This window comes from Chryseobacterium sp. CBSDS_008 (assembly GCF_049959325.1).
Lineage (GTDB): Bacteria > Bacteroidota > Bacteroidia > Flavobacteriales > Weeksellaceae > Chryseobacterium.
This window is the reverse complement of the sequence record NZ_CP188202.1, coordinates 4,610,951-4,726,293: the sequence shown is the minus strand read 5'-3', so window position 1 is coordinate 4,726,293 and position 115,343 is coordinate 4,610,951. Positions and strand designations below refer to the sequence as shown.

The following is a 115,343-nucleotide window of genomic DNA, read 5'->3' as shown; positions in this document are numbered from 1 at the left end:
GAATAATATTCCTGTTTTATGGATCAAAAGGGAAAATGCCGGCTGGGTAAAAAACAATCTTAAAGCTTCTCTGAATCTCATCACGGAAACCTACAAATATCCATCCGTTAATATCATAGGAAAAATAGAAGGTACAGATCCGGTTCTTAAAAACGAATATGTTTTGCTAAGCGGACATCAGGATCATGACGGGATCAGACATCCTGTAAAAAACGATACCATCTACAACGGTGCCGATGATAATGCAAGTACCTGTGTTGCGATGCTGGCAATAGCCAGAGCTTATAAAAAACAACCGGGAAAAAGAAGTATCCTGTTTGTTTTCCATGGCGCTGAAGAAAGAGGACTGCTGGGTTCAAGATGGCATGCAGCCCATCCGGTAGTTCCGAAAGAGAACATTGTAGCCGTTCTGAACGGTGATATGATCGGAAGAAATGATAACAATGAAGCTGCTTTATTAGGAGGAAATGCTCCTCACAAAAATTCTGAAGAGCTTGTAAAAATGGCTGAAGAGGCTAATAATGAAAGTACAAAATTCAAATACCTGAAAGATTGGGATTCTCCCAGCCATGCTGAGTATTTCTATTTCAGAAGCGACCATCTTCCCTATGCTAAAATTGGTATTCCTGCGATATTCTTCACCAGTGTGCTGCATGATCAGTACCATACCCCACAGGATGAATCAGAAAATATCAATTACAAAAAGCTTTATAAAATGACGGAATGGATGTACAGAACGTCATGGAAAGCAGCTAATGAAACTGAACGTCCAAAAGTAATTTCTAATTTTTCGTTGGAAAGATAATTGAACCATTAAGAAAAATTGAGGATTTAAGAAAAGTTAAGAAGCAGCTTGCTTAATAAATATCGAAAGATATTTCTCCTTCATTATTCTTAAAAACTTAATCAATCTTAATGGTTTAAAAAAAAATATTTTTATTTAATCATATTTCTTTTGTCTTGAAACAAAAGAAACAAAAATTCAAGACTTAGAAACTTCCGCTAAAAATGAAATCTGTTCTCTAAAAACTCTAAACTCGTGCGGAAACAGTCTATGTTTAGAATCACCTATTGACCCGCACTCAAACAATAGAGTTTTTTTAACGTTCACAGTATTCATTTTCTTAACGCTTCAGTTTCTTATGTCGTTTGACAGTACCAAAAACACAAAGAGGCTGCCTCAAAGGCGAGACAACCTCTTTTTCATCATTGTGTTTTTAGACTCTGTTTTAATACGAAATAATTTACTGCTGAATATGATTTGTAAACATTAAAAAAAAAATTTTAATTAATTATACTTCTTTTGTCTTGAAACAAAAGAACCAAAAATTCAAGACTTAGAAACTTCCGCTAAAAATGAAATCTGTTCTCTAAAAACTCTAAACTCGTGCGGAAACAGTCTATGTTTAGAATCACCCATTGTCCCGCACTCAAACAATAGAGTTTTTTTAACGTTCACAGTATTCATTTTCTTAACGCTTCAGTTTCTTATGTCATTTGACAGTGCCAAAAACACAAAGAGGCTGCCTCAAAGGCGAGACAACCTCTTTTTCATCATTGTGTTTTTAGACTCTGTTTTTAATACGAAATAATTTACTGCTGAATATTTGAAAACATTAAAAAAAAATTTTAATTAATTATACTTCTTTTGCCTTGAAGCAAAAGAAACAAAAATTCAAGACTTAGAAACTTCCGCTAAAAATGAAATCTGTTCTCTAAAAACTCTAAACTCGTGCGGAAACAGTCTATGTTTAGAATCACCTATTGACCCCGCACTCAAACAACAGAGTTTTTTTAACGTTCACAGCATTCATTTTCTTAACGCTTCAGTTTCTTATGTCATTTGATATTGTTAAAAAAGAAACATTTCTCTTTTTTGATCTAAATTCTTTTAAATAAGAAGGTTCATCAGCGAAGGATCATTGTTCAGATAGTTAACAAAGAAATCATTTTGTTTCATCTTATTGATCAATGGGGTGAAATCTTTACTTTGTTTCAAAGCAATTCCCACGACTGCAATTCCCTTTTCTTTCGAATTTTTCTGAGTATATTCAAAATAGGTAATATCATCATCAGGGCCCAGCACATCTATCACAAAAGTTTTCAATGCTCCGGGACGCTGTGGAAATCTGACCAGGAAATAATGCTTTAATCCAGCATACAGCAATGCTTTTTCCTTGATCTCTTCCATGCGGGTAATATCATTATTGCTTCCGCTGATAATACACACTACATTTTTACCTTTTATTTCCTCTCTGTATCTTTCCAATGCTGCTACTGAAAGCGCTCCTGCCGGTTCTACTACAATAGCATCTTTGTTGTACAGTGACAATATGGTTTCACAGACGAGTCCTTCATCTACCGTTGCCATATCGTACAGGATATTCTTACAGCGTTCGAAAGTAATATCTCCTACCTGCTGCACTGCTGCTCCGTCAACAAAACGGCTTATTTTTTCGAGAAGAACAGGTTTTCCTTTTTCAAGGGCTTTTTTCATGCTTGCTGCTGCGGAGGGTTCTACCCCAATAATCTTTGTTTGTGGAGACAAATGCTGAAACACCGTACAGATTCCTGCTGCCAGTCCACCACCGCCTATCGGAACAAAAAGGTAATCAACTATACCTTCTGCCTGTTCCAGAATCTCAAGTGCTGTTGTGGCCTGCCCTTCAATAATCGCCGGATCATCAAAAGGATGAATAAATGCGCTGTTATGATCTTTACAAAACCTCATCGCAGCATCTTTTGCTGCATCAAAAGTATCTCCGTAAAGAATGACATCGATGTATTCTCCACCGAACATTTTCACCTGTTCAAGCTTTTGTCCGGGCGTTGGCAAAGGCATAAAAATCGTTCCTTTCACCTTCATGGTCTGGCATGCAAATGCAACCCCCTGCGCATGATTTCCGGCACTGGCACAAACAACCCCTTTTGAAAGTTCTTTCTCAGACATGGTGGCCATTTTATTATACGCTCCTCTTATTTTATAGGATCTTACCCTTTGAAGATCTTCTCTTTTAAAACGGATATTCGCTTCGTAAATCGCTGACAGGTTATTATTGACAGCCAAAGGTGTTTTTACCACTACATCTTTTAATCGTTCCCCCGCTTTATAGACATTCTCTAAAACGGAAGAACTTACTTCCTCTTTCATCATCTGTTTAGTCATTAATTGTTTTCGGGTCTCAGGCTTCGTACCGTCTTGCCTGCTTTCCACATTTCGCTTTCTCTCAGCTCTGTAAGTTCGGCTTCTAATTTTTCACGATAATCCGGCTTGCTGTTGCTGTCGATTGAACGTTGTGCTTCGTTTCCTTTGGCTACATTATCATACAGTTCTTCAAATAAAGGCGAAGTAGCATCTCTGAAACGCTTCCACCAGTCCAAAGCGCCTCTTTGAGCTGTGGTGCTGCAATTGGCATACATCCAGTCCATTCCGTTTTCTGCTACTAAAGGCATTAATGACTGGGTCAGCTCTTCTACGGTTTCATTAAAAGCTTCGGAAGGGCTGTGTCCGTTTTTTCTCAATACATCATACTGAGCGGCAAATATTCCCTGTACAGCTCCCATCAATGTTCCACGTTCTCCGGCAAGGTCGCTGTATACTTCTTTTTTAAAGTCGGTTTCAAAAAGATATCCGCTTCCGATCGCGATTCCTAATGCTGTTACCCTTTCTCTGGCTTTTCCTGTTGCATCCTGATAAACGGCAAAACTGCTGTTCAAACCTCTGTCCTGTAAAAACATTCTTCTCAATGATGTTCCTGAACCTTTTGGTGCTACCAGAAATACATCTACATCGGCTGGAGGAACAATTCCTGTACGCTCGCTGAAGGTAATTCCGAAACCATGAGAAAAATACAGTGCTTTCCCTGGGGTAAGATGCTGTTTTACTTTCGGCCAATATTCTATCTGTGCGGCATCACTCAGAAGATAGCAGATAATAGTTCCCTTTTCCAGTGCTTCTTCGATTTCGAATAATGTTTCTCCCGGTACAAATCCGTCTGCCACTGCTTTATCCCATGATTTAGAGTTTTTTCTCTGTCCTACAATCACATTAATTCCGTTATCTTTCTGGTTCAAAGCCTGCCCGGGCCCCTGTACACCATACCCGATCACTGCTACGACTTCATTTTTTAATACTTCCTGAGCTTTTTCCAACGGGAATTCTTCTCTTGTTACTACATTCTCCTCTACTCCTCCGAAATTCAATTTTGCCATTTTTTTTGATTTTATTAATTATTGATTATAATGTTTGATTTTTGCGCCTAGCTGGCATATTCTACAGCCGTCAGATATGGATTTCTGTGATAATGTACTTCCAGAACGTCTACCTGCTTTTCCATTTGTCTGCTGATCTTCTGAACAGAGTCTTCCGTTTCTCTGATTACGATAACAAACTTTTTTACCTTTTCGATTTCTGAAGGACCTACATTAAAGGTCACCATAGAAATTCTTCTTCTTGAAAAAATAGCATTGATACGGCTGATCAATCCCAAATAATCTTCTGTATACGCTGTAATGGTATATTCTTTATGATCTGTTTTCATCTTTTATTTTTAAGCTTTATTATTTAATACAATCTCCGAAACACTTTTTCCCTGAGGGATCATCGGAAATACGTTGTGTTCTTTTCCTGTCATTACTTCGAGGAGGAAAGATCCTTTGTGATCCAGCATTTCACGGAGCGCCCCTTTCAGGTCTTCTCTCCCGGATACTTTCTTTCCTGATATGCGGTATCCCTTTGCCACCTGAACAAAATCCGGGCTCTGAATATCTACTGAGGAATATCTTTCTTCATGAAACAGTTCCTGCCACTGTCTTACCATTCCCAGATAACAATTATTCAGAATTAAAATCTTTACTTCCGGATGGTACTGCATAATGGTTCCCAGTTCCTGAATGTTCATCTGCGCTCCGCCATCCCCCATCACGGCAATAACAGGACGATTGGTCTCTGCATAAGTTGCTCCTATTGCAGCAGGAAGACAGAATCCCATTGTTCCCAGCCCTCCGCTTGTGACGTTGGTTCGGGAATGTTTGAAATGAGAGTATCGGCATGTTGCCATCTGATGCTGTCCCACATCGGTTACAATCACTGCCTCACCTTTTGTCATTTCATTCAGACAACGGATAACCTCTCCCATTGTAATCTCGCCTTCTTCAGGATAAAGCTCTGAGTGGATGAGATTAATGCTTTCAATTTCATGACATTTTTTAAATCTTTCATGCCAGTTATGATGTTCTCTTTTTATAATCCTTTCCGTAAGAAGAGGAAGCGTGTGTTTACAGTTTCCAAGAACCGGAACATCGGCTTTTACATTTTTATTGATCTCAGCGTTATCAATATCAAGGTGAATGATTTTTGCCTGTTTTGCATATTGATCCAATCTTCCGGTCACACGGTCATCGAAGCGCATTCCAACAGCAATCAGAACATCGCATTCATTGGTTAATATATTCGGGCCATAGTTTCCGTGCATCCCTACCATTCCTACAGCTTGTGGGTGATTGGTGGGAATGGCACTCATTCCTAAAACAGTCCATGCTACCGGAATTCCTGATTTTTCTGCAAACTGCAAAAACTCTTTTTCCGCTTTCCCCAGCATAATCCCCTGTCCTGCTATGATGAATGGTTTTTCTGATTCATTGATCAGCGATGCCGCTTTTTCAATACTTTCAAAACATGGATCAGGATCCGGTTTATAGCTTCGCAGTGAATGGCATGGAGAATATCCTTTATAATCAACAGACTGCAGCTGGGCATTTTTGGTCACATCAATCAACACAGGACCGGGACGGCCGGATTTTGCGATGTAGAATGCTTTTGCCAATACTTCGGGAAGCTCATTAGCATCGGTCACCTGATAATTCCATTTGGTTACCGGGCTTGTAACGTTCATTACATCTATTTCCTGAAAGGCATCAGTTCCGAGAAGATGTTCAAAAACCTGTCCTGTAATACACACCAAAGGGGTATTATCCAATAGCGCATCTGCCAAACCGGTTACAAGATTGGTCGCGCCGGGACCGCTGGTTGCCAATACAACCCCCACTTCTCCTGAGACTCTTGCCAGACCTTGTGCCGCATGTACTGCTGCCTGCTCGTGGCGTACCAGTATATGTTTCAGGTTCTCCTTATAGTCGTAAAGGGCATCATAAATAGGAATAATAGCACCTCCCGGATATCCGAAAACGGTTTTCACGCCTTCCTGAAGAAAGGCTTCAAGAATGATCCGGCTTCCGCTCAGTTGTATTTCTGTTGATATATTCAGGTTTTCCATATTTTATTGAGTGATTTCGTCTGTTACACAGCCTTCTGCCGCTGATGATACTGTTAATGCATATTTATAAAGCAATCCTTTCTGTACTTTAAGAGGTGGTTTTTGCCAACCTTTCTTTCTTCGTTCTATTTCTTCTTCTGAAACGTTGAGTTGTATCGTGTTGTTTACGGCATCAATTTCAATCAGGTCATCATCATTTACAAAAGCTATAAGACCTCCTTCATGAGCTTCCGGAGTGATATGTCCTACAACAAAACCATGGGTTCCTCCGCTGAATCTTCCGTCTGTAATTAAAGCAACGCTGCTTCCCAGACCTGCTCCTATCAGTGCGCTGGTGGGTTTCAGCATTTCCGGCATTCCGGGAGCTCCTTTCGGGCCTTCATGACGAATGACAATGACATCACCATGCTGTACGGTTCCGTCCTGAATTCCTCTGATCAGATTTTTTTCGCCATCAAATACACGGGCCTTTCCTACAAAACGTTCTCCTTCTTTTCCTGTGATCTTCGCTACACTTCCCTTTTCAGCAAGATTTCCATATAATATTCTCAGGTGCCCGGTAGCTTTTACAGGTTCAGATAATGGTTTAATAATTTTTTGTGTATTAAAATCAAGATCGGGAACATTTTCTAAATTCTCGGCTAATGTCTTTCCGGTTACCGTTAAGCAATCACCATGTAATAATCCCTGATTTAAAAGGTATTTCATTACTGATGGTATTCCTCCGTGTTCATACAGATCCTGCATCAGGTACTTTCCGCTTGGCTTAAGGTCTGCCAATACCGGAGTTTTATCACTCATCTTCTGGAAATCATCCTGAGTAAGCGATACTCCAACACTTTTTGCCATGGCTATAAAATGCAGAACTGCATTGGTGCTTCCTCCAAGAATAACAATCATGCGAAGGGCATTTTCAAAAGCTTTGCGGGTCATGATATCGGAAGGTTTGATGTCTTTTTCCAATAATATTTTCAGATATTTACCTGCCTCAAGACATTCTTCCTGTTTTTCTTTGCTTAAAGCAGGGTTGGATGAAGAATACGGAAGACTCATTCCCAATGCCTCAATAGCAGAAGCCATTGTATTGGCAGTATACATTCCGCCACATGCTCCAGCACCTGGACAGGAATTCTTTACCACCCCATCAAAATCTTCTTCAGTGATTTCTCCTGCAATCTTTTTACCTAAAGCCTCGAAAGCAGAAACAATATTAAGCTGTTCACCTTTGTAGCAGCCTGGAGCAATAGTACCTCCATACACCATGATGGATGGTCTGTCCAGTCTTCCCATCGCAATAATAGTTCCCGGCATATTTTTGTCACAACCCGGCAATGCGATCAATCCGTCATAATACTGTGCTCCACAGATCGCTTCTATACTGTCTGCAATTACATCACGGCTTACCAGGGAGTAACGCATTCCATCTGTTCCGTTGCTCATTCCGTCACTAACTCCGATGGTGTTAAAAATTAATCCGGCTAACCCATGATTCCATGTTCCTTTTTTTACCACCTGAGCAAGATCATTCAAATGCATATTGCAGGTATTCCCATCATATCCCATACTGGCAATTCCAACCTGAGCCTTTTGCATATCCTCTTCTGTAAATCCTATCCCATACAACATGGCTTTGGCTGCGGGTTGTTCGCTATTCTGCGTGAATGTTTTTGAATATTTGTTTAACATATTTTTTCCTTCATTTTTTGTTCTTTTCTTCTCCTTGACAGGAGTTTTTTATTAAATTTTGATCCAAAACTACATTTTGTAATATTCTTTTCATTTTCATTTCTTCTGAAAATTACAATATTCAATCGTTTGGATAGTATATTCATTTTATTGATAATCAGGTAATTAAATTCTAAAAATTTACAATGACAGAACTCTTACCAATTTCAGATAGGCCTGCTGTACTTTTTCACTTGCTGTACTTTCCCAGTCTTTGGCAAAAGGGACATCATCCAGTGAATTCAGGGCCACAATTTCCGCTGCTGTACCACAGAAAAAACCTGCATCTGCACCTCTCATTTCTTCCGGTTTAAAAAAAGTTTCTTTTACAGGAATATCAAGCTCATTACAAATTTCCATTACGGTTTGTCTTGTGATTCCCGGAAGGATGCTTCCTTTGGCCGGAGTATATAAAACCCCGTTTTTTTCGTAGAAAACATTGGCACCAGAGCTTTCGGCAACGTTTCCGTTCTCATCCAGCACCAGCGCTTCGTCATAACCTTTGTCTTTGGCATCCTGGCAGGCCAATATTGAGTTTACATAATGACCTCCTACTTTGGCTTCCACCCTGAAAGCTTTAGGATTAGGCCGTTGAAAAGGAGACGTCATGATTTTCATTTTATCTGCCAGATAGCCGTTATTCCATTCCCAGGCAAGAAGCGACAGATAAGATTTTTGTCCTTTTGAAAGTGACATATTGGGTGAACATGTGACCAACGGACGGATATAAGCATCTGTGAAACCGTTGCGTTCCAGAAGTTCATAAGTAAGATCTGTAAGCTGTTCTACAGAATAATCAAAGGGAATGTGCATCAGTTCTGCTGATCTTTTCAGTCTTTCGTAGTGTTCTTTTGCTTTAAACACCTTGGTTCCCTGATCTGTGCTGTAGGATTTAATTCCTTCGAAAACAGAATAGCCATAGTGAAGTGACTGCCCGTAAAGATCTGTTCCTGCATCTTTCGCTTTCATAAATTTTCCGTCAAAGTAGATGGTCGTGTCGTCGTTGTAATACATGTTATAAGGTTTAAAAAAATTAAAATTGGGAATAAAAAAAGCCCTCTCACGTTGTGAGAGGGCTCAATATATGTACAGTCATACACTTTCCTTCTCACAGACGCAAGGGAATAATAATGACGATAATAATTACTGATACTAACTGATACATACTCCTGTACTTTAAAAAATTAAAACAAAAAAAACCGTTTCATAATTTGAAACGGTTCTATATATAATTTAAATTAAAATCTATTTAAAATGCCGTTTCCTTCCTGTTGCTAATGACAACAGCAATAATAGAAATGACAATAATATTTTTCTGATTCGTAAAATTCATATTGCAAATGTATAAACTTTTTAATTACTCACAAGTTTTTTTCACACTTTTTATTTTTTTCGTAAAAAATGAATCAATGTTTCCTTTGCTGCAGCTGCGTCATGAACTCTTACAATCTTTGCGCCCTGCTCCAGAACTTTCATATGAAGCTTCTGAGTTTCTTCATTGATATCCAGAGGGGATTTTCCAAGAGGCTTATAAATAAATGACTTTCTGGAAATGCCTATTAAAAGAGGAAATTTCCTGAACCCAAGATATTCAACTTCATGGATCATTTTCATCTGATCTTCTCCTGTTTTTCCAAAACCAAAACCGGGATCAAGAATGATATCATTCACGCCTTTTTCTAAAAGTTCTTTCGTTTTTTTAGAAAAATATTGGTTTACTTCCAGTGTAATATCTTCGAAATGTATTTTATCATGCATGGTTTTGTAAGATGGATTTACATGCATGAGGATGTAAGGTAGTTTCGTATGAGCAGCGGTATCAAACATTTCTGTATCATACTGCCCGCCTGAAATATCATTGATGAGATCAATTCCTTCATTGAATCCGAATTTCACTGTTTCTGCGTAAAAAGTATCAAGGGAAATCAAGGCTTCCGGGAGCTCTTTTTTGATCAGAGAAATGATATTCCCGATTCTGTTTATTTCTTCTTCAGCACTTAAAAACTGGGCGTTGGGTCGTGTAGACTGAGGACCGATATCCAGTATTTCGGCCCCATCTTTTAACAGTTTTTCTGCATGTTCCAAAGCTGATTTTTCACTATTGAATTTTCCACCGTCAGAGAAAGAATCCGGTGTCAGATTGAGGATTCCCATGATTTTTGGAGTGTCAAGCTGTACCAATCTGCCGTTGCAGTTGATTGAGTAGGTTGGAGAGTCTGAGGGTTGGAGGGTTGAAGAGTTGGAGAGCATGAGTTTATGATTGATGAATGATAATTGATAATTGATTTTTGCTATCCTGCAAAATTAGTGATTTGTGAGTTGGTAATGAGAAGAAATCAGAAATTATAGGCTGGAAATTAGAAGCTGGAGGTTGGAAGCTAACTGCGCACTCTCAAACCTCAAAACCTGGTAAATCGAATCTTGAAATTCTTTCCCCAAACACGCTCTTACCCTAAAACCCTCTTACCCTCAAACTCTAAAACTCTAAAACTCTAAAACTCTAAAACCAACTACTCGAACCCCGAACCACGCACCACGAATCCGAAACACTCCAACTCTCCCACCCTCAAACCTCTCACTCACAAACTCAGCTCATCAAATTCAAAAATCTAAAACCGAATTCGTATATTTGGAAGATTAAGAAAATTTATGCTAAAAACATCAGTACAGTTCGAGAAAGTTATCAGTCAGTGCCGTGATCTTTTCGGGAAAAAATTACAGGATTATGGTGCAGCATGGAGGGTGTTAAGACCAAGTTCCATTACAGATCAGATTTACATCAAAGTCAACAGAATCCGTACGCTGCAGATGACTGATAAAAAAATGGTGGATGAGAGTGAGGAAGATGAATTTATCGCCATTGTGAACTATTCTATCATTGGGCTTATTCAGCTGGAGAAAGGCCTTTCCAATGATTTCAATGAAAATAAAGAAGAAATTTTAGGTTTGTATGACCAATATGCTAATGAAGCCAAGGCTTTAATGGAAAGAAAAAATCATGATTATGGTGAGGCATGGAGAGATATGAGAATTTCTTCGATTACGGATCTTATTTATCAGAAAGTATTAAGAACAAAGCAGATTGAAGATAATCAGGGAAAAACAATCGTTTCGGAAGGGCTTGACGCCAACTATTTCGATATGCTGAATTATGCTGTCTTCTGTCTTATTAAATTCTCAGAAAAAGAAAATCAATTCGAACCCAAAAATATTTAATATGATCAAAGGTTTATTACGCTTTATTATTGCTGTTATTTTTATCCTTTCGGGCTTTGTGAAAGCCGTGGATCTGGTAGGTTTTTCTTTCAAAATGGAAGAATATTTCTCTCCCGCAGTTTTCAACATGCCGTTTTTAGAAAAGTTTGCCCTGCTATTTTCTATTATCGTAGTGGTATTGGAGCTTTTCTTAGGATTTATGCTGCTGCTAAAATTAAAGCTTAAACTGACCTTATCCATATTAATTGCGCTTTGTATTTTCTTTGGGTTTCTTACATTTTATTCAGCTTATTTCAATGTGGTAACAGATTGTGGATGTTTTGGCGATGCCATCAAGTTTACGCCTTGGCAAAGCTTCCTTAAAGATGTCGTGCTTCTTGTAGGATTGATTATAGTATTTGTCCTGTACAGAAAAGATTTCCATAAAAAAGATGAGTATGGAGTTACCCAGAAAGAGTCCTCCAATACATTTAAATATATCCTTTTAACGGTCTTTTCGCTTGGAATGGTTTACGTGATGGCACAGGGAATTATGCATGAACCGATTATTGATTTTCGGGATTATAAAATCGGGACCGATATTAAAGGTGAAAAAGCAAAAATTGACAAAAACCCTTCCGAATACAAGACTTTCTACTCCCTGAAAAACGAGAAAACAGGACAAACTGTAAAGGTAAACCAGGATGATTATATCAAAAAAACTGAATACTGGGCAGAAGGTTCTCCATGGAAAATTGAAGATGGGAAAAATGAATCTGTACTGATTAAGGAAGGCTACAAATCTGAAATTGTAAAATTTAAAATTGAAGACCCTACGGGAATGGATGTTACGCAAGAAATCATTAATGCACCAAAAGCCGTTTTGGTTTTTTCATATCATCCAAAAGATATTCCTGCGGACCTGCTTCAGAAAGTGGAAGCAAAAGTAAATGCACAGAAAGGCGTTCTTATTTATGGAATCTCAACAGAGCCCAATACTTTTAAAACAATCAGGAATCTACTGATGGACGGAACTGCCATCAAAACGATAGCAAGGAGCAACCCGTTTGTGCTGATCCTTGAAAATGGAAAAATTGCAGACAAACAGCCTGCGAAGGACTACGTTAATTAATTATAAATGATGAATGATGAATTATAAATGATAGGTGGCTGCGACAAATAATTGACATCAATTATCAATTATCAATTATCAATTATCAATTATCAATTATCAATTATCAATTATCAAATTTAAACACTAAACCTAAACATACAACAACTCATGCAAAAATCAAATAAATCAATCGCCGGCTATCACCTGTTAATGATCCTTTCTTCTGTAGACGGAGAGTTTGCTCCTGAGGAAGGAATGCTGGTACAGCAATATCTGGCGGATGAATTTCCGTTCAGAATGAACCTTGACAACGAGCTGGATACATTAGCTCTTTTACAGCCTGAAGAATGGAAAGACCATTTTGAATTCCATGCGAGATGTTTCCATGAGGATTCTACAGAGGACGAACGCGTGAAGTTTGTTCAGTTTGCAAAATCGCTGATCAAAGCAGATAATAAAGTAACTGAAGAAGAGCATACATTCTACGTTTTGCTGAAAAACCTTTGGGGATTATAGCATAAAAAATATATAACAAACAAATAAAATCTAGTATTAAAAACAGAAATAGATTACAATCATGAGAAGTATTCAGAGTTTTTACTAAAGAATATTGCTCCAGTAATACTTTCATGTTTAAATTAGAAGGTATCAATAAATAATAACTAAATTTGTTATGTCTTTCTAGAATAAATAATTTTATATTATGATTACAAAGATTAAGATAAATGGATTTAAATCGTTTCATAATTTTGAAATGACGTTTACTCCTTTTACGATAATCGCAGGTACGAATGCTTCTGGTAAAAGTAATCTTTTTGATGCCTTAGAATTACTTTCAAAACTTGCAGAATTTGATAACATAAAAAAAGCACTCCAAAGTCAAAGAGGTGATTTCCTTGAATTATTCAGTATGTATGATAAAGGAATATATGCTGATTTAATGGAATTTGAAGTGGAAATGCTTGTTAATCAAAAAGTTAAGGATGCTTGGGGAAATGAGGCAGTTCTAAAATATACAAGACTACAATATCAATTAAAGTTAAAAAGATTTATAAGTTCATCTGGATTAGATGATATTGTTGTAGTTCATGAAAAATTGATCAACCTAAAAAAGGACAATGAAGATAAATGGATCAAAATAATTCCAAAAGATAAAATAGAGTTATGGAGGCCAAAGGTAGAAGGGAACAGAGGAGGAAAACCATATCTTGATACAATAAAAAAAAATGAAATAGATACAGTAGTTATTCACCAAGATGGCTCAAAAGGTACATTTCGTCAAATTCCAATTGTAAATGCTAATAGAACTGTTTTAAGTAGTATAGATAATGTAGACTTCAAACATGTATTAGCAGCAAAGGAAGAGATGAAATCTTGGAAATTTTTACAATTAAACCCAGATGATCTAAGAGAACCAACTAGTAAAAGCAATGGTGAAGATGAAATTACAAGTTCTGGTAAAAATTTGGCTGCAGCACTTTACAGGATCTCATTGAATAATGACTTTGCATTAAAAGAAATTTCAAGAAAATTAAATAAATTTTTGCCGCAATTTATTGATGTAAAAGTTTTTGATGACAAAGAAAATCGTCAATTTATTATTAAGCTAATTGATGTTGATAAGAAAGAATATACCTCTCGTGTACTTTCTGAGGGGACATTAAGAATTCTAACATTATGTATTCTAGAATATGATGACCATTTTGGAAGTTTACTATGTTTTGAAGAACCTGAAAACGGAATTCATCCTGCTAGAATTTCAACAATGCTTGATCTATTAGCTGACTTAAGTACTGACTTCTTTGATAATGAGTTACCTTTGAAGCAAGTGATAGTAAACACTCACTCCTCTGTATTAGTAGGGAATTTCTGGACAAATTATAGTGATGATAAAAATAAATCTCTTTGGTTTAGTAAAATGGTGACAAAAATTGATTTCTTTGATAATAATAAAATAAAATTTGAAACAACAAAGTTATCCCCTGTTGATAAAAATTTCATTGCAGAATTATTCCCGGATAGAAAGGTTTCAATATTAGATGTACAAACTTATTTAGATAAGGGAAATTTTTCTTTAGAAAATGAGAGGTAATCAATTATTTATAGGTCTAATTTCAGAAGGTTCTACTGATAACAGATTTTTATTTTCTGTTATAAAAAGAACTATAGATGAAATAATTTTTGAATATGGCGGTGCAACTGAAATATATATTGAGGAAATAAAAAAAGATGTAGGGAAACCATTTATAAAACAAATTATTGATGCCAATAAAAATTATCATAAAGAAAGTTTTATAAATATACTTTTAATACACAATGATTCCGACTATCAAGATGATTCAAGAGTATTAAGTGATAAATTTCTTCCACTAATGAATGAAATCAAATTAGTTGCAGACGAATTAGTGTGTAAAGAAATTATCCCAATAATTCCTATTTACATGATAGAAGCTTGGATGTTAGCAGACATTGATCTTTTTCTTAATGAAATTTCTTCTAATAAAGATAAATCAGAATTAAAACTAAATGGGGATCCTGAGTCTTTTAAAGATCCTAAAGAAAAGATAAAAAAAGCTTTACAAATTATTAATCAAGAAAAGCCCAAAAAAAGGAGAAAAGATTTACAAATAAATGAACTTTATCAATTAATTGGTCAAAAAGTTGAGATCAGTAAATTATTAAATCTTAATTCTTTTAAAAAATTTCATGATAATTTATGTGATTCTTTAAACAAATTCAATTTTATATATAAAAGATAAACTATGAGAAGAAAAATAGTTGCAGGCAACTGGAAAATGAACAAAAATGTAATTGATGCACAACAATTAATGATTCAGTTACTAAGCTATAAAAATAACAATGCTACCCACTGTGAGATTTGGATCGCTCCGCCAGCTTTATATTTAATGATGGCGAAAGACATTTTTGAAAAGGATGAGATCGGTGTATTTTCTCAGGATATGAGCGAGCATGAAAGCGGTGCTTACACAGGTGAGGTCTCTGCAGACATGTTGGAATCTATCGAGGCAACCGGTTCATTAATCGGGCACTCTGAAAGAAGACAATATCATGGAGAAACAGATTCTCACTGTAACAGAAAAATCAAATTAGCTCTTGATAAAGGTCTTATTCCTGTTTACTGTAACGGGGAAACTCTTGAACAGAGAAAAGCGGGACAGCACTTTGAGGTAGTAAAAAACCAGACTGAAGTAGCCCTTTTCACACTTTCTGCTGAAGAGATCAAAAAAGTAGTGATTGCTTATGAACCGGTTTGGGCTATTGGAACAGGAGAAACGGCAAGTCCGGAGCAGGCTCAGGAGATCCATGCTCACATCAGAAACATTATTGCTGCTAAATACGGACAGGAAGTTGCTGACGAAGTTTCTATTCTTTACGGAGGTTCTGTAAAACCGGACAATGCTAAAGAAATCTTCTCTCAGCCTGATATCGATGGAGGTCTTATCGGTGGAGCTGCTTTGAAGCTTGAAGATTTTTCTAAGATCATTGAGGCTTTTAACTAATATCTGAGAATAGCACCTATAAAATTAAAGTATAATAAAAACGGCGGAATCTTCGATTCCGCCGTTTTCTTTTAAAAAAATCTAATTATTGAATATCGACTACGTACATAGTTCCTTTATCTACTTTACCTGTTTTAGGTAAAATTTTGGCTTTCGGATTTCCGTTTCCATCATCTACCACTCCGAAATCATCATCATTGAAAACAGCCAGTTTATTGTTTCCTAAATAAACAATTCCCTCAAATTTATCATGTTCATACCCCAGTTTTGCAACCAGATCTACGGCTAATGTTTTGGTAACAGGCTTTATTCCGGCATTGGTAATTTCATCCCATGAACACTGTTCCAAAGCTTTTCCATTCACTTTCATCCCGTCAACTGCTGTGAGATCCGCTCCGTTTACATCTGTTGCGTTGCTCAGGTTGATTCTGTATACTTTTTTGATACCTCCCTGAGATCCGAAATTTCCGTCTCTTTCAATCACCAGGAATTCATTGTTGCTTATTGCTGTAATATCACAGACTGAATCGGAAGCACCTCCATCCTGTCTGTATAAAAACTGTTTCGTCTGCCCTGTAATGATATCAAATGTGACAATTCTCGTTAAAGCAGTATTGGTTGCCAGTGCTTTGCTAGGTACATGCATCATTGATTGTATGGTTCCTACCAAGGTTCTTCCATCAGGAGTAATACAAAGTCCTTCCATACCTCTGTTAGCTCTTCTTTTGGCTAAAACAGCAGGTAATTTTCTTGTACCTGTATTGACACCTATCGGGCTTATTCTTTCCATCTCTATTCCTTCAGCACTGTAATGGACGATGTGCGGACCATATTCATCAGAAACCCAGAATGTCCCATCAGCTGCGGCAACAATACTTTCACTGTCTAGACCATACTGATCAGTCCCTAAAACATTTCCTGAAGCGTCATAAGCCGTTTCTCCGGTGCTTCCCATCCCTGCCGGGTTTGGAAGTCCTGTAATAGGCTGTCCTGATGGATTTTTAAGCTTAATATATTTAATTACTTCTACATTTCCATCGGCATTGATTTTAAAGTGCATGATCGTTGGAGTAAAGTTAGGGACAAGGAATTTTTTCCCGTTCTGGAAATCAGTGTTAGGTCCTCTGTCTGTAATGACGTAGAATTCGCCTTTTCTTGTGGGATGAGCGGCGGCTCCGGAACCAAATCCGCCATTGATCACATCCACTCCGTTGATCGCAGCCAGTTTGGTAAATGGAAACTCCTGAGGGAGTTTGGAGTAATTAATATCCTGATGAATTACGGTTGTATCATCATCACTTTTACAGGAAGCCAATACTGCAAGCACAGCAGCAGACCATAGCAATTTTTTCATATTCACTTATATGGCTGCGAAAGTATAACTTGATTGTAAACTGATCTTGAATATAATGATAATTGTTTTTTAACAATAGGATCTAAAAAGAAAAACTATTCTGTTACAAGACAGAAATATTGAATGATTATGTGACCTTTAAAACCACCCCGTCAAAAATTCTTTGAATTTTTGCCACCCCTCCGAAGGATGGGAATTTTTACGTCTTCAATTGGAATTTAGTCAGGATTATAAATTTTCTGAAATATCTTTTCTTAAATCATGGCGGCTGGATTCCTACGGAATAACACAATTGGAATGAGGGTTTATCCATACATTTGCCATTCCGCAGGAATCTAAACGTTTAATATTAGAAATTTTAAAACATAATCCAACAAAAAAACCGCACCAGATTGGCGCGGTTTCTTATGACTTTATAATCAACTACTTTTTCTCAGTAGATCTTTGTAAAACCTCATCTACCATTCCGTAGCCTTTCGCTTCTTCAGAAGTCATCCAGTAATCTCTGTCAGAAGATTTTTCTACCCACTCATACGTTTGTCCTGAGTGGTGGCCGATGATTTCATAAAGCTCCTGCTTTAATTTCAACATCTCTCTCAGGTTGATCTCCATGTCAGAAGCAACTCCCTGAGCGCCTCCTGAAGGTTGGTGAATCATTACTCTTGAGTGCTTAAGCGCAGAGCGTTTTCCTTTTTCTCCGGCAACCAGTAATACAGCTCCCATTGATGCAGCCATACCTGTACAGATTGTTGCTACATCTGGCTTAATAATCTGCATGGTGTCATAAATACCTAAACCTGCATATACACTACCACCAGGAGAGTTGATATAGATCTGAATATCTTTTGAAGGGTCAGCACTTTCAAGGAATAAAAGCTGAGCCGTAACGATATTGGCTACCTGGTCATCAATACCAGTTCCCAGGAAGATAATTCTGTCCATCATCAAACGGGAGAAAACGTCCATCTGGGCAACGTTTAATCTTCTTTCTTCCATAATGTACGGAGTAAGATTCGTAGGCCCATACATTCCCATATACTGATCGGTTACCAAACCGTTGTTTCCTAAATGTTTTACAGAGAAGTCTCTGAATTCCTTTTTAATGTCCATATTTCTATTATGTATTATTTTTAAATATTCTCGAAGTTTAAATTACAATATTTATTCCTAAAATTTTATAGGACTTTTTGTCACAGAATACCAAAAAACCTGACTTCAATTATCTTTTTCTATCTACATAAATCCCTTTGATAGGTGAATATTCGATGATATTGCTCAACCGTATGGAAGCCTGCTTCAATAAAGTAATCTTTTTGATCAGCTCATAATACTTTACTTCATCTGTACTGCTGTAGTGGTCGAGTTCTTTAGCTGTTTCTTTAATCAGATAATCAATATACCTGTATTTATGCAATAAGACATCTCCTTTGATCTGATCTGCCACTTTATCACCGTAATTGGGAGGGTAAATATTTCTTGAAGCCCAGTTTTCAAGCTCATCCGGCGGAATCAAAGCATCTACAACCTTCGTGGTGATCTCTTCATCCATAAAAGATACAAAAAAGTTTCCACTTCTCAGTTCATCTTTTTGGATTCCTTCTCTTACCTGATTGATAATGATCTCATTTTCTTTTACTAAAAATGTATATTGCTCTTCCTCAAAATGGTGAAGGATTTCTTCAATAACGGTAATATCATATTCCTCATTCTGATCATTTCTTCTCTTCAGGATAATGTCTCCAAACATCAGCATATGATCTACCAATTTATTTTCCATGAATAATACATCATACAGAAAAGGATCTTCTTTTTCCTTATCCAAAGGAACAATCTCCATCTTCGGAGCTGCTTTTTCCTTCTGTTGCTGCTGAACGTGATGTGTCTGATTCTGTGTGATCTGCTTCTGAACATCCAGCTCATTGAAAAGACTCTGCTCGGAAAGTCCGAATTTATTGGAAACCTCTTTCAGGTAAACCTCTCTTTTCAAGGCATTTTGAACAAAGGAAACTGATTTTACGATATCCCTTATTGCCTCAGCCTTTTTGATAGGATCATTTCCGATATCTTTTAACAGGATTTCCGCTTTAAAGTCGATGAAATCCATCGCTTCATTTTCAATGTACTTTTCAACGTATTCCTGCGGATGTTTTCTGGCAAAGGAATCCGGGTCATCACCATCCGGGAAAAGCAATACGCGAATGTTCATTCCCTCTGTCAGCAGCATATCGATACTTCGGAAGCTGGCTTTGATCCCGGCATTATCACCGTCAAAAAGAATGGTTACGTTTTCTGTAAGCCTCTTAATCAGTTTAATCTGTTCTGTGGTCAGAGATGTTCCGGAACTGGCTACCACATTTTCGATCCCGGACATATGAAGTGAAATCACATCCATATATCCTTCCACCAAAAGACAGGCATTCTTCCTTGAAATCGCCTGTTTACCCTGGTTTAATCCATACAGGACATTGGATTTATGATAGATCTCCGTTTCCGGTGAATTGAGATATTTAGCTGTTTTGACATTATTCTTCAGAATCCTTGCTCCAAAACCCAATACCCTTCCTGAGAAGCTATGGATAGGGAAAATTACCCTTTCCCTAAAACGGTCTACCCCTGCCGGTGTATTTTCAGGAAAGATAGAAAGTCCTGATTTTTCAAGAATTTCCTTGTTATAGCCTTTTTCAAGTGCATAAGCCGTAAAAGCATTCTTTTTTTCAGGAGAATACCCAAGCTGAAATTTTTTGATGATATCATCCCGAAGTTCTCTCTCTTTAAAATAAGAAAGCCCAATGCTTCTGCCTTCATGATCATCCCAAAGGATTTCCTGAAAATATGTATTGGCTACTTCATGAATTTTATACAGGAGATCTTTTTCGGTCTGCGCATTCTTTGCTTCCTCAGAAATTTCACGATGATCTTCTTCAATTTCAATCCCGTACTTTTTTGCCGCATGGCGAAGTGCCTCAGGATAAGTAAAGTTCTCAATTTCCATCAGGAAAGAGATCGCTGTTCCTCCTTTTCCTGTGGAGAAATCCTTCCAGATCTGCTTACTGGCAGAAACTACAAAACTGGGTGTTTTTTCGTCATGAAACGGACTGAGTCCTTTGTAGTTAGACCCTGCCCTTTTCAACTGCACGTACTCACCCACAATCTCTTCAACGCGGATCGTGGAGAATATTTTATCAATGGTCTGCTTGGAAATCATGCTGTAAAATTAAGTATTTTATGACTAAGTTGAATGATTTGAAAGTTTGGATTCGGGATTCGGGGTTCTGACTTTGAGCTGTTGGGTTTTAGAGTTTGAGGGTAAGAGAGTTTGAGCGTGTTTGGGGAAAGAGTTTCAAGATTTAATTTACTGAATTTTGGGGGCTGAGAGTGTACACCCTGACTTCCAGCCTCCAGCCTCCAGCTTCTGGCCTATAATTTTTAATTTCTAATTCCTAACCTCTCATTAAAAACTCATAAATCATTATTTTTGCAAAATAAATCAGGTATTATATGCAGTTCACTATAAATAAAATCGAAGACTGGCAGGAAGTTGTTGACAGCATCATTCCTCAATTAAAACATAATATTCTTTTATTAAAAGGAAATCTGGGAGCGGGCAAAACAACGTTCACACAATTTCTGCTCAAAAAAATGGGCAGCAAGGATGAAGTAAACTCTCCTACTTATTCTATTGTTAATGAATACAATACGGAAAAAGGAAAAGTATATCACTTTGATCTTTACCGCCTGAAAAATATAGAAGAAGTTTATGATATCGGAATCGAAGAATATCTGGACAACTCTTTTCTATGCATTATCGAGTGGCCGGAAGTCTATGAAGAGGAGCTTTACGGGCTCAACTACCACACAATGAGTATTGTGAATACGGGTGAAAACAGAGAAATTTCATTCGATTAAATATTATGTATCTTTGCTCATTAATTGAGTGTAAAAAAAACAATCTGTAAGACATAATTTAATTTAAGGATGAGTACAAATATTTTTACTCCTTTCACCGAAGAAGAATTAATGCCGAAAGAGGAAAAATTGGAGGTTATAAAAAAAGGTAAACAGTTTAGTATTGGGATTCCTAAAGAAACCTGTCTCAACGAAAGGAGAACCTGCATTACTCCTGACGCCGTACAGGTGTTGGTAGAGCACGGCCATGAGATCATTATTGAATCAGGGGCCGGAGAAGGTTCATTTTTTACAGATTTACAATATTCCGAGTCAGGAGCAAAGATTACCAATGATCCTAAAGAAGCTTTCGGGCAGGATCTTATCCTGAAGATAAACCCTCCTACAGAAGATGAAATAGAGTACATGAAACCTAATACGTATCTGGTTTCGGCACTTCAGATCAATCTCAGAGACAAGGAATATTTCTTAAAGCTTGCAGAGAAAAAAATAAACGCCATTGCTTTTGAATTTATCGTTGATGAATACAAACAGCTGTCTTTGGTAAGATTAGTCGGGGAAATTGCAGGAACCGTTTCTATTTTATATGCTTCGGAATTACTAGCCTTATCAAACGGGTTAATGTTGGGAGGAATTACAGGAGTAAGACCTGCAGAAGTAGTAATCCTTGGTGCCGGTATCGTAGGAGAATTTGCCACAAAGGCTGCCATTGGTTTAGGAGCCAGCGTAAAAGTTTTTGACAATTCTTTATCAAAGCTGAGAAGGCTTCACACGATTGTTGACAGCCGTGTACCGACTTCCATTATTGATCCTAAAGAGCTCAGCAAAAGTTTAAGACGTGCTGATGTAGTGATCGGAGCGCTTCCAAGATTGAACATGACGCCTATCGTTACTGAAGATATGGTCATGAAAATGAAAAAAGGGAGCGTTATTATTGATATCACCATAGATAATGGTAAAGTAATTGAAACCTCAGAACTTACTACCATGGAAGATCCTTATGTCATCAAACATGGTGTCATTCACTGCGGACTTCCGAACCTTACTTCAAGAATGCCGAGAACCACGACCAAGGCCATCTCGAATTTCTTCCTTTCCTATATTTTAAATTATGATGAAGAGGGCGGCTTTGAAAATATGCTGATCCGCAAAAACGAAATGAAGCAGAGCTTATATATGTACAAAGGAAGACATACCAAAAAAATCATCTGCGACCGTTTCGGACTTACCTACCACGATATCAATCTTTTAATTTTCTAATGAAAAAACTTAAATTTTATGCAATAGGCTTCGTACCGGGGCTTTTGATCGTATTTTTTATCTTAAACAAAAAAGGGGCAAGCTGCAGCGGCTATTTACCGAACAGCCGTGTGATTGCCGAAAGTCTTTCCAAAGAATTCAAATATTCTGACGAAGCCAAAAACGCCATGGCAGCCTATAAGATTGATGAAAAATTTATAAAAGACAGTATCATTACCCATGGGAAAGTAGATTTTGACCGCAGCCATGCTCAGAAAAAGCCCTGCCCGGACTATCTTTTAACTTATCCTGAAAAAAATCCGTCTTACGAAATCACTTATGAAAAATGTGAAGAAACGGTAACGGTAAACGGTCTTAAAAAACTTAAATAGTTGTAATACCCTATTATGGACGGCAATTACTACATGATTCATGATTATCTGATATTCATCGGAGTTTTTGCCATTTTCCTGTTTCTCACCACCAGTATCTATCTTTTTAGCCAGAATCAGAAGCTGAAACAGAGAAACACCAAGCTCTCAGACACCAACAAACTTATTGAACAGCGGCTGAATGAAGTCCGGCTGGAACACATAGGCACAAAGCTGAACCCGCATCTGTTTAAAAATATTCTCAATTCGGTTCAGTCCCATGCCTATCAGACCTATATGTCACTGGATAAGCTGGCCAATGTGCTGGATTATATTCTGTACGAAAGCAACAATAAATTTGTCAGTCCGAAGGAAGAGCTCAATTTTGCATTAAGCCTTATTGAGATTAATAAAATCAAGATCAATCCTCTTTTCGATTTCAGAATCAAATCCAGGATCAACAAAACTGATGCTGTATATGAAGAAAAGGTATTTGCTCCGCTGATCTCCGTGGATCTCATTGAAAATGCCTTTAAGCATACGGATTTCCTTGCCCAGGATTCTTTTATTTCCATTTATATGGAACTTGAAAACGGTATTTTCACCATGAAAGTCAGCAATAAAGCTTCTTTAAAAAATATTCTGGAAAAGGAAAAAAGCGGTTTTGGAAGCCAGTCTTTTGATCAAAGGCTTAAAATGATCTACAGTACGTATTACCAGCTGGAAAGAAGTTCAAAAAACGGAGTTTTTACAGCGGAGCTAAAAATCAATTTAGGAGAATTCTATGATAAAATGCGTTATTCTGGATGATGAGCTGCTGGCCATCAGTTATTTAAAACTTCTGTGTGAGCAGATTGATAATGTAGAGGTGGTAAAAGCATTCAATGATCCTAAAGTCTTCCTGAGCGAAATAGACCATATTGACTGTAATCTGTGTATTCTGGATATTGAAATGCCTGGAATGACAGGTCTTCAGGTAGCTGAGATTATTTCAGGTTCAAAAAAAATCATCTTTACTACCGCTTATAAAGAATATGCCGCCGAAGCTTTCGACCTGAATGTGGTGGATTATGTAAGAAAACCTATCAAAAAAGAACGATTGATTCAGGCGTTTGAGAAAGCCAAGGAATTGGTAGAAGACAGTCCTAAAAAAGCTTTTATTGAATGGAATACCAATATCGGAAAAACCGTCATATTCACAGAACAGATTTCTTATATTAAAACCTCTGAAATTGACAGCAGGGATAAAGATATTATCCTGAGCGACGGAACTACGATCGTATTAAAAAATCTCAATTTTAAAAACCTCCTGGAAATGCTTCCTGCAAAAGATTTTGCCCAGGTCAACAAAAAAGAGATCATTGCATTGTCTTCTATCAAAGTATTTTCAACCAACGAAATTATTACTGCCATTCCTATGGAAGATCATACTTTCCTGAAACTGCAGATTGGTGATGCCTATAAAAATTCTTTGATGGAGCTATTCGGAAAATAAGCCTTTTCAAATCTTTCCGTTTACGTTATAGAATTTCTGCCTGTATTATAACTCTCCTTTTCCCAAATACAATCCATTTATTTTTGCATAGAATTATGGGTTTATTACATTTTTCAGAACCTTTATTACATTTTAAGAAAAAGAAGATTTAACATAACCATATTCTTATCAACTTTGCATAAAATATTGGAATCATGAATTTGGGGAAATACAAAAATTTAATTTTCTACATTGCTACCATAGCAGTCTTCTCATGCCTGATGTACTATTTCATCATCGAAGGACAGACACTGGAAGTAAAAGAAAATCTCATTGCCAAAACCAGCGGCGGCTCTACCTGGGAAAATTTCCTGGAATCATTTAAAACCAACCTTCACCATCCGCTTGCACTATTACTGGCCCAAATTGTCACCATTATTATGACAGCACGGCTTTTCGGATGGATTTGTATGAAAATAAAACAGCCCACTGTAATCGGAGAAATGATTGCAGGTATTGTGCTGGGTCCTTCCCTCGTGGGAATGTATTTCCCTGAGTTTTCAGCATTTCTTTTCCCGAAAGAATCATTGGGCAACCTTCAGTTTCTGAGCCAGATAGGTCTTATTCTTTTCATGTATATTGTAGGAATGGAACTGGACCTGAGTGTCTTAAGAAAAAAGGCGCATGATGCCGTAGTAATCAGCCATGCCAGTATCATTATTCCTTTTGCATTAGGAATCGGGCTTTCTTATTTTGTTTATCAGGAATTTGCTCCGGAAGGTGTTCAGTTTACGTCTTTTGCTTTATTCATAGCCATTTCTATGAGTATTACAGCATTTCCGGTACTGGCAAGGATTGTACAGGAGAGAAATCTTCAGAAAACCAAACTCGGAACTATTGTTATTACCTGTGCAGCAGCCGATGATATTACCGCATGGTGTATTCTTGCTGCAGTAATTGCCATTGTGAAAGCGGGCTCTTTCGCCAGCTCTATTTATGTCATTATTATGGCAGTCGCTTATGTATTTTTAATGATTAAAATTGTCAGGCCGTTCCTGAAAAGAGTCGGAGACCTTCAGGCAGGGAAAAATACGATCAGTAAACCCATGGTCGCTATTTTCTTCCTGACCCTGATCTTATCGGCATATGCTACTGAAGTAATCGGTATTCATGCTTTATTCGGTGCTTTTATGGCCGGAGCTATAATGCCGGAAAACGCAAAGTTCCGTACACTCTTTATTGATAAGGTTGAAGATGTGGCTTTAGTGCTTCTGCTTCCGTTGTTCTTTGTATTTACGGGCCTTCGTACCCAGATCGGCCTCCTGAATGATTCCCACCTGTGGATCACGGCAGGATTTATTATTCTCACCGCCGTTCTCGGTAAGTTTGCAGGAAGCGCACTGACAGCCAGATTTGTAGGCATTAACTGGAAAGAAAGCTTAACCATTGGAGCTCTGATGAATACAAGAGGCCTTATGGAACTTATTGTACTGAACATCGGATATGACCTTGGAGTCCTGAGCCCACAGATATTTGCAATGCTCGTGATCATGGCACTCTTTACAACTTTCATGACAGGACCTGCCCTGGATTTCATTAATTTTCTCTTTAAATCTAAAAAAAGCCAGGATGATCCGGTTCACGATAACGATTCGAAGTACCGCGTTCTTCTCTCTTTTGATAAACCGGAATCCGGAAGCACTTTGTTGAAGCTTGCTCACAACTTTACCCATAAAATGAACGGCAATAAAAGCATCACCGCAATGAATATTGCTCCGGTAGATGAGATGCATGCTTATGATATCAACGAATATGAAGATTCACAGTTTCAGAATGTAATTGAAACATCTCACGATCTTAACCTGGAGGTCACAACACTCTTCAAAGCATCTACCGATATTGAAAGCGATCTTACCAGTATTACCAATAAAGGCCATTATGATCTCCTGCTGATTATGCTTGGAAAATCAATGTATGAAGGAAGTTTATTAGGACGGTTACTGGGCTTTACCACCAAGATCATCAATCCCGAAAAACTTCTGAATACGGTAAAGGGTAAAGGAAATATATTCAACAATTCTCCTTTCGACGATTTTACCCTTCAGATTCTGGATAAAACCAATATTCCCGTGGGGGTTTTGGTTGAAAAAGATTTTAAAGCCGCCGACAAAGTATTTGTCCCGATCTTTAATCTGAGTGATTTTTACCTTCTCGAATATGCTAAAAGGTTGATCAATAACAATAATTCCCAGATTATCATTCTGGATGCTGCAGGACAGATCAGAAATAATATTGAGGTGAAAGAACTCATCAGAAGTATTGAACAGGTTGCACCCAACCATATCACCTTATACAATGAGAAAAAGATTGAAAAGGAATTTCTGAATTCCCAGGATCTGATGCTGATCAGCAGCAAAAGCTGGAAAAGCCTGATCGACACCAAGAGCCTCTGGCTGTCAGACATCCCATCTACCTTAATCATATCAAATCCATAACATACACACCGATATTTCTATTTCTATTGAAGCTGTAAATATTATTCGTTGTCTGTAAAGAAAAAACAGGTATATTTATAGCTTCAATTTTTTGGGACATGCTGATTAACAGTGAAAATGGAGTTATAGAGCTGGAAACCTTTACTACCAGCCTTTATCATGGAATGAGTCTTGATCAGCTGAAGCAGTCTGATTTTTATAAAGAAAAGTATCATGATCTGTGGGATGTAAAAACCGGATATTTCTGGTATCATTTTAAGCCTATAGAAATACAGGAATATCAGGTATCTTTCAGTCTGTGCTTTTTTGGGGATCAGCTGGACATCATCCATATGAACACATGGGAAAATGGTGATGCCAAAGACTGGAATGAATGGACAGAAGAAAAAGAAATGAAGGTTTTTCACCGCAACAGCACTTTTCTATCAAAGATTCTGAATAGGCCTCCAACCCAAAAAAAGAAAAACCCTTATCCCAGCTGCAGCTTCAGATTTCGTTGGGGAACTGTATGGTCGGTATACGATCCGCGAAGTGCCGGCAGCTTTATGGGAATCAGATTTAATGAAGAGGAAAACAAATAAAAAATAACTTATAACCAAAGAATTAAGATTGTACTATGTGCCGATATGCCATGATGGTTTACAAAGGTCATTATGCCTGTTTTAACTGCCAGAAAACATTCAAACGCCGTCATTTAAAAGATGTAGACCGGGATGCTCAGACTTCCGTGGAAGCCAAATGCCCCGAATGTGGAAATCTGATGGCCAATATGGGACTCGACTTTAAGTCCCCGCCTAAAAATGATGACAGGCAATGGGCGCACATCCGGGATTTGTATACGGTTGGGATCACTTTCCATTCATGCGGATGCTCTGGACCCGGATATATTCCCCAGGACCGGAAGGCTATTATTAATTACCTGGAAAAAATCCGTTCAGAATATATGAAATCTCTGGTATTCTGGAGATACCGCATAGAACCCGAAAATAAGAGAGAGCGGGAACTGGATTATCAAAAAAACAGATCGCATCTATGGGCTGTCAGCCGTAATGCTTTCAAAGAAACAGTAACAAATCAGGAAGGGATCAACTATTGGCTTAAAAGAATCAATGAGGTTGAGGAAAGACTGAATATGATCAAAGCTGATAAACCATAACGCTACTCTAGTTTACAAGCTTCAGAAGCCTTTTAAAATCTTCTTTGATCTTTTCCTCCTGCTCAGCGGGATAATCCGCACCAATACCAGATCCGTGTATGTTATTATTGCTGATCAGAATGATATTTCCGTTTTCAAAATAATTCCTGGTCATTGTAATCTTTGATTTTTTCAAATCAAATGCTTCCGTGTCATTATTTTCTTTGATTGCTTTAGCATCATAGAAAAGCGGCCGGTTATACTTATATTCTTTCTCGAAAACAAAAGAAAGTTGTCCGTTAAGAAGATAATATTCTATCAACTTCTGTCCCATTTCTCCATAATGTTTCGCAATTACTTTTTGCAGACCTCTATCCATATAATAAAATGTGGCCTCCCCGCCTTCTGCAGATTCTCCTTCAATATCTTTTTTTTTGACAGAAGTCCATTTTGTCACGGAATTGATACTTTTAAAATTAGCCTGAATAGGTTTTATCCTATTTTTTAAACTCTTGCTGCCTGTAGTATCTTTCTCGTTATATGGTTCCCCAATCTTTACAGTATCCTGCCCTTTGGCAGTGAAAAAAACAGACGCCTGATCGCCGGACTTCTGAGCATATGCAAAACTCAAACTGATCAATATTATGAAAACTCCATGCAAGAATCTATTCTTCATATTTTCTTTTTTATAGCTTTAAAATTAATAATAACTTTTGGTTGTACTGTATATAATAAAACCACAAAAGTCACAAAAGTTTTTTATTGGCTTGCTTTAAGCTACAACTAACTGTTTTAGCCTTAAAAACCTTATACCAGCTTAGATTCCTGCGGAATGGCACAATTGGAGTATTTGTCTCACCCATACAGTTTGCCATTCCGTAGAAATCCAGCCACACTAAACCAACAAAAAAAGCATCAGCAAAAACTCCAATCCTGACCAGCATCACAACAGAAGACGTAAAATTCCCCTCCTCCGGAGGGGTGGCGAAAATTCAAAGAATTTTTGACGGGGTGGTTTTCGGGGTGGTTGTATACATCCCATCAATTTCATGTCGTAATTCTACTACAATTTTTAAAATTTAACCCTAAAAATTAATTTCAAATAGAGTTTTTTAATAGCTTTATGCTATAATTCACTTTGGATGGAAATTGATTTCTTACAATATCAGGTACGAAATGGAGACACGCTGACTTCTGTTGCTTCCCGGCTGGGCATGACCGGTGAGGCGCTCAGGATGTTTCACAATTCTCACTGTCAGAAAATGGATACAATATGGTTTGAAAATCTTAACGACGTTAAAAAAATCTTTGTCCCTACAGATTTCAAAACTGAAGCACAAAAGGAACAGCAAAGAAAAAACAGTCTTCCTGCCCGGCTTCATTCTTTTTTTTCTAAAACATACGCAGTTCATGAAACCGTTGAAAGTCCGGCCGAATCTCCGGTTAACATCACTTATACTGTTGATATCGCTATTGACGAGGACAAAAATACAGGTAAGCATATCCTAAGCTACCTTCAGAAAGATTGTAAATCGGACGGAAATATACCCGATGATAAAATGAGCAGTCTTTCCCTTGCCTGCATGCAAAGCATTATGCCTCTCAAATTTACAATGAATGAACAGGGTAAACTCACCGGATTCGCAGACCATAAAAGCATTACAGATACTTTTTCTCAGCAGCGTAAAGAGCTTGAAGAATTTTATATAGGGGAAGTTTCTCAGCATTATATGGATGTTTTTGAAAGAAACATTAACAATGAATCATTTTTATTACAGCAGTTTCAGAGCACTCTCCTTTTTCAGACCTTATTTCCAGGGATACATTGGTTTCAAAAGAAAACAAAGTGGAAAGAACCGTTTTATTTTTTACAGAATTCATTTCCGGTACAGTGTGAAATAACCATTAAACATGAAAACAAAAACGAAGATGCTGTTTTGACCATTTTAAATGGTAACATCACAGAATTATGTACTTCACAGGAAATCATGCGCGGTATCAGACTTCCGAAACCGGCTATAGAGCCGGCCACAGGAAATATTATATTAGAATACACTACTCATACCAAAAATAAGAATCTTCTTCAGGCTAAAGCCTCGGTTTTACTCAGTCATAATGAAGAGTTTATTCACCAACATCACATCAATATAACACAAGGATAATATGAAAAATTATATCATACAGAAAGGCGATACTTTCAGTTCATTGGCCCGGCAGTTTAAGCTGAAAAATGAGGGTATTTTAAAAACATATCATAATCTCCACTGCCCGGCGGAAGATGTTATGCAGGAAGCTGTTCCCGGAAAAACGATTGTAATTCCGGAAGATCCACAGCTGATGGCTGATGAAACAGAACCTCAGAATACTTCAGCATCCTCGCAGGAAGAATCTCCAGAAGATATAGCTTCTGGTGAAGAAAATTCCACAGAGCAGCCGCCACAAAATGAGGAGCAGCCCTCTGAAAAAGCAGAATCCCAATCCGATAAAGAGGAAAAGAAAGATAAAAAGGAGGACGGAGGTTCCACTCCTCATGAAGGAAAATATTTCATTGTGCAAAAAGGAACCGTGCAGTGCAATCAGGGATTCAAATTCCCAAAATTTAAAGTAACCAGCCACCAGAAACATTACTGGAATGATGAAGAAGGAAATGCAGATTATCTGGCAGTAACGGAAGATGATCTTCAGCTTGATCCTGCCGCGCAACCGTTCGGACAGTGTAAACTGAAACCTAGTTCCGGAGGATATCTTCCCTGTGCCTACGCTCCCGCCGGAAAATGGCAGAAGACGTATGAAAAAGTAAAGGTCATGGGAAAAAGCTGCCTTACGGAAATCTCAGAGCTGATGTGCAGTACAGGAGGAAAAATAACCATTCTCAAGCACGGGCAGCAAAGTGAGGCAGGCAAAAGCCATGTGGCAAAGGCAAACACACAGGAACAGCAGGTATACAATCCCGTTGTGGATTTTGATGAATTCAAGGAAGATACAAAAGGTACAGACGAACTTTATTACAGCTAAGCCATGACAGGAAATATTATTGGGAATCAGAACCCTCTGGTAGGAACCACCTGTTCCTACGAAGTAAAACCTTCCATCCTCTCATTCGGACTGAAAGGTGAATATGAATGGTATATTTACAAGAAACAGAAAAACGGAAACTGGAAAGATATCACAGGCACTCCTAAAACCGGTGAAAAAGTAACCTACAAATTTGGGGAAATAGCGCTGGGAATAGAATTTCAAATGAAAGTCTACGAGACTAAGAAAGGTATTTTACCGGGACTTCCCGATACCAAAGAGCTGGCAGGCACCCTTACCATTATTCCTACCAGTAACAAAGTCCCGAAAATAGATAAGGTAGTGCTCTTCAACAGAGGGGCAAAGGACGTTAATAAAGCCAGTTACCGTGATACTCTTATTGCGCAGGCTCACTGCATTGCAATGTTTAATAAAGAGATAGAGTTCCATCTTTGGGAAGATGATGCTGCGGGAAAAGGCCATGATGCCAGTATCAACAAAAACAACCGCCATACACGCAGCTACAAAGCAAGGGTGAATGCAAATGGTATTGCCGAAGTACAGATACCGCTGATGTCTGACGAAAAAATTCTCCGCCAGATCGCCAATCAGTTTATGATGAAAGGTGACAGAGATGAAGGCGCTAATCATGAGTATTATGTTACAGCTACTTATTCCGGGAAAATACAGGGAGCAAGCCAGGTGAATGTAGATGTAGCCAACCCTGATTATAAAGGACAGCCTCAAAATAAGCCCAAACCGCAGCCCCAGAAAAACACCCCAAAATTCCCAGCCGGATCAGGAAACGCCCCGAAACAGGCTGATCCCAAAGGCAATATTATAGAAGCCGTCTTCATAGATGATACAGGAAAAGAACTTTCTAAAGTAGCCGTAGGAAATAAAGTAAGAGTAAGAATCCACTCCAAAAACATGGTGGGAAAACACATCCAATATGTCATCTGGGAATATGATACCACTTCCAGTGATGAAGTCTACAGAAGCGGAATGATTAAAATCCCTGCCGATGTATGTGACACTTCAGGATTCGTCATTACCAAAGATATTTTTAACAAAGGAATAGACTCCCCTATTGGCGACCCGGACTCTGATAAGCAAAATTATTTCATCGAAATTATCTCCAAAGATCTTTCTGCAGAATCTCAGAAATTTGGGGTAAATTCGGAAGGGTTGATAGAAGTGGAGAAGGTGAAGAGTGCGGCGGTGGTGAAAAACACACAAAATCCAAAACCAGAAAACGGAAAATGTCCAAATTGTGAGAAAGATATAACTGTTGAACAATTACAAAGGATATATTCAGAGGTTAAAGATAAAACTTTATTATCTGAACTTGCAGAAACTTTAAACAAATACAAAAAGATCTATAAATTAGATACTTGTGCACGGAAAGCTCATTTTTTTGCTCAATCGATTGAAGAATCTGGGCTAGATTTATCGGGTGCAATACATGGAGAAGGTTTAAATTACTCAGCAGAAGCATTACCAATTCAGTTTAAAGCATTTAGAAAAAGAAATGCTCAAGGAAGAGCAGTTGATAAACATGGAAATCCAACAGATGATAATTCTAAAACAGTTCCAAATGATCTAGCCTATCAGTACGGAAGAAGCTCAAGGAATGGATATGTAGCGAACCAAAAGAAAATTGCAGAAATAGCATATGGAAATCGGCCAGAGTTAGGTAACAAATCTGCTGAAGACACTTGGAATTATAGAGGAAGAGGACTGCTCCAAATAACAGGTAGAACTACATATGGCGAAATTCAAAAAAGGATTGATAAATTTGCCTCATCTGAGAATATTAAAATAAGTGATGGGATTGATAGAGACTATACTCCAAAAGAGGCAGCCCTAACAGGTATGGCAGATTGGTATAAAGAGGATATGTTTGATAAGGCAGATGAAACAGGAAAATTAAAAGATGATGATGTTGTAGATTTGATTGTTAATATTATAAATAGAAATACCAATTCAAGAAAGAAAAGAAAAGATCATTATAAAATAACTAAAGTAGTTTTTGAAGTTGATAAATGTCCGGAAGTTAAACCACAAAATAAAACTGATGATGATAAAAATGCTATCTGGAACACCCCATTAGAGAATCCCCAGATTACTATATATACGTTCGGTGGCTTAAAACGACCATGGCGATCTGCTTTCGGAAGAGTAAGAACAGATATGCCTGGAAGTGACAATGGAAAAAGGCCTCATCATGGCATCGATTTGTTTGCAGAAAAAGGAACTCCAGTATATGCATGCCTACCTGGTAAAGTAGTTAGTTTGTCTCCTGGAACTGGATACGGAAAAGGTTTAGTTTTAAAAGTAGATTCTCAATATTTAGAAATATTTAAGAAACAACGTCGAGCTTACGAACCCTACTATGTAAAATCAAAAAGGACTTATGATAAAAACAAATATGATATAGAAGGATATGGTGATTTTGACGAATATGAAGGAATTACAGAAAGTAAAGATGTTTATTTGATGTACGCACATTTAAGTGAACTAAATGTTTCACAAAATGAAGAAATTACGATTGAAAATTATAAAACAAAACGATTAGGAAAAACTGGCGACACTGGAGCAACTGGTACTAAAGGGCCACACCTTCATTTTGAAATAAGAAGTGCTCAAAATCCTTCTGGATATTCCGAACGCTATAATCCAGCTTTCTATGTTAATTATAAGAATGAGACTCAGCTTTCGGAAGCTGAAAGAAAAAAACAAGATAAAACAGCAGGTAAGTAATATGAAAAATTTAACGAATCTATTTATACTATTATTTTTCTTTAATCTATTATCGTGTAAGGAAAATAGTCCTAAACAAGAAAAAATAGATAAACTCACAACATTATATTCTATTGATTTTAAACAGGAACAATTAAACTGTACTGGTGAAAAGTATAGTTCAAATAAATGTATTGATAAAAATAAAAACTTATCAATTTCTTTTGATAAAAATTCGATCCTATTTACCAATAATAATAAAAATTACATTGATAAATTAAATAATTCAAGTGATCTAGGATATGAAACTTTTTTATTTGGAAGCAGCAATGATGAAAAAATTATTTTAATAGATAATTTTTTAGAAAACGGACACCTATTTCTTGTCTATTATGTTAATAATAACAATATAAAGTTCTTAGGAAAAAATGAAGTAATCAACAACACCGAAGAGAACAATGCATATAATTTTAAAATAAAAAAAACAGACGATAAAGTTGATATATTCTTAAATCCTCAGCTTGGCAACTTTTCACTTGATATAGAAAAAGCAGTTAATCTTAATAACAATGATGATAAGAAAGCTATCTTAAATATTAATTTTCTTAATGATAATATTGCAACTCCAGATAAGATTACCAATGAATTAATTTTCACAAAAGACAAATCGGGAAAATTAATAATTAATACTGATATTCTAGATTACATACAAAAAAACACAGCTAATAGTAATAATTCATACTCCATGTCATTATCGAAATATGTAACCCAACTTATTATTAATTTTTATGATAATGAGAGTACAGAATGGAGGGAAGAAGACTTATTTAGAATAATTGGATATGCTGCAAATACCACAGATCCATTGTTTAAGAAATACTGGAAAAATAATCCTGAAAAATGGAATAATGGACAAGAGGGATATATTTTAGGTTTTTGTAATGTTGCATATCATGATCAAATCTGGGCTAAACTAACTAATAATTTCAAACAAAACAAATATTATAATTTACCTTATTTAGAAGAAATGGTGTGGTATGGAAGCGATTTTGATAAAGTAGGAGCACCTTAAGATTAGTCCATAAAACTTCAATTAATGATGAAAAACTTTTTAATCCATTTAATATTATCATCCTTCGTCTTTTGGAGTTGTAAAGAAAGAAACAAGAAGGAATGGGAAAATGCTAAACAAGAACAAAACTCAGCTTTGATTGAGGAGCAGTTTCAACCTGCCCTGACAACAAATGTAAATCTGAATAAAGAAATAATTGATTTCAAAGGCTTTTATAACATTTGTAAAGCAAATCTGAGAAACGATTCTATTAAATCCGAAACCTGTTATGAAATAACAATTACACCAGGCTTAGCCTATATAGATGCCAATACATCATTGTGTAAAGGAAATTATAAAATTAATCAGATCCAAAACAATGAAATCAATTTGATAAATGAAAATGATAACAACTGCGGTTTTAATATAAAAAAAGAAAACAACGCCTATTTTATTAAAAGAGAAAGAAGTGAAGCAGTATTAAATGAATGGACAGAATTAGAGAAAGTAAATAACGTTTATAAAACAAATCAGTCTTTCGTGATGAAAAAGTTCTTAATGCTATTTGTACTTATACTTGTTACAAAATGCTTCCACAGAAAGGAGATAATTATAAGTATAGATGCAATCCTTTACTATATATTTCCCTTTCAAAAGAAGATCTACAATTACAAAAACAATATAATAAAGCAAATAGAAGCACTGATAAAGTATGAGAACCTTAATATTATTAATATTTTTCACTTTCGCTGTACATAATTGTAAAGATTATAAAAGAGAAAAGATAGAAAACAAAAAGACTATTATCCATGAAGAATTGATATTTTCCCCTGTTACAGAAATAAGAAAAGACTTTACTTTACAAGGAAAAAGTTATAGATATGAGTATAAATTTGACAAAAATATTATAAGGATAGCTGCCAAAAACTATGATGGAGGCTTTTACAATGAGGTCTATTCAAACAATTCTCTAATTGGCAAATTACAAAAGAATTCTTGGAGCTGTATTCCTTATTATTATAAAAATAAAAACCTTGGTTTGCTTTTCATTGAAGAAGGAGATGAGAGTGGTATTTGGGGATATAGTATTTTTTTAGTCAAAGAAAAAGAAATAAAAGAAGTTGGCTTTATTGATATTTCTTCAACCCAAGATTCACCGTTAAATAAATTTTTAAGTTTTACTCAAGAAAATAACTTTATTACATTTAACTTTTTAGAGCCCCAGTTTTTTTCAAATGAAAAGACCATCAATAAATCTGATCAAACAGTAAAAATTGACTTAAGTACATTAAAAATCATTAAAAGCTCAAATAGAAATACAAACAGCAATATTGCATTTTCTTTAAAAGATCATAATTATACTATAAACTTCACAACAAAGTCAATTGTTCCAAAAACTGATGATGTTTATTTCGAAAACAATTTTCTGGTCATAAAGAAAACAGCCGAAGAAAATACCCCTCATAATCTTCTTACTTATAAATATTATTTTATTTCAGCCTCCAATACTGTGCAGTTAAATAAGATAAACTTTTCTAAAGAAACCTATGTTGAACAGGATGATATCTGTAAATTTTCATATACTTATTTACCTAATAACGATTCTACTTTTTCCCTTGGAGAGATAAATACATTTACAGAAAAAGATCTGGATATGTATATTAGAAAATTAGATTTAAAACAAGCACTGGATATTGTTTCAAAGATTAATAAAGACTATCAGTGTACCTCATCATTAACTGAAAATGAAATCAATCAGCTTTTAAAACAATATCCGCTCAATGAAAAAACGGTAAATGATTATAATAATATAGCTTACTATCAGGAACAAAATAAAGATTATAAAAGCTCCATTAGCATCCTTGATAAGATACTGTCTCAATATCCTGACAGGGTTGTTGCCTGGTTAAATTATGCAGATGCTAAATGGGGACTTAATAACAAACAAGAGTCAAAAGAAGCTTATATAAAGTACTATAATCTTATGAATAGCCAATCGAAAGATATGTCCAGAGTACCACAAAGAGTTAGAGACAGGATGAAGTAAAAGCACTGAATGGAATAAAGAAATTAAGCCTACTGATTTCAAAACCTTCAAAGTTACAGTTAAATTAAACTTTATGAAAAATATATTCCTGTTTATTGCTTTAACACTCGGTTTCACCTGCTCTTTCCAACATAAAAACAAAGGTATTGTAAAACTCTGACAGCCATCAGCTGAAACTAAAAGAAGCTCATTTGAAACCTACATCAATAATGAAGATTATTTTATAAAAACCTTTGATGTCAACAAGGATGGCATCTCTGATAAAATTGTAAGTAACAAACCTTATCAAGGAGAAAATTTATTTGTCTTAAAAAATGAGAATAAAAAATATTTTATAAAAAGCAAAAGATTTATAAACAAAGATTGGCAGGAATTGGAAAAAGAATAAATAAAACCAAATGATAAAACCCTTTTTAATACTATTATCACTTCTATTATTTTCTTGTTCAGGTAAGCCGGAAGTGAAAATAGTAGAAAAAGAAACTGAAATAATTGAAAGTTATTTCACCAATCATAAATTAAAAAATACCAAGGAAAATTTTGATAAAATAAATATGGATTTACTTGGTATCAAACCTGATAAACTTCAAGACGGGTATAATGATATTTTAATATTCAATGAAGCTACCAATTATCAGATATCAAAGGAAGGAAAATATATTAAAATAGGTAATGATATTCTACCTGATTTAGATAATGTTAAAGCAAGTATAAATACTAATCAAAAACATCCTTATTTTGAGGAATTATTAACTCTGAACAAAATTATTTATCAGGATGATTTAACATCCATTTTGAGCGTAGCATCTAAAAATCCAGATCTTGCACTCGATTTAGTAGTTATGTTTAACTATGAAAAAAATGAAGTTCTTTTTAATTCTGCGGTCAAAAATATTCAAAATTGGGATGATATTGAACAAAGTTCTAGGCTATCATTTGTATTCTATAATAACACTACGAATTCATTTAAAATTAGAGAAAAACTTTTAGAAAGTTTAAAATCCAAAGATTCTTTTCTGTATGCATTAACATCTTATTTAGCTGATAATAAAGACAACATCATAAAAACAAATGGTATTACTCCTACTTCATTAGAAAAGGCTATTGCCTATCTCTTACAACTTGGCTTTACAGGTAAGGAAAATATTGATATTCAATCCGACAAAGCATACTTATTATTAAATAATGTCTATGTTTCTCATCCAGAATTAAAGATCTCTTTTCAAAAAAACAAATATTATGGCTATCCATTTCTTGAAAGATATTCCAAAGATTATGGACTTTTACAAGAAGATAATCAAGAAAAAATATATTCAATAATAGTAGATCCTGATGGTTTTACAAATTTAAGAAAAGATAAAAATACAACATCACAAATTCTTCAAAAGATTAAGACCGGAGAACAAGTTGAGGTTTTAGACCAAAACGGAGATTGGTGGTTAGTAGTTTCTAAAGAAGGTAAAAAGGGATATGTTCATAAAAGCAGGATAAAATCTGAATAAATACCTTAACCAAATGATGAAAAACTTTTTAATTTTACTATCGCTCATATTTCTATCATACTCATGTGAACAGAAGAGAGAAGAAAAAAAAGAGAACCTTAATAATCAAAGTATTGACTCTGATTTACAAAAAATTACAGGAAGTATTTCATCATCAAAACAACAGATTTCAAATTCATCAGGAGAATATTTTGCAACAAATGAGAAGTTAGATGATTATGGAATTTCATTGAAAATTGAGGAAGATTCTATTATTTATACAGAATCCGGAAATATGGGGAAAATGTATAATCAATACCTTCTTAAACAAGTTAAGACTGTTGATGGAAAAATATTTTTAAAATATTCAGAGGTGATTAATGGATATATTGGTGATGCAGATAAACCGCTTTATTTTGGTATTCTTCAATATAACAAAGGTAATTTATTATTGGAGAGTGAATACACAGAAAAAAGATATGGATTAAAAAATGTAATATTAAAAAAATAAAAATAATTATTACAATTTGATTCAGATAGGCTTCTGCGATCTATATTGCTGGATTCTAAAATAAACACAAACAATGAAAAATATTTCTTTAGCTCTTATGTATTCATTGCTATTTTCTTGCACTGGACAAGAAAGTAAACTTCACTTGCAGAACATCAAAGAAATAAACTCTTTAAAAACAGCATCCTATAATATTACAGATGAAGGAGACGGCACAAAATCAAACTATGATGACCTGTCTCCTGAATTTATCAATAAAACGAAAAAAGTATTAGAGCAAAGAAAATTTCAATTTCCTGATGAAAATACCTTTAATCAAAAAATTTTGGATGTATTTTCTTTCAATTTGAAAGATTATAAAAATTCCATAATTGCTTTACGTCCGGCAATGTTTCCAGAGGTAGCTATTAAAGAAAATAAATTTATTTTCATTCAGGACGCTGGTGCTGCCGAACCAGAGTTTATAAATCCTGACTTGTTGTATCATTTTAATTCTTATATATTTTATAATACTCCCGTATCTTATGTTTGGCTGCAAACAAACAATTCCAATCTTTTATACGATTTAGTTGTTTACTATGGATACAATAAGGATAGAAAGCTTGTGGAATCAGTATTTAAAAAATTCGATTTTAATAGTCTTTCCGATATGGAGCAGTTAATTTTTATAGATTCTGGCGGGTATAAAAAATTGAAAAAACAAATATTTGACGACATAGAAACCATTATTTATAAAGGTAAAGTTGAAGACTTTTCTTACGCTAAAGAAGGTAATGGTTATTTAAGAATAGGTGATATAATAAATAAAATATCATCATCTCCAAAAGAATATTTTGAACCTGAAAAAACAATATCTTACTTATTTGAGAGAGAATTAAGAGTTGGAATACAAGGCAATATTGAAAGCTATTTAAATAAAAATCCAACTTATAAATCAAATCTGGAAAAAAATAAATTTTATGATTTACCTACTTTAAAAGACTATGTGAAATATATTTACCAAAAAGAAAGTAATACCAATTTTATCATTCAGGATAGCGATGGTTTTACCAACCTAAGAAAGGAGAAAAACTCTTCTTCCCAAATCCTGCAAAAGATTAAGACCGGAGAACAAGTTGAAGTTTTAGACCAAAACGGAGATTGGTGGTTAGTGGTTTCTAAAGAAGGTAAAAAGGGATATGTTCACAAAAGCAGGATAAAATCTGAATAAATACCTTAATTAAATGATGAAAAACTTTTTACTTTCACTATTGCTCATATTTCTATCATACTCATGAGCAGAAAAAAGAGCAAAAAAGCATAATTGCAATAAATAAGACAAAATTAAACAAAACTGATTCTTTAATTTCTCATAATGAAAATGAGTCATCAACAGTAGTAACAGATAATAATTTTAAAAAAACCAATATTAATTTCTGGAAAGGAGAATATCATTTTGAAGCATCAAATAGAGACGAAGCAAAAACTGTTTTTAACATTACAATAAATTCATTGAATGACATTTCAGTAGATGTTACTGAAGAAGGAATAATAAATAAATATTCTAATTTAAATGCTGAAGAAGTTAATCATCAAAAAATTAAAATAAAGTATGATGATTCTTCTGATGAGATGGGAATTATTTACATTGAAAAATCAGATGACAATTACTTTATTTCAGGAAATCCCATATACTTTATAAACCCTGGGAATAATGAGATGCCTTTACAGAAAATGAAATAATAACATGTTTGAACTGGTGCAGCAATGCAAAAGCCTAAAAAACATCATCAAAAAACCAACTCATCCCATCCCTATACAATTTAGAAAAGAAAATTTCGTTTCATTTAAAAAAATATTTTTACCTTTGCTCTGTGATTTTTAACAACGGAACATATTATTATAGAATTTTTACCTCAGCTCTGGGATAGGGATTCTTATGAATATAAATTAAAACCTCGTCCTAAGGGCGAGGTTTTTTTTATTTAAAAAAAATTAAGAAAGATGAAAATAAGTATTATTGGAGTGGGATTAATCGGAGGTTCGATGGCTTTGAAATTAAGAGAGAAAAACATCGCCAGCTTCATCTACGGAATCGATAACAATACCCAGCATATCAATGACGCATTAGACCTTGAAATCATTGATGCCGGAGTAGATCTTGAGCATGGAATTAAAAATTCGGATCTGATTATTCTTGCTATTCCAGTAGATGCTGCCAGAAAGCTATTACCAACTGTTTTAGACCTTGTGTCTGATCAGCAGACGGTAATGGATGCAGGTTCCACCAAGGCAGGCATTGTACATGCTGTAAAAAACCATCCGAAACGTTCAAGATTTGTAGCCTTCCACCCGATGTGGGGAACAGAAAACAATGGTCCGAAATCTGCTATTGCAGAAAGTTTCTCAGGAAAAGCTGGTGTAATCTGTAATAAAGAAGAATCTGCAGAAGACGCACTGAATACCGTTGAACAGGTAGTGAATGCCCTTGACATGCACATGATCTACATGAATGCAGAAGATCACGATGTCCACACCGCTTATATTTCCCATATTTCCCATATTACATCTTATGCCCTTGCCAACACGGTATTAGAAAAAGAACGGGAGGAAGAAACTATTTTTCAGCTTGCCAGTTCCGGTTTTTCAAGCACGGTACGTCTTGCCAAATCGCATCCTGAAATGTGGGTTCCCATTTTTAAACAAAACAAAGAAAATGTGCTGGATGTCCTGAATGAACATATTTCCCAGCTTAGAAAATTCAAATCTGCCCTTGAAAAAGAGAATTATGAATACCTTGAAGAACTGATCACCAATGCCAACAGAATCAGAGGAATTTTAAGGTAAGTGATTCTATACGATACTAAAAGCCCTGTGGTTTTTACTTTTATTTTATTAAGAAACCCTTAGTCAGTAATGTCTAAGGGTTTTATTTTTAAAACAGTGTTATTTATATTAACATTCCGGAACGTTGACGGCGATTGCGAGTCCGCCTTCCGAAGTTTCTTTAAAACGGTCACTCATGGACTGAGCGGTTTCCCACATCGTCAGAATCACCTCATCCAATGTTACCTTTGCCTTGGCAGGATCACTTTCCAGTGCAATATTGGCTGCAGTAATCGCTTTCATCGCGCCCATCGTATTTCTTTCAATACATGGAATCTGCACCAGCCCTTTAATTGGGTCACAGGTTAATCCCAGATGATGTTCCATGGCAATTTCTGCCGCCATCAATACCTGTCCTACACTTCCGCCCAGGATCTCTGTAAGTCCGGCGGCTGCCATTGCGGAAGACACCCCGATTTCAGCCTGACATCCTCCCATTGCTGCCGAAATGGTTGCATTTTTCTTAAATAACGTTCCGATTTCTCCTGCCACAAGCAAGAATCTTACAATATCATCTTCACTGGTGAATGGCGTAAATGCCTGAGCATACATCAATACCGCCGGAATTACTCCACTCGCGCCATTCGTAGGCGCAGTAATAATTCTGCCGAAACTTGCATTCTCCTCATTCACAGCCAGTGCAAAACAGGCAATCCATTTGTTGATATTCGTGAAGTTCTCCTCAGCATCTACCACCTGCTGGAACCATTCATCTTTATTTTTATAGATTTTATCTCCTAACAGCTTTCTGTTGATTCCTGCAGCTCTTCGGGAAACATTCAGCCCGCCCGGAAGAATGCCTTCTTTATTAACACCTTTGTAAATGCACTCTTTGATCTGCTGCCAGATGTAAAGTGCTTCCTGCCTTGTTTCTTCCTGAGTTCTCCAGCTTTCTTCATTCATGAAAATCAAATCTGACATTTTATCAAATCCCAGTTTTTCACAATATTTTGCAATATCCGAAGCTTTATGACAAGGATATAATGTACGAACACACTGCTTTTGAATAGAGTTTTTTTCCTGGCTGGCAATGAAACCGCCTCCTACAGAATAAAAATCCTGCACAAGCTCTGTTCCATCTTCGAAAACAGCTCTGAAGATCATTCCGTTAGGGTGAAAATCAAGGCTCTTTTTCATATTTAAAACCAAATGATGCCCGTAGATAAAAGGAATTATCTTTTCACCACCCAGATTAATGGTTTGAGTACTTTTGATGTATTCAATTTTTTCATCAATTTTTGAAGTATTGATGGTCTTAAAATCTTCTCCATTCAAACCGAGCATTCCGGCAATATCAGTTCCATGCCCGATTCCCGTTTTTGCGAGTGAGCCAAAAAATTCAAGAAAAACCTCTCTAACTTCTTCTATTGATCTTTCTCTTTTTATAATCCTGATAAATGCAGCTGCTGCATTCCAAGGCCCCATCGTATGCGAACTAGACGGACCTATTCCTACTTTAATAATTTCAAAAACCGATATTGATTCCATAAATGATTCGTCATTTTCCTCAAAAACAAAGATACATGATAAATCCCAAAATCATCTTCAAATATGTAATGAAATCAATATTCGCCGGAATATATAAAGCTATTGCAGACATTCCTCATGCTGGGACAGATCAAGGCCTTTATTTTCAGATTCTTCAGAAACTCTGAGAGTAATAATAGAATTTGTAACCTTATACAAAAGCAGCGAACCGAAAAATGTGAAAGCAGAAACCAATACCAATGCTGCCATATGATGCAGAAAAACATCAACTCCACCATGTAGCAGACTGGCTTTCTCACCATGAGCAAAGACAGCAGTAAGAATCATTCCCATTATTCCTCCTACTCCATGGCAGGCAAAAACATCCAGCGTATCATCTATTTTCTTTAAAACTTTCCAGTTCATCATTACATTAGAAACTATTGCAGTAATAAATCCTATAAAAAGACTTTCCTGAATGCTTACAAAACCACATCCGGGAGTAATTGCCACCAATCCTACTACAGCTCCGATACAGGCTCCCAACGCAGAAACACTTCTCCCATTGATTCTGTCGAAAAAGATCCACGTCATCATGGCTGAAGCAGAGGCAATTGTAGTTGTTCCAAAAGCGGTAGCCGCAGACGCAGAAGCACTCAATGCAGATCCTGCATTGAAGCCAAACCATCCGAACCACAGCATTCCTGTTCCCAGAAGCACATAAGGAATATTGGAAGGCTCATGATGCGGATTTTTTCTGTTTCCAACCACCAGAGCTCCCGCAAGTGCTGCAAAACCGGCACTCATATGCACCACAGTTCCGCCTGCAAAGTCTTTCACTCCAAAATATTTATTCAAAAGACCATCAGGATGCCATACCATATGACAAAGCGGGGTATAAATAAAGATACTGAAAAGGACAATGAATAATAAATAAGAGATAAAACGAACCCTCTCCGCAAAAGATCCGGTAATGATAGCCGGCGTGATAACCGCAAACTTCATCTGAAACAAAGCAAAGAGAATAAAAGGAATTGTGGGAGCCATCAGTTTATGAGGCAGATTTCCAACGCCGCTGAAAAAGGGATAACTCAAAGGATTTCCAATGATGCCGTAATGTTTTCCTCCGATCGTAATTCCCAGAGATTCTCCGAAAGACAAAGAAAAACCTACCACGACCCAAACTATGGAGATCACTCCTAAAGCAATAAAGCTCTGCAGCATGGTAGAAATGACATTTTTCCTGCCAACCATCCCTCCGTAAAAAAAGGAAAGCCCTGGTGTCATGAGCAGCACAAGACCTGCTGCAGCCAGAATCCAGGCTACATCGGCACCTACAATATTATCTTCACTTAGAAATTCTCCTGTATGAGTAAGATCGGCAGCCGGATTCCAGAACAAACCTCCAATGGCTACGAGCGTGATAACGGAGAAAGAAACGATCCATTTTAATCCAATTTTCATAAAATTCATATTTAACCCTATCAAATTTAAACATAAATTCTATAAAAAATATATTTTTAAAACAAATACCCCTAAAAAAAATAATCAATCAGTAATATTATCTATTTTTTCAGAAAAGATCTCTTTAAGTATTTTGGAAACTTCTTTAGATTTGGTCGCCGGGAAAAGGTGTGTTCCTCCTTTTACTACATAATTCGGATTTGAATAGCGGATGGGAAAAACAATGTCTTTATCACCTAATATCTGAATGACATTGGGATTCTCCTCAAACTTCCACTCGGAAACTTTTTCTACAGACCATTTCAGGTAATAAGGATCTCTTACTTTAAAATATTGCAGAAGTTTTGGATTTTTAGGATCAAAAAGCTTTCGGATCACGGCATATACATTGGCTGCCTTGTCGTTGAACAAGCCTACAGGAAGCATTCTTGGAATTTTTGTAACCTCACCCGTCTTGATGAATCTGGATTTTTCCTTATCAGACTTTATACTTCCAAGGATTACTACTTTCTCTGCAGGTTTCAGCCGATTGATCTCCTGCACAAGAATTCCTCCAAAAGAATACCCCAACAGGCAGAATGGCTCTGAATCATCTACTTTCTCAGCCATTCTTTTAACATAGGCATCAAAAGGCTCATTTTTTTCAGGAATAAGCCAGTCTATAAAAATCAATTCACAATGTTTGGGAAACTCTATTCTTTCAAGGACCTTGAAGTCTGCTCCCAGACCGCTTACGATATAAATTTTCATACCACTAATTTATAAAAAATACAGAAACAAGGAATAACAGCAGCTAATCTTATGTAATAAAGCATAAAAAAAGCAGTCCTCACGAACCGCTCTTCTGTATGAATAAAATATATCTTACTTTTTCTTTTTTGGAACCCTATTCTCGTTATCCAGCATTTCTGTGGTAACTTTAAACTGGATATCCATTTCGTTCTTAATGAAGTAATCTTTCAATGAAGACTGATAGAACACTTTAAAGTCTCTTCTGTTCAGAGAGAACTTGGCAGATTCAATAGAGGTTGTGAACTGGGTAACGTATACATTTGCAGGGAAAGAGATTGTTTTTCTCACCCCTTTAAGGGTAAGGTCACCGTACACTGTAGAATTGTATTCGCTGTTTGCTAAAGGAATAATTTTAGTCAAATGGAATTTTGCAATAGGGAATTTTTTAACTTCAAAGAAGTTTGAGCTTTTCAGATCATTAGTAAGCTTGATCTGATCTTCATCAGACACATCTCCTGCCATCAGACTTCTCATATCTATTACAAACTCTCCATCTACCAGAACGGTATGATCAAAGTTGAATTTTCCGCTTTTCAGCTTTACTGTTCCTGAGTGGGAAGAGGCCTCGGTTTTTACCACCTTATATCCCCACCATCTGATCTCTGATGAAGTCACTTTAGAAACCTTATCAAATTTCTTTTGGGCAGAAACAAATGATATGCTTGCGCACACCATAGCAAACAATAGTAATCTTTTCATTCTTTTTTATTTACAATTCAACAAAAATAAAAAAAAGTGTAGAACTTCTACACTTTTAACAATCTTTTTTTGATTAATTTATTGAGCAGTTACTTTTACCTGCATATCAATATCATCTTTCACAAAAACATCCTGCATAGTAGATTTGTAAGCTACATCAAATTTTTGTCTGTCGAAAGAGAATTTGTTTGATACCAGACTTACCACTCCTTTGCTGTAAGAAATCTTAGCAGGGAAAGAAATTGGGTTTGTTTTTCCTTTTACTGTAAGGTTTCCGGTTACAAGAGAATTATAGATTTTATCACTGTTTTTCTTTACTCCTGTAATTTTGAAGCTAGCCGTAGGGAATTTTTCAACTTCAAAGAAATCACCATTCTTAAGGTGCCCGTTTAATTTCTGCTGATATTCTCCTGTAAGGTCTGTTGAGCTGATAGAAGTCATATCCAACACGAAGCTTCCGCCTACCAGTTGGTTACCTTTCATTACCATATCTCCAGACTTTACTTTTACAGTACCGTCGTGAGAACTTGCCTCAGATTTTGCTACTTTATATCCCCACCAGTGTACATCAGACGCTACTACTTTTTTTGATTGTCCGAATGCTAAACCACCGGCTAAAACTGCTAATAAAAATATTTTTTTCATTGAATAGAGTTTATTTACTTATTTAACAGCACAAAGGTAGGTATCTTCTTCAATAGATTTCATTGATGTATATCAATAAATTTTATTATTTTCATGAATAATATCATCTCATAAAAAAACTCCGGGTTTCTCCGGAGCTGTATTATACCTGATAGTAAGCTGTATAAAGTGCTATACCATTCAATGCTGTGTGATTTTGCTTGACGAGGTAGATGGGTGTATTTTTAAGCATCTCCTCCATTTTATCACTGATCTTAAATTTCTCATAGAATTTCGCCTTATCGATGTATTCTGTAATCATCTGTGGAATATCTCCGGCAATCAGTAAACCTCCGGTAGCTTTTAACTTTAATGTTAAGTTGTTTGCTTCCCTTGCCAGGAACTCCACGAAGGTATCTAAAGCGATTCTGCAGATCAGTACATTCTCATCGATAGCCGCTTTATAAAGCTCTTCCACGAAATTCCCCTGCGCAAGACGTTCTCCCAGCCATTCCGGTTCTGGATGTCTTTTCACATCTCTTAGGAATCTGTAGATATTGAATAATCCTGACTTTGAAAGTACATTTTCCCAGCTTACAATACCATAGATATTATTTAAGAACTGGTAAAACTCAACTTCTACATTGGTTCTTGGTGAGAATTCTGAGTGTCCTCCCTCTGTTGCGAAAGGTCTCAGGTACTTTCCGTCAAAGAAATATCCGGCTTCACCCAATCCGTTTCCGGGAGCAAGCACCGCGACGTTTCCTTTTTCAAGATGTCCGCTGGTATAGATCGCTTCAAGATCATTATCTTCCAGGAGGGCCATTCCGTAGGCAGAAGCTTCAAGGTCATTCAGCATGTCTACTTTTTCAAACCCGAAATCACGGGCATATTCAGCAACATCCAAATGCCATCCCAATCTTGCAGGGCTGCTTTTTCCGTAAAGTACAGGACCCGGCACTGCCATTCCCAGACGTTTTACGTTTTGCAGCTGATTATCCTGGATAAACTTCTTTAAAATATCTGAAAAAGAAGAATATTCCTGGGTTGCATATGTATTTTGTACTTTTATCTCAAGACCTCCGTTCCCGGAAACGAAATAGCCTAAGATTGTTATATCTTCACGGAGACTTGCCCCAATGATAGAAACATTATCATTATTACTGTTCTCTACTCCTGGTAAATAAAGTGGAAATTTTGGATTCAAAATCATAACCTCAAATTTTACCAAATATAATAATTGTTTTTGTAAATCCTGCACAGAACAAAAAAACCTTTCCACTTTCGTGAAAAGGTTTTGGTTAATAATTGTTTATATATTAAATCTAACTACTTTCCTAATGGAATATTATAACCGAATCCTACTCCGATATTGCCCACATTATAATCCTGACCTGGCAAATCTCCTTTAGTTCCTACAAAAACCTTTTGGTATTGTACGAAGAAATTCCAGTCTCTGTTGTGGTATCCGATCTCCGGCTTAAGGTAGAAACCTCCGCTTGCTCTTTCAACATTGGTGTTGGATGCTACTGCTTTATCTCCAACCAGGAAACCGTATCCTAAGTCTGTTCCGAAATAGAAACCTGTTTGTTTCGGATAAATTCTGATTAAAGCTGCTACAGGAACCACGCCTACATCATTGTTTTTATATCCGTTGTTCTCTTTTCCAAAATAGTGAGTATATCCTGATGCGATACCTAATCCGAATCCCGGTGTAATCAGGTTCTGGTAAGCTACATCCACTCCTACTGCAGCAGAAAGATTATCAGCGGGAACTGCTAAACCAACATTTGCACCTACTTTGATCATATTATTCATTTGAGCACTTTGGGCGCTTGCTATACCTGCTGTTAAAATACCAGCCAGTACTATTGCTTGTTTAAACATTTTCATAACTCTAATTTTTTAATTTTACTAAACAAGAGGATGTAAAAATCGTGCCAACCACCGCTTTTTCTTTATTTTTAACACCTAAACAAAACATAAAATAATGATTATCAATATCTTAATTTTAACAAAATTTAAATGTTTGTTTAACAAAAATTATCAAAAAACTGACCTCAAAAGTGAATTAAAGAAAAAGAAAGGAAGCAAGTAGATGGAGGCTGGAAGTAATATCCTGTTTATAAAAAACCACGTCTGTTATAATTTATAATTAAAATAAAAAAAATTCTCCTTCCTGCAGACATAGCTACCAGCCTGACACGACAATATTAACAATCCTTAATCCGTTATTATTTTAACCTTTTTCTTCAAAACACATCAAAAAATAAATTCTCCACGATGGCTGATTCATTATTAAAAAACAAGCATCTTCTTTGGCGCGCAGGTTTTGGTGTTGGTATTAATCAAATTGATGATTTGAAAAATAAAAACATTACAACGTTACTGAATGAATTATGTAAAGAAGATAACTTTAGTGAGATCACCTATGATACTCCTGATCCGGATACGGAAGCTGACTACATGAACAGTACTGCCACTGCGGAAAAGAAAAAAGAAATGCAGCGGATCAACAGGGAACAAAACAACGAGCTGAATCTGAATTTTCTGAATGCCATTGTAAACAGTAAGGAGCAAATGAGGGAAAAAATGGCTTTTTTCTGGCATGGACATTTCGCTTCAAGAGTAATAAATCCGAAGTTCAACAGACAACTTTTGAATACGATCAGGAAAAATGCGCTGGGAAATTTCAAAGAGCTTCTTTTTGAAGTCAGTCAGTCACCGGCCATGCTTAATTTTCTGAATAACCAGCAGAATAAAAAGGATCATCCTAATGAGAATTTTGCCCGTGAAGTCATGGAACTGTTTACCATGGGAAGAGGCAGCTACACTGAAAAAGATGTAAGAGAAGGAGCCAGAGCTTTTACCGGATGGAGCTATGATAAGGAAGGGAACTTTAAAGAAAGAAAAAACCTTCATGATGAAGGTTCCAAAACTTTTTTGGGAAAAACCGGCAACTTTGATGGAAGCGATGTTCTCAATATTATCCTGGAACAGAAAGCCACTGCCCAGTTTATCACAACGAAAATTTATAAATTCTTTGTGAATGAAAAAGCAGATCAGGATATCATCAGCCAGCTCAGCACCAATTTCTACAATTCAGGATATGACATCAAAAAACTGATGATTGAGATATTTTCAAGCACATGGTTTTATGATCAGAAGAATATCGGCAACAGGATAAAATCTCCTGTAGAGCTGATGGCCGGCATTATGCGTATCCTTCCTATGCATATTCAGAATCCTGAAAACCTCATCGTTTATCAGAAATTACTGGGACAGATGCTTCTTTATCCGCCCAATGTATCAGGGTGGCCGAATGGAAAATCATGGATCGACAGCTCTACACTGATGCTGAGGCTTCAGGTTCCGCAGATCTGGTCCGGACTCCGTCCTTTGGAATACAGTCCCCGGCAGGATGATGATATCGATATGGGAATGAAATCCCGTGAAACTGCTTTAAACAAAAGTTTTAAAAACCCGAATATCACCATCGACTGGGATCGTATTGAAAAGCTTTTTGCCCATAAAAACTGTGAAGACTATTTTCTTCAGAATACTCAAAGCCTCGACATGAGCTCCGTCAAGAATTTTTCTGACAAAAGCATAAAAATGAATATCATCAACCTGATGTCTACCCCGGAATACCAGCTAAGTTAGGTAGAAGGTTTTAGGTTGCGGGTAATAGCTGTCGCAGTATAACATGGCTACCCCTTATTTTTTACTGCTATAAATATAGCCCAGCCCTATAACTTACAACCTGCTACCTACCACCTTCCACATTTACCCTAAAAACAAAATTATGTTAATCAAAAGAAGAGAATTCCTCAAAATAAGTTCACTGGCCACCGCTTCTATGCTCATGCCTAATTTCTTAAAAGCCATGACACTGGATGAAGCGTTGACTCCCAGTCAGAATATTCTGGTAGTCCTCCAGTTTACAGGGGGAAATGATGGGTTGAACACCATTATTCCAGCCAAAAATGATATTTATTTCAGGGAAAGGAAAACACTGGCTATTCAAGATTCAATACCGCTTACGGATGAAGCAGGAATCAATCCTTCCCTCTCCTATTTTAAAGAGCTTTTTGATAACGGAGAACTTTCCGTGATGAATAATGTCGGATATCCCAATCCGGATAAATCCCATTTCCGCAGTATGGATATCTGGCAGTCGGCAAGCAGAAGTGATCAGTTTCTGGAAACAGGCTGGCTGGGACGTTTCCTGGATGAGGAATGCTATCGCTGCGACCACCCTACCCAGGCATTGGAAGTAGATGACATGCTAAGCCTTGCCTTAAAAGGAGAAAACAATAAAGCATTTGCCTTTAAAGATCCCAAAAGACTCTATCAAACCAGTCAGGAAAAGTATTTTAAATCTCTTTATGACCATCATCATGATGATGAAACGGTGTCATATCTTTATCAGACTCTGGGTTCCACCATCAATAATGCTGATTATATTTTTGAAAAAAGCAAAGCCAAAAAAACCGAACAGGTTTATCCCAGTTCTCAGCTAGGAAAAGACTTTAAAACGGTAGCCTCTTTAATAAAATCTGATATCAATACCCAGGTATACTATCTTTCGATCGGCAGCTTTGACACCCACGTCAATCAGAATGACAGGCAGAAAAAACTGTTCAATGACATCAATGAAGCGGTAAAATCATTTGTCGCCGATATGAAGAGCAACGGACTTTTTAAAAATATACTGCTGATGACATTCTCGGAGTTCGGGCGCCGTGTAGCTCAGAATGCCAGCAACGGAACGGATCACGGAACAGCCAACCAAATGTTTTTCATCAGCGGAAATCTTAAGAAAAAAGGACTTTTGAATGCACTTCCTGATTTACAGAACCTGAATGAAGGTGATCTGATCTATAAAGAAGACTTCAGAAAAGTTTATGCTACCATTCTGAAGAACTGGCTTAGAGCCGATTCCTCCAAAGTATTGGGATGGAAAGACGGGATTTATGATTTTGTGTGAAAACCGCAAAAAGTCACAAAAGTTTTTTTAAGACACTCTTAAACGCTTGAGAAGTACACTTAAGCTTTTGAAAAATCTCCGTTTTCCATAATAATATTTTTGGATTCCTGCGGATGGCGGAATTGTAATGATGATCTGTGCGCAGCGTTTGGCATACTGCAGGAATCCAGCCATCTGCATGTAAAATATAATACTGACCAATGTTCCTACAAAAATTTTCCTCCGGAGAGGTGGCGAAAATGCAAAGAATTTTTAACGGCGTGGTTCAAAAACAAAAAAGAGACTGTGCCTATTGATGACAGTCTCTTTTCAATAATTTTAAATTTAAACTACTTTACGTTTAAGCCGTAATCTGCTTTGGTTCTTTCTCTTTCTGATCTTCCTTTTTATCAAGTTTCTCAGATATTTTTTTAACAATATATTCTATTGCTATAGGTGCTAAGATTGCAATTAATGCTTTAAATATTCTTGATTTCATACATATAATTTTGTGCTTACAAATAATACAATTTCCAAGCCAAGATGGAATTCTAACATTAAATTAACCCGTTGTGCATTATGAATTAAAAGAGAAAAAGTTGTTCATTTGATTGAAAATCAGTAAAATGTATTAGCAATAAAACATTTACAATGAACAACTTGAATGCAAATTACGAAAGGATTTTGGAAGTTTTACGAAAAATATCAAATGAGAATCTACTGTCTTATCAAAGACGAGTTCCCAAGTTAAAGGATTTGGAATTGATTAGTCTTGCCTTAACCGCTGAATTTATGGGTATTGATAGTGAAAATCATCTTTTTCGACATATTCCCGATACAATTGGGCAAAAAATAGATCGAAGTGTCTACAATCGGCGCAAACGTAGATTGGCTACTAAGATTAATGAAATACGAATGAAACTAGCCATAAGTTTTAATGAATATGAGAAGTTCTTCATCATTGATAGTATGCCTGTAGAAGTTTGCAAACTTTCCAGAAGCCACACCTCGAAAATTTGTAAAGATGCTGAATATTGTTATCCAAACAGAGGTTTTTGTGCCTCTCAGCAAATGCATTTTTATGGTTACAAACTTCATGCGGTTTGTTCCATAAGTGGTATTTTTCAAAGTATAGATTTAAGTCCAGCCTCTGTTCACGACATTCACTATTTAAAAGATATTAAAGAGCAATTATCAGATTGTACATTACTCGGAGACAAAGGATATTTGTCATCTGAAATTCAAATTGATTTGTTCAATTATGCAAATATAGAATTAGAAACGCCTAGAAGACTGAATCAGAAAGATTACAGACCTCAATTTTATTTGTTCAAAAAACAGAGAAAGAGGATCGAGACCCTGTTTTCGCAATTATGTGACCAATTTATGATTAGACGTAATTATGCAAAGAGTTTTGATGGATTTAAAACCAGGATATTAGCTAAAATAACGGCTTTAACCGTTGTACAATTCATCAATAAAGCCTATTTCAATCGAAATATCAATAACTTAAAAGTCAGTATTATTTAAAATGCACAACGGGTTAAATTATCTTTTATCATCGTTTGTAAATGGCTTATTTACATTGATAGAATAATTTTAATCAGGAACAATTAAATTCTGATAATTTTCACATCCAGCATTGAACTTTTCTTCCATTTTTACTCTTAACTTTTGCGGTTTATAAACAACCAGAGAGTCTCCGAATCCCAGCAGCAGCCTTTCCAGTTCGAAGTTGATCTGAACACATATTTTAAATAATGTGCCTTTATGATCTTCCCTGATAATCTCCTGACTTTTATGCAGCGGCTTTGTCTTCACATACGGAGCATTTCCTGAATCTACCCAGAAAACAACATTTTTAGGGGTAATTCCTTCTGACACTGTAACCCCGACAATATCTTTGAAGTATTCATCTCCATCCAGATCTTTGTCGATATACTGAAGATTGTCATTCACTTCTATACGTTCCATTCTGTCCAGTGCCAGATTGTACATTTTCTGCTTGTAAAGGCAGATGAGAAACCAGCGGTTATTGAATTCCTTCAGCAGCTGCGGATGTACAGTATAGATATTGGATTCTCTTGCTGTAAAGCTTTTGTAAAGGATATTGAGCACTTTCTTATTGGCAATACTTTCATACAGAATATCAATATGCTCCAATCCTTTGAGCTGTTCATTTTTATCCAGATGAATGATGGATTTCTGGCTGGTGGCATGAATAGAGTCTTCCAGCTTCTGGATGACCCCGTTCATCTCTTTGAACATAGAGAAGTCCTTGAATTGTTTTAAGATCTGAACCGCATTGTTCATTGCTTTCAGGTCGCTTTCATTCACAGAGATATTATGAATGCTGTATTCCGGGTCACTGTAACGGTAGTATTTTCTTTCGTAGACTTCAATAGGGGCTTCATATCCGAATTTTTCACTCCGCATATTCTGAAGATCAAGCTGCACGGTTCTCTTACTGACATAAGATTCTTTACCCTCAAATTCAAATAACGCTTCCGAACACTCATCAATGAGGTCTTCCAGCGTATACTTCCTGTATTTGTTTTTAAGACATTTATCTAATGTTTTATACCGGATGAGGGCATTTTTATTGGATGACATACTTAGTGTTTAATGATTGGGTGTTTTTATAAGTAAATATGCTTTTAAAATTATTTTTCTTTCAAAGCATTACCATCAAAAGTAATTCCTTCCCAGCCGTATTTTATAAAGTTCCGGATATTCTGATGATCAGTTCCCTCCGGTTTTTTCAAAACATCATCCCTGTAAAATTCACCAAAAAGCCAAAGCGTTTCTTCTTTCGTCAGATCCTGAATGCTTGCGAAGCTGAAAACTTTACATGAGCCATTGTTCTGCCCGGCCTGGTTTGTAGTATCTCCGTTCTGAAAAGCGGTAGGAGTAAATTCATAATGTTCATCAATATAAGTGATAACATCATTAAACTGGATGGTTTCCGGGAAATGTTTTAGTTGTTCTAATAATACCATGAGCCTTGTTTTTTAATTATATACTATTTTTGAGTCTGTTAATGAGCTTTTTTCTCTTTTAACAAACTTTTTGTAAAAATAATTAAAATTTCTTATCTACGCAAAACTATTGCGCAATAAGGTAATTACTTTGCGTTATCAAAATGAAACAAAATGGAATTTAATGGAAATCATTTAATCGAATTAGGATATAGACCAGCAAAATGGTTTAAAGATGCCATTAGCTATATCAACGAGAATACTCTGGATGAACATCAGATCGCAGAATATCTGGTACAGTTCAAACAACCTGATAGTATTCCGCTTCATGAAACGGCTAAAGATTTTATGATCAATATACGTGCAGAGCACGAAAGTGAAAATGATAATGTGGAAAAAGTAATCAAAACCATGAAAGTTCTTATGAAAACCCCTACGCTGATTGGCGGAGCTTTAATGCCGGATGCCTGTCCTACAGGTCCCGAAGGTCAGATTCCGGTAGGAGGTGTGGTAATTGCAAAAAATGCCATCCATCCGGGATTCCATAGCGCAGATATCTGCTGTTCTGTGATGCTGACGGATTTTGGAAAAACAAATCCTAAAGATGTTCTGGATGCTGCGCATTCTATTACTCATTTCGGATATGGAGGAAGGCCAAGAGGAGAACAGATGCCGATGTCTCAGGAACTGATGGATGCTTTCAGAGAAAATGAATTCTTAAATGATGAAAAACTGATCAGTATTGCCCGTTCTCATATGGGAACTCAGGGCGACGGAAACCACTTCCTTTTCGTTGGAATTTCCAAAAATACAGGAAATACCTTGATGGTAACGCACCACGGATCCAGAGCTCCGGGAGCAGCTTTATACGATAAAGGGATGAAGGTTGCCAACCGTTTCAGACAGGAAATCTCTCCTGAAACATTGAGAGAAAATGCCTGGATTCCTTATGATACAGAAGAAGGTAAATCCTATTGGGAAGCGTTGCAGCTGATCAGAGAATGGACAAAAGAAAACCATACTTCTCTTCACGATGCCGTGCTGAACAAGCTGGAAATAGAGAAAGAAAACAGATACTGGAATGAACATAACTTCGTTTTCAAAGATGGAGACCTGTTCTATCATGCAAAAGGAGCTACTCCACTGGATGATAAATTCATTCCTGATATTACAGGGCCAAGACTGATTCCGCTGAATATGGCAGAACCGGTACTGATTGTTCAGGGAACCACAAATGAAAGAAACTTAGGTTTTGCACCGCATGGGGCCGGAAGAAATTTCAGCAGAAGCCAGCATAAAAGATCTTTGGCACATAAAACAACCGAAGAAATTTTCAATGAGGAAACAGCAGGATTGGATATCCGTTTCTATTCCAATGAAGTAGATATTTCCGAGCTTCCAAGCGCTTATAAAAGTGCGAAGAATGTAAGAGCACAGATAGAAGAGTACGGACTTTGCGAAGTTCTGGATGAAGTGATGCCTTACGGATGTATTATGGCCGGAGATGTGCAAAAGAATGCTCCATGGAAGAAAAAGAAGAAATTCAGAAAAGCATAATTTTTTATTATTTAAAAACTTGCTTGCTATCCAAACCTTACGGGTTTTAGAAACCCGTAAGGTTTAAATAAAAACAATAGCCCAAATTTCACGGCACTAAAAAAGTTATTTTTAAAGAAAGGCACAGAAAGTTCCTATATTTCCAGATTTACTTTCCGCTTTTTTACAACTTATAAGGCAAAGGGAGTTCCTATATTTTTTGGATAAATTACTCCCCGCTTTTTATAAAATATAGGTAAAAGGAGTTCCTATACCCTTCACTTTTAATGAATCTACTCCTCACTTATTTTTAAAACTAAAACAATGAAAACACTACAACTATTCAATGCGGTATTGGCTAAAGAATCGAATACAGAGCCATTTATTTCCAATGACGGATTTATCATTGAACCGGCTGCTGTATGGGCAAAAAATGAGATCATCTCTTATTATGCAAATGAAAAACTAAATGGAAATGATTTGAATAAAACTTTCCATAAATCCTGGGCGAAAATAAAAAACACTTCCAGAATTGATTTATTTTTTGAACAGATCGAACATTATATTTCAACGTACGGAAGCGATTTCCAAAGTGAAATATATATTCCTGCTGAAATATTGAATGTTCCTGAAATAAAGTTGGTTTTTAAAGTCATCAAAGCCTACTCTGTAGAAGAGATGCAGGAAAAATGTCTTGCTCTTTTAAGATCAGGGATTGCTTTGAAAGAAGAAACCATTGATGATTTGCTGCATATCCTGCATACGGAACTGGAATATGATTTCACAGGGAAAGAAAATATCAGAAATAAGGAAGCGGTCATAAAAATAGCTGATCTATACGAGATCTATCCAGAAAATCCTGTTGAGTTTTTCCGTTATGTCATTTATAAAACTACCAATACAACGCTTTTAATCAAAAATGATGATTTGATTGATTTAATCAAGCAAAGTAATTTTAATCCGACTTATCTGTTTGAAAGTTTTGGACTGGAAAAACTGGCAGAAATTTTCAATAGATTTAAGCCATTATTCCTTGCTTATAAAAACAGAGCCCCAAAAGCGGTTAATAAAATTTCGAAGCTTTCTAAAGTAAATCATAAGCCATTAATTTCAAATCCATTGAACGATGCTACGAATACATTACTGGAAAACAGTGATTGGCATTGGCTGGAAAATGCGACACCGTTTGCGTTATTCAAGGCATTGTCAGCCTGCTACTCAAGAATGTATGGTCAGGATACCTTTGTTTACAGAGTGAGAAACGGAAAATCGTGGACTAAAAAAGGTAAGGAAACTTATGTGAATCAGTTCAACTATGATTTCATTCTGGATTTCTTGAAACTGAAGTACGAAAACCTTTCCGGAAAGAAATTCTATTTCCCGGAGAATGTAGAATTTGCATTACCGACATCTGAAAAAATGTTTGTCGGAAACATTCCTACCGGAACGCGTTTTTATGGAGAAAGACTGGCGGTAGGTATTTACTGGGAAGATCAATGGGGTGCTAATGACCTTGACCTTTCGGGATTGAATATCGCTGGAAAAATAGGCTGGAATGCTGCTTATAATCATGGTGACGGACAATTGATGTATTCCGGAGATATGACTTCTGCTCCCAACGGTGCTGTTGAATATCTTTATGCCGACAAAGGGCATTGTGCTCCAACACTTGTCATGAACAACGTTTTCAGTGGAGATGCTAACTGTGGATATAAAATCGTGATCGGAAAGGGTGACCATATTTCCTACGATTATATGATGAATCCCAACCATCTCTTTGCTGAAGCCAGATGTAATTCTGTTCAGAAGCAGATGATTCTGGGAATGCTGGTGACAAAAAACGAAAAGCAATGTTTCGTACTATTGAATTTCGGAGCCGGACATTCTCATGTTTCAGGAAATAGCCAGGTTTCCATGATGGCAACAAGCGCCTTGTATCAGCAATGGTACCAAGCGATGTCTTTCAATGATCTTGTAAAAGAGCTGGGTGCTGAGATCACTACAGAAAAAGCAGAAGCTGATTTTGATTTCTCACTGGAAAGCCTGGAAAAAGATAGTTTTATCAGGATTTTTAAATAAATTCCATGACGTCATCTGATTAAATCGGATGGCGTTTTATTTCTTAACTCAGCAAATAAAGCATCTCAGTAACAAGTATATAACTCTTTTCAAATAATGTCATTATTTTTTATATATTTGCCAACTTTAAATTTATAAAACTAATAGTCGAAAAGAACAAACATTTATGAAAAAAGATCTATTCGTGAAAAATTTTTTATTTTTCTTCCTATCCCTTATGCTCGCTTCTTGCGGATCAGACAATAGCAGGGATGATGACAATGGTACAACCAACAATGTCAGCGCTTCTCCAAAAGTGGTAACCGGCAAACCTAGTTTCAGCAATGCACAATTCAAATTTGCAGGAACGGTAACTTCCTCCGGTTCGGGATATTCCAGACGTGGCTTTTGCTGGGGCAAAAATATCAACCCCACCATCAGCAATTCAAAACTGATTGAAGAATATACCAACTCAACAGGAGATTATCAGCTTACTGCAACTTACAGTACGGATTTTGAAAAATCAACCACTTATTATGTAAGAGCCTATGTTGCAGCTAATAACGGGGATATTATTTATGGTGATAATGTCACATTCGTTACTCCTGCAAAAATGGATATTACTTTCAAAATGGCTAAAGCGATCTATACAACATCAGCCACTTTAAGCACTGACGATATTTCGGTGAATTACCTTGAAGCATTTTATCCTGATGAGAAAGGATTTTGTTACAGAACCAGTACTGGCGTGAATATTTCAAACGGGCAAATCATCAAAATATCAAATCCTAATAGTTATTCAGCATATGAGCTGGAAGCCACAGCATTACTTCCAAACACCACTTATTATGTAAGATCATATGTAAAAGAAGGTGCACAGGTATATTATTCGGACGAAAAAACATTTAAAACAGCGGGTGCTATCGGGGCTTCAGGAGGATATATCTTTTATGACAAAGGAGAGTTTACGGACGGCTGGAGATATTTGGAAGCTGCTCCTGCCAACCTTACTTATAATGGCTCTGATAAAATCAGATGGGGATGTCCATTTAACATCATCAATCAGACTCAGGCTGTAATGGGATCAGGGCCTGCCAATACCACAAGAATTATTTCCCAGTGTTCAGATGCGAACTGCGCCGCCAGGTTATGTGCAAATTACACGGTAAATGGCATTGGCAACTGGTTCTTACCATCTGAAGAAGAACTGATGGCGTTCTATAAAAGCTCTAAGAATGTTTACAATATTGCATCAAACCCATGGAATGATGTCTCTCAAAAGTACTACTGGAGCTCTACCGAGATGTCAGGTATCAATGAAGCAAGAATCCTGGATGGCTATGCTGGTTATATGTGGAACTACACCAAAGATTACAACATGGTCAGGGTAAGACCTTTCAGAAGATTTTAAAATACAAAAACCGCTGTTTAAGCGGTTTTTTTATAAAAAGTATCAGAACCATTCTATATATTTATATTTTTAATTAAAAGCAATTCGTTTTTAACATTTACAATTGTCTTTTTCCCATAATCGATCTGAATACTGAACATATTCTCCAGCGGAAACCGGAGTACGGCCTGAAGAATCAGACGGATGACTCCGGCATGGGTGACGATGAGTGCTTTTTCTATATCTTTTTTCTGAATCAATTCTTTCCAGAAACTGAGGACACGGATCTGCATTTCCAGAAGATTTTCGCCGCCGGAAGCTTTTACCTTAATAAAATCGTTGTACCAGGGGTTTATTTCTTCTTCGGGAATATCCGTCCATTTTTTCATTTCCCAGTTCCCGAAATTCATTTCGCGAAGCCTTTCATCTGTCTGATAATCAAATTTAAAATAATCGGCTAAAAGGCGGCAACGCTGAGAAGGACTCGAAACAATCCCATCATAACCATGATCTATATCAAGTGTCTTAAAATCTTCAATATAATCCTTCCTTAAAGGCATTTCGGCAAACCCGTAACACAGGTTTCCGGGATTTTCCACAGCAGTATGACGGATTAAATGAATTTCCATACGATCATTGTTCCCAAGTAAAACAACACTTCACACACCTGCTGCACAGCTCCCAGGCAATCTCCTGTGTAGCCCCCGATATGTTTTTTAAAATACCAGCCCATATACATTTTCCCTGCATACGCCAGTGCAAAAGCGAAAATCAGCCGCCAGTCGGGAATCAGGGCGAAAGCAATTACAACACTGATAAACCCCACCAGCAAAGCTGTTTTATCCAATGGTTTATTCGCCAGCGGCTTTGATTTGCTGACATCAATATCAGTGACATATTGATGGGTATAAATCATTGTCCCTGAAATAAACCGGCTTACCGTATGAGCTAAAATAACAATACCTAAAACCCTCAGTGGATCAACTGCTCCCAAAGCCTGGATACTGTAAAATTTCAAAGCAAAAAGCAAGATAATCCCGATGGTTCCATACGCTCCTACCCGGCTGTCCTTCATAATAGTCAGGATTTTCTCTTTCCCGTATCCGCCTCCGAAACTGTCGCACATATCCGTAAACCCATCTTCATGAAAAGCTCCCGTCAGTAAGACACTGGAAATCATCATTAAAACAATTCCAATCTCCAGATTAAAAAGCAATGCAGAAAGATAAAGAACAGCTGCATTGATGAATCCTATGACCAGTCCAACCCAGGCAAAATATTTTTGAGATCTGTTCATAATCCCGCTGGAGTACGGAATGATAAACGGAACCGGAATTCTTGTAAAAAACATGAGTGCGGTTGCAAAATAGATCAGTTCATTTTTTAAAGCTTTCATTTAGTTTTTATTGGATACATCTGCATCTTCAAAGCTTGACATTTCATTAAGGAAATTAACCGCACTTTGAATAACCGGATAGGCCAATGCACAACCCGTTCCTTCACCCAGGCGCAGATCAAGATTAAGAATCGCTTTCTCTCTCATCAGCCCCAGCAGCTGAGGATGGGCATTTTCATTGCTTACATGGCAGAAGATACAGTTATTCAGGATTTCAGGATTCTTTTTCCAGACTGTCGCTACTGCTACCGTGGCAATAAATCCGTCTACCATGATCAGCATATTGTGGTGATAAGCTTCTTCTATAGCTCCGATCATTTGGGCAATTTCTAATCCGCCAAAGGTCTGGACAATTTCATCCTCATTCATTTCGGCCGGATATTTTTCTATAGCTTCTGTTAAAATATGGATTTTTTTCTGCAGCTGGTGGTCATTCAGTCCGGTTCCTCGGCCGATGCAATTGGTGATCGGAATGTCAAACAGTTTGCTCATCATCAAAGAAGAAGCGGATGTATTCCCGATGCCCATTTCTCCAAAACCAATAATATTACAGCCTTTTTTAGCAATATCATTAACCACAGACTTTCCATTTTCAAGTGCCTGCTGATATTCATCATAGGTCATGGCCGGTTCTTCCAGGATATTGCGGCTGGATTTTCTGACTTTCTTATTGATCAGATTCAATCCTTCCGGAAAATCAAAATTCACTCCGGCATCTACAATTTTAATTGTAATAGCACTTTGTCTGCAAAAAACATTGATGGCTGCACCGCCACCCAGGAAATTCATCACCATCTGATAAGTAACTTCCTGTGGATAGGCACTTACCCCTGCGGTGGCAATCCCATGATCGGCCGCAAAGACCACCATATGAGGATTCAATAACTGGGGTAAAGTCGTCTTCTGAACCATTCCGATTTTGTGGGCAATATGTTCAAGATGTCCTAATGCACCTAATGGTTTTGTTTTAAAATCTATTTTATGCTGTAATTCTGATGATAGCATGGATGTTTATAGTTATGTTAAATGGAAAAGTGCAATATTAGTAAAATTCAATGAGTCTTTTTCTTTTGTCTTGACACAAAAGAAACAAAAGGTCAAGACCTTGAAAATTGAGCTAAAAATAAAATGTGTTCTCTAAAAATTCTAAACTCGTGCGAATTCATTATTGTTTTTTTGTATCGATATTTTTGTCGCACTCAGACACGAGAATTTTCTTAACGTTCACACAATTTATTTTTTTAACGCACAATTTTCAAAGGTCAAAGAAGAATTTGGTCTGCAGTATTCATTTATCTTCCATTCTTTAAAAATTTCTGTAATTCAAAATAACTACGCGAGTATATTGCGCACTTCATCTTTTACTTTGCATTATAAATCAAAAACAATGACACCAAAAATACTTGAAAAGATAAAAGAAGTGGAGGCAAGTCGGGGCATAAAAGTCCTTCTTGCGGTAGAATCAGGAAGCCGCGCGTGGGGTTTTGCGTCTCCTGACAGTGATTATGATATCCGTTTTATATACCGTCATGATAAAGACTGGTACCTTTCTCCCTGGGATAAGGATGAGACGATAGAATTTATCACAGAAGATGATCTGGACGGCTCCGGCTGGGATCTGCGAAAGACCTTTCACCTATTGCTGAAATCGAATGCGGCTTTGCTGAGCTGGTTCTACTCTCCTATCGTTTATAAAGCGGATGAAAAGTTTGTAGAATTGTTCAGACCATTGGCGGATGCCTCCTTTTCTCCGGTCGCAGTCTCTTACCATTATCTGAGCATGAGCAAGAAATATCTGGAAGCCTGCAGAAGTGATGAAGTAAAATTAAAAAGTTATTTTTATTGCCTCCGAACCACCCTCACCGGAAAATGGATCATAGAAAAAGGAACGGTTCCGCCTGTATTGTTCAGTGATCTGCTTGTTTTAACAGATGATGCCACCAGACGAAAAATAGAAGAACTCGTAGCCTTAAAAGCAACTAAAGGAGAATCTTACTACCATCCGAACGATTGGGAACTGTTTGATTTTCTTGAGAAAACGATAGCTGAGAATGAGGAAAAATCGAAGAATTTGTCTGGAGGAAAGGCGGATAAAGGTGAGATGGAGAGGATTTTTAGAGAGATCTTGGAGAAATGTTAGAGAGTAAGGAAACCCGTAATTTATCTTGATTTAATTCGAAGTATATTTACCTAGAGCTATTTTTTATTTTTCAAAACTAAAATTCATGATAACAAAAATTAAACTAAACAGCATAGCAACCTATAAAAATTTAGTTGAAGTTAATGACCTAAAAAAAGTAAATTTCTTTTTTGGGAATAATGGTTGTGGAAAATCTACTATCGCAAGGCTTTTTTATGAATTTTCCAAAAGTGATCCATTAATTGGACCTTTCTCTCATTGTTCTATAGAAAATTTTGACAGAGCTAATGAAAATATTTTAGTTTTTGATCAGGAATTTATACAAAGGAACTTTTATACAAAAGAAGATTTGGATGGCATTTTTTCATTAGATGAAAAGAATGAAGAAATTGAAGAAAAAATTAAAAACGAAAACGAATTAATTTTTACAACAAAAGTTACATATGACACCAAGAAAGAAAATATTGAAGACCTAATAAAACAAAGAGAGCAGCTTAAAGAGTCTATTTGGGAAACTTGTTTTAACTATAATAGAAAGTTTAAAAAAGACTTTAATAAGATTGATTTGGGATCAAGAAGAGAGACGTTTTTTCAAACACTTTTAGATAAAAATAAAAATACTTTCAACGTAAAAAGTCTTACTTACTTAACAGAAAAATATAATAAATTCCATGTAGAGGAATTAATAAAAATTAACAATACTCTTTCTTTAGAAACATTTCAAAAAATTATCGATTTAGAAAGTAATATAAATGAATTGCTTAGTGAAATAATAGTTGGAAGTAATGATGTTGAAATTGCACCTTTGATCGAAAAACTAAATAATAGTTCTTGGATTGAACAAGGAATTTCATTTTTGAATAAAGAAGCTGATAATCAACAATGTCCATTCTGTCACCAACCAACAATAACGCAAAATTTATTGAATCAATTTGAAAAATACTTTGATACAACCAGAGAGGAAAAATTAACTAGAATAAAGCAGGTCTTTTCAGATTATAATAGTGCATTTTCAGCTTTTGATTTGGAATTACAATCTATTTCCAGTCAGAAAATTGTCTCTTCAAAGGTTTTGAAATTACAAAATATAATACAAAAAGTTTCATTTAGTAATCAGACTGAATTTCAAAAAAAATTGGAGAAACCTAATGAAAGGAAACAAATAAAATCTATCAGTAATTTAAAAGATTTAGTTGATGAAATCAATTCTATTATCCATAATCACAATTTAGAAGTAGACAATATAAAGCAAAATAAATCTGAATTAAAAAATGATGTTTGGAATTATATAGCTGACCAAGTAAAAAATAATATAGTTGATTATCTGACAAAAGACAAAGCTTATGAGTTAGAAATTGATACCTCTAAAAAGGAATTAATCGTACTAAAAGATAATATAACATTGTCCATAGAAAAAGTAAGAGAATGGCAGACACAAACAGTTAATACTCAAACAGCAATAGATAATATTAATGATTTATTATTAAAAAATAATTTCAGAGGATTTAAAATTGAGAAAAAAGAATCCGAAAATAATATTACAAAATATTTTATTTTAAGAGAAGAAGAAACTTTTGAAACACATGTTTTTAAAACATTAAGTGAAGGCGAAAAGAATTTTATAGCTTTTTTATATTTCTATCAACTTTGTTTAGGAAGTAATGATTCAGAAAATTCTACAAAAAAGAAAATTATTGTTATTGATGATCCTGTATCAAGTATGGATAGTCAGGTATTATTCTTTGTTTCAACATTGATAAGAAGGTTGATTGCAAAAAAAGGTACTGGAAGGGATCAGGATGGTAATAAATTAATAGAACAATTAAAAAATGAAAGTATAGAACAAGTTTTTATATTAACACATAATATTTTTTTTTATAAGGAAGTATCTTTAGCGTTCGGTGCAAGAATATGTTGTTCAACATCATATTTTAATATAAAAAAAGTCGATAATGAATCAATTATTGAAAGAGTAGAGAACTATAAAAACATTGCATTTAATGATTATCATCTATTATGGCAAGAAATAAAAAAAGAAACTTCTGATAAAATCTCTATAGCACTAATGAATAATATGCGTAGAATAGTTGAAAGCTATGCTAACTTTATGGGATTAATAGATGATGTAAATTTATGGGAACTCAAAAATGACATCCCTGAGGACAGCTCAGAAAATTTAATTATAACTGCATTAATTTCACAGATGCAGGATGAAAGTCACAGAGTTTCGATAAATGACGAAATTTATTTTACTAGAATATCTGAAGAACCTAAAGACATTGCATTAAAGAGTTTTGAAATGATATTTGAAAACATTGGAGGAAAAACGCATTATGACAAAATGATGGAAATATGTTAACTATAGAATCACTAAAAGACAAAAACCTCCTTCTCTTCGAAACCATTTCCGGAAGCCGTGCTTTTGGATTGGCAACAGAGAATTCTGATACCGATATCCGTGGGGTGTATTATCTGCCGAAGGAAGATTTCTTTGGACTGAACTATATTCCGCAGATTTCTAATGAAACGAATGATATTACGTATTATGAAATCGGGAGGTTTGTAGAATTGCTTCAGAAAAATAATCCCAATATTCTGGAAATTCTGGCAAGTCCGGAAGATTGTATTCAATACAAACATCCGTTGATGGATTTGCTGAAAACTGAAGACTTCCTGTCAAAATTATGCAAAGACACCTTTGCAGGCTACGCTGTTTCGCAGATTAAAAAGGCTAAAGGTCTCAATAAAAAGATTTTAAATCCTGTTGATAAAGAAAGAAAATCGATCCTGGATTTCTGCTTTATCCTTGATGGACAGGGTTCTGTACCCTTAAAAAAATGGCTGCATGAGGATGGTCTATCACAGGAAAAATGCGGATTAATAAACATTGATCACACAAAGGGAATGTATGCTTTTTTTTATGATGAATCGGGAACATTGGGATATAAAGGAATTATTCAGAATGAAGAAGCCAATCAGGTTTCCGTATCATCAGTTTCTAAAAATGAAAAACCGATTGCTTATTTATTCTGCAATCTGGATGCCTACTCTGTTTACTGCAAAGACTACAGGGAATACTGGAAATGGGTGGCTGAGCGCAATGAAGATCGTTACAATGTTAATCAGACCCACGGTCAGAATTATGACAGCAAGAATATGATGCACACTATCCGGCTGCTACAGTCCTGCGAACAGATTTTTAAAACCAGTTCACTGACGATTCGTGTAGAAAACCGGGACGAACTATTAGATATCAAAGCAGGAAATCAGTCTTATGAAAATGTTATGAAAAAAGCAGAAACCCTGATACAATCAATAGAAAACCATTATCCCACCTCCAATCTTCCCGACTCTCCAGATTTAGAAAAAACAACAAAAATACTAGTTGAAATAAGGAAAAAACTGTACGATGATGATTTATAAATAATGAGTTATGAACGGTGGGACTGTTAAACTTCAGCGCTCCCACTCTCAAACTCTCCCACTCTCAAACCCTCTCACTCTCCTACCCTCAAACCCAACAGCTCACTTCTTCGAAGCCTTCGCCATCGGATTATACTCAAGACAGATCTTGATCCAGTACTCAAAATCATCTGTTTTTTTAAAACCACTGGGTTCTACGTAGCAATAGCCATTCAGCTGTTTTCCTTTCATGATCATCGGCAGAAAGCCTTTTTTTTCCGAAACCTCATCTTCCAGTTCGGGATTGTAGCGGCACATCAGGTTGTCATGACTGATATTGATGCACATCTTTCCGTTCACCAGAAAAGACAGTCCGCTGAACATTTTCTTTTCCTCGATCTCTATATTGTTTTCAATGGAAAGCCGTTCACGTACCCGGTCGGCAAGTTCTGTACTGTAAGCCATGATTTTAATTTTTTGTTATTTAAAATTAATTAAAAACGGTGATGATCACACTATTTCTTCCGTTATTAATGAAACCATCTGAAGCAGAGAGTGGGAAGTTAGTTCCTATAGCCGTTGCGAGCCGAAGGCGAAGCAATCTCAAAATTTTCCTTTACATTTCCAAAAGTGGGATAGCTTCAATGCTATGCATTTCACAATGACATAAAAAGCAAAAATCCCTCAAAAATTGAGGGATTTTTTATGTTTAAGAATAAATCTTATTAAGCTTCATTAGAAGGAGTTTCGTTTTCCACTGGTCTTTCGCCTTGTGGCTTTTCACCCTGCGGTCTTTGCCCTTCCGGTCTTCTTTGTCCCTCTGGTCTTCCTTGCCCTTCTGGTCTTCTTTGCCCTTCCGGTCTGCCTTGTCCTTCCGGTCTTGGAGGTCTTGGTAAAAGAACTTTACGGGAAAGCTTCATTTTCTTACGGTCATCGTAACCCATGAACTTCACCTCTACCTCATCACCTTCAGCATAAGGAACTTTGTCCAGACGAGCCCACTCAATTTCAGAAATGTGAAGAAGTCCTTCTGTTCCTTTAGCAATTGCTACGAAAGCTCCGAAGTCCATTACTTTCACTACTTTACCTTTGTAAACTTCACCTACAACCGGAACAAAAGTAATTTCGTTGATTTTTGCAACAGCAGCATTGATTTTCTCTCTGTCAGTTCCTGCAATCTCGATACGTCCGATCTCACCCAATTCTTCAATAGCAATAACGGTATCCGTATCTTTCTGCATCTGCTGGATAATTTTTCCTCCAGGCCCGATTACAGCTCCGATAAAGTCTTTCGGAATCTCCATAACCACCATTTTCGGAGCGTGAGGCTTCACGTCTGCTCTTGGTTCAGAAATAGTTTCAGTAATTTTATTTAAGATGTGTAATCTTCCGTCTCTAGCCTGCATCAGTGCTTTCTCCATGATATCCATAGAAAGTCCCTGGATTTTAATATCCATCTGACAAGCTGTGATACCATCAGCAGTACCTGTTACTTTGAAGTCCATATCACCAAGGTGATCTTCATCTCCTAAGATATCAGAAAGTACCGTGAATTTACCTGATTTTGCATCTGTGATCAATCCCATTGCAATACCGGAAACAGGTTTTGTAATCTGTACCCCTGCATCCATTAATGCTAATGTTCCTGCACAAACTGTTGCCATCGAAGATGAACCGTTTGATTCAAGGATATCAGAAACAATTCTGATGGTATATGGATTTTCCTCAGGAATAACAGCCTGCAATGCTCTCTGAGCAAGGTTACCGTGTCCTACTTCTCTTCTTGAAGTTCCTCTTAGAGGCCTTGCTTCACCTGTAGAGAATGGAGGGAAGTTATAATGTAAGAAGAATTTTTCGTCGTGTTGCGTAATTACGCTGTCTACCATGTTGGCATCCTTTACAGAACCTAAAGTTACTGCTGTTAGAGACTGAGTTTCACCTCTTGTAAATACGGCAGAACCGTGAGCTCCCGGAAGGTAATCAATTTCAGACCAGATTGGACGGATCGTCTGAGGATCACGGCCATCAAGACGGATATTGTCTTCAAGGATCATCTGACGCATTGCTTCTTTTTCTACATCATGGTAATATACTTTTACGAAAGGTGTTACTCTTTCCAGTTCTTCTTCGTTGTCAGCATATTGAGCTAAAAACTCTTCACGAACCGCTTTGAATTTTTCCGCTCTCTCCTCTTTTCCAGATGGAGTTCTTGCGACTTCATATACTTTATCATAAGTTTCTTTCCACACTTTTTCACGAATTTCTTCGTCATGAGTTTCGTGAGAATATTCTCTCTTAGGGAAAGCTTTTCCTACTTTTTCTGCTAATCTTTCCTGAGCTTCGATTTGCTTTTTAATTTCAGCATGACCAAAATTAATAGCTTCTAACATTTCCTGCTCAGAAATTTCTTTCATTTCTCCTTCTACCATTACGATGGAGTCTTTAGTAGCTCCAACCATGATGTCTAACTCAGAACTTTTCAATTCTTCATAACTTGGGTTGACAGAAAGCACGCCGTCAAATCTTACAACTCTTACTTCAGACATGGGTCCGTTGAAAGGAATATCTGTAATAGCAATAGCTGCAGATGCTGCCAAACCGGCTAAATCATCAGGAATTGTTTTTCCGTCATAAGAAATTAATGAAATCATCACCTGAACTTCAGCATGGAAATCTTCAGGGAAAAGCGGACGTAAAACTCTGTCCACCAAACGCATTGTTAAAATTTCCTGATCTGAAGGTCTTGCTTCTCTACGGAAGAAATTTCCAGGAATTCTTCCACCTGCATAGAATTTTTCTCTGTAATCAACTGTTAATGGTAAAAAATCTACACCAGGATTGGCTTCTTTATTGGCTACAACAGTTGCTAAAAGCATTGTTCCACCCATTTTTACTACCACAGATCCATCAGCCTGTTTAGCCAATTTCCCTGTTTCAATAGTGATTTCTCTGCCATCTGCAAGAGTAATCATTTCTGTAAACGCTTGAGGTATACTCATAAATTTGTCTTCTTAATACTCCGTATTGAGTATGAATTAATATTTAAACTCTTTAAATTTCGTGTGCAAAGGTACTATATAATAATGATATATTAAATTTTTCAATTGCATAAATAGGCTTTTAAAATACAAAAAATTGGCTATCAGTTGGTGAAAGTTTTAATTTTTTCCTGTAATCTCGGCTTAATGGCTATTCGTAAAAATAAAAAACAGTTTCTGCAGATAATGCATTGAAAAATCCTATCGTTTTTGTATTATTGTCTCAAAAAATGAAAATAAGACTCTGATCTGAAAAAAATATACATTTCATTATAAAAACCATTAAAATTATTGCAAAGACATAGGCTGATCCCTATATTTGCCCCTACTTCACCAAATACAATGCTGTAGGCAAAAAAAGTTAAGGAATTATCCTTATACAGATAAATAAATGTTTATGATTAATAAAGAAGTACAATCACAAAGCAGGAATTATACGGTACCGTTGATTACCATCACCCTGCTGTTTTTTATGTGGGGATTCATCACCTGTATGAATGATATCCTGATTCCCTACCTGAAGCAACTTTTCAATCTTACCTTTTTCGAATCCATGCTGGTACAGTTCTGTTTTTTCGGAGCTTACTTTATTGGGTCTCTGATTTATTTTATGATCTCTATTACAAAAGGAGATCCCATTAATAAATTAGGATACAAAAAAGGAATCCTGTTCGGAATTTTCCTCGCAGCTTTAGGCTGTGTTCTGTTTTATCCGGCTGCTACGTTTTCGTATTACCCGCTGTTTCTGGGAGCTTTGTTTATTTTAGGGCTTGGTTTTACGGTACTTCAGATTACTGCCAATGCCTATGTTTCATTGCTGGGAAGTGAAGAATCTGCCTCGAGCCGTCTGAATATGACCCAGGCATTCAATGCCTTCGGAACAACGATAGCGCCGGTACTTGGAGGCCACCTTATTTTTGAATTTTTCTCATCTCCGGACGGATCATTCAGTGCAGTAGCAACAAGAATTCCCTATCTTATTTTTGCGGGTATTCTTTTACTGGTTGCGCTGTTGATTTCAAGAGTTAAGCTTCCTTCATTCCAGATGGGTGAAGAAGAAGTGGTAAAAGGCTGGGGAGCTCTTGAATTCAGCCACCTGAAATTCGGGGTATTTGCTATGTTCTGCTATGTGGGCGGAGAAGTTGCCGTGGGAAGTTTTATCATCAGCTTCCTGGAGCAGCCACAGATTATGGGCTTTAATGAAATCATCAGTAAGAATTACCTTTCTCTGTATTGGGGAGGAGCGATGATCGGCCGTTTTCTTGGAGCCATCTCTTTAAACCAATCCTTAAGCCAGAGTAAAAAGGCTGTTTATATGCTGGGGGCAGCTGCTGCTGTTTTCCTTGTGATCTTCAGTATTGTAAATCTTACTTTCTCTCAGATCAGCTTTTTCCTTGTGTTTATCATACTTAATTTCATTGCTTTCTTCGTGGGTAAAGCAGCTCCGGCAAGAACATTATCCATCTTTGCGGCAGTCAATGTTGTATTGTTAATTTCAGCGATGGTCAATCATGGTGAACTGGCCATGTACAGTATTTTAGGTATCGGAATTTTTAACTCTATTATGTTTTCCAATATTTATACACTGGCCATCTCAGGATTGGGGAAATATACCAGCCAGGGATCTTCCTTAGTGGTAATGGCCATTTTAGGGGGAGCAATTGTTCCTATTTTCCAGGGATATCTGGCAGATCAGTTCGGCGTACAGCATTCATTTATCATTCCTGTATTCTGCTATCTGGTTATTCTGATTTTTGGTGCTTACTGTACCAAATATCTGGGTCATGTGGAAAATACTGAAACCAAATCAGGACATTAAAACAAATTATATCAAAATATACAAAGCGGAATATGTTGACATATTCCGCTTTTTTTTAGATCTATTCATGTAACTTTTTCCTGAAATAAGAAACTTATCCCAAAGCTAATGCAATTACAATGAAAATACAGTTAAAACTTGAATACGCAGCATTTCTACTGTTAGGAATCTATGCTTTTGCACAAACGGGATATTCCTGGTGGTGGTTTGCCGGACTTTTCCTTGCACCGGACCTTTCTATGTTGGGCTATATGGTTAATAATAAAGTGGGAGCTTTCTTCTATAATCTCTTTCATCATTTGGGAATAGCTATTATTGTCTATTTCATCGGAACAGCCCTTTCCCTACCCTATTTGCAAATGGTTGGAGCCCTCTTATTTTCTCACTCTGCTTTTGACAGAATTTTAGGATATGGATTGAAATATCCGGACAGTTTTCAAAATACGCATCTGGGGAAAATTGGGAAGAAAGTGGAATAATGGATGCTGCAGAGTGTTAACCACCCCGTCAAAAATTCTTTGAATTTTCGCCACCCCTCCGAGGGAGGGGAATTTTTATACCTTCGGTTTTAATATTAGTTTGAGTTGCAATCTTTTTATGGATCATAAAAGCTAGATTCCTACGGAATAACACAATTGGAGTACTGGCCTATCCATACAGTTTATCATTCCGTAGGAATCTAAATCCAATTTTATTATTATTTGAAAATCAAAAACTTATAAAAACCAAGCACTCTCCTCAAGCATTTAGTAATTTCTTAAAACAACCTGGGTGCTAAAAAACTTTTGTGTCTTTTGCGGTTAAAAATCCCCTGTAGTGTAAAAACAAAAAAGCAACTTCTTTCGAAGCTGCTTTTTATTTTGAAAATCTTTATAGATTATTTTCTTAAACCTAGTTCAGCAATAATTGCTCTATATCTTGCGATATCTTTGTTTTTAAGGTAATCTAGTAAACTTTTTCTCTTACCTACCAATTTCACTAGAGATCTCTCTGTGTTGAAATCATGACGGTTAGCCTTTAAGTGCTGAGATAAGTGATTGATTCTGAAAGTGAAAAGAGCGATTTGTCCTTCAGCACTCCCTGTGTCTTGTGCAGATTTTCCGTGCTTTGCGAAAATTTCCTGCTTTTTGTCTGTTGTTAAGTACATTCCAATATTGTTTAATGATTATTATGTAACGGGTGCAAAATTACGACTATTTTTTGATTCTGCAAACATTATTGATTTCATAAATCAAATTTGATAGAAAAAAATGTTAAAAATTTCTTAATAAATTGTATGCAATCCAACGAAAAGGCAGTAATTTTGCATTCGAATTACAAATGAAAAAAATTATATTCTTTACAGCAGTTATTACTTTTTTATTCATCGGGTTTACTTCGGTAAAAGCTCAGAAAAGTGCTGATGATAAAATAAAAAGAGTTCTCTACTTCAATCCCGAGGTAGAGCCTGATATTGATGAAATAAAGGATCCTACCAACAATGCTTTTTTTGATGCGGTTACCGATAATTTCAGCGGAAGAAGGAATAAAATGCTCCGTGCAGAAGTTCAGGTTCCTTTCGACAGTATAGACAAACAGACTATTGTAGACTACTGCCAAAATAATGATGCGGATTTTGCCATTGTTTCCAAAGTAAGATATTTCAAAGTAGGTTTTGGAAAATACGTATTCTCCAATCAGGTGGTTGTCAGCATGAAACTTTTTGGTGCGGACGGCAGCCTCATGGCCGAAACAGATCACGATACCTACCGGAAAAACATGCGCCTGCTGGGTTCTACAACCAACTCTGTTAAAATAGGAACCGAAGGAGCCATCAAAGGAATTATTAAGAAACTGAGAAAGCTGAAGCCAACGGAAGCAGAGCTTTGAGTTTAAGGTTTAAGGTTTAAGGTTTAAGGTTTAAGGTTTAAGGTTGGAATATACGACCTTTGATTATCAATGGTCAATTTTGCTTCGCAAGTCAATGGTGAATTTTCATTCCTATGGTCCATTAGCTATAGCGGAATAATTCATAATTCATAATTCATAATTCATAATTATAACTTTTAAAAGTTCTCCTCACTCCAAATTATTTAATTTTCATAATATATAAAGTACTTGTTTACATTCATAAACAGGTGCTTCTTATTTAACACACACTATAAATACCTGATTAACAATTAAATATTCTCACCAAATAAGGAATTATTAAATATTTTTTACTATTTTAGTCAGACCTAAAACTAAATCATATGAAAAATCTAAAAAAACTCAGCAGACAAGTACAAAAAGAAATCAAAGGCAGCGGGCCTTTCAAAAGATGTACAGAACATTATGAATGTCCGGGCGGAGCATGCTGCCAAAACATCTGTGTTCTAAATCCATGTATTTTGGAGTAATGTATGATTATGACAAACACCTGCAAATGCAGGTGTTTGTATTTAAATATAAATAAAATACTGATTAGTAATAAATTAATTTCTTTAATAAATAAATAGTATAGAAATATTTATTATTTTAGTCTGACATTAAATCTAAACTATAACTATATGAAAAATCTAAAGAAACTCAGCAGAGAAGCTGCGAAACAAATCAATGGCGGTTTCGGACCTTTCAGATGCAGCGAAACAAGACCTTGCTCCGTTGGATATTGCTGTAATGGAGAATGCCTTGATCATGACTGCATGATTGAGCCTTAATTTTAAGCTACTAATGATTATGAAAAATTCAAATCTTAAGAAGCTCAACCGGCTCGAGCAAAAAAACATTAAAGGAAGTGGAATAAAAAAGTGTGGTGACAATTCAGATTGCGGACCATACCAATGCTGTACAAACGCCGTTTGTATTTACATTCCAACCTCAGAATGCGAACCAATTTAAAGAATATTGGAATTTAAATTTAATTTTTGCACACCCGTTTCGGCGGGTGTTTTTTGTCTTACAGAAGTATTACACTTTAATTAATCCTTAATTTCGCCAGTTTATTGCCTAGTCTTAAAAATTTGGATTATTTTTGCATATCCAAAAATTTCACGTTTTGAATTCCAGAGACGAACTTATCTTTAACCCTGCCGATATTGCCGAAACTCTCAGCGAACTTCCTGCTGATGAGAGGCTGCTCGCGTTCCTGAAGGTTCCGAAAGAGTACAAAGCAGAAGTTTTTTCACACCTTGACCCTGATTTTCAGGAAGAAACCATCAGAAGTATCGGAAGTGATGAGGTTTCCGAAATCCTGAATGCCATGACTCCGGATGACAGGACTGCTCTTTTCGAGGATTTCCCGGATGAGCTGATCAAGTATTCTATTAATCATCTTAACCCTCAGGAAAGAAGAATTGCCTTAAAGCTCCTTGGATACAATTCAGATTCTATCGCCCGTCTGATGACACCTTATTATATTCAGATCCGTAAGGAATGGACGGTAAAAAGATGTCTTCAGCAGATTAAAAAGGTAGGAAAAAGAGTGGAAACCATGAACTACCTGTATGTAGTGGATGAAAGAAACCGCCTGATTGATGACCTTGCCATCGGAACGTTATTGCTGGAAGAGGAAGATACCCTGGTTTCTGATATTACGGACAACCATTTTGTAGCCATTACCACCACCACTTCCAAAGAGGATGCGGTAACGTATTTCGAAAAGTATGACCGTGGCGCCCTTCCTATTATTACGGAAGCCGGAGTTTTGGTGGGAATCGTAACGATAGATGACATCCTGGATCAGATTGAACAGCAGAACACGGAAGATATCCAGAAATTCGGGGGATTGGAAGCCCTGGATCTTCCCTATACCCAAACTTCATGGACAGAGATGATTAAAAAAAGGGCCACCTGGCTGATCATTCTGTTTGTTTCGGAAATGCTGACGGCTTCAGCAATGGGATATTTTGATAAAGAAATTGAGAAAGCGGTTGTTCTCGCCTTATTTGTTCCGCTGATTATTTCCAGTGGAGGAAATTCCGGGTCTCAGGCTGCCACGTTGATTATCCGTGCAATGGCCCTTCAGGAGATCAATCTTAAGGATTGGTGGTATGTCATGAAAAAAGAAATTATCTCCGGATTATGTCTTGGAGCCATTTTAGGGATTATCGGATTTATAAGAATCATGCTTTGGCAGCAGATAGGTCTTTTTGATTATGGACAGTATTGGGTATATGTAGGATTGAGTGTTTCGGTTTCCCTGATTGCCATTGTGCTATGGGGAACATTATCAGGCTCCATGATTCCATTTGCATTAAAGAAATTAAATCTTGACCCTGCTACTTCCTCTGCTCCGTTTGTAGCAACCCTAGTGGATGTTACAGGGCTTATTATCTATTTTACCGTAGCCGGACTTTTCTTAACCGGAAAACTTTTGTAATTTTAGGCATCATCTAACATGCCAATATGAAAATCGTTTCACTTGTACCTTCTATTACTGAGGCTTTATTTGACCTTGGACTGACCGAAAATGAAGTGGTAGGAAGAACAAAATTCTGCATTCATCCTCAGGATAAAATAAAAAATGTACCCATAATCGGCGGAACAAAAAATATCAATATTGAAAAAATCAAAGCACTGCAACCGGATCTTATTCTTGCCAATAAGGAAGAGAATGTAAAGGACCAGGTGGAAGCTCTGATGAATGATTACAAGGTAATGGTAACCAATATTGATACAATTGAGGATAATTATTACCTGCTTAAAAATCTTGGAAAGCTTTTTGGAAAGGAAGACAGAGCCCAGCTTTTCAACCTTAAAATTTATGACATTCTGAATCAGGCAAAGCTGAAAAGGCCTCTCAAAGCAGCTTATCTTATCTGGAAAAATCCATACATGACGATAGGTTCAGATACTTTTATCCATAGAATTTTATCAGAAATTGGATTTGAGAATATCTTTAAAGACAAAACCCGTTATCCGCAGATTACGGCTGAAGACCTGTCGGATGCTGACATCATTATGCTTTCTTCCGAACCGTTTCCGTTTAAAGAAAAACATATGGAGGAACTGCAGGCTTTTTATCCTGATAAAAAGATTATGATCGTAGACGGAGAGGCATTTTCCTGGTATGGAACCCATATTGCAAAATGTGAGAATTACTTTAAAGAATTGCTGGCTGAAATTCATCTGATGCAGCACAACTGATCTAAAACATACACACCGAACTTTAAACCCTAAACATTAAACTCACATGCCTGATACTGTTATATTATCCGAAGGAGCAGAATTTGATCACGTTATACAGGAGGTTTCAAAATACATCAACCTTTATGTAATGGCATTTGAAAAAGAGGAAAGAACCATTACCCGACTGGAAAAACGTGAGAATATGTATGGTGGAAACGGGACTGTATACATGATACAGATGTTTGAGCAGAAAGAACTGGCCAATAACCGTTTGGCAGCTTATATGGTGCTGTTGAACAAAGGTGATGAATCCGGGTTTCATACGCACAATCAAAGAAATGAGCAGGAATTATACGTTGTCATCCATGGAACCGGGGAATACAGAGAAAGAACAGGCACAGAAGGAGCAATACGTAAGAAAACGCTTCAAAAAGGTGATATTACAGCCATTAATTCTATAGGATATCATTCCGTTGAAAATATAGGAGATGAGCCTTTGATCATGTTTGTCATTACCACCAATAATCCATAAAAAAACTCCGGCCAAGTCAGCCGGAGTCTATATTTTACTTATAATAGGTTCGAATTACAAAATCTTAGAAACTTCGTTACAAAGCCATTCTAATAATTCACGGTCTTCTTTCGTGAAAGGATCGATTGTATGGGAATCAATATCAATCTGACCGATATTTTTTCCGTCCTTAAAAATAGGAACTACAATTTCAGCTTTTGTATCAATGGAACAGCTTAGATAGTTACTTTCTTCATGCACATCCGGAACTACGAACGTCTCATTGGAAACAGCAACCTGGCCGCAGATTCCTTTACCGTAAGGAATAATGGTATGATCTGTAGGCGCTCCTACGTAAGGGCCTAAAATCAGTTCTTCCTTATCTCCGTTTTTGAAATAGAAACCTGTCCAGTTGAAATAAGAAATCTCCTGATCCAGCAGGTGGCAAACTTTTTCAAGCTTTTCTTCTGTATTATGTTTAGGACTCTCAAGAATTGAGGAAAGTCTTTTCTTTAATTCTGACATTGTATATATTTTTTTAAGAGAATTGTTTTAGGGAAAGTTCTTCTTTATATCCGAACATTCCGCGCTCTTTGATCATTTCTGCTACGCCTTCCGGAACCTGAGTTTCCCAGCCTTTCACACAACATGCAATTTTTCTCAATATTTCTCTGGAATAAATTTCCAAAAACTCCGGATTATAGTTCGTAATATCTACAATACGGTTGTTGTGTTTAAAATATTTATATAATTCTTTCAGGTTTTCTTCTACTTTTAAGTTTGAAGAATCCAGTAACTGATGGGTTTCAGGATCTTTATAAGGATATAGATATACTCTCATTCCGTTTCTGAAAAACTTACCGAAAGCTTCCAGAATTCCTCCTGAAAGGTTTTTATAATATTTCTCGTCAAACACCATCAACAGGTTATTTACACCCATTGCCACACCGATGTCTCCACTGGTGTAGGAGGCAAAATAATCAATCAGTCTGTAATATTCAGAGAAATTCGAAATAATAACGGTATATCCCAGTTTCCCAAGAATGTCTACTCTATCCAGGAAATCTCTTTCATCAATATCTCCGTCTGCTCTCAGATTGGAAATGGTGATCTCGATAAGGACTTCTGTTTCTTCATGCGTACAGGTGGCATCTTTGAAGAACATATCCATCCCATTTTTAAGCATATCAATGTTTACTTTCGTTACCGGTCTGAAACTTCCTCTTACCGCGAAAATATTTTTCTTGTACAATACATCTGCCGGAAGCATATTGTTCCCTTCAGAATTGAAGATTACGGCATCCGTCATTCCATTTTTTACCAGCTGAAGAGACATCAGCCTGTTATCAACATAGGCAAAAGCGGGTCCGCTGAAGTCGATCATGTCAATTTCAAGATTATCCTTTGCAATATCATCATAAAGAGATTCTACTAAAGTTCTTGGATTGTCAAAATAATGAAAGGCCCCGAAAATAAGATTCACCCCCAGGTTCCCTAAGGTTTCCTGCTGAAGAGTAGCATCATTTTCTTTGAATTTTACGTGGATTACGATCTCATTATAATCTTCATTTTCCTTGGTCTGAAAACGAATTCCTACCCAGCCGTGGCCTCTTACCGTCTTATCAAAATTAATGGTTGTTACCGTATTGGCATACGAAAAGAACTTTCTGTCCGGATTATTGTCTCTGGAAATTCTCTCCTCAATCAAGGCTACCTCATATCGGAGCATTTTTCGAAGCCTGTTCTGGGTAACATACCTGTTTTTTACTTCTTTTCCGTAGATGGCATCACTAAAATCTTTGTCATAAGCAGACATTGCCTTAGCAATCGTACCGGAAGCTCCCCCTGCTCTAAAAAAGTGGCGAACAGTCTCCTGCCCTGCTCCAATTTCTGCGAAAGTACCATAAATAGTAGGATCTAGATTAATTGTTAATGCTTTTTGTTTAGGAGTTAGTTTCTGATACATTAGGACATGAAATTTTTTGTAAATTTACCAAAATTAAACCAACCTCAAAACAAAATGAAGTTGAAATTTTTAGGAACCGGTACTTCTCAAGGTGTACCTGTTATAGGCTGCACATGTGAAGTATGTACTTCAGAAAACCCCAAAGACAACCGTTTGCGCTCTTCCGTAATGGTCACTACGGAGGAAAATAAAAAGATACTGATCGACTGCGGCCCGGATTTCAGGCAGCAAATGCTTGCCAACCACGAACATAACGTAGATATTGCGCTGATTACCCATGAGCATAATGACCACGTAATCGGGCTGGATGATATGCGTCCATTGATTTTTAAAAGTGGAAAAGATGTCCCGCTCTATTGCTATTCAAGAGTGGCTCACGAAATAAAAAACAGATTCCCTTACGCTTTTGCTGATGTAAGATATCCCGGCGCACCCGCTTTTGAACTTCATGAAATTGAAAACAAACCTTTTGAAGTGCTGGACACGGAAATCACTCCTGTAGAAGTAATTCATTATAAAATTTCTGTTTTTGGATATAAATTTAAAAAGCTGGCCTATATTACAGATGCCGGTTTTATTTCTGAGACGGAAAAGGAAAAACTGAAGGATCTGGACATTCTGATCTTAAACTGCATCAGGAAATTTGATCCGCATCCTGCCCATTTTATTCTTCCGGATGTTATCAAATTGTTCGAAGAGCTGAAACCGAAGAAATTATTTTTAACTCATATCAGCCATCATTTAGGACTGCATGATATTGAAGATAAGTTGCTTCCCCCCGGAATACACCTTGCCTACGATGGTTTGGAACTTACTTTTTAAAAATTTTTATTCAAAAAGCTTTTGAACATTGAAAAAAGTTTATATATTTGCACACCAATTTGAAACAAACATCACGTTTGAACTCAACATCAAGCCCAGGTGGCGGAATTGGTAGACGCGCTGGTCTCAAACACCAGTTCTTAGGAGTACCGGTTCGATCCCGGTCCTGGGTACAAAAAACCTCTGAAATCAAAGATTTCAGAGGTTTTTATTTAGCATATCATCATTGAAGTTTTTCCTCACCTAAATGCATTACGCACCATAATAAGTAATACTCACTGACCCGCCAGTTATTTTAAAAGTTCTTGTGTATGATGTTTTTATTTTAAAAACATCTCCCACATTAAAGTATTTGGTTACAGATACAAATATACACTTAATCCAAAAGGCTTTCCCATTAATACCCATGGCAATGGTTACCATACTCAGGCGGAATTTATTAAAATATTTATAACAGGCTAAAAATCAGCACATACAACCTGCCACAGCCTCATCCTGGCCGGAAAATCCTATTTTCTTATCTTTGCAGCAATGAATTTATTATATATCAACTGGGACATCAATCCCGAAATCGTCAATATCTTAGGACTCCCTATAAAATATTACGGATTACTGTTTCTTGCAGGACTTGTTTTAAGCTTACATATTTTAAAACGTATTTATAAAAAAGAAGGTCTTAGCTCACAGGCTCACGAGGCTTTATTCTCCTATGCACTGATAGGTATTCTGGTGGGTGCGAGACTGGGACACTGCCTTTTTTATGATTTTGATTATTATTCACAGCATCCGCTTGAAGTATTTTTACCCATACAGAAAGGACCGGATGGCGCTTACCATTTTACAGGATTTGCAGGTCTTGCCAGCCATGGCGGTGGTATCGGCCTGGTGATTATGCTGCTTTTATATGCAAGAAAATATTCTATTCCGTTCATGACCGTTTTGGATGCGATAGCTATTGTACTTCCGTTGGGAGGAACTTTTATCAGGCTGGCCAATCTTATGAATTCTGAAATCATAGGAATTCCTACCGATGTTCCGTGGGCTTTTATATTCCGCCAGGTAGATGATCTTCCGAGACATCCTGCCCAGCTTTATGAAGCAATCTCTTATTTTATCATTTTCCTTTCTGTCTATTTTATTTACAGGAAGAATATCTTTAAAATAGGAAAAGGATTTTATTTTGGAATCAGCATCCTGTTGATCTTTATGATGAGAATCGTGATTGAATTTATCAAGGTAGATCAGGTAGAATTTGAGCATGCGATGAGCCTGAACATGGGACAGCTTCTGAGTATTCCATTTGTTCTTCTCGGCTTATTCTTTATTATCAAAAGTGTATTGGAGAAAGGAAAGGTTAAAACCACTTAATTTCTTTATTCCCTTTAAATACAAACTCACTGAATGTTATTTTCAGTGAGTTTCTTTTTATGGATTCATCCAATATATTATCTTGTTGTATATCCACCGTTGGCAAAGATGGTCTGCCCGGTGATCCACCAGCCTTCTGTTACCAGAAATTCTACCAGTGGAGCAATATCTTTAATATCCGTTAACCCTCCCAGTGCTGATGCTGATTTATGATAAGCAACTGCCTCATCGGTTTCCTGACCGTAAAAAAAAGGAGTGTCCATCGGGCCGGGCGCCACAGCAGTTACAGAGATTCCCCTTGCTCCGAATTCTTTGGAAGCAGCTCTTGTAAAATGCTCTACCGGTGCTTTGGCACCTGCATAGGTGGAATACAATCCGGTGTAGGCTGCCAGCAATGAAGTAACAATGGTACAGATTTTTCCGTGATCATTCAGTTTTTTACCGGCTTCCTGCAAAAAGAAATATGCTGATTTTGAATTAACGTTGAACATCGTATCATATTCAGCTTCTGTAGTCTCTGAAAATGGCTTTTTCAGCACCATTCCTACAGTATTGATTGCAATATCAATTCCTCCGAAACGGGATATTGTTTCATCAAAGAATTTGGTAATAGTATCTACTTTGGTAAGATCTCCCTGGAACAAAAATGCTTCTGCTCCCAACGCCTGTACTTCAGCCAGTGTTTTTTCGCTGTCTGCTTTTGAGCTTTCACTGTTGTAATGGATTGCCAGTTTGGCTCCTTTTGCCGCAAAATCCCTGCTTAACAATCCTCCTAGGTTTTTACCTCCTCCGGCAATTAAAACAACCTTTCCTTTTACATTTTGTGTTGACATTATTTTTATTTTTAAATGTTAATGAGGCAAAGATGAATAATAAAAGCCATCCTCATATGGTGAAGTTTTCGGGAATTTTTATTTTTATTTTTAAACTGAAGGAGAAATATTTACTATTTTTATGTAAACAATAGTTTTTCAATAGAGTGCTATTTGCCAGCCAGATACACTTTGAAACACATCTTTTAATTAAACACCTGAGGATAATTCTCAAACCAGCACCCATTTTAGGCATAACATTTGATACCTTCCTCCCGTATCACGCACCACCACTTCATTTTTAACATATTTTTTTATAATCCTCAGCATGGACTGCCCCCAAAAAGTTAGACGCTTTTTAGGGGCATTTTTATGTATAAGAAAGAAAAATTTAGTATTGATTTCAAATTGGAATGTATTGAACTTCATTTAGGTTCCCATCGTTCCATAAAATCAATTGCATTAGAAAAGAGTTTTAATGAATCTAATCTTCGCAAATGGCTTGGATTTTATAACAAGTACGGAATCTCAGGACTACAACCTAGAAAAAACAGAAGCTACTCCCTGGATTTCAAGATTAAAGTTTTAAAAGCCATCGAAACAGAAGGTATCTCACAAAGGGAAGCATGTATCCGATTCGATATCGCAGCTCAGTCTACAGTATTGAGCTGGCAGAGGGATTACGAAAAAAGTGGTATTTTAGGGTTAAAGAATACCCCCAAAGGAAGACCCAGGATTATGAGTGATTACAAACGTAAGAAAAGAAAGTCGGATAAGCCATTGACCAGAGAAGAAGAACTTTTACTGGAAAATGAAAGACTGCGAGCTGAAATTGATTTTCTAAAAAAGTTAGACGCCTTAACTCTCAAAAAGAACAAGCAGAGGCCATCGAAGGATTAAGGCGAAAATATGACCTGTCGCTCCTGCTGGATTGTACAGGTATGGCCAGAAGCAGTTTCTATTACCATCAGAAAGCTCTTGATAAAAAGGATAAATATGGAGAAGTAAAAACTTTGATAAAACAAATTTATCATAGGCATAAGGGTCGGTTTGGATATCGTCGTATTACCTTGATTATGAATCAACAAGGAATTGTAATTAATCATAAAACGGTCTTAAGACTGATGAAGACCCTGGGATTGAAAAGTATCGTTAGGGTTAAAAAATACAAATCTTACCGGGGAGAGCAAGGCAGGATAGCGCCAAATATTCTGAAGAGGAACTTTAAGGCAGATCAGCCAAACAGAAAATGGGCCACTGATGTGACAGAATTTAATGTCTCGGGCAGTAAATTGTACCTTTCGCCGATAATTGACCTTTACAATGGCGAGATTATCAGTTACGATCTCTCGGAAAGACCTGTCTTTACGCAGGTTGTGAATATGCTCAAAAAAGGGCTCAGAAAAATTAAGAATACTGAAAACCTCATCATCCACTCTGATCAAGGCTGGCAATATCAGATGAAGGCCTATCAGCAGCTGTTAAAAGAAAAAGGCATTATCCAAAGTATGTCCCGCAAAGGAAACTGCCTGGATAATGCGGTAATAGAAAACTTCTTTGGAACTTTAAAATCTGAAATGTTCTATACTAAGAAATTTAAAACCATTGATGAGCTCAAAAAAGAAATAAAGAAGTATATCAATTACTACAATAACGACAGGATAAGACTTAATCTAAAAGGAAAGAGCCCGGTACAGTACCGAACTCTTTCATATAATAATATTGTTTAATTTTGTCTAAACTTTTGGGTGCAGTCTAGCATTCTGGGGATTTTTTTATTGACTTGTGCGTACTTTTCTTATCCTGTTACATTCAGACCTAAAGCAGTCTGTAAAACCATTTCTGATAATCAATCATTTAAAACCCGATTATTCATTTTATTTGTTGTATATTTGCACTAATAAACCAAGTCACCACCTTGTTTTCTGTAACGACCCGAATATTTTTATTCAGTCTTTGCTTTTTGAGCAGCCATCTTTTTAACTTTTATTCTTCTATTAAGAACAATACTTGTCGGAATTTTTAAGCTCTGTATAATTGGACAAACTCCAGGACAGAAAACATCGCCAGGCTTTATAGGGGTCTAAACAGACCAGATTGAACTCATTAATTTATAGAAACTAAATACTAAAAATAATTTATGGCAGATTCTTTTTCTAAAAAGGAAAATTTCAAGAAAAAAATTCAAAAGCAAAAAGAAAAGGCGCTAAGACGCGAAGAACGTAAAACGAACAACAACAAAGGAGCGGAGGATGTCTTCATGTATGTAGATGAATTCGGAAGATTAACTTCTACTCCCCCTGAACAAAGACAGGAAGTAAACCTTGATGATATTCAGCTGGGTGCGGCTCCTATTATTGAAGAAGATCCAAGAAAAACAGGAATTGTTACTTTCCTGAGTGAGAAAGGATATGGTTTCATCACAGAAGATAACAGCAAAGAAAATATCTTCTTCCACAATAACAACTGTGCAGAACCTGTGAAAAAAGGAAACAAAGTATCTTTCGAAAAAGAGAAATCTCCTAAAGGATTTTCTGCTGTTGGAATTCAGCTTGTTAAATAATATGTACTTATAAATGCTTCTGCATTAAAGCAGATTCGTTTTAAACCATATACAGAGAGACTGCCCCTTGGACAGTCTCTTTTTTTAGATCTATATAAAGCTGGCTCAACTTATAAAAAATCAGATTCTAACGCAATATCCTGTAATTATTTCACATATCACGACAGGAATCCGTGATATCTGATTAAAAAATATAAAAGAAGCTGCCTAAAAGACAGCTTCCTTCATCGTAAAAAAAGTAAAAAATTAATCCAGTTTCCCTCCCAGCGCTTTAAACAGCAGGACGTTGTTTCTGGTATTCTGATGCTGGAATTGTAATAAATCCAATTCAGCCGTTAATTTGCTTTTCTGAGAATTGATCAGTTCAAAATAGTTTGCATATCCTGTCAGATAAAGATCGTTGGAAACCTCAACACCGCGGTCAAGAAAACCCACTTCTTCGGATTTCAGCTTAAGAACACGCTCATAAATTTTGGTCTGCTTCAAAATAGACTGAAGTTCATTAAAAGCAGTTGTAATGCTTTTCTGATAGTTTAAAAAAGCAATTTCCTGTTCTTTACTCGCTACTTTAAATTCATATTTCAGCTGCCCTTTATTGAAAACCGGAACCATTAATCCACCCAACAGCTGCCCTGCCAGTGAACTTGGTTTGAAAAATGTTTCTACAGAAAAAGAATTCAGTCCGAAACCTGCGCCAAGATCAATCTTGGGATAAAAGGCAGCTCTTGCAGCCTTCGCATCAGCCTGGGAAGCTTCCAAAACATAATAGTTAGCAGCTACATCCGGCCTGGAATGGATCACATTTTCAACATTAATGTTTTTATTCAAAACTTCCATATTGGTAGGCATCAGTATTTTTCCACGCTTCACCTCTCCGCCATAGCTTCCTGTTAAGGTTGTGATCGCCTGTTCTACTGTAACGATTTCCACTCTGATATGTTCAATCTCCGCCAGCCAGTTGTTATTCTGCGCTTTAAACTGCTGTACTGCCAGTTCTGTAGCTTTTCCCACTTCACGCTGGGCCAGAACAATCTCAAATGCTCTTTGCTGAAGATTATAATTCTTCTGATAAATCGCAAGACGATTGTCTAAAGCCACCAGCTGATAATACAAATTGGCAATATCTGTGAAAAGCTCTACCTGCAATAGCCTCAGACCTTCAGTAGATGCCAGAAATTTCTTCTGGGCAGCAATTTTTTTATTCTTCAGCTCCCCCCATGCATCAATTTCCCAGCTGCTTCTTGCTCCCACCCAGTAATTAGGCGTAAAATCCCTGTTGATTTTCTGATTTTCCGTAATATTGGGCGAAAGGTTGGTGTCATAGTTCCCCACACCTTCCATTGTATATTTTCCATAATGATTGCCGGAAGCCTCTGCTCCCACTTCCAGTGAAGGCAGCAAATCCATTTTTGACCTTTGAAGGAAACTGTTGGCAATTTCCACTCTTTGCTGGGCAATCTGGAAATCCGGATTAGCCTGAACCACTTTATCAAAAAGTTCAAGCAGGTTCGGATCTGTAAAATAAGCCTTCAGGTTAATCTGCTGGAATTCATCCGGAGATTTATTTTTATCAGATTTGATAATTTCCTCTGGTAATTCCTGGGCTTTTTTCAGTTCTGTTACTTTGGGAACAGCACATGAAACCAGGCTCAGAGATGCTATTCCATACAATATATTTCTATGGTTTAATCTTTTCATTTTTCTTCTTATTTTCAAGTTTTGCAAAGAATATATACAGTCCCGGAATTACCACCAGTCCGAAAATGGTTCCAATCAGCATTCCCCCTGCTGCTGCCGTACCAATGGAACGGTTACCGATTGCTCCGGCTCCTGATGCAATGCATAATGGAATAAGTCCCGCAACAAACGCAAAAGAAGTCATCAGAATCGGTCTCAGACGCTGTCTTGCCCCTTCAATAGCTGCCGGAATGATATCAAATCCCTGTTTATTTCTTGCAACCGCAAATTCTACGATCAGAATAGCATTTTTAGCTAACAGTCCGATCAGCATGACCAATGCCACCTGTGCATAAATATTATTATCTAATCCCATCATTACCAATGCAATGTAAGAACCGAAGATCCCAGTCGGAAGGCTTAATAATACAGGCATCGGAAGAAGGAAACTTTCGTATTGCGCTGCTAATAAAAGATACACGAACAAAAGACAGATCGCGAAGATATAAACCGTCTGGTTTCCTGATAAAATTTCTTCTCTTGTCATCCCCGACCATTCAATATCAAAACCTCTAGGTAATGTCTCTTTCGCGACACGTTCCACAGCTGCAATCGCATCGCCTGAACTGTAACCGTCTGCGGGTTCTCCGTTGATCATGGCAGACATATACATATTATATCTCGTCAGTACTTCCGGCCCATATACTCTTTCAATAGTGATGAAGGTGGAGAAAGGCACCATTTCGCCTTTATCATTTTTTAAATAGAGATTCAAAATACTTTCAGGGGTATCTCTGTACTCCGGACTTGCCTGCACCATCACTTTATACATCTGGCTGAAACGGATAAAATTTGTGGCATAATAAGATCCCAGCATCGTCTGTAATGTAGACATCGCATTATCTACAGAAATTCCTTTCTTCGCAGCCATATCATAATCCACATTGATCATGTATTGAGGAAAAGTAGCATCAAAGCTGGTAAAACTGTTCTGCAGTTCGGGAGCTTCATTGAGTTTTTTAACAAAATCTTTGGTGATCTTATCTGTATTTTCAATGGTACCTCCGGTTCTGTCCAGCAGACGCAATTCAAAACCGCTGGTATTACCGAAACCTGGAACTGTTGGCGGCGCAAAGATCTCAATCTGGGCATCTGCTATGCCTTTGGTTTTATCAGAAAGCTCTGCAATGAGATCATTCACTGAAATATTTCTTTCTTGCCAGTCTTTAAGGTTGATCATTGCCATTCCGTAAGAAGAACCTGCGATTTCCGTTACAATACTATATCCAGCAAGAGTTGTAACATTTTCTACTCCATTAATTTTCTTAGCAATCACTGTAACCTCATCCAGTACTTTTTCGGTTCTTTCTACCGTTGCTCCCTGCGGAGTGGTTACACTTACATAGACCATTCCCTGGTCTTCCATGGGAATAAACCCTGTCGGCAGGAATTTACTGGTCACAAAAGTAAGCCCGACAAATAAAAACAGCAGTCCGAACGTCACTGTAGTTCTTGTCGCAAAGTTTGATAAAATACCTACATATCCATTCGTCAGTCTTTCAAATCCTGTATTAAAACTCTGGAAAGCCCTGTCGATAATGGTTTTCTTTTTATGATGATCATGAGGCTTTAAAATAATAGCACAAAGCGCCGGGGTAAGCGTCAATGCATTTACCCCGGAAATCACAATACTGATGGCCAGCGTTAATGAAAACTGACGGTAAAATACGCCTACCGGACCATCCAGGAATGCTACAGGAATAAATACTGCAGACATTACGATTGTAATTGCGACTACTGCCCCTGCAATCTCTTTAGTGGCACTGATGGTGGCATCCATGGCATTCATTCCTTCTTCCATTTTCACGTGAACAGCTTCCACGACGACAATGGCATTGTCAACGACAATTCCAATGGCAAGGACCAGTGCGAACAATGTCAAAAGGTTCACAGAGAAATCCAGCATATTCATAAATGCAAAAGTTCCTATCAATGCTACCGGAACTGCGAGCACAGGAATCAGTGTGGAACGCCAGTCCTGAAGGAAGATAAATACAACAATTCCCACCAGAATAAAAGCTTCGATAAGTGTTGTCAGTACCGCACTGATGGAAGCATCAAGGAATCGGGAGACATCATACGCCATGTTATATTCCATTCCGGGAGGAAAGGACGTACCCTTCAATTCTTCCATTTTTGCCTTTACACTTTCAATAACTTCGGAAGCGTTGGAACCGGGACGCTGCTTCATCATGATCGATGCAGAAGGTCTTCCGTCTGTTTTGGAAACCATTCCGTAGTTCATCGCTCCGAATTCAACTTTAGCAATATCCTTAAGCTTTAAAATAGTTCCGTCAACATCAGATCGGATCGGAACTTCTTCATATTGTTTAGGTTCAAAAAACTTTCCTTTGTACTTGATCACATACTGCAGCTGGCTCGAAGTTTTACCGGACGTTTCGCCCACTTTTCCCGGTGCTGCGGAAATATTCTGTTTTTGCAGGGAAGTAATGACTTCGTCTGCAGAAATATGGTAAGCTGCCATTTTCTGCGGATCCAGCCATACTCTCATTGAGTATTCTTTCTGTCCCATAATTTCGGCACGCCCTACTCCGTCAATACGTTTGAGTTCCTGAAGGACGTTAATATCCGTAAAGTTATAGATGAACTGCTCATCCTGGCTTGGATCTGTACTGGTGATATTAAGGTACATCAGCATACTGTTCACCTCTTTTTCAGTAGTTACACCCGCTCTGATTACCTCTTCAGGAAGCTCATCCAGAATTGTTGTTACCCTGTTCTGAACATTTACAGCCGCTACATCGGGATCCGTCCCTACTTCAAAGAAAACCTGAATTAGCGTAAGCCCATCATTAGAGGTTACCGTCGACATATAAGTCATTCCCGGTACACCATTAATCGCACGTTCCAGAGGAAGCGCTACCGCATTGGCAGACACTTCGGCATTTGCTCCTGTATATTTTGCCGTAACCGTTACTGAAGGCGGTACGATGTCCGGAAATTGAGTGATCGGCATCTTCAGCAGAGCCATAATTCCCAGCAGTACAAATAGTATGGAAATAACCAACGAAAGAACCTTTCGTCTTATAAACATTTCTACCATAGTTAATTGATTTAAAGATTATGAAAGGTTAATACTTCCTTTTGATTTTGATAATATCACCATCTTTCAAAGACTGAGTCCCTTCATAAATGATTAAATCTCCTTTTTTAAGACCACTTTCTACCATATAAGAATCCCTTAAGGTAGTTCCGATTTTAATATTGGTCATTTTCACTTTATTCTGTTTATCTACAACAAAAACGTAGGTCTTATCCTGAATGGAGAAAGTAGATTTCTGTGGAATAAGGATCGCATGGTCCTGCTGTTCGGAAATAATAAGTTTTCCGGAAGTTCCGTGCTTGATGAGACGGTCCGGATTCGGGAAAAGCACCTTATAGCGGATGGAACCTGTCGCTCTGTCGATTTCTCCTTCAGCTGTTTTCAAAGCACCGTTGAACTGATAGTTAACTCCGTTGGGCAGTGTCAGTTCAATTTTCTGATGGCTTCCGATCTTATCGTTGGCCAAAAGCTCAAAATACAGATTTTCCGGAATGGAGAAATAGGCATATACTTCATTCAACTGGGAAAGTGTGGTCAACAGCGTGCCATTTTCCACCAGACTTCCGTCTTTATGAGGAATCACGTCAATTACCCCATCAAAAGGTGCAGTAATTTTTGTAAAGCTTATTTTCTGAAGAACCGTCCTCTTTTCTGCATCGGCAAATGCATGTTTTGCTTTGGCGGAAGACAATTTTGCTTTCACCATTTCCAGCTCGTTATTAGCTACAAATTTTTTAGCATGAAGACTCTGGATCTGCTTGAGTTCCACTTCCGCAATACGAACGTCCGCTTCAGTCTGCTTTAATGCAGCATTTGCTTTAAGAAGTTCCATCTGCAGCTCAGCATCATTGATTTTAAATAAAGCCTGTCCCTGATGTACAAACTGTCCCTCGTTTACATAAATATGCTGTATAATGCCTCCGATCCTGGAGCGCATTTCAACATTCTTTTTAGCCTGGATATCGGTAACAAACTGGTTGCTCACCAGTGTATCTTTTTCCTTGATTTCCAGTACGGGAACTTCTTTATCTTTCTGATTATTTTTTTTCTTGTCTTTACTGCATGACACAGCGAATAATGTTGCAAGAATGCAAATTATTACGTTTTTACAATACATTTTTAAATGTTTAAGTTATAAGATTTCCGTTAAAATGATTTGGCTTTCAGAAATTTAAACCTAGTACAGCTGGAGGAGATGGAGAAAAGATTTAACACCACAAATAATAGAAATTGCGATCTCAGGAAGCGTAACTTTGGGAATAACTTTTAAAATTCCTGAAAAATCTGCAATGGCAGGATCGTTTTTTCTGACAGAATGTTTTACAATTTTTGAAGCAGCAGGCAGTGCATGCGTATTCATATCTGCTTCTTCGTAGACATCCAGAACATGAATGTTAGTTACAGGAGGAACATGAGGTATATTCCGCAGCGATTTTTCTGCCCAATTCGAATTGAAAAGGGAAAAAACCAGTATGATATAGAATAAGAAAAATGACCTCAGACCTGCCATGTCAATCAGAATACTTAAGTTTTTTAGCAAAAACGATAGTGATGCAAAAATAAGGATTTTTGCTGGGAAATCCGGCTGTTGAAGTGTTAAAAAAACTTAAACAATTAGTGAATTAAGGGTATTTAACCATTAAATAAATGATGAATCCCATTAAATTCTGAAAGTCATAGTATAAACCTTTTAGAAATTGACAGAACTTTTCAGCTAAGGCTAGGTTTTTGGCTAAGCCAATTGAATTTGCTTTTTATTTTTAAACGGGCCAAAGCCCATTTCTATTGAATGATTAAAACAGTTTACTGAGTATTCTGAAACGGTAATCAAAAATATGCTCCAGCTTCTTTCTGACGAAAAGGCGGTGGGCAATTTCGCCTAAAAATCCCATAGGAAGTTCATAATCTATAGTGTCCCTCATCAGAACACCTTCTTTATTAGGAATAAATTCATGGTGATGATTCCATAGTTTGTATGGACCTTTTTTCTGAAAATCAGTGAAACTTTTCTGGAAATCAACCTGGGTTATTTCGGTTTGCCACTTCATTTTAATTCCGAATAATGGGGAAACATAATAATCAATGATCATTCCTTCATAGATTTCATCATCTTCCATTTCCGTTAATACAACAAAGCCCATGTCTTTCGGAGTAATTTCTGAAAGATTGTTGGCCGAGGAAAAGAATTTCCAGGCAGTTTCTACATCACAATTGAGCTGTTGTTCACGGAAAAGCGTATGTTTCATAAGACGGAATCAGTTTACATTACTGTTACAAAACAAATGTATAACAAAGATTTAATTATAAATCCACATCAGTACAGGTTTTCCTGATTTCTGGATCATCGGATCAATTTCCCTCATTGCATTATTGGAAACGGTGGGGCAACCCCAGCCTTCTGGTGAACCGTCAGGAAACACTTCTTCATCACTCATCAGGTCCCAGGAATGAAGGACAATAAATCTTTTTAAAGCATTGCTGTTTGTTTCGTCGAGACCGTGCATCAGATATTTTACATTGATTCCCCAATCACTATATCCTCTGCCTTCCAGCTTATATTTTTCCAAAGATGAAAGATGGCTTCTGTCTTCATTACTGAAGCCCGGATTCGCTTTAGAATCATCTTTACTCCATGAATTGGAACCGCAGCCATGGCCTACCAGATATTCTTTTGAAACCTTCTTATTTTTAAAGTCCCAGACAAAAAAACGCTTCACCCCGGAATGAAGACTCATATCGATAAGAATGCAGAAATCTTTGCTAAGGTTCTTTGAATCACAGAACTTCAGTGCTTCTTCCGCTTTTATTTTTGTTTTGGAGAGGTCAGCTTCAGGTTTCTTTTCAACGAAAACAGGAGTTTCAACATTGTGTACAATATTTCTATTTTTTTCCTGAGAGCAGTAGCACATCCACAAAACGATGAAAAACAAGTAAATCCTTTTCATTAATTATTTATAATGCTGAAAGATTCCGAAATCTGTGGGAGTCCAAAGTGCCGCTTTCTGTCCTGCAGCTTTTAAAGCGTTATTTGACCAGGTATTGCAGGTGTAAAGGAAACTGTAAGTTCCTTTAGCATCATAGAATGCATCGTTATCGCCGTACACTGCATTTGTTGGGATTAATATAAAGTTTCCGTTCTGATCTCTGTCAAACTTATCTTCTACAAATTTTATTAGATTCTGATATTGGTTTCTGCTGATCATGATCATTTTACAATCTTCTCCTTCTTTCATTGTATTATAATAAGTACAGTGCATCGCGGAATCACTTAACCAGAAGGCGGCTTTCACGGCTGTAGAAAATTTAAGATCGGCCCAGGTAGGAGTATCCAGGTAAAAACCTTTGTCGCCCCAGCCTATTCCGATATACTGGTAATCTGTTTTCTTTGATTTTGTGTTGGTAAAAGGAATTTTCCGGCTCCAGTCCTGAAGATCATTTTTCACAGGCATTACTATATCTGTGTGCACTCCGTTGGTATAAATATAGATTGGAATTTCCTTCTTCTGCCCATCATCTTTTGCTGAAACAGGGATGTACGGAATCAGTAATCCAAGGATTACATAAATAATCACAATTCCCAGGATAATTCCCAGCACCTTCAGGATATATATTAATACCGTTTTCAGCGTCATGTTTTTTTAATAAAATTTAATCTTTAATTTTTGGTAAAAGTATTTGTTTTAATCGAAAAATTAGCTATATTTAGTTACGAAATATTCACAAATATGCGTAAAAATACTAAATCCCAAAAAAGGTTTAAAGTAAGAGTAAAAACTGCTCCTAAAAGAATACAAAAAAAACGTTGATTTTCGGTGAGATTCTGATCTCCTGAAAAATCTTTTTTCTTTATAGGAAAGGGTTTTCAAAAAAACTTATTAATGTAAATCTTTACCTCCTTAAAACGAAAATTTAAGGAATGGCCGGTTATCAGCTCTGGTTTGGACTTCAAGAAATTCCAAAGGAGGGATTATCACCGAAAGTTTAGGGAAAAATCAGTCGGAAGATTTCTGTAAAAACTCAATATTTCGCTTCAGTCCTGCAAATTTGGTACGCTTCACGGGGGATTTTCTAAAGATTTCGGAGAAAATTTCCTGGGTAAGTTCTTTCCATTCTCCTTTTTTGAAGTTTTTCAATGCTTCATTGGGTTGGAAACGGCTTTGTTTGTTGGGAGCTGAAAAACGGTTCCATGGGCATACATCCTGGCAGATATCACAGCCGAACATCCAGTCTTCCATTTTATTTTTAAAATGGCCCGGAATTTCGTCCTTCAGTTCTATGGTTGCATAAGAAATACAGCGGCTTCCGTCAATAATTTTTTCAGAAACAATAGCATCTGTGGGACAGGCATCGATACATTTCCTGCAGCTTCCGCAATGGTCTGTAGTCGCATGATCGGGAATGAGTTCCAGATCACAGATAATTTCGGCCAGAAAATAGAATGAACCACTTTGCTTGGTAATGAGATTTGCATTTTTTCCTACCCAGCCTATTCCTGATTTTTTTGCCCAGGCTCTTTCTAAAACCGGTGCAGAATCTACAAAAACCCGGAATCCGAACTCTCCAATTTCTTCCTGCAGCTCGGTTACCATCTCACGTAGGATTTCCTTGATGACTTCATGATAGTCTTCTGCATAGGCATATTTTGAAATTTTATAATTCTCCAATACCGAAATTTTTTCCTCTGGAAAATAATTATAAGAAAGAGAGATGACAGATTTTGAACCTTCTACCAACAGTCTGGGATCCAGTCTTTTGTCAAAATGATTTTCCATATACTTCATTTCGCCGTTATAGCTGTTCTTCAACCATTTTTCAAGACGGGGCGCTTCTTCTTCCAGAAAATCAGCTTTGGAGATGCCACAGTTCTGAAACCCAAAACTTTTTGCCTTGGATTTTATCAGTTGGGAATATTTTTCAGCGTCTGACTTCATAATTTCACCCTGCAAAATTAAGATTATTTTATCAATCTTCTGATTTTCATTAAAGCTGGCCTGTTGTTCCTTTTCTGAAAAATTATATTTTAATTAGGATTTTTTTCAAAAAAAAATTGCGTAATTTCGTTTCTAATTTAATGTTTAAAACAAACAACTATGTCTTTAATAGAAGTAATAAAATCCGGAAACTATGAATTAATCGACGTTCGTGAGCCCATGGAGCTTGAAATGGACGGTAATATAGATGGTGCTAAGAATATTCCTCTGGGTGAAGTAGAAGATAGACAGGATGAGATTCTATCTATTGAAAAACCGGTAATCTTATTCTGCAGAAGCGGAAACAGAAGCGGAAAAGCATTGGATTATCTTAACGCTCAAGGACTAAAGGACGGTTATAACGGTGGAGGCTGGGCCGAGCTGAAGGCTGTTCTGGAAGCAAATCAGGGAACTTTTTAAAAGTTCCTTTTTTTATATCTTTATTTCTATGAATCTGAAAAGCCAATTTGAACAGCTCTGTTCCCCGTTTACAGAAGATCAACAACTCATCGGCAATCTGTGGAAGGAAATTGAAACCAGATATTCTGAAAAAGGCAGGCATTATCATAATCTTCTTCATCTTGAAAATATGTTTAAAGAGCTTGACGCAATGAAAATGAATATCTCAGATTTTACAGCGCTTTCTTTTTCTGTATTCTATCATGATGTGATTTATGATGCAACTTCCAAAGCTAACGAAGAAAAAAGTGCTGCCAAGGCCGAAAAAAGACTTACCGAACTTCATATCAATCAAGATAAAATTTTATTAATTTCTGCACAGATTCTGGCTACAAAATCTCACCAACGCTCTGATGATGAGGATACCAATTATCTTCTGGATGCTGACCTTTCTGTTCTGGGCAAAGATTTTAAAACTTATTCAGAATACACTCAGAATATCAGAAAAGAGTATTCCATTTATCCTGACTTCCTTTATAAACCGGGACGAAAAAAAGTGCTTAAGCATTTTCTCGAACTAGAGAGTATCTTTAAAACAGAGTATTTTAAGGAAAAGTATGAAGCTCAGGCAAAAGAAAATATTGCAGCAGAACTTCAATTACTGTAATTTTTTAAGCTTTCACATTGGAATTTTAATATAAAAATAAGACACCCTGATTACAAGGTGTCTTATTTCTATATTTTATAGGTTCAGATTAAAAATATTTACCAATAAATTCTGTAGCTTTCTCCAATACAAGCTCTGGAGATTCTTTATGTGGTGTATGCCCTATTCCGGGAATAATGTATTTTTCCGCACTTCCACTCACCTGGGTTATAGTTTTTTCCACCTGATCCAATGTGCCGTATTCATCGGCTTCTCCCTGGATAAACAGTAATGGAGCAGTGATGTCTTTCAACAGATATTCAATATTCCATGTTCTGTAATCGTCCCGTGTCCATGTTTCTGTCCAGGCCTTGAAAAGCATTTCTACTTTATCACCATGATATTTCTGTAAACGTTCAGGAAGATTGGTCGTTTTGTAAGCTTCCCAGGCGTCATAAACCCCTTTTAAAGTTACCTCTTCCACAAAAATATGACCTGCTTCACAAATGACAGCTTCTACTCTTTCAGGATATTTTGCAGCGGTGATCAAAGCTACTGTTCCCCCATCACTGTGTCCGAACAGAATAGCATTATCAATCTTCATTTCAGTCAATACATCATTCAACAGATCTGCTTCCAGCTCCATATAATTTACCGGTCTTTCATGAGTAAGCATGGGGTATGATTTTCCATAACCTAAACGGTCATAAGTAAGTATATTGCATTGTGTAGCTTTGGATAATTTGGCCGGAAAGTCTCTCCAAAGCTGTACTGAACCTAATGAATCATGCAGAAAAACAATGGTGGGTCTGCCTTCAAACGGATTATGGTGTTCAATATATAATTTTTTATCCTTTACATCAATTATTCTTCCCTCCATTGAATAAAATTATATTTAAAAAGCTGGCATTTTTGTTTCTTCAAATTCTTTTAATAAATGATTGAAAACAGTCTCCACCGGAAGAATTTCATCGATCAAGGCAGAAACCTGGCCTATTTCCAGCTCTCCGTCTTCCATATCTCCTTCAAACATTCCGCGTTTTGCTCTGGCTCTTCCCAATGAGGCAATTAAAGCCTCCTTATTTCTTCCACTCACATAAATATCTTCCAGCTCATTGAAAAATTTATTTTTAACCATTCTTACAGGCGCCAGTTCTTTCAAAGTAAGATGGGTATCACCTTCCTGCAGTTCTGTGATTTTCTTTTTCCAGTTTTCATGGGCACTGGCTTCTGTAGTAGCAGCAAAACGGGAACCGATCTGTACACCGTCTGCACCCAGAATCATGGCCGCTTTGATCTGTGAACCTAAAGCAATTCCTCCTGCCGCAATTAATGGTTTGGAAATATGTTTCTTTACATTGGGGATCAGGCAGAAAGTAGTTGTTTCATCTCTTCCGTTGTGCCCTCCGGCTTCGAAACCTTCTGCTACGATAGCGTCTACTCCTGCATCTTCGCATTTTACAGCAAATTTGGTAGAAGAAACAACATGAGCTACTTTTATGCCTTCTTTCTGAAGGGTTTCTGTATAGGTTTTCGGGTTACCGGCTGATGTAAATACAATTTTGACTCCTTCTTCAAGAATGATCTGAATAATCTCCTCAAGATTGGGATACAGCATGGGCACATTCACTCCAAAAGGTTTCTCTGTTGCCAGTTTACATTTCCGGATATTTTCTCTTAAAATGTCAGGATACATACTTCCTGCTCCTATGATACCCAATCCGCCACAGTTGGAAACGGCAGAAGCAAGTCTCCATCCGGAATGCCAGATCATGCCTGCCTGGATAATCGGATATTTAATATTAAAAAGGTGTGAAATTCTATTGTGTGTTCCCTCCATATCATGAAGTTTTTTTGCAGCGTTAAAATCTATAAAATTGCTCATATGTAAAAATAGTAAAAACAACGGTTTTACGGGAAAAATATGTCAATATTTTCTATGATAAACTGTCATCTTTAAAGTGTTAGAACAAAAAAAACCTTCAGAAGTTCTGAAGGTTTCTTTATTATTTTGTTATGGATTGTTTCTTCCAGTTGGACTTAAAGCTACAGCTGTCGTAGCGTCCGTCAATAGAGATAAAAGTTGTCGGCAATTTAGAATTGACAAACTTTTCAACCATTTCACTTTTCTTTTTGTTCAGTGCCATCTGCTTGATTCTGCTGAAATCTGTTTCCAGAGTAATCTGGTGAGAAGGAATCACGTCTTCAACTTTGATGATCTTGATCTGCTTTCTTTTGTTTTCTTCATCTTCGAAAGCGGTAGTAATGTCTCCTTTATTTAATCCTGCCAATTCGTAGCTGATTGTTCCGGGAATACTTTCTCTTTCAATTTTATCAGAACCATCTGCCCCAGGAATTATCCCGGCGTTGAATTTTGTTCTTTTATCATCTGAGAATTTAAAAGCAGCATCTTTAAATGTCATTTTACCATTCAAGACAAGACCTCTGATACTGTCTAATTTTGCTTTTGCTGTTTTGATTTCGTCATCAGTAGGAGTAGCTTTTAGCAAGATATGTCTTGCATCATATACTTTACCTGATCTTTTTACTAACTGAATAATATGGAATCCGAATTCAGATTCAATCGGATCTGAGATTTCATTTTCCTGAAGGTTCAATGCAGCAGCCTCAAATGGCTTTACCATCTGCCCTTTATTGATATTTTTATATAAACCTCCGTTAGCAGCTGATCCTTCATCCTCAGAATAAATTCTTGCCTGGCTTTCAAAAGTTTCACCACCAATAATATCCTGCTTGATTTTTTTCAATCTGTTGATAAGGTCTTGCTTGTGAGCTTCTGTAAGTGACGGATAGATCATAATCTGAGCTAAAGTAACTTCATCTTTTACCTGTGGCAGCTGTGTTTTATACATATTGTAGAAATCAGTTACCTCATTTGGAGTTACATCTGCTTTATCAGTAACTCTCTGGTATTTTGCCTGCCCGTAATATTGGTCTGTATCTATCTTTTCGATAGCGTTCTTCATTTCATAGGCATTTCTGAACTTATAAGCGGCCAGCAATGTTTTTTCATCCGGAAATTGAGAAAGCAACTGACGGTATTTTGCGTTAGCCTGTTCTTTGATTGCTGCAGAACGGTTTTCAATTAACGTATCTTTTTTTGCTTCGTATACAAGAAGCTTATTGCTGATAAGGTTTTCCAGGAACTCACATTTGTCTGTGTTGGCAGCTCCCTGCTGTTTCCCGTAATTCATCTGTTCGTTTACATCAGATTCCAGAACAATCTCATCTCCGATAACAGCTGCAATACCATCCACCAAATCTCCTTGTTTTAGCTGGGCATTCATCCTATTTGAAGAGAATATCATGATGAAAATCCCAAGAAGAAAAGTGATTTTTAGTTTATTTGTCATTTTACTATTTTAACAAGTTGCAAATTTAGAATTCTTAACGAATTTCACTCAATTTTTTATTATAAATATTTCTTAAAAAGACTTATTTACTGCAGTTCAATATCAAATGTCGTTAATTCTTTGAATTGTCTCAATCTGCTGAACATATCTGCTTCACTTACCTCTTCTATTCTTTCTGTTCCGAATTTCTCTACAGTGAATGAAGCCATTGCAGATCCTACGATAAGAGCAGATTTCATTGTATCGAAATCGATTTTCTCTTTTTTAGCAAGGTATGCAGCAAAACCTCCGGCGAAAGTATCACCAGCTCCTGTCGGGTCGAAAACATCCTCTAACGGAAGCGCAGGGATAGCAAATACTTTATTATCATGGAAAAGTAAAGCGCCGTGCTCTCCTTTTTTGATGATTACATACTCAGGACCCATTGTATGGATCTTTTTAGCCGCCTTTACTAAAGAATATTCTCCTGAAAGCTGTCTTGCTTCTTCATCGTTGATGGTAATAACGTCTGTTTTAGCAATCATATCCATCAGGATATCCCATGCAGAATCCATCCAGAAGTTCATGGTATCAAGGATAACCAGTTTAGGACGGTTATTCATTTTTTCAAGTACAGACAGCTGAACTCCGGGGTGTAGGTTTCCAAGTAATAAAATTTCGGCATCCTGCATTGAATCCGGGATTTTCGGATCAAAATTCTCCAGTACATTTACTTCTGTAGCCAGAGTATCTCTTGTATTCAGATCGTTGTGGTATTTTCCGGACCAGAAGAATGTTTTTCCTTCTTTTACGATTTCAATTCCTTCGATGTTTACATCTCTGTCTGTGAACATATCAAGATGTTCCTGTGGAAAGTCTCCTCCTACTACAGAAACAATTCCGGATTTAACGCCTAAAATTGATGAAGTGATCCCGATATACGTGGCTGCACCTCCTAAAATTTTATCCGTTTTACCAAATGGTGTTTCAATTGCATCAAATGCAACACTTCCTACAACTAAAAGTTTCATATATTTTTCAATGTATATTAAAAGTAATTATTTTTTCCATTCAAAAGAATCCAACAGGTGTTTCATATCATTTTTGATATAATTTACTGCAGGAGCAAGTGAGTCCGGTTTTGGTCTCGTATTAAAGTATAGGTAAGCAGTAACGAAGTGTTTCGTACTGTCTGTAATATAGAACTGTAGATTGGAAGCACTCTGCCCTTTCAGCTCATAGAAGTTCCCGTATACTTTCTTTTCAGGGTATTCAAAGGATTTTGTATCTATGGAACTGGCTTTTATGGTATGTTCATACACCATTTTTTCAGCTTCCTTGATATGGTTTGCAAAGTCGTTCTGTATCGGATAATAGGTAACGAAAAGCTTAGCCTTCATTTTTGGATAATTCAGATAAAACCAGCAAGGTTTTTTTGCAGGAGAGATCGAAGCAAAATCCGAATACTCAAAGGTATAGGGGCAATCGTTTTCAAACTTCTGGTATTTCGGTGCGGGATATTCAAGACGCAGTTCTCCATAAGGTTTTGGTGAAGGGTCTTTTCCACATGAAATTAAAAGCAGCGATACGAAAATAAAAATGACTTTTTTAATCATTTTGCAAAAGTACAAATTAGATTTCAGATTTCAGAAGACAAATTTCAGTCTTTCAGAGTGTTTTGAATGTAATTTTCCAAAGGCTTTGGAAACGATTTTTCATGAGAATCTTCAAGATCTGTAATCAGGTATTGATTTTCAGCGATAAAATCATTCCATATCTTTTCTGAAGTGACCTCAACATTCCATATTTCAATGCTTAAATTCTTGTGAGTCAGTTTATGGGCAACTGTTTTTGAACCTGTAATGAATGGATCCATGGCAGCAGAAATGGCTGCAGGAAACTCAAATAACTTCTTCCATATGAAATCATCTGTTCTCTGGCGGATCAGAAACTGTCCATTTTTGTGAACAAAATAATAGGTCAGAGCAAGGTCTTCTGTTTTTACTTTTTTTGTTTTTACGGGATAACCGGAAACTTTCTGCATAGCAAATGCCAGACAGTCTTCATTGAGAGGACATTCTCCGCACAATGGATTTTTAGGTTTACAGATTTCCGAACCTAAGTCCATCATCGCCTGGTTGAAGTCTCCTACATTTTCCGGCATTATCAAAGCGGCCAATTCAGAAAAATAAGTAAACGCTTTTGAATTTGAAATATCAAAATCATCGGCAAAAAGACGGCTCAAAACGCGGTAAAAATTCCCGTCAACGGCAGGCATTCTTCCACCAAAACAAATGCTTGAAACAGCTGCTGCAGTATATTTCCCTACTCCTTTTAATTTTAGAATTTCTTCGTATTGATCAGGAAAGATACCCTGATAATCGTTCATAATCTGCTGTGCCGCTTTATGAATATTGATCGCTCTGGAATAATAGCCCAATCCTTTCCAATAAAGTAAAACTTCATTTTCTTCAGCTTCTGCCAAAGTTTTTACATCAGGAAATCTTTTAATGAAATTATTATAATGATTCAATCCCTGATTGATCCGTGTCTGCTGAAATACAATTTCACAGATCCAGATCTTGTACGGATCTTTTGTCTGTCTGAAAGGCAGATCTCTTGCATTATTCCTGTACCACTCCAGAAGCCTGTTTCCTACATGAAGGAATTCTGAGGCTGTTTTATTTTTTTCCAAAAACCAATCTTGTTTTAAATCATTGAAGAGAGGTTCCTCTTCACATCTGAACATTATTTTCAACGCTGCAAAGATAGGTTTATTTATTTTTTAACTTGTTTTGATGTTGAAAGAGATTTTTTGTGAATCCGTTATTGTATAAATTTATTTTTTTACTCTTATCTCATGAAGTTAAAAAGGATTTCATCATTAGTATTTTATCATTTCTGGATCATATTTTTCAAATTTAATTGTGCCAAAATTTTTAGATGAATAAGTTATACTATTATCTTGGTTAGCATCAGAATATGTTGTTGAATATCCTAATTTATGTAAATAAATAAAGTTGTCTTTTTTGTCAAAAATGAATGTTGTGTATTTATTCTGTATGGGTTGTGAGGAAATGTTTTCTTCAATAGTAAAAAAGTTATTTTTAATTGCTACGTTTTGAAATCCTTCTGCATAAGAACTATGATTGAATGAATTTATAATTTTATTATTATGATATTCTGTAAATTCTCCATTTTTATTATAAATTAATATGTAAACTATTGAAAATCTGTTTTCTGTATTAGGTTTTTTAGGGGAAGTTATAAGAATTTTGTCTTTGATATTATCCATGTTTAAATCACATTCTTTACTTTTCTTTTGAGTAGGATTTTCTTTACAACTGCAAAAGACTAAGGATGATGATATTAAAATGATTAAAAGTTTTTCATCATTTGGTTTGTTTGATTGTGTCATCAGTACTTATTGCATCATTATCCACTCATTATTAGTAGCTTCTCCTCCTATTCCTTTTATGTAAAATTGAGTTTTATCTTTTTTAATTAGAAATTTTGGATCAATACTTACACAATTTAATTGATCACCACTATAATAGATTTCTAATTGATTGTCTTTTTCGATCCCTATATATTTACCTTCACAAAGGTTGGACTCTTTAAATGCATTTAATGATAAGATTACATTATTTTTTTTTATGTCAAATTTATATGAAATAGAAGCCATACCTGTTGTGGTAGCTTCTGTTTCTACTGAAGTAGAATGAGTACCATCATAAGTTGATGAATTGTTTTTAAGATTTTTAAAAAGCTCTTTCTGAATAAGACTGGTTTCAAAAGCTAAAAGATCTTCTGGAATCTTTAAAGTTTTTATTTCTCCTATTTGTTTCCATTTTCTGTCTTCATATAAATAGAATGTTGTTTTTGCATTTTGTTTTGGTTCAAATTCTCCATCTTCCCCTCCTGTATAAGTAATAAATTTACCAGGTAAATAAGAGGCAACCATATAGTAATCATTTTCTTTAATAAGATTTTTTATTGCTTTTGAATTTTGGGAGTCATTTTCGGGGTTAGTAGATTTTGAAAAATAACCTTTTGAATTATTGTGATTCCAAAAATATTGAGTTTCATCCCTTTTTCCAATAAAGTCTACACTAAGAACACCCATTTTTTTATCTGAATAGGTATATGTTGGGTAAGGATTGGAGATGTCTGGAATGAAAAAACCACTTGCTTGGTATTTTGCATCTAGAAAATTGATAGTGTTGTCATCTTGGACTGTAATTTCAGTCGTTTTAGAATTTTGACTTTTATTTTTTTCTTGTCCATTACAACTTTGTAATGTGACAATTGCAATAATTATAAAAAATATTTTATTCATGTCTATTATTTAATATGATTTCCTTTTATAGTTTCATCAAATTTTGTTTTCATAAATTGTTCTGGATCAGCACGTGTAGTTCCTCCATAGAAAACTCCGTCAGTTGATGCTTCAATGTGAACATGATAATACTGAGGTAAAATATCTTTTGCATTACCAGTATTACCCGATTTACCAAAAACTTTTCCATGTTTTATTTTCTGTCCTTTTGATACAGAAAATGAGTTTAAATGGCAGTATCTTATCCAAATAAATTTACCATTTTTATCTTTTGATTTAATAGTAACTATTTTTCCTAAATCACCTTTTGTGTCAAGAGCTTCTACGACTTCTCCACACAGCAGTGATTTTAATTCTTTGTCTAATTGTGCTAAGATATCCGTACCTGTATGATAGTACCCTTTTGGGTGTTTGTTATTGTACCGAGGAGTTCTGTGGAATCTATTTTTATTTACATTGTTACTTTGATCATTTAATTTAGGATTATCTATTACGTCAGCATATTCAAAGCATTGTGAACAATCTTCTGGGCATTTTGATAATTGCTTTACATCTGGTGTTTCAGGAGAATTATTACAATTAAATTTTTGTGTTTTATTAGTAATTCCATCGTTATAACTATCATGATATCTTTCTAAAATTTCTGAACGTTGAATCTTACCATCTCCTTTATTTGTTCCTTTACTTTTTTTATCAACACTTTCATTTTGAGTGTATTCAATAGTCCCTTTCTCATATAAAACATAATTATCTGATTGATTTACACCTTTAGGAGCAAATACATGTAAATAAATGTCTTCTGGAGTTTTAATTTTATTTTTTGAAGGTTCAAAATATTTTTTAACATAATCAAGTTGTTTAATTTCTCCCATTGTTGCAAAATGTAATTTTACTTCATGTAATTTATCAAATCCACTACCAGATTTAAATTCTCCAATTGCTTGTAATGCAGATTGAGTAAATTGAATTAACCCTACTGCTCGTGAAGTACGAACTTCCTTCCCTGTTTTTTTATCTTTTTGAATAAGCCAGAAATCGTCTTTTGTTACAACCTTGACATTCTTTAAAGTTTGACCCATTATTTGGTGTGCCTTAAATGAACTTGCTGTTTCAACATTCATAACAGCCATTAAACCATTGGCCATTTCCATTTTTCTATTTTCTCCCCACAATTCAGCGCATATTTGCACTACTTTTTTTCTAAACTCACAACTTACCTTTCCACCCCATATTAGATACTTATATTGTTCTTGGCATATACAACTTCCTGGCTTATCTGGTTTCTGTGTATTCTGTACCACCGCCGCACTCTTCACCTTCTCCACTTCCATCAAACCATCCGAATTTACCCCAAATTTCTGAGATTCTGCTGACAGATCTTTGGAGATAATTTCTATAAAGTAGTTTTGCTTATATGAATCTAGATTACCGATACTCGGGTCTGTTCCTTTTTCAAAAATGTCTTTGGTAATGACAAATCCTGAAGTGTCACATACATCGGCAGGGATTTTAATCATTCCGCTTCTGTAGACTTCATCACTGGAAGTGGTATCATATTCCCAGATGACATATTGGATGTGTTTTCCCACCATGTTTTTGGAGTGGATTCTTACTCTTACTTTATTTCCTACGGCTACTTTAGAAAGTTCTTTTCCTGTATCATCTATGAAGACGGCTTCTATAATATTGCCTTTGGGATCAGCCTGTTTCGGGGCGTTTCCTGATCCGGCTGGGAATTTTGGGGTGTTTTTCTGGGGCTGCGGTTTGGGCTTATTTTGAGGCTGTCCTTTATAATCAGGGTTGGCTACATCTACATTCACCTGGCTTGCTCCCTGTATTTTCCCGGAATAAGTAGCTGTAACATAATACTCATGATTAGCGCCTTCATCTCTGTCACCTTTCATCATAAACTGATTGGCGATCTGGCGGAGAATTTTTTCGTCAGACATCAGCGGTATCTGTACTTCGGCAATACCATTTGCATTCACCCTTGCTTTGTAGCTGCGTGTATGGCGGTTGTTTTTGTTGATACTGGCATCATGGCCTTTTCCCGCAGCATCATCTTCCCAAAGATGGAACTCTATCTCTTTATTAAACATTGCAATGCAGTGAGCCTGCGCAATAAGAGTATCACGGTAACTGGCTTTATTAACGTCCTTTGCCCCTCTGTTGAAGAGCACTACCTTATCTATTTTCGGGACTTTGTTACTGGTAGGAATAATGGTAAGGGTGCCTGCCAGCTCTTTGGTATCGGGAAGTCCCGGTAAAATACCTTTCTTAGTCTCGTAGACTTTCATTTGAAATTCTATTCCCAGCGCTATTTCCCCAAATTTGTAGGTTACTTTTTCACCGGTTTTAGGAGTGCCTGTGATATCTTTCCAGTTTCCGTTTTTCTGTTTCTTGTAAATATACCATTCATATTCACCTTTCAGTCCGAATGAGAGGATGGAAGGCTTTACTTCGTAGAAATATGTTATTCCTACCTGAGGATTTTGATTCCCCGTAATATGTCCTGTCATGGCTAATATAATTTATAAGCAGCCTCCAGCCGGAAGCTGTTTAGACAGGTATTACTTGTAAGATGAGATTGCAGGAGAAGATGAAGGATTTTATCCTCCCATAAGGTTACATTTTTTTTCATCGTGTTTTTGTGTTGGTTCAAAAACAAAAATAAAAAAAATCATGATATAGTGATATAAAAAAGTTGAATTTAAAGTTATTTTTTCTCTACAGAATATACAGGAGCCGCTTTTAACCACTGGTATTTAAGGTTTCTGTCTTTCGCTATAAAACGGTATCCTTCCAGCTTCTTGAGGTAAACATACATAGAGTCTGTATTTTTGATCTTTAGCTTATACTGGGATAAAAACAACATTGGCATATCTACAGCAGAATCTCTTACGGTCTTCAATACTTTTCCTGATTTTACTTTATAAAGAAAGAATGTTTTTCCGCGGCCTTTTGAACTGTCCGCGAGTTTTACCTCTGAGCTTGCAAGAACCAGCTCACTGCCATCAAAGCATTCATCTTTATTCATAATATATGCTTTCCCTTCCTGGTGTTCGTCTGCAAAAAGGTCGTTTTCATAGTGCCCCGGACTTTGGTATTTTTTTTCACAGCTTATCAAAAAAACCATCAATAGAGCAGGCAAACCGATGATAAGCTTTTTATTCATATTACATTTCATAGGTGTTGGTTGAAAAAAAACCGATGTAAAATTGCATCGGTTTTTGTTATATAAAGTATGTCAATGTTACTCCTGAGTATATTCTGCATCCCATTCGTTACCATCATCTCCTTTGTGGCCGTCCAGTTTAATAACGAAACTCTTCGTAGGGAAATAAGGGGTCATACGGATATCCAGCCATACTCTGTCTTTGTTTACCCTATCCTGCTCGAAACGAACAATTTTGAATTTTTCAATCAGCTTGTCCGGTCCTTTGATATTGTCAAGGAAGGTTACGATCTGTCTTCTCAAATCGTCCTCGTTTTTAGCATTCCAGTTTTCGAAAGCTCTTCTGTTCAGGAAGTCGAGCAATACTTTGGTTACATAGTCGAATACACGAACTACGGAATACGTCTGAAGACCGATATTGTCTCCTGTAAATAAGGTCTTCGCTGAGAAGGCCATAATTTTTCCGTACTCGTTTACCATTGGTACAAGACCCATTTTTTCCAACTGAGAAATTTCACTTTTCTTCAATTCGAATTTTACAGCGTCTACCTCGTTGATGTTACCATGTTTTTTACCTGCTGCTACCTGAGACATCAGGGTTTTATGGATTTTTCCGGCTAATGAAGTGGAAGGCGGAAGTTCTACGTTTTCTTCTTCCCCTACTTCTTCAGCTTTACCACGTCCTACCAGCCAGTTACATGTCATGATAACGTTACTTCTGTGAAGCTCGCCTCCTGTAAGGTTTGCAGAGTGGAATAAGTCTACAACGTCATCCGGCTTATCAAGATTAGCAAAGTCTGTAACCATCATTACTTTGTTTTCGTTACAGATTTTTGCCCATTTTTCAATTACCTTGTTTGATCCTAAATATCCTGGTATTGCAAGGATTGAATAGTTATCTCTAAGGTCCAGACGGTCGTAGTAGTTTTTAAATTCTTCTGAGATTGCATCGATGAATAAAGGATTATCCAGATCGGAAACCTGCTCAAGGCTTGCGTTTACGATACTTACGTTATCCACTTTATCCAATTCTGTATTTTTGTAGAATTGGGCTACTGTTCTGTAGTTGGTTTCCAACATACGAACGGAATCCAGCGTATTCTTTAAGTTTCTTTTTAAGTTCTGATCAGCTTGTAGTGCTTTGGTTTTGCACGTTTCAGCCATTTTATCTGCTGATTCATTACCCTCTAAAAGGCTTACCCAAAGATTGATCTTCTGAAGAAGTTCTTTTCTTTCGTCTGCTTTATTGCTGTCATTCAGGAAGATTTCTTTTCTTGCCCTTCTTGTTGGGTTCATATTGGCAATACCGTCTACAACGGATTCAACAAAGCCAAATCCTCCCATTTTATTGAGCTCTGCAAGCGGGTTGCCCTTCGGCTGCCCTGAGTGTTGCTGCTGCCCCTGCTGCTGGCTTTCTTGTGCCTGTAATTTGCTATCCATGATTTAATGTAAGTCTTTAATTATTTTTCAAGTTCTTGTGCCACTTCTTTCAATACTTCTATGAACGCCGCTCTTGTCTGATCGTTCTCCAGCATATTGCGTAGAATTTTGTTTGTTTTCAGCTGACGTACTATTTTATTGTACTGCTCCTGTTCCATGCTCAGCTGCTGCAGATAATCTGATTTCTGAGTAAGGCTTTTAGGAGTAAAGTCTCCAAGGTTTTGAAAACGGAATTCCTCTTCTACTATTCCACCATCTTCTGTTTCGTGCTGTACCGATACTGAAGGCTGGAAATGTTTGAAAACGTCTTCCACTGTTTTTAATCCTGTTACGATTTCAGGGGTATAAGACTCTTCTGTTGTAAGCTGGCTTACTATCAGTGATTTATTTTCCTGTATTTCCTGAATAGCTTCATTAGCGTCTACTTTTACCTCGTTTCCGCCAACACCATAATTAAACATTGCCATATTATTGTTATTTTGAGATTTACTATTTTGGTTTGGATCTGTCTTTGAGTAATTTACAGATGAATCAAATAAATTACCAATCCAATGTTTAAATTTAAAAAAAAACTGTAACATACAAAATTTTACTAAGATTTTTCTTGATGCATCTAAATTTATCTGCATTTATTCAACATAAAATCACCATATTACGATATCACTAAGCTATGAAAAAATAAATAAATCATTCAAGAAAAAAAATAAAATTTTCGTTTGCTTTACTCTTTACAAAAGTATCCCATGAATGTTAAAATAAAAATTCCTGAGGCATCATAAAAAATATTCTTTATATTTAAACAAAGCGAACAGTGTCATGAAAGATGTAAAAATAGCATTTAGAAAACCCATATTTCCGATTTCAGAAGCTTTACATCAATATCTGGAAAAGTATAACAGAACAACCAAGATTAAGTTTCTGTATGAAGATCTCCTGAGATTCAGCGACAGTGTGAGCATTCTGGATAAAGAGGGAAAAGATACTTTATGGCTTGGAGTATTATATCCTGAGTATGAGTTTAAAGAAATAGAAGCCAATTTAAATAAAATTTATACCCTCCTCCATTCTGACGGGGATATTGCTACTTTGCCTTATCTGAAAGTAGATACGATTGACTTCTGTACCTTCGGAAACTCTAAGCCTTTCCGGATCCGGGTAAGAAATATACTTAATGACAATTATACGTATTTTTATATTAAACAGGCGGATGCTTCCCGGATATTCGGGCTTGAGCTTGAAGACCTGCTTTCTCCGAACCGGATTAACTTTCTGGTTTACAAAAACACGCTGATCGAAGAGCATATTCTGGGAATTCCCGGCGATGTTTTTATTCAGAAGCATCTGCCCCACTGTAATGAGCTGGAAAAAGCACAGATTTCCAAAGAGTTTGTGAAATTCAATGAGCGATGCCTTATTGGGCTTCTTGGTGATATGCGCTCTTATAATTATGTGGTTATTCCCATACATGATTTCGACCAGGTTATTTACAGAATCCGCCCCATAGATTTTGACCAGCAGACGTATGAGGGAAACCTGAAAGTCTATCTGCCACAGTATTTCAAAGAGAATAATCAAATGGTGAACATGGTCATGGAAAAACTCAAGCCCAGCTCTATAGAGCAATACCGTAAGGAAGTACGTTCACAGATTGTAAAAAGAGTGACCAGCAGCCAAAACAGATTTGACGAACTCATTTCTATTATGAAAAAAGACAATATTGCGCCGGAAGCCTATGTTATAGAACTCAGAACTGCTTTACAAAAACTTACGTATGATGTCAATTTCAAGTATTGTAAAACTATGGGAGACATTATGGAAACCGGAATAAAGTTTGTGCTCCGGAATTATAAGAAAGAATATTAAAAGAGAATCCGTCTCAACTTAACGTGAGACGGATTCTTTCTTTTCTAACAATTTATAGGTAAAAAATTACCAGATTTTTATCCTGTCCTGAGGAGCTTTATACATTTTATCTCCCGGTTTGATATCAAATGCTTTAATGAATGAATCCTGGTTTACCAATGGACCAAAAGCTCTGAACATTCCCGGAGAATGCGGATCTGTTTTCACCTGGTTGATCATATACTGATCAGTAGCTTTTGTTCTCCAAACGGTTGCCCAGCTCATGAAGAATCTCTGATCCTGTGTAAATCCGCTGATCTTTCCAGGGTTTCCTTTATCTTTTAAATACATCTGAAGAGCGTCATAAGCCACTGCTACTCCGCCTAAGTCACCGATGTTTTCACCGCTTGTAAATTTACCGTTCACAAAGCTTCCTTTAACAGGTTCGTAAGCACTGTACTGAGCTGCCAGCTGCCCTACTTTTGCATCAAAGTTTTTACGGTCTGCATCACTCCACCAGTTATTCAGGTTACCATCTCCATCGAAACGGGAACCACTGTCGTCAAATCCGTGAGAAATCTCATGGCCGATAACAGCACCAATACCTCCGAAGTTCACTGCTGCATCAGCTTTAGGATTGTAGAAAGGCGGCTGAAGAATGGCTGCAGGGAATACAATTTCGTTGTTTGATCCGCTGTAGTAAGCATTTACAGTTTGTGGAGACATTCCCCATTCTGTTTTATCAACAGGCTTTCCTACTTTATCTAAGCTTCTCTGATACTGCCATGCTGCTACATTCTGAAGGTTAGAATATAGTGTAGCACCTTCTTTCGGAGATTCTACTTTTAGCTGGGTATAATCTTTCCATTTATCCGGATAGGCGATTTTTACGGTAAACTTGGATAGTTTTTCCTGAGCTTTTACTTTGGTTTCAGGAGACATCCAGTCTATATTGGCGATGTGTGTTTTGAATGATTTTAAAAGGTAATCAATATAGGTTTCCATCTGCTTTTTAGCTTCAGGTGTGAAATATTTATCTACATATAATTTACCGAAAGCTTCTCCAAGAACTCCGTTTACAAGAGTAAGCCCTCTTTTGTTCATCGGACGCTGTTCTTTCTGACCCTGTAAGTATTTAGCATAGAAATCAAATCTGATCTGCTCTAAGCTGTCGTTCAGGTTGCTTGCATTTCCGTTGATGATATGGTATTTCAGATAGTCTTTCAGCAAAGGAAGGTTTTTCTGTGTGATAAACTGATCCATATTCTGATAATATTTCAGCTCTCCGATGATCACCCGGTCTGTATTTACACCTGCATCTTTCAGGTATTTTGCAAGATCTACATTTTTCACAAGTCCTGATAATTCTGATACGTTTTTAGGATTGTATCTTAAATTAGCATCCCTGTTCTGCTCAAGCGTCAATAAATAATTGGCAAGCTGCTTCTCAAAGTCTACCACATTCTGTGCTGCCTGAGTCGTATTTTTATATCCTAAAACCCCGAATAATTTCCCAACATAGGCCTGATATTCTGCCAGTGTCTTAGTATTCGCTTCGTTTACTTTTTGATAATAATCTCTTCCCAATCCCAGATCCGGACCGCCAAGATATACTGCATTCATATTGGAATTCTTCATATCAGCGCCCACTCTCCATCCGTAGAAAGAGTTGTCGCCTAATTTTGTAGCATCCAAGAGGTATTTCTGAAGGTCACCAACACTTTTAATAGCATCTACTTTGGCAAGATCAGCTTTGATAGGCGCCAGACCTTCTGCATTTCTCTTATTGGTATCCATAAAAGAAGCATACAGATTCTGGATTTTCTGCCCTTCAGATCCGGCCGGATAGGTTTCTGTAAGAATTTTGTTCAATATATCTAATGAAGCATCATCCACATTTTCTCTCAACGCATTGAAAGAACCCCAGTTTGCTTTATCGGAAGGAATCTGAGTCGTTTTCACCCAGTTTCCGTTTACATAGCTAAAAAAGTCATCCTGCGGGCGGACACTTGTATCCATATACGATAAATTGATCCCCTCCTCTTTTGCTTCTTCTTTTACCGGTTCAGCCACTGTTGCTGTAGCTTCAGTTTTATTGTCTGTCCCTGCAGTCTTTGCTGCACCACACGAATTAAGAAATACAATACCTGAAAGGGCAAGTATTCCAATATTTAGCTTTTTCATTAAGATTATTTTTGATTTTACACAAACTTACCAAATATACAAACTTTAATGATATGTAATGAATGGTAATTGATAATTCAGGGTTTAATGTTCAAGGTTTAATGTTAGTTTAGAACCACCCCGTCAAAAATTCTTTGAATTTTTGCCACCCCTCCGGGGGAGGGGAATGATGGAAGCCGTTATGACAAATATAAGTCTGCTGATCTCCTAATTCCTAACTCCTGTCACCTGCTACCTATCATCTGCCACCTCCTAAAAAACAAAACCGCCCATTGCTGAGCGGTTGTTATTTTTACCAGATTTTGATTCTGTCTTCCGGAGCTTTGTATAATTTGTCTCCTTTTTTCACGTCGAATGCTTTGTAGAAAGAATCAACGTTGATTAACGGGCCAAAACTTCTGAAGTATCCTGGAGAATGCGGATCGGTTTTCACCTGATTCACCATATATTTCTCACTTGACAATGTTCTCCAAACCGTTGCCCAGCTTAGGAAGAATCTCTGATCCTGGGTAAATCCGCTGATTTTCCCAGGGTTTCCTTTGTCTTTCAGGTACATTTGAAGGGCATCGTAAGCGATGTTTACTCCTCCCAGGTCAGCGATATTTTCACCGTTTGTGAAAGTACCGTTTACAAAAGTTCCTTTTACAGGCTCATATTTGTCATACTGGGAAGCAAGAGCTTTTGTTGCTTTTTCAAAGTTAGCTTTATCTTCCGGAGTCCACCAGTCTACCAGGTTACCGTCTGCATCAAACTGTGCCCCGGAATCATCAAATCCGTGGCTCATTTCGTGACCGATAACAGCACCGATGCCTCCGAAGTTTACAGCAGCATCAGCTTTAGGGTTGAAGAATGGCGGCTGAAGGATAGCAGCAGGGAATACAATCTCGTTGTTTACCGGGTTGTAATATGCATTAACAGTCTGTGGAGTCATTCCCCATTCTGTTTTATCAACCGGCTTGCCTATTTTAGCCAGGTCTTTGTTATACTGCCATTCAGTAATATTCTGAAGATTCTTGTAAAGGCTTCCACCTTTAGTCTCAGAAATGATATCTAATTTTGAATAGTCTTTCCATTTATCAGGATAAGCCACTTTTACTGTAAACTTATTCAGCTTCTGCATTGCTTTTTCCTTAGTTGTAGAAGACATCCAGGCTAAGTTATTGATATGAACTGCGAAACTTTTCTTCAAATAGTCGATCAGTTCTACCATCTGAGCTTTTGCTTCAGCAGGGAAATATTTCTCAACGTATAATTTTCCGAACGCTTCTCCCAAAGTACCGTTGATCAATTCAAATCCTCTTTTGTTAAGAGCTCTTTGTTCCTGCTGTCCTCTCAGGTATTTACCATAGAAAGCAAACTTCATATTTCCTAAGTTTTCACTTAGATAGGAAGCACTTCCATGGATCATGTGGAATTTAAGATAATCCTTGATCACAGGAAGATTCTGAGCATTTACCAATTTATCAAAGTTCTTATAGAATCCTAATTCACTGATAATAACTTTATCAGAATTTACGCCTACTTTTTTAAGATAACCTGGAAGGTCAACACTTTTTACCAGAGTAGAAAGTTCAGTCATTGTCTTAGGATTGTACTGAAGCGTGTTATCACGGCTCTGCTCATTGGTAAGGTAAGTATTGGCGATGCTTTTTTCATAATTAACGATACCTTTTGCTGCCTCATCAGCATTTTTGTATCCTAATTCTTTCAGCATTGAAGCTACATATTTCTGATATTCAGCAATGGCTTCTGTATTTTTCTCGTTTACTTTCTGATAGTAATCTCTTCCTAAACCTAAAGCAGCATTTCCTAAGTAAACGGCATTCATTTTAGAATCTTTAAGGTCTGCATCAACTCCCCATCCGTAAATAATGTTTTCTCCTTCTTTGGTTACAGAAGTCAGGTAGTTCTGAAGATCAGCCATGTTTTTAATGGCATCAATTTTATCCAGTTTTTCCTGAATAGGCTTGATTCCATCGGCATTTCTCTTCTCCATGTTCATATAAGTAGCATACAGATCCTGGATTTTTTTTCCTTCACTTCCGTCAGCAAATTTATCTTTCAGAAGAGAATTAAGGATGGTCATGGAATTGTTATCCGTATCCTCAGCCAGTTTGTTGAAGCTTCCCCAAGTTGGTTTGTCAGATGGAATTTTGGCAGTTTTCATCCAGGTTCCACTCACATAGTTGTAAAAATCATCCTGAGGGCGTACCGAAGTGTCCATCAGGCTAAGGTCTAAACCTTTGTCTGTATTATTCACTGCTACTTTAGCAGCTTTAGCTTGTGCGCTCATCGTAGTTTGAGTACAGATCCCTGCTATTAAAAACAAAGAAAGCGTTATTTTTTTCATTATGATAACAATTTTTAGAATATGTATGATTTATTTTGAATTTGTTACTTTCCAGGGAAACAAATTTAAACAAATAACATCATAGCAGGATAAGAATTATAAAAGATGGAAAATGGAAGATGGGAGAAGGAAGCTGGAAGTTATGAAAATCGTAAAAAATGATAATATAACTGTAATCCTATTTTTAAAAGTAGTTTTATAATAGTTCTCAGTGATGATAAAATAAAAGTTACTTCCAGCCTCATTCTTCCCGCCTCCAGCTTTATCTAAGAAGTTGCTATCTCTTTTACATTCCCGGTTCTTTTCAGGAATCCCCAGGACTGCATTTCGCCTTTCAGTGCTTTTCTTAAACTTTTAAACAATACAATATACATCAGCCATCTGTACCCGAATCTCTGCGGAATAATATACAGCAGATTCGTCAGTTTTTCCCTTTGCAAAATAAACGCCACTAAAGCTAGTGAAGCATCTACCAAAAGGAAGATCAGATAGTAGGTAAATATTTTATCTCCGTTTCCGGACAGGATTCCAAAGAACATAATCACATCTGCCATCGGCGAGAAAAATGGTATAATGTATTGGAATAATAGGATATTCGGCATAGCCCAAAGTCCTAATCCTTTATATTTGGGGTTAAGAAAAGTATGTCTCTGTTTCCAGAACATCTGCATAATTCCGTATGTCCATCTGAAACGCTGTTTTAAAAACTGTTTGACGGTTTCCGGTGCTTCAGTAACTGCAACAGCTCTGTTTTCGTTGGCCACGGTATATCCGGCTTTTAATATTTTCACCGTAATATCACAATCTTCTGCTAAAGTATCGGATGAATAGCCTCCTGCTTCAATAACTACAGATCTTTTAAATGCTCCGATAGCACCCGGAATCACGGTAATAGCATTGATGTGGGCATACGCCAGCCTGTCAAAGTTCTGGCTTGTTGTATATTCTATAGCCTGCCATCTGGTAAGCCAGTTGACTTTGTTTCCTACTTTCACATTTCCTGCAACGGCTGCAATTTTTTCTTCAGGATTTGAATTTAAAAATCTTGCGATCATGTATTTCACAGCGTCCTGCTGTAGTTTTGTATCGGCATCAATACACACTACGTATTCTGCATCGGTCTGTGATATCCCGAAGTTCAGTGCAGTAGCTTTTCCTCCGTTTCGTTTGGTGAAAATTTTCAGTTTCGGATGATCAGGAAATGCCTTCAATGCTTTTTCATAGGTAGAATCCTTGCTTCCGTCATCTACCATAATGATGTTAAAATTAGGGTAAGTCTGTTTCAATAAATTCTGCAGGGAAGAGACAATATTTACTTCTTCATTATAAGCGGGAACAATGATTGAAACCTTTGGATAGGATTCCATAACAGGAAATCCGCCTAGTTTTTTTTCTTTTCTTCTTTCCTTAAAAGCCCAGTATGTCA

The 115,343-nt window shown here is 36.7% G+C and carries 104 protein-coding genes and 1 tRNA gene (2 of these 105 running past the window's edge); 52 read left to right on the top strand and 53 right to left on the bottom strand.

Annotated features, from left to right (window positions below; all coding sequences use genetic code 11):
- Positions 1 to 805, top strand: the 3' portion of a protein-coding gene (locus tag ACP3T3_RS21400) for a M20/M25/M40 family metallo-hydrolase (protein ID WP_426477724.1). Its footprint begins 665 nt before the window's first position; the window shows 805 of its 1,470 coding nt (coding positions 666-1,470); its start codon lies beyond the left edge, outside the window; it ends in the stop codon at positions 803 to 805.
- A 1,086-nt stretch (positions 806 to 1,891) separates the two neighbouring features.
- Here the strand turns inward: ACP3T3_RS21400 and ilvA are convergent.
- From ilvA to folP, 7 genes are all read right to left on the bottom strand, one after another.
- On the bottom strand, positions 1,892 to 3,154 hold the full coding sequence (ilvA, locus tag ACP3T3_RS21395) for a threonine ammonia-lyase IlvA (protein ID WP_426479998.1): 1,263 nt from the start codon (positions 3,152 to 3,154) through the stop codon (positions 1,892 to 1,894).
- Between the two features lie 11 nt (positions 3,155 to 3,165).
- Complete coding sequence (ilvC, locus tag ACP3T3_RS21390; protein WP_126654036.1) at positions 3,166 to 4,212, bottom strand: ketol-acid reductoisomerase; 1,047 nt, start codon at positions 4,210 to 4,212, stop codon at positions 3,166 to 3,168.
- A gap of 47 nt (positions 4,213 to 4,259) precedes the next feature.
- The gene (locus tag ACP3T3_RS21385; protein ID WP_062671248.1) at positions 4,260 to 4,541 is read right to left on the bottom strand and encodes a hypothetical protein; all 282 of its coding nucleotides are present in this window, start codon (positions 4,539 to 4,541) and stop codon (positions 4,260 to 4,262) included.
- Positions 4,542 to 4,550: 9 nt separating this feature from the next.
- On the bottom strand, positions 4,551 to 6,275 hold the full coding sequence (gene ilvB, locus ACP3T3_RS21380) for a biosynthetic-type acetolactate synthase large subunit (protein WP_426477723.1): 1,725 nt from the start codon (positions 6,273 to 6,275) through the stop codon (positions 4,551 to 4,553).
- A gap of 3 nt (positions 6,276 to 6,278) precedes the next feature.
- A complete protein-coding gene (gene ilvD, locus ACP3T3_RS21375) occupies positions 6,279 to 7,961 on the bottom strand; it encodes a dihydroxy-acid dehydratase (protein WP_426477722.1) in 1,683 nt (560 codons plus the stop codon).
- Between the two features lie 180 nt (positions 7,962 to 8,141).
- Positions 8,142 to 9,014, bottom strand: coding sequence for a branched-chain-amino-acid transaminase (gene ilvE, locus ACP3T3_RS21370; RefSeq protein WP_426477721.1), 873 nt, complete (start codon positions 9,012 to 9,014; stop codon positions 8,142 to 8,144).
- A gap of 369 nt (positions 9,015 to 9,383) precedes the next feature.
- On the bottom strand, positions 9,384 to 10,154 hold the full coding sequence (gene folP, locus ACP3T3_RS21365; RefSeq protein WP_426479997.1) for a dihydropteroate synthase: 771 nt from the start codon (positions 10,152 to 10,154) through the stop codon (positions 9,384 to 9,386).
- 495 nt (positions 10,155 to 10,649) lie between these two features.
- Between folP and ACP3T3_RS21360 the strand changes: the two genes are divergently transcribed.
- The 6 genes from ACP3T3_RS21360 (at position 10,650) to tpiA (ending at position 15,830) form a co-directional block, all read left to right on the top strand.
- A complete protein-coding gene (locus tag ACP3T3_RS21360; RefSeq protein WP_426477720.1) occupies positions 10,650 to 11,216 on the top strand; it encodes a DUF1599 domain-containing protein in 567 nt (188 codons plus the stop codon).
- A 1-nt stretch (position 11,217) separates the two neighbouring features.
- Positions 11,218 to 12,327, top strand: coding sequence for a BT_3928 family protein (locus ACP3T3_RS21355; protein ID WP_426477719.1), 1,110 nt, complete (start codon positions 11,218 to 11,220; stop codon positions 12,325 to 12,327).
- Between the two features lie 150 nt (positions 12,328 to 12,477).
- Positions 12,478 to 12,825 carry a TerB family tellurite resistance protein gene (locus ACP3T3_RS21350; protein WP_110009238.1) on the top strand — a complete coding sequence of 116 codons (348 nt, stop codon included), beginning with the start codon at positions 12,478 to 12,480 and terminating at the stop codon, positions 12,823 to 12,825.
- Positions 12,826 to 13,012: 187 nt separating this feature from the next.
- A complete protein-coding gene (locus ACP3T3_RS21345; RefSeq protein ID WP_426477718.1) occupies positions 13,013 to 14,401 on the top strand; it encodes an AAA family ATPase in 1,389 nt (462 codons plus the stop codon).
- A complete protein-coding gene (locus ACP3T3_RS21340; RefSeq protein ID WP_426477717.1) occupies positions 14,391 to 15,068 on the top strand; it encodes a DUF4276 family protein in 678 nt (225 codons plus the stop codon). Before ACP3T3_RS21345 ends, ACP3T3_RS21340 begins: the two co-directional genes overlap by 11 nt.
- A gap of 3 nt (positions 15,069 to 15,071) precedes the next feature.
- Complete coding sequence (gene tpiA / locus ACP3T3_RS21335; protein ID WP_426477716.1) at positions 15,072 to 15,830, top strand: triose-phosphate isomerase; 759 nt, start codon at positions 15,072 to 15,074, stop codon at positions 15,828 to 15,830.
- A gap of 85 nt (positions 15,831 to 15,915) precedes the next feature.
- Here tpiA and ACP3T3_RS21330 read toward each other — a convergent pair whose 3' ends face one another.
- The 3 genes from ACP3T3_RS21330 to dnaG all read right to left on the bottom strand — a co-directional run bounded on the left by ACP3T3_RS21330 (position 15,916) and on the right by dnaG (position 20,389).
- Entirely contained in the window at positions 15,916 to 17,184 is a 1,269-nt protein-coding gene (locus tag ACP3T3_RS21330) for an esterase-like activity of phytase family protein (RefSeq protein WP_426477715.1), read from the bottom strand.
- A gap of 423 nt (positions 17,185 to 17,607) precedes the next feature.
- The gene (gene clpP / locus ACP3T3_RS21325) at positions 17,608 to 18,294 is read right to left on the bottom strand and encodes an ATP-dependent Clp endopeptidase proteolytic subunit ClpP (protein WP_027373257.1); all 687 of its coding nucleotides are present in this window, start codon (positions 18,292 to 18,294) and stop codon (positions 17,608 to 17,610) included.
- A gap of 109 nt (positions 18,295 to 18,403) precedes the next feature.
- Positions 18,404 to 20,389, bottom strand: a complete 1,986-nt coding sequence (dnaG, locus tag ACP3T3_RS21320) for a DNA primase (RefSeq protein ID WP_426477714.1) — start codon at positions 20,387 to 20,389, stop codon at positions 18,404 to 18,406.
- Between the two features lie 293 nt (positions 20,390 to 20,682).
- Between dnaG and tsaE the strand changes: the two genes are divergently transcribed.
- The 8 genes from tsaE (at position 20,683) to ACP3T3_RS21280 (ending at position 27,825) form a co-directional block, all read left to right on the top strand.
- A complete protein-coding gene (gene tsaE, locus ACP3T3_RS21315) occupies positions 20,683 to 21,090 on the top strand; it encodes a tRNA (adenosine(37)-N6)-threonylcarbamoyltransferase complex ATPase subunit type 1 TsaE (protein WP_426477713.1) in 408 nt (135 codons plus the stop codon).
- A gap of 69 nt (positions 21,091 to 21,159) precedes the next feature.
- Positions 21,160 to 22,350: an alanine dehydrogenase gene (locus tag ACP3T3_RS21310; protein ID WP_426477712.1), complete on the top strand. Its 1,191-nt coding sequence runs from the start codon at positions 21,160 to 21,162 to the stop codon at positions 22,348 to 22,350.
- Positions 22,350 to 22,721, top strand: a complete 372-nt coding sequence (locus ACP3T3_RS21305; RefSeq protein WP_426477711.1) for a hypothetical protein — start codon at positions 22,350 to 22,352, stop codon at positions 22,719 to 22,721. Before ACP3T3_RS21310 ends, ACP3T3_RS21305 begins: the two co-directional genes overlap by 1 nt.
- A gap of 15 nt (positions 22,722 to 22,736) precedes the next feature.
- On the top strand, positions 22,737 to 23,510 hold the full coding sequence (locus ACP3T3_RS21300; protein WP_426477710.1) for a histidine kinase: 774 nt from the start codon (positions 22,737 to 22,739) through the stop codon (positions 23,508 to 23,510).
- Positions 23,485 to 24,195 (top strand): LytR/AlgR family response regulator transcription factor, encoded by a 711-nt coding sequence (locus tag ACP3T3_RS21295; RefSeq protein WP_426477709.1) that lies wholly within the window; start codon positions 23,485 to 23,487, stop codon positions 24,193 to 24,195. The genes ACP3T3_RS21300 and ACP3T3_RS21295 overlap by 26 nt, the downstream gene beginning before the upstream one ends.
- A 194-nt stretch (positions 24,196 to 24,389) precedes the next feature.
- On the top strand, positions 24,390 to 26,669 hold the full coding sequence (locus ACP3T3_RS21290; protein WP_426477708.1) for a cation:proton antiporter: 2,280 nt from the start codon (positions 24,390 to 24,392) through the stop codon (positions 26,667 to 26,669).
- A 98-nt stretch (positions 26,670 to 26,767) separates the two neighbouring features.
- The gene (locus ACP3T3_RS21285) at positions 26,768 to 27,250 is read left to right on the top strand and encodes a hypothetical protein (protein ID WP_426477707.1); all 483 of its coding nucleotides are present in this window, start codon (positions 26,768 to 26,770) and stop codon (positions 27,248 to 27,250) included.
- A gap of 50 nt (positions 27,251 to 27,300) precedes the next feature.
- Entirely contained in the window at positions 27,301 to 27,825 is a 525-nt protein-coding gene (locus ACP3T3_RS21280; protein WP_426477706.1) for a hypothetical protein, read from the top strand.
- 7 nt (positions 27,826 to 27,832) lie between these two features.
- Here ACP3T3_RS21280 and ACP3T3_RS21275 read toward each other — a convergent pair whose 3' ends face one another.
- On the bottom strand, positions 27,833 to 28,480 hold the full coding sequence (locus ACP3T3_RS21275) for a hypothetical protein (RefSeq protein ID WP_426477705.1): 648 nt from the start codon (positions 28,478 to 28,480) through the stop codon (positions 27,833 to 27,835).
- A gap of 466 nt (positions 28,481 to 28,946) precedes the next feature.
- On the opposite strand from ACP3T3_RS21275, the gene ACP3T3_RS21270 reads away from it, so the two are divergent.
- The 11 genes from ACP3T3_RS21270 to ACP3T3_RS21220 all read left to right on the top strand — a co-directional run bounded on the left by ACP3T3_RS21270 (position 28,947) and on the right by ACP3T3_RS21220 (position 41,477).
- Positions 28,947 to 29,966 carry a hypothetical protein gene (locus ACP3T3_RS21270; RefSeq protein ID WP_426477704.1) on the top strand — a complete coding sequence of 340 codons (1,020 nt, stop codon included), beginning with the start codon at positions 28,947 to 28,949 and terminating at the stop codon, positions 29,964 to 29,966.
- Position 29,967: 1 nt separating this feature from the next.
- Positions 29,968 to 30,819 carry a DUF4280 and LysM peptidoglycan-binding domain-containing protein gene (locus tag ACP3T3_RS21265; RefSeq protein WP_426477703.1) on the top strand — a complete coding sequence of 284 codons (852 nt, stop codon included), beginning with the start codon at positions 29,968 to 29,970 and terminating at the stop codon, positions 30,817 to 30,819.
- Positions 30,820 to 30,822: 3 nt separating this feature from the next.
- Positions 30,823 to 33,582, top strand: coding sequence for a peptidoglycan DD-metalloendopeptidase family protein (locus ACP3T3_RS21260; RefSeq protein ID WP_426477702.1), 2,760 nt, complete (start codon positions 30,823 to 30,825; stop codon positions 33,580 to 33,582).
- Between the two features lies 1 nt (position 33,583).
- Positions 33,584 to 34,633, top strand: coding sequence for a hypothetical protein (locus tag ACP3T3_RS21255; protein WP_426477701.1), 1,050 nt, complete (start codon positions 33,584 to 33,586; stop codon positions 34,631 to 34,633).
- 24 nt (positions 34,634 to 34,657) lie between these two features.
- Positions 34,658 to 35,371, top strand: coding sequence for a hypothetical protein (locus ACP3T3_RS21250; RefSeq protein ID WP_426477700.1), 714 nt, complete (start codon positions 34,658 to 34,660; stop codon positions 35,369 to 35,371).
- The gene (locus tag ACP3T3_RS21245) at positions 35,325 to 36,659 is read left to right on the top strand and encodes a tetratricopeptide repeat protein (RefSeq protein WP_426477699.1); all 1,335 of its coding nucleotides are present in this window, start codon (positions 35,325 to 35,327) and stop codon (positions 36,657 to 36,659) included. Before ACP3T3_RS21250 ends, ACP3T3_RS21245 begins: the two co-directional genes overlap by 47 nt.
- A gap of 398 nt (positions 36,660 to 37,057) precedes the next feature.
- Entirely contained in the window at positions 37,058 to 38,161 is a 1,104-nt protein-coding gene (locus ACP3T3_RS21240) for an SH3 domain-containing protein (RefSeq protein WP_426477698.1), read from the top strand.
- 13 nt (positions 38,162 to 38,174) lie between these two features.
- A complete protein-coding gene (locus ACP3T3_RS21235) occupies positions 38,175 to 38,651 on the top strand; it encodes a hypothetical protein (protein WP_426477697.1) in 477 nt (158 codons plus the stop codon).
- Positions 38,652 to 38,724: 73 nt separating this feature from the next.
- Positions 38,725 to 39,861, top strand: coding sequence for an SH3 domain-containing protein (locus ACP3T3_RS21230; RefSeq protein WP_426477696.1), 1,137 nt, complete (start codon positions 38,725 to 38,727; stop codon positions 39,859 to 39,861).
- Between the two features lie 281 nt (positions 39,862 to 40,142).
- Positions 40,143 to 40,373, top strand: coding sequence for a hypothetical protein (locus ACP3T3_RS21225; protein ID WP_426477695.1), 231 nt, complete (start codon positions 40,143 to 40,145; stop codon positions 40,371 to 40,373).
- A gap of 261 nt (positions 40,374 to 40,634) precedes the next feature.
- Positions 40,635 to 41,477 (top strand): prephenate dehydrogenase, encoded by an 843-nt coding sequence (locus tag ACP3T3_RS21220; RefSeq protein ID WP_426477694.1) that lies wholly within the window; start codon positions 40,635 to 40,637, stop codon positions 41,475 to 41,477.
- Positions 41,478 to 41,585: 108 nt separating this feature from the next.
- Here ACP3T3_RS21220 and ACP3T3_RS21215 read toward each other — a convergent pair whose 3' ends face one another.
- From ACP3T3_RS21215 to ACP3T3_RS21185, 7 genes are all read right to left on the bottom strand, one after another.
- Positions 41,586 to 43,004: an L-serine ammonia-lyase gene (locus tag ACP3T3_RS21215; protein ID WP_426477693.1), complete on the bottom strand. Its 1,419-nt coding sequence runs from the start codon at positions 43,002 to 43,004 to the stop codon at positions 41,586 to 41,588.
- Between the two features lie 99 nt (positions 43,005 to 43,103).
- A complete protein-coding gene (locus tag ACP3T3_RS21210; RefSeq protein ID WP_426477692.1) occupies positions 43,104 to 44,447 on the bottom strand; it encodes an ammonium transporter in 1,344 nt (447 codons plus the stop codon).
- Between the two features lie 84 nt (positions 44,448 to 44,531).
- Positions 44,532 to 45,197, bottom strand: coding sequence for an alpha/beta hydrolase (locus tag ACP3T3_RS21205; RefSeq protein ID WP_426477691.1), 666 nt, complete (start codon positions 45,195 to 45,197; stop codon positions 44,532 to 44,534).
- A gap of 114 nt (positions 45,198 to 45,311) precedes the next feature.
- Positions 45,312 to 45,938, bottom strand: coding sequence for a YceI family protein (locus ACP3T3_RS21200; RefSeq protein WP_426477690.1), 627 nt, complete (start codon positions 45,936 to 45,938; stop codon positions 45,312 to 45,314).
- A 78-nt stretch (positions 45,939 to 46,016) separates the two neighbouring features.
- On the bottom strand, positions 46,017 to 46,583 hold the full coding sequence (locus ACP3T3_RS21195) for a YceI family protein (protein WP_426477689.1): 567 nt from the start codon (positions 46,581 to 46,583) through the stop codon (positions 46,017 to 46,019).
- Positions 46,584 to 46,725: 142 nt separating this feature from the next.
- Positions 46,726 to 47,775 (bottom strand): glucokinase, encoded by a 1,050-nt coding sequence (locus ACP3T3_RS21190; RefSeq protein ID WP_426477688.1) that lies wholly within the window; start codon positions 47,773 to 47,775, stop codon positions 46,726 to 46,728.
- Between the two features lie 116 nt (positions 47,776 to 47,891).
- Positions 47,892 to 48,455: a hypothetical protein gene (locus ACP3T3_RS21185; RefSeq protein WP_089693799.1), complete on the bottom strand. Its 564-nt coding sequence runs from the start codon at positions 48,453 to 48,455 to the stop codon at positions 47,892 to 47,894.
- Between the two features lie 390 nt (positions 48,456 to 48,845).
- On the opposite strand from ACP3T3_RS21185, the gene ACP3T3_RS21180 reads away from it, so the two are divergent.
- Both ACP3T3_RS21180 and ACP3T3_RS21175 read left to right on the top strand, forming a co-directional pair.
- A complete protein-coding gene (locus tag ACP3T3_RS21180) occupies positions 48,846 to 50,225 on the top strand; it encodes a DUF1800 domain-containing protein (protein ID WP_426477687.1) in 1,380 nt (459 codons plus the stop codon).
- Between the two features lie 142 nt (positions 50,226 to 50,367).
- Positions 50,368 to 51,552 (top strand): DUF1501 domain-containing protein, encoded by a 1,185-nt coding sequence (locus ACP3T3_RS21175; protein ID WP_426477686.1) that lies wholly within the window; start codon positions 50,368 to 50,370, stop codon positions 51,550 to 51,552.
- A 340-nt stretch (positions 51,553 to 51,892) separates the two neighbouring features.
- Here the strand turns inward: ACP3T3_RS21175 and ACP3T3_RS21170 are convergent, their stop codons facing one another.
- The gene (locus ACP3T3_RS21170; RefSeq protein WP_164723343.1) at positions 51,893 to 52,030 is read right to left on the bottom strand and encodes a hypothetical protein; all 138 of its coding nucleotides are present in this window, start codon (positions 52,028 to 52,030) and stop codon (positions 51,893 to 51,895) included.
- Between the two features lie 152 nt (positions 52,031 to 52,182).
- Here ACP3T3_RS21170 and ACP3T3_RS21165 point away from each other — a divergent pair, with 152 nt between their 5' ends.
- Entirely contained in the window at positions 52,183 to 53,061 is an 879-nt protein-coding gene (locus ACP3T3_RS21165) for an IS982 family transposase (protein WP_426477685.1), read from the top strand.
- 69 nt (positions 53,062 to 53,130) lie between these two features.
- Here the strand turns inward: ACP3T3_RS21165 and ACP3T3_RS21160 are convergent, their stop codons facing one another.
- Entirely contained in the window at positions 53,131 to 54,144 is a 1,014-nt protein-coding gene (locus tag ACP3T3_RS21160; RefSeq protein ID WP_426477684.1) for a helix-turn-helix transcriptional regulator, read from the bottom strand.
- A 50-nt stretch (positions 54,145 to 54,194) separates the two neighbouring features.
- Entirely contained in the window at positions 54,195 to 54,530 is a 336-nt protein-coding gene (locus ACP3T3_RS21155) for a HopJ type III effector protein (RefSeq protein WP_426477683.1), read from the bottom strand.
- Between the two features lie 153 nt (positions 54,531 to 54,683).
- Between ACP3T3_RS21155 and ACP3T3_RS21150 the strand changes: the two genes are divergently transcribed.
- From ACP3T3_RS21150 to ACP3T3_RS21140, 3 genes are all read left to right on the top strand, one after another.
- On the top strand, positions 54,684 to 56,066 hold the full coding sequence (locus ACP3T3_RS21150) for an RtcB family protein (RefSeq protein WP_426477682.1): 1,383 nt from the start codon (positions 54,684 to 54,686) through the stop codon (positions 56,064 to 56,066).
- 303 nt (positions 56,067 to 56,369) lie between these two features.
- Complete coding sequence (locus tag ACP3T3_RS21145) at positions 56,370 to 58,124, top strand: hypothetical protein (protein ID WP_426477681.1); 1,755 nt, start codon at positions 56,370 to 56,372, stop codon at positions 58,122 to 58,124.
- Positions 58,125 to 58,290: 166 nt separating this feature from the next.
- On the top strand, positions 58,291 to 59,514 hold the full coding sequence (locus ACP3T3_RS21140; RefSeq protein ID WP_426477680.1) for a hypothetical protein: 1,224 nt from the start codon (positions 58,291 to 58,293) through the stop codon (positions 59,512 to 59,514).
- 53 nt (positions 59,515 to 59,567) lie between these two features.
- Here ACP3T3_RS21140 and cobC read toward each other — a convergent pair whose 3' ends face one another.
- The 3 genes from cobC to cobT are packed head-to-tail and all read right to left on the bottom strand — an operon-like array spanning position 59,568 to position 61,894.
- Positions 59,568 to 60,122 carry an alpha-ribazole phosphatase family protein gene (gene cobC, locus ACP3T3_RS21135; RefSeq protein ID WP_426477679.1) on the bottom strand — a complete coding sequence of 185 codons (555 nt, stop codon included), beginning with the start codon at positions 60,120 to 60,122 and terminating at the stop codon, positions 59,568 to 59,570.
- A complete protein-coding gene (locus ACP3T3_RS21130; RefSeq protein WP_426477678.1) occupies positions 60,107 to 60,889 on the bottom strand; it encodes an adenosylcobinamide-GDP ribazoletransferase in 783 nt (260 codons plus the stop codon). Before ACP3T3_RS21130 ends, cobC begins: the two co-directional genes overlap by 16 nt.
- A complete protein-coding gene (gene cobT / locus ACP3T3_RS21125; RefSeq protein WP_426477677.1) occupies positions 60,890 to 61,894 on the bottom strand; it encodes a nicotinate-nucleotide--dimethylbenzimidazole phosphoribosyltransferase in 1,005 nt (334 codons plus the stop codon).
- Positions 61,895 to 62,276: 382 nt separating this feature from the next.
- Between cobT and ACP3T3_RS21120 the strand changes: the two genes are divergently transcribed.
- The 3 genes from ACP3T3_RS21120 to ACP3T3_RS21110 all read left to right on the top strand — a co-directional run bounded on the left by ACP3T3_RS21120 (position 62,277) and on the right by ACP3T3_RS21110 (position 66,452).
- Positions 62,277 to 63,029, top strand: coding sequence for a nucleotidyltransferase domain-containing protein (locus ACP3T3_RS21120; protein WP_426477676.1), 753 nt, complete (start codon positions 62,277 to 62,279; stop codon positions 63,027 to 63,029).
- 85 nt (positions 63,030 to 63,114) lie between these two features.
- Positions 63,115 to 65,388 (top strand): AAA family ATPase, encoded by a 2,274-nt coding sequence (locus ACP3T3_RS21115; protein WP_426477675.1) that lies wholly within the window; start codon positions 63,115 to 63,117, stop codon positions 65,386 to 65,388.
- Complete coding sequence (locus ACP3T3_RS21110; protein WP_426477674.1) at positions 65,382 to 66,452, top strand: nucleotidyltransferase domain-containing protein; 1,071 nt, start codon at positions 65,382 to 65,384, stop codon at positions 66,450 to 66,452. The genes ACP3T3_RS21115 and ACP3T3_RS21110 overlap by 7 nt, the downstream gene beginning before the upstream one ends.
- Positions 66,453 to 66,554: 102 nt before the next feature.
- Here ACP3T3_RS21110 and ACP3T3_RS21105 read toward each other — a convergent pair whose 3' ends face one another.
- Positions 66,555 to 66,896 carry a TfoX/Sxy family protein gene (locus ACP3T3_RS21105; RefSeq protein WP_426477673.1) on the bottom strand — a complete coding sequence of 114 codons (342 nt, stop codon included), beginning with the start codon at positions 66,894 to 66,896 and terminating at the stop codon, positions 66,555 to 66,557.
- 260 nt (positions 66,897 to 67,156) lie between these two features.
- Entirely contained in the window at positions 67,157 to 69,430 is a 2,274-nt protein-coding gene (locus ACP3T3_RS21100) for a polyribonucleotide nucleotidyltransferase (protein ID WP_426477672.1), read from the bottom strand.
- 436 nt (positions 69,431 to 69,866) lie between these two features.
- Between ACP3T3_RS21100 and ACP3T3_RS21095 the strand changes: the two genes are divergently transcribed.
- Both ACP3T3_RS21095 and ACP3T3_RS21090 read left to right on the top strand, forming a co-directional pair.
- Positions 69,867 to 71,288 carry a sugar MFS transporter gene (locus tag ACP3T3_RS21095; RefSeq protein WP_426477671.1) on the top strand — a complete coding sequence of 474 codons (1,422 nt, stop codon included), beginning with the start codon at positions 69,867 to 69,869 and terminating at the stop codon, positions 71,286 to 71,288.
- Between the two features lie 119 nt (positions 71,289 to 71,407).
- Positions 71,408 to 71,767 carry a DUF4260 domain-containing protein gene (locus tag ACP3T3_RS21090; RefSeq protein ID WP_426477670.1) on the top strand — a complete coding sequence of 120 codons (360 nt, stop codon included), beginning with the start codon at positions 71,408 to 71,410 and terminating at the stop codon, positions 71,765 to 71,767.
- 398 nt (positions 71,768 to 72,165) lie between these two features.
- Here ACP3T3_RS21090 and rpsO read toward each other — a convergent pair whose 3' ends face one another.
- The gene (gene rpsO, locus ACP3T3_RS21085; protein ID WP_034692246.1) at positions 72,166 to 72,435 is read right to left on the bottom strand and encodes a 30S ribosomal protein S15; all 270 of its coding nucleotides are present in this window, start codon (positions 72,433 to 72,435) and stop codon (positions 72,166 to 72,168) included.
- 173 nt (positions 72,436 to 72,608) lie between these two features.
- On the opposite strand from rpsO, the gene ACP3T3_RS21080 reads away from it, so the two are divergent.
- The 6 genes from ACP3T3_RS21080 (at position 72,609) to ACP3T3_RS21055 (ending at position 76,908) form a co-directional block, all read left to right on the top strand.
- The gene (locus ACP3T3_RS21080) at positions 72,609 to 73,157 is read left to right on the top strand and encodes a pyruvate decarboxylase (RefSeq protein ID WP_426477669.1); all 549 of its coding nucleotides are present in this window, start codon (positions 72,609 to 72,611) and stop codon (positions 73,155 to 73,157) included.
- 362 nt (positions 73,158 to 73,519) lie between these two features.
- Positions 73,520 to 73,666: a bacteriocin-like protein gene (locus tag ACP3T3_RS21075; RefSeq protein ID WP_426477668.1), complete on the top strand. Its 147-nt coding sequence runs from the start codon at positions 73,520 to 73,522 to the stop codon at positions 73,664 to 73,666.
- A gap of 150 nt (positions 73,667 to 73,816) precedes the next feature.
- Complete coding sequence (locus ACP3T3_RS21070) at positions 73,817 to 73,966, top strand: bacteriocin-like protein (protein ID WP_426477667.1); 150 nt, start codon at positions 73,817 to 73,819, stop codon at positions 73,964 to 73,966.
- 338 nt (positions 73,967 to 74,304) lie between these two features.
- Positions 74,305 to 75,627 carry a magnesium transporter gene (gene mgtE, locus ACP3T3_RS21065; protein WP_426477666.1) on the top strand — a complete coding sequence of 441 codons (1,323 nt, stop codon included), beginning with the start codon at positions 74,305 to 74,307 and terminating at the stop codon, positions 75,625 to 75,627.
- Positions 75,628 to 75,653: 26 nt separating this feature from the next.
- The gene (locus ACP3T3_RS21060) at positions 75,654 to 76,394 is read left to right on the top strand and encodes an ABC transporter substrate-binding protein (RefSeq protein ID WP_426477665.1); all 741 of its coding nucleotides are present in this window, start codon (positions 75,654 to 75,656) and stop codon (positions 76,392 to 76,394) included.
- 46 nt (positions 76,395 to 76,440) lie between these two features.
- A complete protein-coding gene (locus ACP3T3_RS21055) occupies positions 76,441 to 76,908 on the top strand; it encodes a cupin domain-containing protein (protein ID WP_426477664.1) in 468 nt (155 codons plus the stop codon).
- A gap of 54 nt (positions 76,909 to 76,962) precedes the next feature.
- On the opposite strand, the gene ACP3T3_RS21050 is transcribed toward ACP3T3_RS21055, so the two are convergent.
- Together ACP3T3_RS21050 and ACP3T3_RS21045 are read right to left on the bottom strand one after the other, a co-directional pair.
- Positions 76,963 to 77,412, bottom strand: coding sequence for a GAF domain-containing protein (locus tag ACP3T3_RS21050; protein WP_426477663.1), 450 nt, complete (start codon positions 77,410 to 77,412; stop codon positions 76,963 to 76,965).
- A gap of 13 nt (positions 77,413 to 77,425) precedes the next feature.
- The gene (locus tag ACP3T3_RS21045; RefSeq protein WP_426477662.1) at positions 77,426 to 78,853 is read right to left on the bottom strand and encodes a TonB-dependent receptor; all 1,428 of its coding nucleotides are present in this window, start codon (positions 78,851 to 78,853) and stop codon (positions 77,426 to 77,428) included.
- Positions 78,854 to 78,907: 54 nt separating this feature from the next.
- Here ACP3T3_RS21045 and ACP3T3_RS21040 point away from each other — a divergent pair, with 54 nt between their 5' ends.
- The 3 genes from ACP3T3_RS21040 (at position 78,908) to lgt (ending at position 81,043) form a co-directional block, all read left to right on the top strand.
- Entirely contained in the window at positions 78,908 to 79,675 is a 768-nt protein-coding gene (locus ACP3T3_RS21040) for an MBL fold metallo-hydrolase (RefSeq protein WP_426477661.1), read from the top strand.
- A gap of 93 nt (positions 79,676 to 79,768) precedes the next feature.
- A tRNA-Leu gene (locus ACP3T3_RS21035) sits at positions 79,769 to 79,848 on the top strand.
- Between the two features lie 358 nt (positions 79,849 to 80,206).
- Positions 80,207 to 81,043, top strand: a complete 837-nt coding sequence (lgt, locus tag ACP3T3_RS21030; RefSeq protein ID WP_426477660.1) for a prolipoprotein diacylglyceryl transferase — start codon at positions 80,207 to 80,209, stop codon at positions 81,041 to 81,043.
- A 77-nt stretch (positions 81,044 to 81,120) separates the two neighbouring features.
- On the opposite strand, the gene ACP3T3_RS21025 is transcribed toward lgt, so the two are convergent.
- On the bottom strand, positions 81,121 to 81,876 hold the full coding sequence (locus ACP3T3_RS21025; protein ID WP_426477659.1) for an SDR family oxidoreductase: 756 nt from the start codon (positions 81,874 to 81,876) through the stop codon (positions 81,121 to 81,123).
- A gap of 351 nt (positions 81,877 to 82,227) precedes the next feature.
- Here ACP3T3_RS21025 and ACP3T3_RS21020 point away from each other — a divergent pair, with 351 nt between their 5' ends.
- From ACP3T3_RS21020 to ACP3T3_RS21010, 3 genes are all read left to right on the top strand, one after another.
- A complete protein-coding gene (locus ACP3T3_RS21020) occupies positions 82,228 to 82,755 on the top strand; it encodes a helix-turn-helix domain-containing protein (RefSeq protein ID WP_426477658.1) in 528 nt (175 codons plus the stop codon).
- A complete protein-coding gene (locus ACP3T3_RS21015) occupies positions 82,743 to 83,585 on the top strand; it encodes an IS3 family transposase (RefSeq protein WP_426479963.1) in 843 nt (280 codons plus the stop codon). Before ACP3T3_RS21020 ends, ACP3T3_RS21015 begins: the two co-directional genes overlap by 13 nt.
- 410 nt (positions 83,586 to 83,995) lie before the next feature.
- The gene (locus tag ACP3T3_RS21010) at positions 83,996 to 84,418 is read left to right on the top strand and encodes a cold shock domain-containing protein (RefSeq protein WP_426477657.1); all 423 of its coding nucleotides are present in this window, start codon (positions 83,996 to 83,998) and stop codon (positions 84,416 to 84,418) included.
- Between the two features lie 246 nt (positions 84,419 to 84,664).
- On the opposite strand, the gene ACP3T3_RS21005 is transcribed toward ACP3T3_RS21010, so the two are convergent.
- From ACP3T3_RS21005 to queG, 8 genes are all read right to left on the bottom strand, one after another.
- A complete protein-coding gene (locus ACP3T3_RS21005; protein WP_426477656.1) occupies positions 84,665 to 86,116 on the bottom strand; it encodes a TolC family protein in 1,452 nt (483 codons plus the stop codon).
- The gene (locus ACP3T3_RS21000; protein WP_426477655.1) at positions 86,097 to 89,219 is read right to left on the bottom strand and encodes an efflux RND transporter permease subunit; all 3,123 of its coding nucleotides are present in this window, start codon (positions 89,217 to 89,219) and stop codon (positions 86,097 to 86,099) included. Before ACP3T3_RS21000 ends, ACP3T3_RS21005 begins: the two co-directional genes overlap by 20 nt.
- Before the next feature lie 28 nt (positions 89,220 to 89,247).
- On the bottom strand, positions 89,248 to 90,336 hold the full coding sequence (locus ACP3T3_RS20995; RefSeq protein ID WP_426477654.1) for an efflux RND transporter periplasmic adaptor subunit: 1,089 nt from the start codon (positions 90,334 to 90,336) through the stop codon (positions 89,248 to 89,250).
- A gap of 60 nt (positions 90,337 to 90,396) precedes the next feature.
- Entirely contained in the window at positions 90,397 to 90,759 is a 363-nt protein-coding gene (locus tag ACP3T3_RS20990) for a hypothetical protein (protein ID WP_426477653.1), read from the bottom strand.
- A gap of 253 nt (positions 90,760 to 91,012) precedes the next feature.
- Complete coding sequence (locus tag ACP3T3_RS20985) at positions 91,013 to 91,465, bottom strand: SRPBCC family protein (protein ID WP_426477652.1); 453 nt, start codon at positions 91,463 to 91,465, stop codon at positions 91,013 to 91,015.
- A 51-nt stretch (positions 91,466 to 91,516) separates the two neighbouring features.
- On the bottom strand, positions 91,517 to 92,164 hold the full coding sequence (locus ACP3T3_RS20980; protein WP_426477651.1) for a murein L,D-transpeptidase catalytic domain-containing protein: 648 nt from the start codon (positions 92,162 to 92,164) through the stop codon (positions 91,517 to 91,519).
- Between the two features lie 3 nt (positions 92,165 to 92,167).
- Positions 92,168 to 92,851, bottom strand: coding sequence for a TIGR02117 family protein (locus ACP3T3_RS20975; RefSeq protein WP_426477650.1), 684 nt, complete (start codon positions 92,849 to 92,851; stop codon positions 92,168 to 92,170).
- Positions 92,852 to 93,211: 360 nt separating this feature from the next.
- A complete protein-coding gene (queG, locus tag ACP3T3_RS20970; RefSeq protein ID WP_426477649.1) occupies positions 93,212 to 94,150 on the bottom strand; it encodes a tRNA epoxyqueuosine(34) reductase QueG in 939 nt (312 codons plus the stop codon).
- Positions 94,151 to 94,309: 159 nt separating this feature from the next.
- Here queG and ACP3T3_RS20965 point away from each other — a divergent pair, with 159 nt between their 5' ends.
- Complete coding sequence (locus tag ACP3T3_RS20965; protein ID WP_426477648.1) at positions 94,310 to 94,609, top strand: rhodanese-like domain-containing protein; 300 nt, start codon at positions 94,310 to 94,312, stop codon at positions 94,607 to 94,609.
- 28 nt (positions 94,610 to 94,637) lie between these two features.
- Complete coding sequence (locus ACP3T3_RS20960; RefSeq protein WP_426477647.1) at positions 94,638 to 95,255, top strand: HD domain-containing protein; 618 nt, start codon at positions 94,638 to 94,640, stop codon at positions 95,253 to 95,255.
- An 88-nt stretch (positions 95,256 to 95,343) separates the two neighbouring features.
- Here ACP3T3_RS20960 and ACP3T3_RS20955 read toward each other — a convergent pair whose 3' ends face one another.
- The 12 genes from ACP3T3_RS20955 to ACP3T3_RS20900 form a co-directional block, all read right to left on the bottom strand.
- Positions 95,344 to 96,114 carry an alpha/beta fold hydrolase gene (locus ACP3T3_RS20955; RefSeq protein WP_426477646.1) on the bottom strand — a complete coding sequence of 257 codons (771 nt, stop codon included), beginning with the start codon at positions 96,112 to 96,114 and terminating at the stop codon, positions 95,344 to 95,346.
- A 15-nt stretch (positions 96,115 to 96,129) separates the two neighbouring features.
- Positions 96,130 to 97,119, bottom strand: a complete 990-nt coding sequence (locus ACP3T3_RS20950) for an NAD(P)H-dependent flavin oxidoreductase (protein WP_426477645.1) — start codon at positions 97,117 to 97,119, stop codon at positions 96,130 to 96,132.
- 121 nt (positions 97,120 to 97,240) lie between these two features.
- Positions 97,241 to 98,608, bottom strand: coding sequence for a peptidylprolyl isomerase (locus ACP3T3_RS20945; protein WP_426477644.1), 1,368 nt, complete (start codon positions 98,606 to 98,608; stop codon positions 97,241 to 97,243).
- Positions 98,609 to 98,694: 86 nt separating this feature from the next.
- The gene (locus ACP3T3_RS20940) at positions 98,695 to 99,618 is read right to left on the bottom strand and encodes a PfkB family carbohydrate kinase (protein WP_426477643.1); all 924 of its coding nucleotides are present in this window, start codon (positions 99,616 to 99,618) and stop codon (positions 98,695 to 98,697) included.
- Positions 99,619 to 99,645: 27 nt separating this feature from the next.
- Positions 99,646 to 100,203 carry a gliding motility lipoprotein GldD gene (gldD, locus tag ACP3T3_RS20935; RefSeq protein WP_426477642.1) on the bottom strand — a complete coding sequence of 186 codons (558 nt, stop codon included), beginning with the start codon at positions 100,201 to 100,203 and terminating at the stop codon, positions 99,646 to 99,648.
- Between the two features lie 44 nt (positions 100,204 to 100,247).
- Positions 100,248 to 101,282: an A/G-specific adenine glycosylase gene (mutY, locus tag ACP3T3_RS20930; RefSeq protein ID WP_426477641.1), complete on the bottom strand. Its 1,035-nt coding sequence runs from the start codon at positions 101,280 to 101,282 to the stop codon at positions 100,248 to 100,250.
- A 189-nt stretch (positions 101,283 to 101,471) separates the two neighbouring features.
- Positions 101,472 to 102,005: a hypothetical protein gene (locus ACP3T3_RS20925; RefSeq protein ID WP_426477640.1), complete on the bottom strand. Its 534-nt coding sequence runs from the start codon at positions 102,003 to 102,005 to the stop codon at positions 101,472 to 101,474.
- Between the two features lie 6 nt (positions 102,006 to 102,011).
- On the bottom strand, positions 102,012 to 102,926 hold the full coding sequence (locus tag ACP3T3_RS20920) for a hypothetical protein (RefSeq protein ID WP_426477639.1): 915 nt from the start codon (positions 102,924 to 102,926) through the stop codon (positions 102,012 to 102,014).
- A gap of 5 nt (positions 102,927 to 102,931) precedes the next feature.
- Positions 102,932 to 105,445: a M23 family metallopeptidase gene (locus tag ACP3T3_RS20915; RefSeq protein ID WP_426477638.1), complete on the bottom strand. Its 2,514-nt coding sequence runs from the start codon at positions 105,443 to 105,445 to the stop codon at positions 102,932 to 102,934.
- Between the two features lie 197 nt (positions 105,446 to 105,642).
- On the bottom strand, positions 105,643 to 106,101 hold the full coding sequence (locus tag ACP3T3_RS20910; RefSeq protein ID WP_426477637.1) for a hypothetical protein: 459 nt from the start codon (positions 106,099 to 106,101) through the stop codon (positions 105,643 to 105,645).
- A 78-nt stretch (positions 106,102 to 106,179) separates the two neighbouring features.
- Positions 106,180 to 107,541 (bottom strand): DUF5458 family protein, encoded by a 1,362-nt coding sequence (locus tag ACP3T3_RS20905; protein WP_426477636.1) that lies wholly within the window; start codon positions 107,539 to 107,541, stop codon positions 106,180 to 106,182.
- Between the two features lie 20 nt (positions 107,542 to 107,561).
- Positions 107,562 to 108,008 carry a type VI secretion system contractile sheath small subunit gene (locus tag ACP3T3_RS20900; RefSeq protein ID WP_426477635.1) on the bottom strand — a complete coding sequence of 149 codons (447 nt, stop codon included), beginning with the start codon at positions 108,006 to 108,008 and terminating at the stop codon, positions 107,562 to 107,564.
- 349 nt (positions 108,009 to 108,357) lie between these two features.
- Between ACP3T3_RS20900 and ACP3T3_RS20895 the strand changes: the two genes are divergently transcribed.
- Positions 108,358 to 109,404 (top strand): hypothetical protein, encoded by a 1,047-nt coding sequence (locus tag ACP3T3_RS20895; RefSeq protein WP_426477634.1) that lies wholly within the window; start codon positions 108,358 to 108,360, stop codon positions 109,402 to 109,404.
- A gap of 66 nt (positions 109,405 to 109,470) precedes the next feature.
- Here the strand turns inward: ACP3T3_RS20895 and ACP3T3_RS20890 are convergent, their stop codons facing one another.
- From ACP3T3_RS20890 to ACP3T3_RS20880, 3 genes are all read right to left on the bottom strand, one after another.
- Positions 109,471 to 111,567 carry a M13 family metallopeptidase gene (locus ACP3T3_RS20890; RefSeq protein WP_426477633.1) on the bottom strand — a complete coding sequence of 699 codons (2,097 nt, stop codon included), beginning with the start codon at positions 111,565 to 111,567 and terminating at the stop codon, positions 109,471 to 109,473.
- A 292-nt stretch (positions 111,568 to 111,859) separates the two neighbouring features.
- Positions 111,860 to 113,917: a M13 family metallopeptidase gene (locus ACP3T3_RS20885; protein ID WP_426477632.1), complete on the bottom strand. Its 2,058-nt coding sequence runs from the start codon at positions 113,915 to 113,917 to the stop codon at positions 111,860 to 111,862.
- Between the two features lie 266 nt (positions 113,918 to 114,183).
- Positions 114,184 to 115,343, bottom strand: the final stretch of a protein-coding gene (locus ACP3T3_RS20880) for a polysaccharide deacetylase family protein (protein ID WP_426477631.1). 2,239 nt of this gene lie beyond the right edge of the window; 1,160 of the gene's 3,399 nt are visible here — the last part of the coding sequence; its start codon lies off the right edge, out of view; it ends in the stop codon at positions 114,184 to 114,186.

What these genes read in the sequence shown, in the direction of transcription:
- ACP3T3_RS21040 (WP_426477661.1), top strand. Translation starts at nt 78,908, where the DNA reads ATGAAGTTGAAATTTTTAGGAACCGGTACTTCTCAAGGTGTACCTGTT.
- ACP3T3_RS20950 (WP_426477645.1), bottom strand. Translation starts at nt 97,119, where the DNA reads ATGAGCAATTTTATAGATTTTAACGCTGCAAAAAAACTTCATGATATG.
- ACP3T3_RS20955 (WP_426477646.1), bottom strand. Translation starts at nt 96,114, where the DNA reads ATGGAGGGAAGAATAATTGATGTAAAGGATAAAAAATTATATATTGAA.
- ACP3T3_RS21020 (WP_426477658.1), top strand. Translation starts at nt 82,228, where the DNA reads ATGTATAAGAAAGAAAAATTTAGTATTGATTTCAAATTGGAATGTATT.
- ACP3T3_RS21290 (WP_426477708.1), top strand. Translation starts at nt 24,390, where the DNA reads ATGAATTTGGGGAAATACAAAAATTTAATTTTCTACATTGCTACCATA.
- ACP3T3_RS21165 (WP_426477685.1), top strand. Translation starts at nt 52,183, where the DNA reads ATGAACAACTTGAATGCAAATTACGAAAGGATTTTGGAAGTTTTACGA.
- ACP3T3_RS21235 (WP_426477697.1), top strand. Translation starts at nt 38,175, where the DNA reads ATGATGAAAAACTTTTTAATTTTACTATCGCTCATATTTCTATCATAC.
- ACP3T3_RS21095 (WP_426477671.1), top strand. Translation starts at nt 69,867, where the DNA reads ATGATTAATAAAGAAGTACAATCACAAAGCAGGAATTATACGGTACCG.
- ACP3T3_RS21050 (WP_426477663.1), bottom strand. Translation starts at nt 77,412, where the DNA reads ATGTCAGAATTAAAGAAAAGACTTTCCTCAATTCTTGAGAGTCCTAAA.
- ACP3T3_RS21005 (WP_426477656.1), bottom strand. Translation starts at nt 86,116, where the DNA reads ATGAAAAGATTAAACCATAGAAATATATTGTATGGAATAGCATCTCTG.
- ACP3T3_RS21010 (WP_426477657.1), top strand. Translation starts at nt 83,996, where the DNA reads ATGGCAGATTCTTTTTCTAAAAAGGAAAATTTCAAGAAAAAAATTCAA.
- ACP3T3_RS21350 (WP_110009238.1), top strand. Translation starts at nt 12,478, where the DNA reads ATGCAAAAATCAAATAAATCAATCGCCGGCTATCACCTGTTAATGATC.
- ACP3T3_RS21295 (WP_426477709.1), top strand. Translation starts at nt 23,485, where the DNA reads ATGATAAAATGCGTTATTCTGGATGATGAGCTGCTGGCCATCAGTTAT.
- ACP3T3_RS21075 (WP_426477668.1), top strand. Translation starts at nt 73,520, where the DNA reads ATGAAAAATCTAAAAAAACTCAGCAGACAAGTACAAAAAGAAATCAAA.
- ACP3T3_RS20925 (WP_426477640.1), bottom strand. Translation starts at nt 102,005, where the DNA reads ATGACACAATCAAACAAACCAAATGATGAAAAACTTTTAATCATTTTA.
- ACP3T3_RS20885 (WP_426477632.1), bottom strand. Translation starts at nt 113,917, where the DNA reads ATGAAAAAAATAACGCTTTCTTTGTTTTTAATAGCAGGGATCTGTACT.
- ACP3T3_RS21140 (WP_426477680.1), top strand. Translation starts at nt 58,291, where the DNA reads ATGAAAAAAGATCTATTCGTGAAAAATTTTTTATTTTTCTTCCTATCC.
- ACP3T3_RS21155 (WP_426477683.1), bottom strand. Translation starts at nt 54,530, where the DNA reads ATGGTATTATTAGAACAACTAAAACATTTCCCGGAAACCATCCAGTTT.
- ACP3T3_RS21245 (WP_426477699.1), top strand. Translation starts at nt 35,325, where the DNA reads ATGAGAACCTTAATATTATTAATATTTTTCACTTTCGCTGTACATAAT.
- ilvD (WP_426477722.1), bottom strand. Translation starts at nt 7,961, where the DNA reads ATGTTAAACAAATATTCAAAAACATTCACGCAGAATAGCGAACAACCC.
- ACP3T3_RS20895 (WP_426477634.1), top strand. Translation starts at nt 108,358, where the DNA reads ATGAAAGATGTAAAAATAGCATTTAGAAAACCCATATTTCCGATTTCA.
- ACP3T3_RS21105 (WP_426477673.1), bottom strand. Translation starts at nt 66,896, where the DNA reads ATGGCTTACAGTACAGAACTTGCCGACCGGGTACGTGAACGGCTTTCC.
- cobC (WP_426477679.1), bottom strand. Translation starts at nt 60,122, where the DNA reads ATGGAAATTCATTTAATCCGTCATACTGCTGTGGAAAATCCCGGAAAC.
- ACP3T3_RS21220 (WP_426477694.1), top strand. Translation starts at nt 40,635, where the DNA reads ATGAAAATAAGTATTATTGGAGTGGGATTAATCGGAGGTTCGATGGCT.
- ACP3T3_RS21120 (WP_426477676.1), top strand. Translation starts at nt 62,277, where the DNA reads ATGACACCAAAAATACTTGAAAAGATAAAAGAAGTGGAGGCAAGTCGG.
- ACP3T3_RS21270 (WP_426477704.1), top strand. Translation starts at nt 28,947, where the DNA reads ATGGAAATTGATTTCTTACAATATCAGGTACGAAATGGAGACACGCTG.
- ACP3T3_RS21000 (WP_426477655.1), bottom strand. Translation starts at nt 89,219, where the DNA reads ATGGTAGAAATGTTTATAAGACGAAAGGTTCTTTCGTTGGTTATTTCC.
- ACP3T3_RS21215 (WP_426477693.1), bottom strand. Translation starts at nt 43,004, where the DNA reads ATGGAATCAATATCGGTTTTTGAAATTATTAAAGTAGGAATAGGTCCG.
- ACP3T3_RS21170 (WP_164723343.1), bottom strand. Translation starts at nt 52,030, where the DNA reads ATGAAATCAAGAATATTTAAAGCATTAATTGCAATCTTAGCACCTATA.
- ACP3T3_RS21250 (WP_426477700.1), top strand. Translation starts at nt 34,658, where the DNA reads ATGATGAAAAACTTTTTAATCCATTTAATATTATCATCCTTCGTCTTT.
- ACP3T3_RS21340 (WP_426477717.1), top strand. Translation starts at nt 14,391, where the DNA reads ATGAGAGGTAATCAATTATTTATAGGTCTAATTTCAGAAGGTTCTACT.
- ACP3T3_RS21185 (WP_089693799.1), bottom strand. Translation starts at nt 48,455, where the DNA reads ATGAAAATGTTTAAACAAGCAATAGTACTGGCTGGTATTTTAACAGCA.
- rpsO (WP_034692246.1), bottom strand. Translation starts at nt 72,435, where the DNA reads ATGTACTTAACAACAGACAAAAAGCAGGAAATTTTCGCAAAGCACGGA.
- ACP3T3_RS21205 (WP_426477691.1), bottom strand. Translation starts at nt 45,197, where the DNA reads ATGAAAATTTATATCGTAAGCGGTCTGGGAGCAGACTTCAAGGTCCTT.
- tpiA (WP_426477716.1), top strand. Translation starts at nt 15,072, where the DNA reads ATGAGAAGAAAAATAGTTGCAGGCAACTGGAAAATGAACAAAAATGTA.
- ACP3T3_RS21110 (WP_426477674.1), top strand. Translation starts at nt 65,382, where the DNA reads ATGTTAACTATAGAATCACTAAAAGACAAAAACCTCCTTCTCTTCGAA.
- ACP3T3_RS21090 (WP_426477670.1), top strand. Translation starts at nt 71,408, where the DNA reads ATGAAAATACAGTTAAAACTTGAATACGCAGCATTTCTACTGTTAGGA.
- ACP3T3_RS21100 (WP_426477672.1), bottom strand. Translation starts at nt 69,430, where the DNA reads ATGAGTATACCTCAAGCGTTTACAGAAATGATTACTCTTGCAGATGGC.
- ACP3T3_RS21130 (WP_426477678.1), bottom strand. Translation starts at nt 60,889, where the DNA reads ATGAAAGCTTTAAAAAATGAACTGATCTATTTTGCAACCGCACTCATG.
- clpP (WP_027373257.1), bottom strand. Translation starts at nt 18,294, where the DNA reads ATGGACATTAAAAAGGAATTCAGAGACTTCTCTGTAAAACATTTAGGA.
- ACP3T3_RS21180 (WP_426477687.1), top strand. Translation starts at nt 48,846, where the DNA reads ATGGCTGATTCATTATTAAAAAACAAGCATCTTCTTTGGCGCGCAGGT.
- ACP3T3_RS21045 (WP_426477662.1), bottom strand. Translation starts at nt 78,853, where the DNA reads ATGTATCAGAAACTAACTCCTAAACAAAAAGCATTAACAATTAATCTA.
- ACP3T3_RS21275 (WP_426477705.1), bottom strand. Translation starts at nt 28,480, where the DNA reads ATGAAGAATAGATTCTTGCATGGAGTTTTCATAATATTGATCAGTTTG.
- ACP3T3_RS20965 (WP_426477648.1), top strand. Translation starts at nt 94,310, where the DNA reads ATGTCTTTAATAGAAGTAATAAAATCCGGAAACTATGAATTAATCGAC.
- ilvE (WP_426477721.1), bottom strand. Translation starts at nt 9,014, where the DNA reads ATGTATTACAACGACGACACGACCATCTACTTTGACGGAAAATTTATG.
- ACP3T3_RS21260 (WP_426477702.1), top strand. Translation starts at nt 30,823, where the DNA reads ATGACAGGAAATATTATTGGGAATCAGAACCCTCTGGTAGGAACCACC.
- cobT (WP_426477677.1), bottom strand. Translation starts at nt 61,894, where the DNA reads ATGCTATCATCAGAATTACAGCATAAAATAGATTTTAAAACAAAACCA.
- ACP3T3_RS21230 (WP_426477696.1), top strand. Translation starts at nt 38,725, where the DNA reads ATGAAAAATATTTCTTTAGCTCTTATGTATTCATTGCTATTTTCTTGC.
- ACP3T3_RS21240 (WP_426477698.1), top strand. Translation starts at nt 37,058, where the DNA reads ATGATAAAACCCTTTTTAATACTATTATCACTTCTATTATTTTCTTGT.
- ACP3T3_RS21070 (WP_426477667.1), top strand. Translation starts at nt 73,817, where the DNA reads ATGAAAAATCTAAAGAAACTCAGCAGAGAAGCTGCGAAACAAATCAAT.
- ACP3T3_RS21300 (WP_426477710.1), top strand. Translation starts at nt 22,737, where the DNA reads ATGGACGGCAATTACTACATGATTCATGATTATCTGATATTCATCGGA.
- ACP3T3_RS21190 (WP_426477688.1), bottom strand. Translation starts at nt 47,775, where the DNA reads ATGATTTTGAATCCAAAATTTCCACTTTATTTACCAGGAGTAGAGAAC.
- ACP3T3_RS21175 (WP_426477686.1), top strand. Translation starts at nt 50,368, where the DNA reads ATGTTAATCAAAAGAAGAGAATTCCTCAAAATAAGTTCACTGGCCACC.
- ACP3T3_RS21385 (WP_062671248.1), bottom strand. Translation starts at nt 4,541, where the DNA reads ATGAAAACAGATCATAAAGAATATACCATTACAGCGTATACAGAAGAT.
- ACP3T3_RS21195 (WP_426477689.1), bottom strand. Translation starts at nt 46,583, where the DNA reads ATGAAAAAAATATTTTTATTAGCAGTTTTAGCCGGTGGTTTAGCATTC.
- ACP3T3_RS21280 (WP_426477706.1), top strand. Translation starts at nt 27,301, where the DNA reads ATGATGGTTTACAAAGGTCATTATGCCTGTTTTAACTGCCAGAAAACA.
- ACP3T3_RS20995 (WP_426477654.1), bottom strand. Translation starts at nt 90,336, where the DNA reads ATGTATTGTAAAAACGTAATAATTTGCATTCTTGCAACATTATTCGCT.
- ilvC (WP_126654036.1), bottom strand. Translation starts at nt 4,212, where the DNA reads ATGGCAAAATTGAATTTCGGAGGAGTAGAGGAGAATGTAGTAACAAGA.
- ACP3T3_RS21345 (WP_426477718.1), top strand. Translation starts at nt 13,013, where the DNA reads ATGATTACAAAGATTAAGATAAATGGATTTAAATCGTTTCATAATTTT.
- ACP3T3_RS21255 (WP_426477701.1), top strand. Translation starts at nt 33,584, where the DNA reads ATGAAAAATTTAACGAATCTATTTATACTATTATTTTTCTTTAATCTA.
- ilvA (WP_426479998.1), bottom strand. Translation starts at nt 3,154, where the DNA reads ATGATGAAAGAGGAAGTAAGTTCTTCCGTTTTAGAGAATGTCTATAAA.
- ACP3T3_RS21145 (WP_426477681.1), top strand. Translation starts at nt 56,370, where the DNA reads ATGAAAACACTACAACTATTCAATGCGGTATTGGCTAAAGAATCGAAT.
- ACP3T3_RS21285 (WP_426477707.1), top strand. Translation starts at nt 26,768, where the DNA reads ATGCTGATTAACAGTGAAAATGGAGTTATAGAGCTGGAAACCTTTACT.
- ACP3T3_RS20980 (WP_426477651.1), bottom strand. Translation starts at nt 92,164, where the DNA reads ATGAAAAGGATTTACTTGTTTTTCATCGTTTTGTGGATGTGCTACTGC.
- ACP3T3_RS20985 (WP_426477652.1), bottom strand. Translation starts at nt 91,465, where the DNA reads ATGAAACATACGCTTTTCCGTGAACAACAGCTCAATTGTGATGTAGAA.
- ACP3T3_RS20915 (WP_426477638.1), bottom strand. Translation starts at nt 105,445, where the DNA reads ATGACAGGACATATTACGGGGAATCAAAATCCTCAGGTAGGAATAACA.
- ACP3T3_RS21115 (WP_426477675.1), top strand. Translation starts at nt 63,115, where the DNA reads ATGATAACAAAAATTAAACTAAACAGCATAGCAACCTATAAAAATTTA.
- ACP3T3_RS21310 (WP_426477712.1), top strand. Translation starts at nt 21,160, where the DNA reads ATGAGTACAAATATTTTTACTCCTTTCACCGAAGAAGAATTAATGCCG.
- ACP3T3_RS20900 (WP_426477635.1), bottom strand. Translation starts at nt 108,008, where the DNA reads ATGGCAATGTTTAATTATGGTGTTGGCGGAAACGAGGTAAAAGTAGAC.
- ACP3T3_RS21210 (WP_426477692.1), bottom strand. Translation starts at nt 44,447, where the DNA reads ATGAAAATTGGATTAAAATGGATCGTTTCTTTCTCCGTTATCACGCTC.
- ACP3T3_RS21330 (WP_426477715.1), bottom strand. Translation starts at nt 17,184, where the DNA reads ATGAAAAAATTGCTATGGTCTGCTGCTGTGCTTGCAGTATTGGCTTCC.
- lgt (WP_426477660.1), top strand. Translation starts at nt 80,207, where the DNA reads ATGAATTTATTATATATCAACTGGGACATCAATCCCGAAATCGTCAAT.
- dnaG (WP_426477714.1), bottom strand. Translation starts at nt 20,389, where the DNA reads ATGATTTCCAAGCAGACCATTGATAAAATATTCTCCACGATCCGCGTT.
- ACP3T3_RS21355 (WP_426477719.1), top strand. Translation starts at nt 11,218, where the DNA reads ATGATCAAAGGTTTATTACGCTTTATTATTGCTGTTATTTTTATCCTT.
- ACP3T3_RS20910 (WP_426477637.1), bottom strand. Translation starts at nt 106,101, where the DNA reads ATGAATAAAAAGCTTATCATCGGTTTGCCTGCTCTATTGATGGTTTTT.
- ilvB (WP_426477723.1), bottom strand. Translation starts at nt 6,275, where the DNA reads ATGGAAAACCTGAATATATCAACAGAAATACAACTGAGCGGAAGCCGG.
- ACP3T3_RS21150 (WP_426477682.1), top strand. Translation starts at nt 54,684, where the DNA reads ATGGAATTTAATGGAAATCATTTAATCGAATTAGGATATAGACCAGCA.
- ACP3T3_RS20905 (WP_426477636.1), bottom strand. Translation starts at nt 107,541, where the DNA reads ATGGATAGCAAATTACAGGCACAAGAAAGCCAGCAGCAGGGGCAGCAG.
- ACP3T3_RS20975 (WP_426477650.1), bottom strand. Translation starts at nt 92,851, where the DNA reads ATGACGCTGAAAACGGTATTAATATATATCCTGAAGGTGCTGGGAATT.
- ACP3T3_RS21080 (WP_426477669.1), top strand. Translation starts at nt 72,609, where the DNA reads ATGAAAAAAATTATATTCTTTACAGCAGTTATTACTTTTTTATTCATC.
- ACP3T3_RS21200 (WP_426477690.1), bottom strand. Translation starts at nt 45,938, where the DNA reads ATGAAAAGATTACTATTGTTTGCTATGGTGTGCGCAAGCATATCATTT.
- tsaE (WP_426477713.1), top strand. Translation starts at nt 20,683, where the DNA reads ATGCAGTTCACTATAAATAAAATCGAAGACTGGCAGGAAGTTGTTGAC.
- folP (WP_426479997.1), bottom strand. Translation starts at nt 10,154, where the DNA reads ATGGGAATCCTCAATCTGACACCGGATTCTTTCTCTGACGGTGGAAAA.
- ACP3T3_RS21060 (WP_426477665.1), top strand. Translation starts at nt 75,654, where the DNA reads ATGAAAATCGTTTCACTTGTACCTTCTATTACTGAGGCTTTATTTGAC.
- queG (WP_426477649.1), bottom strand. Translation starts at nt 94,150, where the DNA reads ATGAAGTCAGACGCTGAAAAATATTCCCAACTGATAAAATCCAAGGCA.
- ACP3T3_RS21360 (WP_426477720.1), top strand. Translation starts at nt 10,650, where the DNA reads ATGCTAAAAACATCAGTACAGTTCGAGAAAGTTATCAGTCAGTGCCGT.
- ACP3T3_RS20960 (WP_426477647.1), top strand. Translation starts at nt 94,638, where the DNA reads ATGAATCTGAAAAGCCAATTTGAACAGCTCTGTTCCCCGTTTACAGAA.
- ACP3T3_RS20890 (WP_426477633.1), bottom strand. Translation starts at nt 111,567, where the DNA reads ATGAAAAAGCTAAATATTGGAATACTTGCCCTTTCAGGTATTGTATTT.
- ACP3T3_RS20945 (WP_426477644.1), bottom strand. Translation starts at nt 98,608, where the DNA reads ATGACAAATAAACTAAAAATCACTTTTCTTCTTGGGATTTTCATCATG.
- ACP3T3_RS21025 (WP_426477659.1), bottom strand. Translation starts at nt 81,876, where the DNA reads ATGTCAACACAAAATGTAAAAGGAAAGGTTGTTTTAATTGCCGGAGGA.
- ACP3T3_RS20940 (WP_426477643.1), bottom strand. Translation starts at nt 99,618, where the DNA reads ATGAAACTTTTAGTTGTAGGAAGTGTTGCATTTGATGCAATTGAAACA.
- ACP3T3_RS21265 (WP_426477703.1), top strand. Translation starts at nt 29,968, where the DNA reads ATGAAAAATTATATCATACAGAAAGGCGATACTTTCAGTTCATTGGCC.
- ACP3T3_RS21305 (WP_426477711.1), top strand. Translation starts at nt 22,350, where the DNA reads ATGAAAAAACTTAAATTTTATGCAATAGGCTTCGTACCGGGGCTTTTG.
- ACP3T3_RS21055 (WP_426477664.1), top strand. Translation starts at nt 76,441, where the DNA reads ATGCCTGATACTGTTATATTATCCGAAGGAGCAGAATTTGATCACGTT.
- ACP3T3_RS21160 (WP_426477684.1), bottom strand. Translation starts at nt 54,144, where the DNA reads ATGTCATCCAATAAAAATGCCCTCATCCGGTATAAAACATTAGATAAA.
- ACP3T3_RS20920 (WP_426477639.1), bottom strand. Translation starts at nt 102,926, where the DNA reads ATGAATAAAATATTTTTTATAATTATTGCAATTGTCACATTACAAAGT.
- gldD (WP_426477642.1), bottom strand. Translation starts at nt 100,203, where the DNA reads ATGATTAAAAAAGTCATTTTTATTTTCGTATCGCTGCTTTTAATTTCA.